Below are 115343 nucleotides of genomic sequence, written 5' to 3'. Positions count from 1 at the left end.
AATGGCACCTGTCCCCCCGCCTTGATAGCCCGGATTTGCACGAGGCCGAAAATTCCTGGCAGTTAATTGCGTTTACCAAGCTGACAAATCTCGTCAACTGACCGACGCGCGACGTCAAACCCGCGCGCATGGCGAGCGCCCCGCTGCCGTTGATGTGCCACTTTTCGGGCGGCCGCTCGGCATGTCCGCGCACAACGGGGCTGGTACGGAACCTGCGTTGTAGTGCCTATCCGTTTCCCCCGAAGAGGAGGCGCCATGCGCCACCCCGAACAACAAGCACTCGCCTCATACTCGCCGGCGTCGGCCGTGCCGCCCTCACCGGCCACGCAAGAAACCGCACGGCTGATCGCTGAGACCATCCCCTTCAATCTCGAGCGCGGCGGCCGGACCATCGAAGCCACCTATTCGACCCGCAACGGCATCGTGACCGTCAAATACCGGGGCAAGACGCTCTCCACCTATTCGCCGCAGGGCGACGAAGCCAACTACAAGGCGGTCGCCCGCCAGCTGCTCAGTGTCATGCTGAGCATCTGAGCGGCGTCACCCATCCATCAATGCCGGGCCTTGGCCGCGCTTTGCGCAGGGCGGCCAAATTCGGCTCGCAGAGCAACCTTGGCACGTTCCAGAATCCGGCGACGGCCGCCGCTGAGGTTGTGCCCCGCCCGATTGATATAGAACGTCAGCATTGACATGGCCGACTGGAATGCCGTCCCCTTGCGCCGCCGGCTGTGCTCGGCCGATGCCTTGAGCGACGCCGCAATCCGCGCGGGGCTGCGCGACTTGAAGATATCGGGTTCGATGTCCAGCGCATCGCTGGTCTCCATCACATGGTGCGACCAGCGGCGGGACTTGGGCTTGGCCTCCGATTTGGCCTGCGACGGCTTCGACCGGGTGCGATGCGTGGCCATGATGAAATCTCCTGTAATGATGTGCCGGCAGTTCCGCAAGCCGCGTACCCGCGCGGGCGGCTACAAGGGGGCGACTTCCGCTACGATGACGGACGCTTCACGCCTTCTTTCCGCCCCCTTCATTGACCGCCGGGTTCCGGCGCACATCCAACGTGTCTGGCGACGCCGGTTTCCCCCCCGCTTCCTCTTCCGCATCTGCGCAAACGCTGTCGCACGCGCCGTTCTACTATCCCGCGTTCAGGCTCTTCTGGTTTGCCAGGCTGTCCACCACGTTCGCGTATCAGATGTTCGGTGTGGCCGTCGGCTGGCAGATTTACGACCTGACGCGCAGCGCCTATGTGCTGGGGCTGGTCGGACTGGCGCAGTTTCTGCCGTCGGTGGTGCTGGTGCTGGCCTCCGGCCATATTGCGGACCGCTACGACCGGCGGTACGTCGTGCGCGCGTGTCAGGCCATCGAGGCGTTGGTGGCGCTTGCGCTGGCCGTCATGGCAGCGAATGGGCATGCCGACGTGCAGCCCATCTTCCTGTGCGTGGTGGTGATTGGCGCAATGCGCGCATTCGAGACGCCGACGCTGCAAGCGCTGTTGCCGACGCTGGTGCCACTGCAAGCATTGCCGCGGGCGGTGGCGCTGTCCAGTTCGGCCGGGCAGACCGGTGTCATTCTGGGGCCGGCGCTGGGCGGCTTTCTCTACGTGGCAGGCGCGCCGGTGGTGTATGCCACGGCGGCAGGGCTGTTCTTACTCGCGCACATGTTGCTGGCGCTGGTACGGATGGAGCGGGCGGTGCCCGTCAGCACGCCGGTCAGCCTCGAATCGCTGTTTGCCGGCATTGCGTTCATCAAGGGGCGGCCGGTGGTGCTGGGCGCCATCTCGCTCGACCTGTTTGCGGTACTGCTGGGCGGCGCGACGGCGCTGCTGCCGATCTACGCGCGCGACATCCTGGGCACAGGCGCATGGGGGCTGGGGCTGCTGCGCTCGGCGCCGGCGGTGGGGGCGCTGGGCATGGCGCTTTTCCTGGCGCACCGTCCGCTGGATCGGCACGTCGGCCGGGTGATGTTTGCCGCCGTGGCGGTGTTCGGGCTGGCGACGCTGGTATTTGGGGTGTCGCGCTGGCTGCCGCTGTCGATGCTGGCGCTGGTGCTGCTGGGGGCGTCCGACATGATCAGTGTGGTGATCCGCACTTCGCTGGTGCAGCTCGATACGCCCGATGCCATGCGTGGGCGCGTGAGCGCCGTCAATTCCGTGTTCGTGGGCGCGTCCAACCAGTTGGGCGAGTTCGAATCGGGCATGTTGGCCGGGTTACTGGGGCCGGTGGCCTCGGTGGTGATTGGCGGCCTGGGCACCCTGTTGGTGGTGGCCGCCTGGATGCGGCTGTTCCCCGCGCTGACGCAGCGCGACCGCATGCGCGATCCGCACCCGGAACCTGCCGGACACCCCTCGTCAGGGGGATAAACCCGTCAAGCCGGGCCGCTACTGGCCTGAGCAAGAATCCGGCGCTGTCTTGCAAGCATGTCAGCGAAACCCCGATGGCACCGCTGGCGGGCAATTCGTATCCTGAGTCACCTTTGGCTGCTTTGCTCTCTGCCCGGTGCTGCACCCGTCTGTGACGTCCATTCCGCGCCCCTCGTCCCACCCGTCGGATACGCGTGCTGCCGATTCCGCCCGGCTGGCAGACCCAGGGCCGTTCAGTGCCAACGGGTTCAACGCTGCGCCGGCCATCCGTCCTTCGGCATGGCTGGTCGCGATAGGTGCGGCCGCGGTCGGAACGATCGGGCGCGTACTGCTCGAATCGGCGGTGGGTATCCATCTGCCGTTTTATCTCGCGTTTCCGGTGGTGACGATTGCCGCGTGGTACGGCGGCTTCTGGCCGGGCATGCTCGCCATCGTCTCCTATGCGGGGCTGTTCATGGCGCTGTCCGCCCTGCAAAGCTGGCCTGCCGCTGTGCCGCTCACGCCGATCCAGATGACGGTGTTTGGGGTGGGCGCACTGCTTATCTGCGCCTTGTGCGAGCAGTTGCGTCGTGCCCGCGCCGGAGCTGAACGGCGCGCGCGGGCCGAAACCCAGCAACGTCTGTCGCAGCAACGCCTGCTGGCCGCGCTGCAGGCCTCGCCCATTTCGCTCTACGACGTCGACAACACGATGCACTTCACGTGGGTGCACAACCCCGTGTTCGGCCTGCAGCCAGAGCAGTTGCTGGGACGGACGGTGCGCGAAGTGTTCGGCCGCCGCGCCGCGTCGCGCCTGACCGAAGCCGGCCAGCGCGTCATCGCAACCGGCACGCCTACGCGCGTGGAGTTCGCTTTCCGGCGGCGCCATACGCAGCGCGTGGTCTACGACGTGGTCGTCATGCCGCTGCGCGATGACACCGGCGAAATCATCGGCCTGACCAACGCCGTGATCGACATCAGTGAGCGCCGCCAGGCCGAGGCCCGCCGCACGCAGTTGCTTGAAGCCGAATCCCGCGCCCGCGAAGAGGCCGAGCGCGCCAGCCGCCTGAAAGACGACTTCCTGGCGACCGTCAGCCACGAGTTGCGCACGCCGCTCAATGCCGTGCTGGGCTGGGCTCAATTGCTGAACATGCGCGCGTACGACGAAGCGATGTTCAAGCGCGGCATTGAAGCCATCGAGCGGAGCGCCCGCACGCAGGTCCATTTGATCGACGACTTGCTCGACATGTCGGCCATCCTGTCGGGCAAGGTCCCGCTGGAGGTTGGCCCCGTGGACCTGGCCGACGTGCTGGAACGCGCGCGCGAGACCATCGAGCCGATGGCGCGCCAGAAGAACATCACCATCGATACCGAATTCCTGCCCGTGCCGATGCTGCAAGGCGATGCCGGGCGCCTGAAGCAGGTGTTCTGGAACCTGCTGGCCAACGCCGTCAAGTTCACCCCCGAAGGCGGACACATCCGGCTGTCGGTGCACCCGTCGCCCGAGGGCGTGGTCGCTACCGTGCGCGATACCGGCATCGGCATCGAGCCGGCCTTCCTGCCGCATATCTTCGACCGCTTCCAGCAGGCTGACCTGTCCAACACGCGCCGCCACGGCGGTCTCGGCCTGGGGTTGGCGATTGCCAAGCAACTCGTCGAGCTGCATCACGGCCGTATCACTGCCGCAAGCAGTGGCGCAGACCGTGGCACCACCATGGCGGTGTCGTTGCCGCTGCACGCCGCCCAGCCGGGCGAGCAGGCGAACCGCACGCCGGGCCTGGTGGCAGGGACGGGCATGCCGACGTTGGACGGTATCCGCGTGCTGGCGGTGGATGACAACCCTGAATCGCTCGGCGTCATCGCGCTGATGTTGGAGCGTTACGGTGCCGAGGTGGTCACGGTATCCAGCGGAGCAGCCGCGCTCGATGCGCTGGAAGAAGCAGACGCCAACGCCCATCCCTTCGACGCGATGGTCAGCGACCTTGCCATGCCCGGCATGGACGGCATGCAGCTCGTGCGGGCCGTGCGTGAACGCGGTTTGACCGACCTCCCCGCCATCGCCGTGACGGCATTTGCCGATCCGATCCGGCTGAAGGCGGCGAAGGAAGCCGGTTACCAATCTGTCATCACCAAGCCGATCTTCCCGGGCGAGCTGGGCCACGTGCTGGCCGCCAATGTGCATCGCAAGACGGGGCCTGAAACGCTGGCATGACGCACGGGCAGCCATGCCTGGACGGAATGGTTGACCGAACAAAAATCATTGGCGCAGGCGATTGCGCGTCCGCATACTCGTCAGCCTGTGCCGATCGGTGGGCATCTCTCCCCCAGCAGTAGCCAGCACCCGCCCGCTCGATCGGCCAGCTTGCCCTTCCCAATCAACCGTGCTCGCGGTTGCCTGCTGTATCCATAAGAACGCCGGAAACCTCCTGCCCCGTTTGGGCTGCGGTGGCATTCCAGGCGCAGAGAGGAGACTGCATCGCCATGCCCATCCGTTCCCTTCCCATTCTGCTGTCTGCGGTTGCACTCGGATTTTCCGCGCAGGCGGTAGCCAAAGACGCGCCCACATCTGCCACCCAGACCATCGCCGTACCCGGCCTGTCAAAGCCCGCCGACATCCTGATCGACCGCTGGGGCGTGCCGCACATCTACGCCAAGAGCGAAGACGACGGCTTCTTCGCGCAAGGCTTCAATGCCGCGCGCGACCGCCTGTTCCAGATCGACCTCTGGCGCCGCCGGGGCCTGGGGCAGCTTTCGGAAGTGTTCGGCCCCACCTATGTCGAACAGGATCGCGCAACGCGGCTGTTCCTCTATCGCGGTGACATGCAGGTCGAATGGAATCATTACAGCCCCGATGCGCAGCGCATTGCCACGCGCTTCGTGGCCGGCATCAACGCCTATGTCGACTGGCTGGCAAAGCATCCAGACCAGATGCCGTTCGAGTTCCGCAAGCTGAACTACGCACCCGCGCACTGGGCGCCCGAAGACGTGGTGCGCATCCGCAGCCACGGGTTGACGCGCAATCTGCAATCGGAAGTCGCGCGGGCCAACGTGGCGTGCAAGGCCAACCTTGCCGACGACACCATCCGCTTCGGCCTGCAGCCCGCCTGGCAAACCCAGTTGCCCGAAGGCCTGGACCCATGCCTGCCGAAAGATCTGCTAAAGGTCTTCACGCTCGCCACGCAAGGCGTGCGCGTCACGCCGGAATCGCTCAAGGGTGTAGACGTCGACAACACGCGCGTCGCGGCCGCAGCCAACCTCGAAGAGACGATGGAGGGCAGCAACAACTGGGTGATCGCACCGGGCAAGTCCACCACCGGCCGCGCCGTGATGGCCAACGATCCGCACCGCGCGTATTCGGCACCCAGCCTGCGCTACATCGCCCATATCAGCACGCCCACGCTCGACATCATCGGCGCCGGAGAGCCCTCGCTGCCGGCCGTGTCGATCGGGCATAACGGGCATGTCGCGTTCGGCCTGACCATCTTCAACATCGACCAGGAAGATCTTTACGTCTACGAGCTGAACCCCGCCAACAACACCGAATACCGCTACAACGGCGGCTGGGAGCCCTTGAGCGTGCTGCACGAAACCGTGAGGGTGCGCGGCGGTGAACCCCGCCCCGTCGACCTGACCTTCACGCGCCACGGCCCCGTCATCTACATCGATGCCGAAAAGCACCGCGCGTATGCGGTGCGCTCCGCGTGGCTGTCGCCGGGCATGTCGCCGTATTTCGGCTCGGTCGGCTACATGCGCGCACGCACCTTCGCGCAGTTCAAGCAGTCGATGATGAACTGGGGTGCCCCCACCGAAAACCAGGTCTATGCCGACACGAAGGGCAACATCGGCTGGGTGCCGGGCGGTCTCGCCCCGATCCGTCCGAACTGGGACGGCCTGCTGCCGGTGCCCGGCGACGGCCGCTACGAATGGGCCGGTTTCTGGCGCGGCGACCAGCTGCCCAGCAGCTACAACCCCAAGTCAGGCTACTTCACCTCGTCCAACGAGATGAACCTGCCGCCGGATTACCCGTACCGCGAGCGCAAACTCGGCTTTGAATGGACCAACGGCTCGCGCCACGCTCGCATTGATGAAGTGCTGGCCCGGCTCGACAAAGTGTCGATCGAAGATTCAATGCGCCTGCAGAACGACATGGTGTCGATCCCGGCGCGCAGGCTGATGGCCCTGCTGGCGCATCTGTCGTCCAACGACGCCGACACGCAAGCCGCGCTCAATCTCTTCAAGGGTTGGAACGCGACCATGCTGGCGGATTCTCCGCAGGCCGCGCTGCATGAGGTGTGGTTTACGCACCACCTGGGCCGCGCGTTCAAGAATGCCGTGCTCTCCAAAGCCAGCGCCGAGGCAATGGGCGCGCCCGACACCGACGTCATGCTCGACACGCTGGAGCACCCGCAAGGCAGCGAACGCAAATTCGGCGAAGACCCGCAGCAAGCCGCCGCCAAACGCAATGCCGTGCTGCTCGACAGCCTGAAGAATGCGTGGACCGACATGGTCAAGCGCCAGGGCCCGAATCCGCAAGCGTGGAACTGGGGCCAGCTGCACCACAACCTGAACGCCCATCCGTTCGCCGCCATCGTCGACGAGGCCACGCGCGCCAAGCTCAACGTCGGCCCCACGCCCGAAGGTGGTAGCCCCTACACGCCGAATCAATCCACGTATCGCGCGAGCGATTTCCTGCAGACCAACGGCCCGTCGTTCCGCACGGTGGTGGACGTCGGCAACTGGGACAACTCCCGCGCCATCAACCTCCCCGGCCAGTCCGGCAACCCCGACAGCCCGCACTACCGCGACCTGGCACCGCTGTGGCTCAAGGGCGAATACTTCCCGCTGCTGTATTCGCGCAAGGCGGTGGAAGCCGCGACCGAGTCGCGCGTGCATCTGGTGCCGGGGAAGTAAGCACACGATGAGCAAAAAGAAAACGCCACCGCAAATCACGCGGTGGCGTTTTCTTTCCCCAACAAGAACACAGCTGGTCACCAACACAGGCACACGACGGTTTGGCCGTGCCCTGCCCTAGATGGCGCCTTGGATTTTTGTCGCGGGGAGGAAAAAGGAAGGAGCCCTGTTTGAGCGCAGCGAGTTTGGCTCCTTCCCCTTCCCGTGACACAAATCCAAGGGGAAGTCGCCATCTCGGGCGCGCCTTTCTTTGCTTACTTTCTTTGGCAAGACAAAGAAAGTGAGTCAGCCCCGGCAGGGGATGAAACACCAGCGCACCAACAACATCCATTCAGGCAGTCTGCATAGACGCCAACACCGCCCGCACCACCTCCGCCCGCGGAATCGGCGCCACAGCGCTATACCCCGTTGTAGAAATCGCAGCCGCCACATTGGCATACCGCGCCGCCTCTACCGGCGAATCTCCGGCAACAATCCGCGCCACAAACGACCCGCCAAAGCAATCGCCCGCGCCAGTCGCATCAATTGCATTGACCGTATGACGCGGCACCAGTGTGCGCGACTCGGGCGTAGCCACATAGCAGCCTTCCGCGCCCATCTTCAGCGCCACCAGCTTCACGCCCCAGCCGAGCAGCGTATCGACAATGCCATCACGGTCATGGCAATCGAGCAGCACGGTCACATCATCCCAACTCGGCAGGCACAGATCGCACGTGCGCATCGCTTCCTGCATCACGGCGCGGGCACGCGCCAGCGGCCACAGGCGCAAGCGGAGGTTCGTGTCGAACGAGACGAGCACACCCGCCGCCCGCGCATGCGCCATCGCTGCCAAACCCGCGTCGCACGCCGTGTCGCTGATCGCCAAGCTGATCCCCGACAGGTGAAACGCCTTGGCCGCCGCAATCGCCTGCAGCGGCAATTGCGCGGTCTGGAAGCGACTCGCGGCCGAGCCCGCGCGCAGGTAGTCGAAATGGTGACCGCGCGCATCGTGCGAAACGAAGTACAGGCCCGTTGGCGCCTGCGTGTCGGTGTGCACGTAGGTGTGGTCCACGCCTTCGTCCTGCCACAGGCCGCGCAGCGCCTGGCCGAAGCGGTCGGCGCCCACCACGCTGGTGTAGCCCGTGCGCGCGCCCTGCCGCGCCGCAGCGATGCAGAAGTTCGACGTATCGCCGCCGAAGCCGAAATTCCACGACGTGCTGCCGGGATCCGCCTGGTTGAACTCGATCAGCGCTTCGCCGTAGGCGAGGATGTCTGCCATGGGCGGCCCCGCTCAGAAATAGGTCTGCACAACGTCAACCACGTTGTACGCATCGTCGACCACCGAAATCTGGCGCCACTTGTCGAACGTGAGGCACGGGTGCGAGATGTCGAAGGCGATCATGTCGCCGACCTTGATGTCGTCGCCGGGGGCGATCTTCAGGTAGGCGTGCTGATCCATCATGCCGGTGACTTCCCAGTGCGCCGGCGTGGCCGACGGCGTCTTGTCGCCCGGGCGGAAATGCAGCACAGGCAGCGGCAGGCCGGCGTCGAATGCAGCATCACGCTTGCCCATTGCGATGATGGCGCGCTCAGCTTCCGGCACCGATTGCACATAGGCCCAAAGCTGGAGCGCCGGCAGCAGGCTCGAACGCATCTTGTGCGCGATAGGGTTGTTGGCGTCGATACGGGCCTGCGCCGCGCGGTAGATGCCCACGTCGTGCGTCAGGTAGCAGCCCGGGCGCAGCACGACATCCAGCGGCTGGCCGATATTGGCCTTGGCGAACTCTTCGGCCACGACGTCATACCAAGCCGAACCGGCACCGGTCAGCACGGCCGGCGTGCGTTGCAGGCGCCCGCCCTTTGCCAGATCACCCATCACCTTCACGGCGCACTGCAGGAAGGTGCGGATATCCGCTTCTTCCTTGATCACACCTTCATAGACTTCGACGCCCGCAAGCTTGACGGCGCCATCGGCACGCGTGAGCGCATCGAGCACCGATTGCAGTTGCGCATCGTCGCGCACGCCCGTGCGGCCGCCCTGCACGCCCAGTTCGATCAACACCTGGATCGGGCGCCCCGCCTTACCGAAGAAGGCAGCAAGCTGATCGACCTGATCCGCCGCATCCACCAGGCAGAAGAACTCGAACGTCGGATCGGCCAGCAACTCGGCGAGGATCGCCATGTTGCGCTTGCCCACCAGCTGGTTGGCCATCAGCACGCGACGCACACCGTGGGCATACGCAATGCGCGTCTGGTGCGCCGTTGCCAGCGTGATGCCCCACGCACCGCCAGCCAACTGACGTTGGAACAGGCGCGGCGCCATCGTCGTCTTGCCATGCGGCGCAAGCTTGGCGCCGTATTCGCTCACGAAGCGCTGCATCCACGCCAGGTTGTGCTCCACGCGGGATTGCGAGAGCACCGCTGCGGGCAGGTTCAAGTCTTCGTTCAAAACATTCCAGCGCTGGGCAGCGATCTGCTCCGGCGCGCATGCGGCTTCCAACGCACCCAAGCCCTTGTCGAGCGGTTTGACGACGGCGTTGGCGTCTCCTTGGTACTTTGTATCACTCATGGGAATCGACTCGTGTTCCTTTGGGGGTAAACATCGGGTTGACACAATGATAGCGGCGAAACTATTCTCCGGGCCTGCCTGTTACAAAGTACCAAAGCACTCTCAAAGCCGCTATCCGGACGACTACCGGGGGCCAGAATGCGAGACCCTAAGCCCGACCCGATGCGTGAACCGATGGACATCGTGACCCGACTCTCCCAGCGTGCCGCTGAACTGCGCCCCGCCGAGCAGAAGGTCGCGCAGACCGTCCTGAGCGACATTGCAGAAGCCGCCGCCGGCAGCATCCAGACGCTCGCCGAGCGTGCCGGCGTGAGCGAGGCAAGCGTCACCCGTTTCGCCAAGGCGATGGGCTGCCGCGACGTGCGCGAGCTCAAGCTCAAGCTAGCGCAGGCAGCCGCAGTCGGCCAGCGCTTTCTGGATGGCGGCGCGGACCGCCCGCCGTCCAGTGCAGACGGCATCCTGGCCGACATCAGCAACGTGCTGGAGGCCAACCGCGCCCTGGTGCAGCCGGAGGCATTCCGCGCCGCGGCGGTCGCACTGGTGGCGGCGCGCATGATTGCCGTGTTCGGCATGGGCGGCGGCTCGACCACCATGGCCGACGAAATGCGCTACCGGCTCGCCCGCCTGGGACGGCCGGTCACCACCTATCATGATTCGATGCTGCAGCGGATGGTCGCGGCCACGCTCAGCCCGGACGATGTGGTGGTCGTGTTTTCCGTGACCGGCCACGTGCCGGAGGTCATCGACAGCGTGACCATCGCGCGCGAGTACGGCGCCCGGATCGTCGCCATCACGGCCATCGGCTCGCCGCTGGCGGCGCTGGCCGATGTCTTGCTGCCGATCCAGGCCATGGAAACCGATTTCATCTTCAAGCCGTCGTCATCGCGCTACGCCATGATGATGATGATCGACTTGCTGGCCACCGAAGTCGCACTGCAGCAAGCCGATCGCAGCAAAGAGCTTTTACGGCGCATCAAGTACGTGCTCGATGCGCATCGCGGCGGCGGCAATCGTCAGCCGCTCGGAGATTGACATGCAGCAGTACGACACCGTCATCCGTCAGGTCCGCATTGTGGACGGCAGCGGCCACGACCCCGAGGCCACGCTGTTCGACGTCGCCATCACCGACGGCCGCATCGCCGCCATCGCCACATCGGACTCCACCGCCTGGCTGGGCGATGAGGAAATCGCTGGCGAAGGCCGCGTCCTCGCCCCCGGCTTCATCGACGTGCATACGCACGACGACACCAACGTGATCCGCACGCCCGACATGCTGTGCAAGGTGTCGCAGGGCATTACGACGGTGATCGTGGGCAACTGCGGCATCAGCGCGTCGCCCGCCACGCTCAAGGGCGACCCGCCCGATCCGATGAACCTGCTGGGACCTGCCAGCGCGTTTGCGTACCCGACCTTCGCGTCGTACGTGAAAGCCGTCGAACACGCGCAACCGGCGGTGAACGTTGCCGCGCTGGTCGGCCACACGGCACTGCGCAATAACCATCTGGACCGTCTCGACCGCCCCGCCACCGCTGGCGAGGTTGAAGGCATGCGCGCGCAGTTGCGCGAGGCGCTTGCCCACGGCGCGCTCGGCCTGTCGACAGGCCTTGCCTACGCCAACGCCTTTGCGTCGACCACCGAAGAAGTGATGGGCCTGGCGGAGCCGCTGGCCGAAGCTGGCGCGATCTACACGACGCATTTGCGTACAGAATTTGCGGCGATTCTCGATGCGATGGACGAGGCGTACCGCGTCGGCAAACATGCGCGCGTGCCAGTGGTGATCTCACACCTGAAATGCGCGGGCGCTGCAAATTGGGGCCGCGCGGGCGAGGTGCTGGAATCCATCGAAGGCGCGCAGCGCTATCAGCCGGTGGGTTGCGACTGCTATCCGTACACCGCAAGCTCGTCCACGCTGGACCTCAAGCAGGTGACGGACGAATTCGACATCTTCATCACGTGGTCGGAGCCGGAAGCGGGCATGGCCGGACAGACGCTCAAGGAAATTGCTGCCGCGTGGGGCACCGACCTGATGGACGCGGCGCGCCGCCTGCAGCCGGCCGGCGCTGTCTACCACAACATGTCGGCGCAAGACCTGGACCGCATCATCACGCACCCCGCCACCGTCATCGGCTCCGACGGCCTGCCGAACGATCCGAAACCGCACCCGCGTCTTTGGGGCGCCTTCCCGCGCGTGCTGGGCTACTACAGCCGGGAACGCAAGCTGCTGTCGCTGGCAGCGGCCGTGCGGAAGATGACAGGCCAGTCCGCCGAGCGCTTCGGCCTGACCGAACGCGGCCTGGTGCGTGAAGGCTACTGGGCCGATCTCGTGCTGTTCGACCCCGAAACGGTGCGCGATGTCGCCACCTTTACCGACCCGCAGCAACCGGCGACGGGCATTGCGGCGGTGTGGGTCAACGGCCATCTGTCGTATCAGGACGGCGCGGTGCAGCCGCATCGGGCAGGCCGCTTCCTCAAGCGTGGGCCCCGTGCGCACGCAGCTGTGACCGCGGAAATTCACTGAGATCCGAGTTTTGTTTGAAAGCTTGAAAGAAGGAACGTAGCGATGACGATTACCCGAATTGGCGTTGAAGGCGGCACCGGCACCGGCGGCCAGCACCTCCCCTTTGCCCGCGCAGCCGGCGCAGACGGCTGGCTGTTCGTTTCGGGCCAGACGCCCATGGTGAACGGCGAGGTGGTCGGCAACGGCATCGTCGAGCAATCGCACCAGACCATCAAGAACGTGCTCGCCATCCTGGCCGAAGCGGGCTACGGGCCCGAGCACGTCGTGCGCTGTGGCGTGTGGCTGGATGACCCGCGCGACTTCCAGTCGTTCAACAAGGTGTTCAAGGAGTACTTCGGTGCCAACCCGCCCGCGCGCGCCTGCGTGGTGTCGAGCATGGTCATCGACTGCAAGGTTGAAGTCGATTGCGTGGCGTACAAGAAGCCGTAATCCGCATTTTCGTAAAGGCGCCCTGCACGACGGGGCGCCCAGACAACAAGAGCCGTGAATATCCCTGAGGAGGAAACCCGATGGTCCCGATGCAAGGCAACTCGCTATTGCTGACCGCCGCGCTGGCGGTGGTCGCACTGATTTACCTGATTGCTGTCCAGAAACTGAACCCGTTCGTCACGCTGATCGTCGTCTCGCTTGTGCTGGGCGTGGTGGTTGGCATGCCGATGGGCAACATCGTCAAGGCGTTCGAAACCGGGGTGGGCAACACGCTCGGCCACATCGCCCTGGTGGTGGGCCTCGGGACGATGCTCGGCAAGATGATGGCGGAATCAGGGGGGGCCGAGCGCATCGCCAAAACGCTCATCAGTGCCTTTGGCGAGAAGAACGCGCACTGGGCCATGATGGTCGTGGCGTTCATCATCGGCTTGCCGGTCTTCTTTGAAGTCGGCTTTGTGCTGCTGATCCCGATTGCCTTCAACGTGGCCAAGCGCACGGGCACGCCGATCCTGCTGGTGGGCCTGCCAATGGTGGCCGGTCTGTCGGTGGTGCATGGCCTGATCCCCCCGCACCCGGCCGCGCTGCTGGCCGTGACGGCTTACCAGGCCGACATCGGCAAGACGATCATGTATGCGCTGATCGTCGGCCTGCCGACTGCCATCCTGGCTGGTCCGCTGTGGGCGATGCTGGTCTCGCGCTACGTCAAGCCGGACGAGAATAACCCGCTGGCCGCGCAGTTTGTTGAAGCCGACCAGAAGCGCGAGCTGCCGGGCTTTGGCGTGACGCTGTTCACGATCCTGCTGCCGGTGGTGCTGATGCTGATCGGCAGTTGGGCCGACCTGATCGTTGCGCCCAAGACGCTGGCGAACGACATTCTCAAGCTGGCCGGCAACTCGGTGATGGCCCTGCTGATTGCCGCCATCGTGAGCTTCTACACGTTCGGCAAGGCACGCGGCTTCAATCGCGAGACCATCCTCAAGTTCACCAACGAGTGTCTGGCCCCGATCGCCACGATCACGCTGGTGGTGGGCGCGGGCGGCGGCTTCGGCCAGATCCTGCGTGATTCGGGCGTGTCGAAGGCCATCGTGGCCGTCGCCACCGATGCACATCTGTCGCCGCTGCTGCTGGGCTGGGTGGTGGCCGTGCTGATCCGCATCGCAACGGGTTCGGCCACGGTGGCCATGACGACCGCCTGCGGTATCGTCGCCCCGATCGCCGCAGCGTCGGGCGCCGCCGTCAAGCCGGAGCTGATGGTGCTGGCCACCGGCGCAGGGTCGCTGATCCTGTCGCACGTGAACGACGGTGGCTTCTGGCTGGTGAAGGAGTACTTCAACCTGACCGTGCCGCAAACCTTCAAGACGTGGACGGTGCTGGAAACCATCATCTCGATCGTCGCGCTGCTGCTCACGCTGGCGCTGGCGACCGTCGTTTAAGCTTGTTCCGTTGATGTTGATCTAGGAGAACGTTGTGGGTATCGATTCCGTCGTCAAGGCCGGCCCGGTCATCCCGGTGCTGCAGTTCCAATCTGTCGATGAAGGCGTCAAGGTGTGCCGCGCGCTGTACGAGGGCGGTATCCGCACGTTCGAGATCACGATGCGCACGCCGGTAGCGCTGGACGTGATCCGGGCCGTTGTGAAGGACCTGGGCAGCGACGCCATCGTCGGTGCCGGTACGCTCACGCGGCCGGAGCATTTCCGGCAGGCGAAGGATGCCGGTGCGGTGTTCGCGGTGTCGCCGGGCATTACGCCCATGCTGGCCGCGGCACAGGGGAAGACTGAACTGGACTGGCTGCCCGGCATCGCCACGCCGTCCGAGCTGATCCTGGCGCTGGAGTTCGGCCTGACGACGCTCAAGTTCTTCCCGGCCGAAGCGGCTGGCGGCATCCCGATGCTCAAGTCGATCTACGGGCCGTTCGGCGATGTGCGTTTCTGCCCGACCGGCGGCATCACGCCGCAAAGCGCGCCCGACTACCTCGCGCTGCCCAACGTGGTGTGTGTGGGCGGCTCATGGATGGTGCCCAAGGACAAGGTCGCTGCCGGCGACTGGGCAGGCATCACGGCGCTCGCCAAGGAAGCGGCCGCGCTCAAGCGGTAATCAGCGTCACCTCTCTCGCGCGGCCGGCGGGTCGTCAGACAAAGCTGACCGCGCGCTCCATCTGCTCGCGATATTGAACGATATCTTCGATGGTCAGCACCGGCAGGTTGTGCTGATCGGCGAAGCGCACCGCGTCGTCGCGGCGCGCCATGGTGCCATCGGGCAGCATCAGTTCGCATAGCACGGCCGCCGGCGGCAAGCCCGCCAGACGTGCCAGGTCGACCGAGCCCTCGGTATGCCCGCGCCGCGCCAATACTCCACCCTCCTTCGCCACCAGCGGGAATACGTGCCCGGGGCTGACGACGGATTGCGTATCGGCATCCGGCGCGATGGCCGCGCGGATGGTCGTGATGCGGTCCGCCGCCGATACGCCGGTGCTCACACCGGTGCGTGCCTCGATCGACACCGTGAACGCCGTGCCGTACTGGCTGCGGTTGTCTTCCACCATCGGACGCAAGCCGAGCGACGCGCTCTTCTCCGCCGTCAGGCACAGGCAGACGATGCCGCTGCACTCGCGAATCAGCATGGCCATGCTGGCCTGCGTGAGCTTGTCGGCGGCGACGATGAGGTCGGCCTCGTTCTCGCGGTCGGCATCGTCGAGCACGACTACGGGCACGCCAAGCCGAACTGCATCGAGCGCGGCGGCCATGCGCGCAGGCATGTCGGCCGGATCGAAGCGGGCTTCGATGGCATCAAAGGCCACATTCGCGGCAGGCCATGCGGGCGGGTGAACTGCTGGGGATTGCTGAGTGGACAACATGGAAACGCTCCTCGCAAGATTGGCGACAAGACGTTCCAGGGCAAGCAGACAAACACGCGCGAGCCATGCAGCGGCGCAGCCCGGCACAAAACCAGGCGCGCTCCTGTAGCACGAGCGTGTTGTTCCGCACATCTTCTTCCATCCGGACTCTGACCGTCGGCCCCGGCATCTCACCGGATCTGCTGACCCCTGCATGCAGGCGCATGCAAGGCGCTCGCGGGCTCGCGGACACACGGTCCGCATACCGCCGGTGGGGAATTTCACCCCGCCCTGAAGACGTACTGAACCGGCAGGATCGCCGGCAAGCGCAATGCTACCGCAACAAGTTGCAACGATTCGACCCTACTGACGGGTCGGGCAAAGCGCCATCCCGCGCTCTGTCACCGAGCCAGCATGGCATGCAGCAGCACATCGGTGCCGGGCATCTTCGGCTTCGTTATGGCTCAGACCGTTGACGCACAGGATAAAGATCGTCGCCGTCGGGCAATGCTTGGCAATGTGGATGGCGTAATAGTTGTCGAGCTGGGCTTTGTTCATGCGCACAACAGTGCCGGGGCGAGACATTTGGCCAGGCTAACCATCCGCTAACCCTGCATCGACTAGAATCCAAGCCTTTCCGACCGTGCTCGCTATCGCCGCCCCCGCATGGAATCCCGCCTAGTCTCTTCCCGCCGCTCGCCATGGATGGCGCTGATCGTTGTCGCACTCATCGGCGTGTTTCTCGCGCTCTGGACGGACGACCTGTTCCAGCGCTCCACCCTGTTCCGACCCGATGAAGGCCGCTATGCGGAGATCCCGCGCGAGATGGTGGTCTCCGGCGACTGGGTGACGCCGCGCCTGAACGATCTCAAATATTTCGAGAAGCCGCCCCTGCAGTATTGGACGACGGCTGCCACGTTCCAGGCATTCGGCGTCAGCGCCTGGGGAGCGCGCCTGTGGCCGGTGCTGTTCGGCCTGGGCGGCATCCTGATGACGGCCTGGACGCTGGCGGTCTATCGCGGTGGGCGGGCGGCGGCAACCGGCGCAGCGATTCTCGCCTCGTCGCTGCTGTATCTGCTGTTCGGGCAGGTCATCACGCTCGACATGGGCGTGGGCTTCTTCCTGACCGTCGGTGCGTGCGGTTTTGCGCTCGCGCAGCGGCCCGGTGCATCCCGTGGTGGGCGGCTCACGTGGATGCTGGTGGTCTGGCTGGCGCTGGCGGGCGCGACACTCACCAAGGGATTGATCGGGCTGGTCGTCCCCGGGCTGATCGGCGTGGCCTATCTGCTGATGACGCGCGACTGGGCGCTGATCCGCCGCATGCATTGGCTCCCGGGCCTTGCGCTGTACCTGATCGCCACGGTGCCGTGGTTCGTGATCGTGCAGCAGCGCAACCCGGAGTTCTTCAACTTCTTCTTCATCCACGAGCATTTCCAGCGCTTCCTGACTAACGAGCACCATCGCAGCGGCAAGTGGTGGTACTTCATCGCGGTGGGCGCGGCGGGGCTGCTGCCGTGGACGCCGCTGCTGTTTGCAGCCATGGGACGGCGGGTGGGTCGCGCGGCCGATCTGTTTGTCGGCACGCGGCAGTTTGACCTGATGCGCTGGTCGATTGCGTGGGCGGGGATGATCTTCCTGTTCTTCTCGGCATCGAACTCGAAGCTGCCGGGCTATATTGTGCCGGCCTTCCCCGCGCTGGCGATCGTGCTGGCACTGGCGCTGGAGAAGATGCCGACCCGCGCGGTCGCATGGTCGCTGGGCATCAATCTGCTGATCGCCATCGGGCTATGGTTTGCCGTGCCGATGATCGGCGCCAAGGCCGGCGCCAAGATGCCCGCCGAACAGGTTGCGCTGGCCATGCCGGCGCTGCGCGAGGTGATGGCCATGCTGGCTGCCGGCACGCTGGCCGCTCTCGTGGCGCTGCGCTGGCAGCGGCGCACAGTGGCCGTGATCGTGCTGTCGGTCTCTGCCCTGTTCTGCTGGGACCGCATTCTCAACGCCAGCGAGATCTTTCGCGACGCGCTGTCTGCCCGCGACGTCATCGAAAAGACGCTGAATGCGACGGGTCCGATTCCCGCCGAGACGCCGTTCTACTCGGTCGAGTGGCTGGACCAGACCGCCATCTATTACCTCGGTCGGCCGATGACGCTGGTCTCGGGCTTTGACGAGCTGGAAATGGGCGCCGGCCTGGAGCCGAACAAGGTGGTTGCCACCACGGACGCATGGATCAAGCGCTGGACCGACGGGCCACCCGCCTACGCATTCATGCGCCGTACGACGTGGCAGAAGCTGCAGGAAGCGGGCGTGCCGATGCGGCTGGTGGCTGAATCTGCCGACAAGGTAGTGGTGGCGCGGCGGTAAGCCTCTCCAAACCAATCGCATCCCCCAAGCAAGAAGGGCCGCAACATCTGCGGCCCTTTTCATTACCTGCGGCGACTGCCGGCACTCACCACGTACAACTGCCGCGCAGGAACGCCCATTCCTCGCATTCGTCGCCGCCGGGGCTGACGCAGGTTCCCACTTCGGCGCCATTGGCGCGCGTGGAAAACTCAAGCTGACCGCCGCGCTGCAGGCAATACGTGGATGCCGGATTCGCCATGCCGGGCGTTGCGCGTGGCGGTTCGGTGTCGCCGGCAGGCGGGGGCGCGTAGGCCGGCGGCTGGGCGGGCGCCGGCTGCATGGCAGGCGCCGGTGGCAGCGGGGTAGGCGGCGCGGGTGCGGGCCTCGGCGGCGGGGGTGCGGGTTGGATGATCGTGCGCGGCGGCTCCCACGGAGGCATCGGCGACGAGCAAGCCGCCAGACCCATCGCCAACAAACACGCGGCAACGGCGGCGGTCATGCGGGCCTGGCCAGCATCCTTGACGAGACAGACAGCGCGTTTCATGCGTTTCCTCCCGGAGTTCTGGTGAGCGCACGCAACAAGCGTGCTTGCCTCGCCTAGGATAGCTTACGCAAACGCACGCCCGTATGTCAGTCGGACGATCGGGCGATCAGGCCGCCGCGGTCGAGACCGGAAACCGCATGGTGACCCGGAAACCCGGCGATGGCGCATCCGCGGCCGTCGGCCCGACTGTGAGATCGCCGCCCAGATGACGCACCAGGCGATCGACAATTGCCAAGCCGAGCCCGCAATGCGCATTGCCGCCGCGCGCGGGGTCCAGGCGCACAAAGGGCCGCATGACGCGATCAAAGTCGGCAACGGGGATGCCCGCGCCGTGGTCTTCCACCGTCAGCGTGTAGCCGGTCTCGTCCGCCGACGTGCGCACGTTGACAGGCTCGGCGCCATACGCGAACGCGTTGTCGAGCAGGTTGACCACGATGCGCTCCAGATGGGTCGGCTTGAGGCGGAAGCGGTCCCCCGCATGCAGATCGAGCGCGACATGCTTGCCCTGTTCGGCAAACGGCTGCACCAGGCCGCGCAGATGACGGTCGACCGACACCTCTCGCGCCTCACTGTCGCCGCTTTGCGCATAGGCGAGAAACTGCTCGACGATGGCCGACATGGACTCGACATCGCGCTCGATACCGGCGCCGGCTTTCTGGTCGGCGAGCATTTCGGCGCGCAGGCGCAGGCGTGACAGCGGCGTCTTCAGATCGTGCGCAATGCCGGCAAGCATGGTGTTGCGCTCTTCGTCGGTGGCCGACAGGTCTGCCGCCATATGGTTGAACTGCTCGGTCAACTGGCGAAGCTCGTACGGGCCGCGCTCCTTAAGCGGCGGCACGTATCGACGGCGCGCCAGCGCACCGGCTGCATCGGCCAGCTCGCGCACGGGGCGCTGGATCTGCCACGCCGCAAACAGCGAGAACGCAATCGCAATCGCCAGCACCACCATCACGCCAGGCACGACGGCCGAGATGGTGGGCGGGGCATGCACCCACACCAGCGGCATGGCAATCCACTTGTTGCGCTGCGGAAAGCGCACAAACACGCGCGGCGTGGGGCCGGCTTCCAGTCGCAACTGCGTATCGGAAGGCAAGCGGCGCGCAAGCTGACGGACCAACTCCGCAGACTTATCCGAGGCCGAGGAAGCATCGCCCGCAGGCGGGTCGGCGGTTTCGGTCACGAGATCCGGCAGCTTGACCTTCAAATGACCGTCCATCGCCGCCTGGAAGGCCTGCAGCTGGAACGCCATCTGGTCTACCGACGCCTGGAACTGTCGCTCGCGCCGCTCCGCACGCAGCACGCCCAGCCACGAGAAATGGCTGAGCACGAGCACCACCACGATCAGCACGGCCAACCGGCCGAACAGCGTGTCGAATCTAGGGCGGATCTTATTGAACTTCATCGACCTCTTCCCGCTCGTCCGGCACGAAGGTGTAGCCGCGGCCGCGCACGGTCTGGATATAGCGGGGGCGCTGGGCGTCCTCTTCCAGCACACGACGCAGGCGCCAGATCTGCACGTCGATGCCCCGGTCGGACACGCCGCTGCCCGGCCCGTACATCAACTCGACGATGTGCTCGCGCGTGAGCACCTGCATCGCGTGACCGATCAGCAGCTTGAGCAATGCGAACTCGGTATCGCTGATGGAGAGCGCGCTGTCGCCGCGAAACAGCGTGCGCATGCGGAAGTTGAGCTTGAACGGGCCGAAGCTGAAGCTGTCGCGGTCTTCCGGTGCGGAGGCCGGCACGGCCAGGCGTCGGCGCAGCACGGCGTTGATGCGCGCAAGCAGCTCGCGTGGCGAAAACGGCTTGCCGAGGTAGTCGTCGGCGCCGATTTCCAGGCCGATGATGCGGTCGATCTCGTCGCTGCGGGCGGTGAGCAGGATGACCGGCACGTCATCGTTGCGGGCGCGCAGGTCACGCAGGGCCGACAGGCCATCTACCTTGGGCATCATCAGGTCGAGGACGACCAGCGCGGGGCGCTCGCGCTCGAGCCGGGCTGCCAGGCCATCGCCGTCATGCAGCACGGAAACGGCAAAGCCCTGCTGGGTCAGGTATTCGCGCAGGAGGTCGCGCAGTTCGACGTCGTCATCGACGACCAGGATCTTGGTGCCGCTCATCTGTCTGGTGGAGTGTCTGGTACACGCAGGAAGGTGTGCTCATGATAGCGACTGTGGCCATCACGAATCCGGCGCGCTTTCACCATATTGTTTCTCCCGGTAACACCGCAACGGGTTTGTAATCTCACGTAATAGAACCTGCTGCGTCACTAATTCTGCGCAAAGACGTTGCCTTTAAGCTGCGGTCTCACTGGCACGGCCGCCCGCTATGATGTGCGCTCGTCCCCATATTGCTAAGAACAGGAACGCCAAATATGTCCGATCCCAAGGACCAGAAGCCCGGCCAGTTTGATGACGCCGGTCGCCGTCAATACGACGGGAACGAGACGCCCCACGAGGTGTCTCCGACGCTGCTGCCGCCCCCGCGCGAGGGCGGCAAGCGCCGTCGCTGGGGCATCTGGTTGGTGATCGTTCTCCTGGTGTTGATCTGCTATGCGGTCTATCACGCGAAATATCGCAATGCCGGTGGCCCGGGCAGCTCAGGCGGACCCGGCGGGCGCGGCGCGTCCATGGCCAACAAGCCCATGCCGGTGATGGTCGGCACGGCCGTCAAGGGCGACATCAACGTGGTCCTGTCGGCGCTCGGCAACGTGACCCCGGTCAACAACGTGACGGTCAAGACACGCGTGGACGGCCAGCTCGTGCGCCTGGCGTTTACCGAAGGCCAGACCGTCAAGGCCGGCGACCTGCTGGCCGAGGTCGACCCGCGCACCTATCAGGCACAGCTCGCCCAGGCGGAAGGTCAGCTTGCGCGTGATCAGGCGCTGCTGCAGAACGCGAAGCTCGACCTGCAGCGCTATCAGACGCTGCTCTCGCAGGATTCGATCTCCAAGCAGCAGGTGGATACGCAGGCCGCGCTGGTGCGTCAGTACGACGGCACGGTCAAGCTGGACCAGGGCAACGTCGACAACGCGCGCGTGCAGCTCTCCTACACGCGCATCACCGCCCCGGTATCTGGCCGGGTTGGCTTGCGCCAGGTCGATCCGGGCAACATCGTGCATGCGTCGGACACCAACGGCATCGTCGTCATCACGCAGATCGACCCGATCACGGTCATCTATTCCATTCCCGAAGACAACCTGCCCAAGGTCATGCCGCGCCTGCAGTCCGGCGACAAGCTGCCGGTGGAAGCGTGGGACCGCGGCCAGACCACGCAGCTCGCGCGCGGCGTGCTCATGACGGTGGACAACACCATCGACAACACCACGGGCACCGTCAAATTGCGTGCGCAGTTCCCGAACCAGAACGCGATGCTGTTCCCCAATCAGTTCGTGAACGTGCGCATGCGGGTGGATACGCTGCGCGACGTGGTGATCGTGCCGGGTGCCGCCATCCAGCGCGGCACGCAGGGCACCTTCGTCTACGTGGTGGGCGAAGACAACAAGGTGGCGCTGCGCCTGGTCAAGCTGGGCGTGACCGAAGGTGAGCGCGTGTCGGTGGCGCAAGGCCTGCAGCCGGGCGAGCGCGTGGTGATTGACGGTGCCGACAAGCTGCGCGACGGCTCGCCGGTGGAAGTGATCCAGCCGGGTGCCGCTGCTGCAAGCGCACCCGCCGCCGGCCAAGGCCATCAAGGCGGGCGTCATCGCCGTGGCCCGGGTGGCGCTTCGGCACCCGCCGCGAGTGCCCTGGCAGCCAAACCGTAAGCCCTGAGTCGTGCATTGCGTGCACTCGCCTGACGAAGTTTTCTGTTCCGAGCTGGCATGAATCCCTCCCGAATCTTCATCCTCCGGCCCGTGGCGACCACGCTGTTGATGGTCGCCATCCTGCTCTCGGGCCTGGTGGCTTATCGGATGCTGCCGCTCTCTGCGCTGCCCGAAGTCGATTACCCGACCATCCAGGTCACGACGCTGTATCCGGGCGCCAGCCCCGACGTGATGACGTCGTCCATCACCGCACCACTGGAGCGGCAGTTCGGGCAGATGCCCGGCCTGAAACAGATGACGTCGTCCAGCTCGGGCGGCGCCTCGGTGATCACGCTGCAGTTCGATCTGTCGCTCTCGCTCGACATTGCCGAGCAGGAAGTGCAGGCGGCCATCAACGCAGCCGGCAACCTGCTGCCGAACGATCTGCCGATGCCGCCGATCTACAGCAAGGTGAATCCGGCCGACGCGCCGATCCTCACGCTGGCGATCACCTCCAATACGATGCCGTTGCCCAAGCTGGAAGACCTGGTCGACACGCGCATCGCGCAAAAGCTGTCGCAGTTGCCCGGCATTGGCCTGGTCAGCATCAGCGGCGGGCAGCGGCCCGCCGTGCGCATCCAGGCCAATACGTCGGCGCTGGCGGCGCTCGGGCTGTCGATCGACGATATCCGCACCGCCATCGGTACCGCCAACGTCAATGGGGCCAAGGGCAGCTTCGACGGCCCGATGCGCGCCTCCACCATCGACGCCAACGACCAGCTCAAGTCGGCCGCCGAGTACAGCAAGATGATCGTCGCCTACAAGAACGGCGCGCCCATCCGCCTGACCGACGTGGCGCAGATCGTTGACGGCGCCGAAAACAGCAAGCTGGCCGCCTGGTCCAACACCACCCCCGCCATCATCCTGAACGTGCAACGCCAGCCTGGCGCCAACGTGATCGAGGTGGTCAACCGTGCCAAGGCGCTGCTGCCACAGTTGAAGGAAACGCTGCCCGGCAACGTAGAGGTATCGCTGCTAACCGACCGCACCACGACGATCCGCGCCTCGGTATCGGATGTGCAGTTCGAACTGATGCTGGCGGTGGCGCTGGTCGTGATGGTGATCTTCCTGTTCCTGCGCAACGTGCCGGCCACGGTCATTCCGGCGGTGGCGGTGCCGTTGTCGCTGGTCGGTACGTTCGGCGTGATGTACCTGGCAGGCTTTTCGATCAACAACCTCACGCTGATGGCGCTGACCATCGCCACCGGCTTCGTGGTGGACGATGCGATCGTCATGATCGAAAACATCGCGCGCTACATCGAAGAGGGTGACCCGCCGATGGAAGCCGCGCTCAAGGGGTCCAAGCAGATCGGCTTCACGATCATCTCGCTCACCTTCTCGCTCATCGCGGTGCTGATTCCGCTGCTGTTCATGGGCGATGTGGTGGGGCGGCTGTTCCGCGAGTTCGCCATCACGCTGGCGGTGTCGATCCTGATCTCGGCCGTGGTGTCGCTCACGCTCACGCCGATGATGTGCGCACGCCTGCTCAAGCACATTCCCGAAGCCGAGCAATCGCGCTTCTATCACGCTGCGGGCGCGTTCTTCGACAACGTCATCGCGCGGTACGGCCGCATGCTGCAATGGGTGCTTGACCGGCAGAAGACGACACTGCTGGTGGCCATCGGCACGCTGGTGCTGACGGGGCTGCTGTATGTCGTGGTGCCCAAAGGCTTCTTCCCGGTGCAGGACACGGGCGTCATCCAGGGCATTTCGGATGCGTCGCAGTCGATTTCGTTCTCGGCCATGGCGGAGCGGCAGCAGAAGCTGGCCGAGGTGGTGCTGAAAGACCCTGCGGTGGAGAGCCTGTCGTCGTTCATCGGCGTGGATGGCGTGAACACGACGCTCAACAGCGGGCGCATGCTGATCAACCTCAAGCCGAAGGATGAACGCGACGCCGATGCCACCGAGATCATCCAGCGCCTGCAACCCGAACTGGCCAAGGTGGCCGGTATCTCGCTGTACATGCAGCCGGTGCAGGACCTGACGATTGAAGACCGTGTCAGCCGCACGCAGTACCAGTTCACCGTGGAAGACCCGGACCCGAACAACCTATCGAAGTGGGTGCCCAAACTGGTTGAACGCCTGCAGCAGACCCATGAGCTGCGCGACGTGGCGAGCGACCTGCAGGACAACGGCCTGCGCGCCTACGTGCAGGTCGACCGCGACAAGGCGGCCGTGTACGGCATCACGATGGCGGCGGTCGACAGCGTGCTGTACAGCGCCTACGGCCAGCGCCTGATTTCGACCATCTTCACGCAATCGAACCAATACCGCGTGGTGCTCGAAACGGACCCGAAGATGCAGCTGGGGCCGCAATCGCTGTATGACCTGCACGTGGCATCGAGCAGCGGCCAGCAGATTCCCTTGGGCGCGTTTGCCACGGTGGTGGAACAGCCGGGCTCGCTCGTGGTGAACCATCAGGGCCAATTTCCGGCGGCAACCATCTCGTTCAACCTGGCGCCGCGTGCCTCGCTGGGCGCGGCGGTCGACACCATCAATGCAGTCGAAGAGGAAATCGGCCTGCCGGCTAGCATGCAGACCAGTTTCCAGGGCGCAGCGCTGGCGTTCCGAGCGTCGCTTTCGAACCAGTTGTGGCTGATCCTTGCGGCCGTCATCACGATGTACATCGTGCTGGGCGTGTTGTATGAAAGCACGATCCACCCGGTGACCATCCTGTCTACGCTGCCGTCGGCCGGCGTGGGCGCCCTGCTCTCGCTGCTGGTGTCGGGCAAGGACATGGGCATCATCGCCATCATCGGGATCATCCTGCTGATCGGTATCGTCAAGAAGAACGCGATCATGATGATCGACTTCGCGCTGGAGGCCGAGCGTGATCAGGGCATGGCTCCGCGCGACGCCATCTACCAGGCGTGTCTGCTGCGCTTCCGCCCGATTCTGATGACCACCATGGCCGCGCTGCTGGGCGCCCTGCCCCTGATGCTCGGCACCGGCGTGGGCTCCGAGCTGCGCCAGCCGCTCGGCATCACGATGGTGGGCGGCCTGCTGGTCAGCCAGGTGCTGACGCTGTTCACCACGCCGGTCATCTATCTGGCCTTCGACAACCTTGGCGCACGCATACGCGACTGGCGCGCGCGCCGTGCCGCGCGGCGCCACGGTGCGGCTGGTGCCAACGAATCTGGCGGGCCGCGATGAACCTGTCCGCCACCTTCATCGCGCGGCCGGTTGCCACGGCGCTGCTGACCATCGGTGTGGCCCTGGCCGGTATCGCGGCGTTCCGCCTGCTGCCGGTGTCCCCGCTGCCGCAGGTCGATTTTCCGACCATCTCGGTCAACGCATCGCTGCCGGGTGCCAGCCCCGAGACCATGGCGGCTACCGTCGCGACGCCGCTGGAGCGCTCGCTCGGCCGCATCGCGGGCATTACCGAGATGACCTCGTCCAGCTCGCTCGGCTCGTCACGGATCACGCTGCAGTTCGATCTGTCGCGCGACATCGACGGCGCCGCGCGCGATGTGCAGGCGGCCATCAATGCTTCGCGCAGCCTGCTGCCTTCGGGCCTGCCGAGCAACCCGACGTATCGCAAGGTCAATCCGGCCGATGCGCCGATCATGATCGTGGGGCTGACGTCCGACACCAAGTCGCGCGGCGAGTTGTACGACGCGGCCTCAACCATCCTTGCGCAGAAGCTGTCGCAAATCAACGGCGTGGGCCAGGTCTCCATCGGCGGAGCTTCGCTGCCGGCAGTGCGGGTCGAGCTGAACCCGATGGCGCTGAACAAGTACGGCATCTCGATGGAGACCGTGCGCACCGTCATCACCAGCACGAACGCGAACAAGCCCAAGGGCATGATGGAATCGGGCGAGCGTGTCTGGACCATCTACGCCAACGACCAAGCCAAGAAGGCCGTCGAATACCAGTCGCTCATCATCGCCTGGCGCAAAGGGTCGCCGGTGCGGCTGGCCGACGTGGCCGAGGTGACTGACAGCGTGCAGGACATCCGCAACTACGGCTCGGCCAACGGCAAGCCTTCGGTGCTGCTCATCATCAGCCGGCAACCGGGCGCGAACATCATCGACACGGTCGACCGCATCAACGACGTGCTGCCGTACCTGCGCAACACCATTCCCGCGCAGATCAACCTCGATGTGATGATGGACCGCACGCCCACCATCCGCGCCTCGCTCAAGGATGTGGAGCGCACGCTGGTGCTGTCGATCGCGCTGGTGATCATGGTGGTGTTCCTGTTCCTGCGCAACGTGCGGGCGACGCTCATTCCGAGCGTGGCGGTGCCGGTCTCGCTCATCGGCACATTCGGGGTGATGTACCTGTGCGGCTACAGCCTCGACAACCTTTCGCTGATGGCGCTGACCGTGGCGACAGGCTTTGTCGTGGACGATGCCATCGTGGTGCTCGAGAACGTCTCGCGCCACATCGAAAACGGCATGCGCCCCATGCAGGCGGCGCTCAAGGGTGCGCGCGAGGTCGGCTTCACGGTGGTGTCGATGAGCTTTTCGCTGATCGCCGTGTTCATTCCGCTGCTGATGATGGGCGGCATCGTGGGCCGGCTGTTCCGGGAGTTTGCGGTGACGCTGTCGGTGGCTATCCTGGTGTCGCTGGTGGTATCGCTGACCACCACGCCGATGATGTGTGCGCGCTTGCTCAAGCCCGCCGCCGAGGAAGAACACGGCTGGTTTCACCGCAAGACCGAAGGCTTCTTCACCTTCCTGCTCGACCTCTACCGCAACTCGCTGGCATGGGCGCTGCGGCACAGCTGGTTGACGCTGCTGATCCTGCTGGCCACGGTGTGCCTGAACGTCTACCTGTACATCATCGTGCCCAAGGGGTTCTTCCCGCAGCAGGACACCGGCCGGGTGATCGGTTTCATCCAGGCGGACCAGTCGATCTCGTTCCAGGCGATGCGCACCAAGCTGACCGACTTCATCACCATCGTTCGGCAAGACCCTGCGGTGGAGAATGTGGTGGGCTTTACGGGCGGCAGTCAGCGCAATACCGGGCAGATGTTCATTCAGCTCAAGCCGCTGGCCGAGCGCAGGATGTCCGCCGACCAGATCATCAACCGGCTGCGCGGCAAGCTGGCGGGTGAACCCGGCGCGAGTCTGTTCCTGCAATCGGTGCAGGACATCCGCGTCGGCGGTCGAGCCAGCAACGCGCAGTACCAATACACACTGCAGGCCGACGACCTGAACGAGCTGCGCGCGTGGGATCCGAAGATCAAGCAGGCGCTCACGCAGGTGAAATCGCTGACGGACGTCAACACTGATACGCAGGACAAGGGCCTGCAGACGTCGCTCGTCATCGACCGCGACAAGGCCAAATCGCTCGGCATCAACCCGAGCGATATCGACAACGCCCTGAACAACGCGTTCGGGCAGCGCCAGGTATCGACCATCTACAACCCGCTCAACCAATACCGCGTTGTGATGGAAGCCGCGCCGCAGTACTGGCAAAGCCCCGACGGCCTGCGGGACATCTACGTCATCACGGCGGCGGGTGCGCAGGTACCGCTGTCGACCTTCTCGCACTACGAGCCCACCAACACGGCGCTGGCGGTCAACCACCAGGGGCAGTTTGCGGCAAGCACGATCTCGTTCAACCTCGCGCCGGGGGCATCGCTGTCCGGTGCCACGCAGGACATCCAGGACGCGATGAACCGCATCGGCGTGCCGTCCTCCGTGCATGGAAGCTTCCAGGGCACCGCCAAGGCGTTCCAGGATTCGCTCTCGAGTCAGCCGGTGCTGATCCTGTTTGCGCTCATCACCATCTACATCGTGCTGGGCGTGCTGTATGAGAGCTACGTCCACCCGATCACGATTCTCTCTACGCTGCCCTCGGCAGGTGTCGGGGCGCTGCTGGCGCTGATCATTACCGACACGGACTTTTCGATCATCGCGCTGATCGGCGTGATTCTGCTCATCGGCATCGTCAAGAAGAACGCCATCATGATGATCGACTTCGCGCTGGAGGCCGAACGGAGCCAGGGCATGAGCCCGGCGGATGCAATCTTCCATGCCTGCGTACTGCGCTTCCGGCCGATCCTGATGACGACGATGGCTGCGCTGCTCGGCGCCCTGCCCCTGGCCCTCGGCCACGGCGACGGCGCGGAGCTGCGTACGCCGCTGGGCATCTCCATCGTCGGCGGGCTGCTGGTCAGCCAGATCCTCACGCTCTACACCACGCCGGTGGTCTACCTGGCGCTCGACCGGCTGCGCCTGCGTCGCGCCGGCCGCAGCAAAGACGCACCGCTGCCCGCATTGGATTCGCAAGGAAGCTGAACATGACAAGAGGCACTCAAGCCCTTCGCACCTCATTGCTCGCGCTGGCCGCGTGCGCGCTTATCTCGGCCTGCGCGGTCGGGCCCGATTACAAGCGCCCCGATGCCGAAGTGCCGCAGCAATACAAGGAAGCCGGCGACTGGAAAGTCGCCGACCCGAGCGACGCCATTGCCCGCGGCAAGTGGTGGGAGATCTTCAACGACCCGCAGCTGAACACGCTGGAAGAACAGGTGGCCGCCGCCAACCAGAACATCCTGGTGGCCGAGGCACAGTACCGCCAGGCCCAGGCGCTGGTGCAATCGGCGCAGGCTTCGTTCTTCCCGACGCTGGGTGCCAGCGCGTCGGCCACGCGCAGCCGGTCCGTACGTACCTCGATCAACCCGGATGGCAGCCTGTCAACCGGCAACCCGAGCCTGCTGAACTCGCAAAATCTGTCGCTCAACGCAAGCTGGGAGCTGGACCTGTGGGGCCGCATCCGCCGGACGGTCGAGTCGAACCAGGCCAGCGCGCAAGCCAGCGCAGGCGATCTATCGTCCGCCTTGCTGTCGGCGCAGGCGGCCCTTGCGCAGAATTATTTTCAATTGCGTGTCACGGATACCCAAAAGGCCGTCCTGCAGCGCACGGTTGCCGATTACGAGCGGTTTCTGAAGCTCACGCAAAACCAGTACGCCGTGGGCGTGGCGCAGCGCTCGGATGTGCTGACCGCGCAGACGCAGCTCAAGCAGTCGCAGGCGCTGCTGCTGGATACCGAAGTCACCCGAGCGCAGCTTGAGCACGCCATTGCCGTGCTGATCGGCAAACCGCCGGCGGAGTTCTCGCTGGCCCCAGCCACTGCTGCGAGCGCCGCCGACCTGCCGGCCCTGCCTGCCATTCCGCTGCAAGTGCCATCGGCCGTGTTGGAGCGCCGACCCGACATTGCCGCCGCCGAGCGCCGCATGGCCGCTGCCAACGCGCAGATCGGCGTGGCCAAGGCCGCATACTTCCCGACGCTTTCGCTGGGTGCCTCAGCCGGCCTGGCGGCCAACACGCTTTCGCGCCTGGCAACACTGCCTAGCCGCGTCTGGTCGATCGGCCCGACCCTGGCGGCGACGCTGTTTGATGGCGGTGCGCGTGCGGCCGCCGTCGACAAGGCCGGCGCTGCTTACGATGCATCGGTCGCAACGTACCGCCAGACCGTGCTCGGTGCATTCCAGGATGTCGAAGACAACCTCGCCGCGCTGCGCTGGCAAACGCAGGAATTTGGCGTACAGGCCGATGCCGTCAAGGCCGCGCAGGAAGCCGCGCAGCTCAACCTGAACCGTTATCGCGCAGGCACGGTGAGTTTCCTGGAAGTCATTACCGCACAAGCCACGGCCTACAGTGCCGAGCGCACGCTGCTCACACTGCAGGGCAAGCAGTATTCGGCAGCGGTGCTGCTGGTGAAGGCGCTGGGAGGTGGGTGGCACGGCGAAGTGCCGTTGGTCGGCAAGGCCGCACTGCAGCCGGCATCCGCGCCTGCCGCCCAATAACTCTTTCGGTGTTGTGTTGCCGGCGGCCGACGACGTTTCGCCGCCGGCAATGTCCCCTTGTGCGTAAGCACGCACGCAGTCGGATAGTTCCCCCTATAATCGTCGGAATTTATTTCAGACCGTCCCGATCATCGGGGCCGGCGGGTGCAGCAGCGGGCGCGCAAATTGCGTCGTCCGGTGCCTTGCAAGCCCGCCGCCGGTGCAATCCCGACCGTCTGTTTGCCTGCCACCACGTCCGCCGCGCGCGTGGTTGCCGACGCAGTTGCCCCGATTCACGCGCGCCGCTCAACTGATTCTGCTCTCTCTGATGATCCGATCCGCGCTTCCCCGTTCCGCCAAGCTGCTGGCCGCCGCCCTGGGTGCCGCCACGCTGTTTGCTGCCCTGCCCGCTCAGGCCGACCCGTCCGTGCGCGCCATCTACGGCAAAGACAACAAGCACGGTATCGAGAAATACGGCGTCGACCTGGATTTCGACTCGGGCTTCCACTGGGGCAACCCGCAAGGCTGGTTCGTGAACCTGGATTGGGAAGTCGCGCTGGGCCAGTGGCGCTCGACCAAGGGCACCAACCGCCAAAACATCACCGAATTCGGCGTGACGCCGCTGTTCCGCCTTGAAAAGCGCGGCGGCTCGTGGGTACCGTTCATCGAGGCTGGTGTAGGCCCGCGCTTGCTGTCGCACGTCAGCACGTCCAACGAGCACTATTTCAGCACGGCCTTCCAGTTCTCCGACATGATCGGCGTGGGCGTGGCCTTTGGCAGCAAGCAGCAATTCCAGATGGGCTACCGCTTCGAACACCTGTCGAACGCGTCGATCAAGCGCCCGAACCCCGGCACCGATCTGAACGAGCTGTACTTGCGGTACACGTTCTAAGACCTGAGCGTTTGCAACGCTTGAAGAAAGACGGCCTGCCTTGCGGCGGGCCGTTTTGTTTTAGCGCGCAGTGATGGACTAGCGGGCGTCGGCTTCGCCGTCGAGATCGCGATCGCGCGATCGCATGCCCATCAGCCGCTCGTAGTTGAGCGATGCATGGAAACCCAGGCCGTTGCCACCGGCACGTTTGACTTCATACATCGCGGCGTCGGCATTGCGGATGAGCGTCTGCGCGTCGTGCCCGTCGGTCGGGTACAACGCCACGCCAGCACTCACGCCCAACGACAGCACGTGGCCTTCCACACGGAAGGGCGTCTGCAATTGTTCGATCAGACGCTCCACAGTTTGCGTCACATCGTCGCGCGTGGCGCAATGCGTGAGGACGGCGACAAATTCATCGCCGCCCAGGCGCGCCACCGTGTCGGAAGCGCGCAGCCCGCTGCGCAACCGCATCGCCGTGGCCTTCAGGACGAGATCTCCCACCGCGTGGCCATACTCATCGTTGACGGGCTTGAAGCGATCGAGATCAATGAACACCACGGCAACCTGCCCGCGCGCGCGACGCGCCGCCTGAATGGCGACGAACAGGCGATCGCGAAGCAAACGTGCGTTGGGCAAGTCCGTCAGCGGATCATGCAACGCAAGGTGGTGCGCCTGGTCCAGCGCCGTGCGCCGCTTTGTCACGTCGAGCAGCGTGCCGCTCACACGCGTGGCCATGCCGCGGGCATCGCGCTCGGTCACGCGCCCGCGCGCAGCCACCCAGATCCATTGGCCATGGCGCGCGCGCATGCGCTGCTCGATTTCAAAGCTGTCGGCATCACCGCGCATATGGCGATAGATGCGCCGCGCGCTCAATGCGGCGTCCTGCGGATGCACCATGGCGAACCACGCATCCGGATCGTTGGACAGATCGGTCGGCTCGTAGCCGAGCATGTCGGCCGTCCGGCGGTTGAACGACACATGCCGTGCACGCGTGGACCAGTCGAACGTACCCAGCCCGGCGCCGTCCAGCACATAGGCCAGCCGTTGCTCCGACGCGCGCAGCGATTCCAGCGCCAGGCGCCGCGCGGTCACGTCCTGCATCTGCACGACGAGGTGCTGGTTGCCGTGATCGTGCGCCACCGCCACGTCGGTCTGCACCCACACGGTGGTGCCGTCTTGACGGACCAGGCGCGTTTCCATCGACAGCGCATCGCGCTGGCCGGTGAGCAGCGACTCGATGCCGTGTCGCGTGCGCTCAGTGTGATCGGGGTGGCACAGGTCGAACAGATCGCGCTTGCGCAGCGCCTGTGCTTCGTGACCGGTCAGCGCGCACAGCGCTCGGTTCACGTCGAGGAAGCGACCCTCCGGCGCGCACAGGCCGATTCCTATCGGCGAATGTTCGATCGCAGCCTTGTACAAGTGGTCGTCCTCAAGCATGGCGATGCTGTTTCGCGAATGCGGCAGTCCCGGGGGTGGTTGATGTGGTGGCCATCGCGCCGCCGGGAGCCCTATGACGCAATGGTTGCGTCGGGCGCGCGCGGTGGGCGTTGGCGTGATCCCCGTAACCGGTCTCGTGGTCTGCGTGGACCAGTTGGCAGCTGGCACTGACAGACCTTGGTGCGTTGCAAGCGCACGAATCGAGGCGGACTATAGAAGCCGCGAGTTAACGGGGCAATCCCTTCCCGCGAGGGGACATGGACCCCGAGCGCGCTTTGGGTCCCCTCGTGCGCGAGATGACGCGAAGGAAACGCGCCCCGCGTCATTCCCGTCTGCGTTTGTCGACGTCGATTGTCGACTCTTGCCCAGCGTCGCCGGACACTTCACAACTGTACACCGTCCCCCCGCCGCGAAGCAGCTAGCCGTTCGGTTAGGTCGAGTAGACACTGCCAACACGCAATCGTTTGCCACCCCGGTGGGCAACGATCTCCACATTGTGAATGTCTTAAGGTGAAAACAAGGCCCCCAGCCTCATCCGGAAGGACGAAACGCGCAAAGGGCCGGCTCCGTTACTATTCTTCAATATCGCTTCAGGGGGGCGAATTCAAACACGGCGAGCCGCGGCAACAGCGCACGCGGTTGTGGGAGGTCGTATGGAATTGAGCTTTGTCGCCCCCGGCACGCAGACGCATCGGTATGCGCTCAAGCTAGCGGGCCTGCCCGAAGGCACCGGGCCCGGAACGACGCCAGTCGATCCAGCCTGGGTGGACGATGCCCTCACCGCCGCGGTGCGCGTATTCGACGCGCACCGCGTGCACTTTGCCGACGCCTATTTCGCCTATCGCGCACGTGAAACCGCGCAGCATCCCAAGCGCACCGCCGGCAAGACCACAACTGCCCGCGTTGCCGGCGATCTTCACGACGATACGCCGCTGCTCGCGGATACGTTTGCGATTGCGCAGCTGGCGGCACTTGTCTCGCTGGAGGCGTCCGGCGTGGCCGATGTGATCGACATTCACCTGGTGGTGGAGCGCCTGCGGGACGATGCCCCTGTCCCGCCCGCTGACGGCATTGGTGACGTGACCTTCGTTTCGGAAACCGGCGTCGGCGTGCAGAGCGCGGCAAGCCGGCACTAACGCGCACGGCAGCGCCTCAGGGCCCGTTGTGCGTGGGCCGTGCCGGCACGATGATCGGTTGGGGCTCCGTTGGCGCGGCGACGGCATCGGCGTCACGAAACGTCCAGTACCGGTGCACCAGGAAGTTGAAGATGGCCGTGATGGACGAGGCAAACACCTGCGCGATCAGGTAATACAAACCGATCCCCAGGCCGACGGCCATGATGGTCGCATTGCACCCCAACGCGAGAAAGGCCACCAGGCCAAAGCGCACCATCGCGCCGATATGCCCACGTGTGCTGTTGAAGACGGCCTGCCGGCTGATGAAGTAGTTGAGCGTGGCACCGATCACGCTGCCCGCCACCGACGCCCGCCACGGCGAGACCCCCACCTGCACGAGCCCGAACAGCACCACATAGTGCGCCAGCGTTGCACCGCCGCCGATGACGACATAGCGAGCAAACTGCTCCACCGCCGCCCAGAAATGCCGCCGAAACGCCATGCGCGTGCCCACCCCATCCACGTTGGAACCGACATTGTGCTCGATCATGGCTGCAGGGCCGCAACTCGCGTGCCAGCCTTCCTGCACAATAAGTGCGCTTAAAGTTGTGCAACATTTGGCCGTAAAGAAACGTGGGGCCCCGCGCGGGCGTGGGCTCCCTATTGCCATGCTCGAACTTCAACCTCTCGACATTCCGCTTGCGATTCCCCTGCCGTGGCCGATGCTTGACGCCGACGGGCAGTTGCTCGTCCCGAAGGGCGATGTCATCCACTCGCCGGAAGAAATCGACCTGCTGTGTACGCTGCACCGCCCGCATCGTCAGCCGGACAGCACGCCCACGCCTGCGCCGGCGTTTGCCAATACGCAGTTCCCCAACACGATGTTCCCCGACATGGGGGACGACCTTGACGGTGAACGCACGATCGCCATGGAGCTGCTGGGCCTGCGCCCCGGCGGCATGCTGACCGTGCGCCTGACCGCAGGCGCCGGGCAAACCAAGGGCACCGCGCGGGTAATAGGCTACAGCCCGCAGCGCCACCTGCTCATCACCATGCCCATCGACGGCGGCCGCGCAGTCATGCCGGTCAAGGATGAATTGGTGGACGTTCACGCATTCTCGGGCGAGGGCATCGCCACTTTCGAATGCACGGTCATGGCGGTAAGCCGCATCCCGTTCGAATACGTCGTGTTGTCGCCGCCGCGGCGGATCAAGAACCGCGCGTTGCGCAAATCGCTGCGCGTGCGCGCCAACGTGGTCGGCAAGATGCTGGTGAGCGGCGACCCGCCACGCATGATCCATATCTCCGACATCAGCACCACGGGCGCGTCGTTCCGCTCGGCGCATCGGCTGGAAGTGAGCGGCGCGCCTGCGCGTCTGCGCTTCCGGGTGAAAACGCGCGACTACCATTCCGAACTGGTGGCTGCTGCGCTGGTGCGCAGTGAAAAACCGGCCGACCTGCCCAACGTGTATCAATATGGCGTGGAATTCGTCGAGTTGGTCGCCGCCCAAAAGATGCTGCTGCAGTGCTTTATCTATGAACAGTTGCTTTGGGGTGGGCAGCGCATGGTGTAACGTGGAAACAGCACTGATATTCGCATCTTTTTGATCAGAATTAATTAGCGTTAAACGTTAAAGGCGTTCGCCTGATCCACGCAAAAAGATGCTGGGAAACGGCCATCATGGCTGCCTTTAGGCTTATGATGCCGCAGGCTTACCTGTGACAAAGCATTACAATTGACGGCGCCCCGAGCGCACGCATTTCCGTTTTAAAGGTATTTGCAGGACGATCCCCATTTATGAGCCGCGCAAGGTCTGCCGCGCCATCGAGTCTGGATCCCATCTCCGGATTGCCCGACCGCGGGCGATTCGTCCAATTGCTGGCTGCCATGCCTCAGCCCGCACGCCAGGATGCAATCGGCGCCCTGCTGCTGATCGGCTTCGACCATTTTGCCGAGGCGACCAACACGCTCGGGCCCTTGGCAGCGCGGGAGGTCATCGCCGAATGTGCATCGCGGCTTGAGGCGCTGAGCGTGCCCGCCGCGGATGGCAACGCACCCATCGTCGGGCGCATCGGCCCCGAGACTTTTGCCGTTGCCTGCCCAGACTTCGTCTCGGCACAGGATGTACATGATCTGGCGCGGCGGATTTCTGCGGCACTCACGCGACCTTTCATCACGCATGGTTACGAGCTGGTCTGCTCTTGCAGTATCGGCATGACGCTTTTCGAGGGCATGCCCTCCGATGCGGCACGGCTGATTGAACAGGCCGACCGGGCACTCTATGGTGTTCAGCACGGTGCCGAACCAAGCCCCGCGCTGTATGCCCCGGCGGCCATGCCCCCAGGCACGGGCACCAACGTCGCCCGCGCCGACGGATACGACGCCATCGCCGAGCACCCGCGCCTGGCCGCCCAACTGCGCCACGCGCTTGCACGCCGCCAGTTCAGCCTGAACCTGCAGCCACAACTGAGCCTGACCGACGGACGGATCGTCGGCTACGAATTCTTGCTGCGCTGGAGCTCACCCGAGCTGGGAGGCGTGGCACCGGCGGATTTTCTGCCGATCCTGGAGCAGACCGGCGACATTCGCGAGGTGGGCCACTGGGTGCTCGACAGCGCAGCCCAGATGCTGGCCGGACTGCTGCGCGAGGAATCCGAGCGCGCGGGACGCAACAGCCGGCATCAGCCGGGCGTGCATGCAGCCGTCAACCTGTCGGTTGCACAGCTGCTCGATCCGCAATTGAGCGACGTCGTGCGCGACATTGCCGTGCGCCACGCGGTGCCGACCACCCGGCTTGTCTTCGAGATATCGGAACACACGCTGCACCGTGCCAACGGCTCGGCGCAGAAAGCGGTGGAAGCCCTGCACGCTTGCGGCGCGCGCGTGGCGGTGGAAGACTTTGGAGCCACCGCGCACAGCCTCGATTGCCTGGCAACGTTCCGCCCCGTTCAGGTCAAGCTCGACCAGGCGATCGTCAACGCAGTGAGCAACGCGAGCGATCACACGGTGCTGCAACGCCTGGTGACTGCCGCGCATGGTGCGGGCGTGCCCGTCATCGCAACGCGCGTGGAAACCGCCGCACAGCTCCATGCCTTGCGCGCCTGCCGGTGCGACGTGATCCAGGGCTACCTGCTCTCGCAGCCCTTCCCGGCCCGCTGGATCGACGACACACAAGACGTGATTGCCGAGCGCGCGCGCGATCTGATGCCGTAAAGGAAAATGCCCTCCCGCCTGTCAGGCGGAAGGGCATTGGTGTTGGCGCCCGCGCTGCTTATGTGTGTTCGACGCGGAAGACCGCCACCGCGCTGCGCAGCGCCTCCGCTTGCTCTTCCAGCGATTCCGCCGCGGCCGCAGCCTGCTCGACCAGCGCGGCGTTCTGCTGCGTCACCTGATCCATCTGCGTGACGGCCTGGTTGACCTGCTCGATGCCGCTGCTCTGCTCTTCCGACGCAGCGCTGATCTCGCCCATGATGTCGGTCACGCGGCGCACGGCCACGACCACCTCGTCGATCACCGTACCGGCTTCGGCCACCAGGGTCGAGCCGTTCTGCACGCGGCCCACCGAATCGCCGATCAGCTCCTTGATCTCCTTGGCCGCCGTGGCGCTGCGCTGCGCGAGGCTGCGCACCTCGCCGGCAACGACGGCAAAACCGCGGCCCTGCTCGCCAGCGCGTGCGGCTTCCACCGCGGCATTCAGCGCCAGGATGTTGGTCTGGAACGCAATGCCCTCGATCACGCCGATGATGTCGGCGATCTTGCGGCTGCTTTCGTTGATGCCGGCCATCGTGTCGACCACGCGGCCGACGACTTCTCCGCCTTTGACGGCGATGTCCGACGCGCTGACTGCCAGCGTGCTCGCCTGACGCGCGTTGTCGGCGTTCTGCTTCACGATGCTGGTCAGCTCTTCCATGCTCGACGCTGTTTCTTCCAGCGATGAAGCCTGTTGCTCCGTGCGCTGCGAGAGATCGGCATTGCCGGCTGCAATCTGCTTGGTGGCGCTGGCGATCGAATCCGATCCCGTGCGCACTTGCCCGATGATCTGCTGCAGGCTCGTTTGCATGGACGACACCGCGTGCATGAGGCGAGCGGTCTCGTCGCGCCGGCCAGCGGTGGTCTGGCCTTCCATTCGGGTGGCGAGGTCGCCGGAGGCCATACGCTCGAACACCTGAATGGCGCGCTCCAGCGGACGCACCACGGTGCGGCCGAGTACGCCACGCGCCACCACCGACAGCACCAGCGCGGCGGCCAGCAAGCCACCCGAAATCCAGATGCTCATTGCGTAGCGCGATTGGGAATGGTCAAAGCGTTGCTGGCCGTACTTGAAGCGCGCCCCGACCAGCGGCCCGAGCGCCGTGTCGTAATCGACGAAGAGCTTCGGCACCAGGTTCGTGTTCAGCTCACGGTACGTGGTGAGGTCGCTGCGCTCCAGCGCGGCAATGGCCGGCTCCAGCGCGGTCTTGACGAACTTGGTGCGGGCGGCGTCGGCGGCTTGCAGCTGGGCGCGGTCGGCCTCCGGAATCGGCAGCTTCATGAACTGGGCCCAGGCATCGTTGGCCGAGTTGACCATGGTGTGCGCATCAGCCAGCAGCTTCTTGAGTTCTTCCGGCGACGAGACCGAATCGAAATTGGTCAGGTGGATGCGCGCCCACAGCAGGTTGATGGTGTCTTTGGCCAGCAGGTCCAACCCCTTGGCGTCTTCCAGATACACCGCGCGCAAATCGTCATTGGTCGCCCGGCCGGTGGTGATACCCGCGAAGCCCACCAGGGCAATCATCACTGCAAATACCGCGACCAGAAACGTTAGCCGCGTGCGAATGCTTGTGTCCATCCACTTCCACATGTGTTTTTCTCCTGCATGGTTGGGCCGTGCGGCGCCGAGATCCCGTCCCCGCGCCCCTCTTCAGGCACCCTGTTCACTCCCAAAGGTGCTAACGGCAGCGGACGGGAGAAGTAGAGGGCTGCGCCCCGAATGTCCGGAATGCGCCGCAAGTGATATGCAAGACGGCAAAAAAGATGCGGCCGACGCACCCCACGTGCGCGGGGTCGCACTAAAATGCGGATTGCGCCACCGCTGGGGTGGCAATCACCAACATCGTGCGGGATACCGCACGGCTCACAAGGGGATCGAGATGAAGAAACTGATCGCACTGCTGGCCCTGGGCTGCGCCGTTCTGGCTGGCTGCAACACGATGGCGGGCATGGGTAAGGACATCCAGACCGGTGGCCAGAAGCTGGAAAACGCGGCTGACAACACCAAGCAGAAGATGTAATGAGGCAACGGCCGGGCAACCCCTGGCCAGAGCTGCGAAACGCCGCCCTTCGCGGCGTTTTCTCTTTTTGGGCCCCGCTATAGCAGCTCTTCCGGGGTAAACGGCGCCAGCATCTGGATCCACGTCCGGCGGCCCAGGCCGACCTCGGGCTCGTGATCGACGACGACCTCCTTGCCGTTCTCGTGCGTGGTCCAGCGCAAGTGGCCATCATCCTTGGTCACCCGGTAGGCACTGTCGCGCACCGAGTCGTCAAACAGCCGGGCTACCGCCTCCGACAGCACCGGACTGCGGATGATCAACCCGGTTTCCGTGTTCAGTGCGATAGAGCGCGGGTCGATGTTCATCGAGCCGACAAACAGCGTGCTGCGGTCCACCACGATCGATTTCACGTGCAGGCTCGCCTGCGAGGAACGGAACGTGCCGAACATCTTTGGCCGATCGCCCAGCGTCGGACGGAGTTCGTACAGTTCAACACCGTCGTCGACCAGCTCGCCACGATATTTCGCATAGCCGACATGCACAATGGGCGCGTCGGTCGCCGCCAGGGAGTTGGTCAGCACGCGCAGGCGCACGCCGCGCTCCTCCAAATGCTTGGCCACCTCAACACCACGCTTGCCTGGCACGAAATAGGGCGAGATCAACACCACCTCGCGCCGGGCATCGTCAATCATGTGCAGGAGCGTCTGGGCAAGGCGTTCGCCGCCCGGTTCCACCTTGTCGCCCGACACCTTTGCCGGACGGTCGACGATCACCTGCGCGGGTGCCCACTCCAGGCGCAGCCGGCCCCGGGCGATCTGATCGGCAAGGAACCAGTCACGCGGGGCAGGCTTGAGCGGCAAGGGTTCTTCCGGCGCCGGGCTGACGAGGTCCGTCTGGTTGCGACGTTGCTCAACGTGCGAGACCACCTGGCCCGATGACGGCTCGCTCGAACCCGAACCGGTGTCGATCGGCTGGGTCGGCACGTCGATATGCTGCGGCGCACCCTCCGGGCGACGCGGCATTGTCACCGGCGGCGGATAGTTCCCCTCTTTTTGCTCGGGCGGATGCGCGGCAGTCGGCTCGGGCGCCAACGCCCGCACCGGATAGGCGAATTCGCTGTTCCAGTAGGCATCGAACGCTGACGACAATTGCCGCACCGCGGGCCCCGCGGCCAGCACGTCGAGATCCACAAAGTTGGTGGTCTGATTTTGCGTGAAATACTCGGCGCCCAGATTGCGCCCGCCTGTCACGGCCAGCGCGTTGTCGGCAATGAAGGCCTTGTTGTGCATGCGCCGGTTGACGCGGCGGAACTCGGCCGCGCCGCTCAGATACCGCGTCAGATTCGACATCCGACCGCCCGGAAACGGGTTGAACAGGCGTACATCGATGTTCTTGTGCGACGAGAACTTGAGGAACGCGAGATCACGCCCGTCGCTGTGCAGGTCGTCAACCAGCATGCGCACACGCACGCCGCGCTCGGCAGCCGCCAACACATGACGCATCAATTCGCGCACGCTGTTGTCGCTTTCAATGATGAAGTACTGCAAGTCCAGCGTGCGTTCTGCCCGGTCGGCCAGTGTGAGCAGCGTGGCGTAGGCTTCTTCGCCCGAGGGGATCAACCGGAAGCCGGACACATCGGCCGACGGCGCGTTCGTCTGAGCGAGACGCCCCAGCAAGGTGGCCGATTCAGCATTGGGCAGCGCCGTCGTCACAGGCCGATCGACGTGCTCGGGCAGGCTTGCGCAGCCCGTCAGCAGCGCAATGACCAGCCAGGCAAACCAGGCGCGCAGATAGGCGGTCGGGTGGTTCCTTGGGTGCCCTTGCATGTTCGATGTCGTGTTGGGTACGTCAAGTCGAGAGGACGTCCACTTCACACCAGCATGCGGCGTGCCTGGACAGACAGCACGGTCAGACTACGCGAGATACCCGCCGAGGCAGTATCCGTGTTTATCCGACGCCACCTGCGGCGTGTCAAAATGGCCCAAGGTGTGCCCTCTTCCCACTGCGTTCGATGCTGACCAACACCACCGCATTTGCCGCCTTTCTCTTTCTTGTGCACTCCGTGGGCGTGCTCGCGGCCATGCATGCCGTGCTGACCGTGCGTACGTCCCAGGGCGCCATCGCCTGGGCCATCTCACTGGTCACGCTGCCGGAATTCACGCTGATCCCGTATCTGATCTTCGGGCGGAGCACCTTTGCGGGCTATGTGGATGCGCGGCGCTTTCACAACGCCCGCCTGCGCGAAATCACCCTCTCCGACGACTGGCGTCGACTGCGCGACCATGAATCGAGCGTGGTCGCGCCGCAGCACACCTGCATGCAGGCCTTGCCGCGCCTGACCGGCACACCGTGCCTGGCGCGGAATCGCGTGCGGCTGCTCGTCAACGGCGCAGAAACCTTCGAGGCCATCTTTGCGGCCATTGCGCAGGCGCGCCGGGTGCTGATCGTGCAGTTCTTCATCGTGCACGACGACACGCTTGGCCGCCGACTTGCCGAACTGCTGCTCGATCGCGCGCGGGCCGGGGTGCGCGTCTACTTTCTTTTCGACAGCATCGGCTGCCACGCGCTACCTCGCCGCTATGTGCAGCGGCTCATTGAAGGCGGCGTACACGCCAAGCCGTTCTCCACCCATGCCGGGTTCGTCAACCGCTTCCAACTCAATTTCCGCAACCACCGCAAGCTCGTGGTGGTGGACGGCGAGCGCGCTTACGTGGGCGGCCACAACGTCGGCAACGAATACATGGGCGAAAAGCCGCCGCTTGCACCGTGGCGCGACACGCATATCGAGATCGTCGGTGCCGCCGTGATGGACCTGCAGCTCACCTTTGCCGAAGACTGGTACTGGGCTGCCCGCGAAGTGCCGCAACTGATCGTGCCCGAGCTGCGCCCCGAAGAAGACATGGTTTGCCAGGTGGTCGCCAGCGGCCCGGCCGACAAGCAGGAAACCTGCTCGCTGTTCTTCATGGAGGCCATTCAGTCGGCGCGCAAGCGGCTGTGGATCACGTCGCCGTACTTCATTCCGGACGAAGCGGTGTTTGCCGCGCTGCGCCTGGCCGTGCTGCGCGGGGTGGACGTGCGCATCCTGATCCCGTCGCGGCCGGACCATCACATGGTGTTCCTGGCGTCTACGTTGTATGCGTATCAGGCGATCCGCGCGGGCGTGAAGATCTACCGCTACCTGCCCGGCTTCCTGCATCAGAAGGTCGTGCTGATCGACGACGAGGCCGCTGCCGTGGGCAGCGCCAACCTCGATAACCGTTCGTTCCGCCTGAACTTCGAGCTGATGATCATGACCGCCGACTCGCGCTTCGCCAACGATGTCGCGCAGATGCTCGAAGCCGATTTTTCCGAAGCCGCCCGCGTGGGCCGTGACGAATACGAACGCGCACACCCGCTGCGCCGCGTGATCATGCACGTGGCCAAGCTGTTCGCGCCCATCCTGTAGCCACGGTCGCGCTCCGAATTTGCCCGCAAGAAGCGGAGCGCATCCAGAGATCGCCATCCCTACCCTGAAGCGGACCTCTTCAGGAGTGTGCGATGTCCGATCCCCATGACCCTGCTGTCGACCATCTGCCGCCGGGCTTCAACCGGCTAGCGGGTTCCAACCTGGCCGCGCAGTCTGCCGAACAGATTGCGCTTGCCGCCATGCCAATGGTGGCGGTGCTCACCCTGCATGCCGACGCCAGCACGGCGAGCTGGCTGCAAGTGGCGCTCACGCTGCCGTTCGTGCTGTTTGCCATTCCTATCGGCATGCTGGCCGACCGATGGCCCAAGCGCGCCCTGATGGCCGGCGCAGAGGCGGTGCGCGCGTTGGCCTTGTTTGCTGTGGCGGGGTTGCTGGTGGTCGGGCGGCTGAACCTGGCCGCGCTCGGTGTGCTGGGCTTTGTTGCCGTGTGCGGCACGGCGGTGTTCAGTGTGGCGGCGCCTGCATTGGTGCCATCGCTCGTGCCGGCAGCAATGCTCGCGCGCGCAAACGGCCGCATCGAATTGGCGCGCACGATCGCATTTGCGTGCGGGCCGGCCATCGGCGGTGCGCTGATCGGCTGGACAGGCTCAATGGCGGCGTTCGCGCTGGCGGCGGCGCTGTCCGCCGTGGCTGCGGCGCTGATGGCTGGCGTAACCGCCCCGGCGCCCGTGGCCCGGCGCGCGGCGCATCCGCTGCAAGACATTGCCGAGGGCGCGCGCTTCGTGTTTCAACACCCGCTGCTGCGGCCGGTATTCATCACGCAATACGTTTTCACCATGTCCTTCTTCATGGTGCTTGCCATCTTCGTTCCGTATGCGGCGCACCGGTTGAGTCTTTCTGCACAGGCGATTGGGTTGACGCTCGGCATGTACGGCGCGGGCATGGTGATCGGCGCACTTCTGGCCGCGCGCATCCTTGCGCGCTGGCGCTTCGGCCATGTGGTGGCAACTGGCCCGGTGTGCGGACTGGCGGGCGGCGTGCTGCTTGCGGCCACACTCTGGCAGCCTTGGCCGGTGCTGGCACAGGCGGGCTTCTTTCTGCTGGGTGGCGGACCCATTCTTTGGGTGGTGAGCACGACCACGCTGCGGCAGACGGTGACGCCACCCGCGTCGCTGGCGCGCGTATCCGCAGTGAATGTGATGTCGTATGGCGCTCGGCCGGTCGGTGCGGCAATGGCAGCGTGGCTCGCCGCACACGCCGGTGTGGGCGCGTGCCTCGTGGCGGCGGCGGCGGGCTTTGCCCTGCAGCTGCTGTGCATTGTGCAATCGCCCGCAGTGCGGTTGGTGCGTCAACCGCGTGCGGACGATGCGTCGGCCGGGCTCGAGCCTGCCTGAGCCGCATGGGCATCGCGACCACCACGCCGCCTCTCAATCAGCCGGCAGCGGTGGCGTCAAACCATGCGGCGGATGCCGAACCGCTGCGCGCGGCGTCGCCACACGAGCGCGTAATACAGCCCCTGCATCACGAACATGGCGAGGAAGGCAGCCGGATACGCAGCCCAGATGCCGTCGGTGCCGATATGCCGGCTCAGCACCCAGGCCACCGGCACTTCCACCGCCGCAATGGCGAGGATGGAAATGGCCGTGGGCGCCATCACCGTGCCGCTTGAGCGCATCACGCCCGAGAAGACGCTCGCCATGCCGAAGATGACGGAACTCCACAGCGAGATGTGCAGCAGGCTCTGGGCAAGGCCCATCACTTCTGCGCTGGTGGTAAACCAGCCGATCACGGCACGCGAGAACAGCAAGGCCATCACCACCAGTACGCCGGTAATGGCCACGTTGAGCCAGAGCCCGGTACGGGTGATGGCGTCCAGCCGTTCCGTATTGCCCGCACCGATGGCCTCCGCGCCGAGGATGGACGCCGTGATCGCAATCGACATGGCGGGAAACTGCACGTAGCTGATGATCTGCGTGCCGGCGCCGTACGCTGCCGTCGCGTCGGAGCCGAAGCCGTTGACGAAGGACAGCAACGCCAGCTCGGCAATCGAGATGACCACAAGCTGCACGCCCGTCGGCACGCCGATCTTCAGCACGGTTTTGAGCACGCCAAAATCGACCCACAGGTGCCGCGCCAGCACGGCATCGGGCGCCAGCGGATGATTGCGGCGGCGCAGGAAGAAGGCGAGCCACACCAGCGCGACCGTGAACGAAATGATGGTCGCCGCGGCGCCGCTTGCCACGCCCAGTTGCGGCAAGCCGAACCAGCCGCGAATGAAGGTCGGCGTCAGCACCAGCCCGATTGCAGTCGACAGCGCGAGGGTGCGCAGCGGCGTGCGCGTATCGCCCACGCCGCGCATCATCGCCGTAGCCAGCAGGTAGACGAACAGGCCCGGCATGGCATAGAGCATGACGCTGGCGTAGAGCGTGGCGTCTTGCAGGATGTCGGCCGGCGTGCCGAGCCACCCCAGCAGCGCGTTAGCGAACGGGCCACCCAGCAGCGCCACCGCCAGGCCCACGATGAAGCCCACGGAGAGCGTGGTGCCGGCAACAGTCTTGACCGCCTCGGGCTTCTTGGCGCCCCACGCCTGCCCGATCAGCACCGCCGCACCGGACCCCAACCCGATGATGAAGGCGATGAAGAAGAACAGGATCGGGAAGAACGCCGACACCGCGGCGAGTGCCTTCACGCCCAGCATGTGGCCCACATAGACGTTGTTGAGCGTGCCCGACAACGATTGCAGGATGTTGGCCAGGATCAGCGGGCCGAGAAATGCAATGAATGTTCGCCACAACGGGCGAGCAGCAAGCGCTGTCATGCAGCCTCCTGTTGAGGTTGGAATGCCCGGCTCGCCAGTTCGCGCGCAAAATCGCGCACATCGGCGGGCCAGGATTGGGTGAAGGATTCGAACGCCGTGGCATCTGCGGCAAACAAGGCGCGCGTGGCGTCTTCAAAGCGTGCGGCATTGCCGGCCATGGCCGACATGAAGCGGTAAGCAGCCTCTTGGGCCTCGCGTCGGCGGTTTGCGCCTTCGGCGGCGCGGCGTGCATCTTCCACCAGCTTGCGCAGCGTAACCGACGCCCCACCCGGCTGCGCGGCCAGCCAGTCCCAGTGGCGAGGCAGCAAGGTGACCTCGCGCGCAATCACGCCGAGCTTTGGGCGACCAGGGCCACGCGGGCGGCTTTCGGGTTCAGCGGGTTGCGTGGCAGATGGCGCGGCGCGATCGAGGCGGGCAAGCACGTCTTCCACCGTGCCGCGCAAGTCGAATTCCACCGGCTGCGCGGTGGTGTTGTCGAACACCAGCACCTGCGATTCGGGGTGTGCATCGACGTGGATCTTGACGGCCCGGGCGACGTCGCGGACGGGCCCGGCTGCCAGGCGCTGCGTGCCGGCAAACGCCGTGCACGCTTGGGTTGCTGCGGCATCCATGAGAAACGCTCCTGCTGAAGTTTCAACAGGAATGCATTCTACCCGGGTTTAATTGGATGTCAATATTACCCGGGCATAAAATCGCTATCGCGCGCAGCGTGACGCGCAGTCACGCCGCCTGCTGCACGCGCGCCTCCACCAGCAACCGCTTCAGCTCCGGCACGCACGAGCCGCAATTGCCGCCCGCTTTCAGGCAGGCCGTGATTTCACCAGTGGATTGCAGGCCCTTGGTGCGAATCGCATCGCAGATGGTGTTGCGGCCCACGCCAAAGCAGGAGCAGACGGTCGGCCCCACATCGACGCCCGCTTCGATCGGCTGGCCGAGCAGCACGCCCGCGCGATCGACGTCTTCCAGGCGCTCTTGCGCAAACAGGCCTGCCAGCCAGTTGCGCGACGGCAGATCCGGGCGCGGTGAGAGAAACACGCAGGCTTCGATGCGGTCGTCCACCACGTGTACGGCGCGGTAGACACGCGCGGTGGTGTCTTCGTATTCAAGCCAGTCGGCGTGCGGATCCGTCACGCCAAGCAGCGCGCGCGCCCAATTGTGTACCGAGTCCAGTTGCTGGCGGCCGGCCAGCTCATAGCGCACGAATTGCTTGCCCTGGATGCGCGTCCACCACGTTGCATCGTCGGTGTCGAGTGCGCTGCGCGAGAGGACAAAGCCGTGCCAGGCCACATCGAACGGCTCGACCATCACCGGCGTGTGCTTGAACTCCGGCTCGCCGGATACCGGGTCGACCACCGGATTGACGACCGCACCGACGCGCGCATCGGAAGCAAACTGGCCGTTCCAGTGGATCGGCACAAACACGCTGCCGCGCGCGATGCCGCCCGTCATGCGCACACGCGCCACCACGCTGCCCCAACGCGACGACACGCGCGCCAGGTTGCCTTCGCGCACGCCAGCCAGCAGCGCATCGTGCGGGTGCAGATCGACGAACGGTTCGGGCACGTGGTCGGCCAGCTTGAGGGCGCGACCGGTGCGCGTCATGGTGTGCCATTGGTCGCGCACGCGGCCGGTGTTCAGGATGAGCGGATAGTCGTCATCGACCGCATGCGCCGGCGCGCGGGCCGGCGTCGGCACGAAACGCGCACGACCATCGGTGTGAGCGAAATGGCCATCGCTGAAGAGGCGCGCTTCGCTGTTGCCCGACGTTGCGATGGGCCATTGCACGGGCGACATGCCGTCGTATGCTCCGGCATCGAGCCCCGCCAGGCCGCCGAGGTGGAAGGCGCGGCGAATGCCGCTTGCATCGTTCGCGTAGGCGGACAGGCGTGCGTGTTCATCAAACACATTGCCGGGGCTTTTGAAATCGAAGCCGTCGTATCCCATGCGGCGAGCGACGTCGGCGATGACGTCCCAGTCGGCGCGCGCCTCGCCGGGTGCCGGCAGAAAGGCGCGCTGGCGCGAGATGCGGCGTTCGGAGTTCGTCACCGTGCCGTCTTTCTCGCCCCAGCCAAGCGCGGGCAGCAGGATATCGGCCAGCGCGGTAGTGTCGGTGGCTTCAACAATGTCTGAAACGACGACGAGTCTGCACTTGGCCAGCGCACGGCGCGCCTGGTCCGCATCCGGCAGGCTGACCACGGGATTGGTGCCGATGATCCACACGGCCTTGACGCGCCCGTCTTCAACGGCCTTGAACAGGTCGACCGCCTTGAGGCCCATCTTGTCGGCCATGCGCGGCGACGCCCAGAACGTTTGCACGAGGTCGCGATGCGACGGATCATTCAGCTCCATATGCGCGGCCAGCATGTTGGCCAGACCGCCCACTTCGCGGCCGCCCATCGCATTCGGCTGGCCGGTAATCGAAAACGGCCCCATGCCGGCGCGGCCGATGCGGCCGGTAAGCAAGTGGCAGTTGATGATGCTGTTGACCTTGTCCGTGCCTGCCGTCGACTGATTCACACCCATCGAGAACGCGGTGATGGTGCGTTCCGTATCGGCAAACCAGCTGTAGAACGTCAGCAGATCGTCGAGCTTGAGCTTGCAGGCCTTGGCGACGGCTTCGACGTCGTCGCTGCCGGTGCCGGCGGCCTTCAGAGCGGCGTCCGGGCCGTTGGTATGCAGCGTGACGAAATTCCTGTCCACCACGCCACGCCGCGAGAGGAACGACAACAGGCCGTTGAACAGCCGCACATCGGTACCGGGCTTGATGGGCAGATGCAGATCGGCCAGCTCGCACGTGGCCGTGTGGCGCGGGTCAACCACCACCACCTTCATCTCGGGCCGTGCTTCCTTGGCCCGCACGATGCGCTGGAACAGGATCGGATGGCACCACGCCGTGTTCGAGCCCACCAGCACGATGAGGTCCGCCGCTTCCAGATCGTCATAGCAGACGGGCACGAGGTCTTCGCCGAACGCGCGCTTGTGGCCCGCCACGGCCGACGACATGCATAGCCGAGAGTTCGTATCGATGTTGGCCGTGCCGATGAAGCCCTTCATCAGCTTGTTGGCGACGTAGTAGTCCTCGGTCAGCAACTGGCCGGAGACGTAGAGCGCGACCGCATCGGGGCCGTGTTCGTCGATGATGCGGCGGAAACCCTGGGCGACGGTGTCGAGCGCGGTGTCCCATGTCACGCGCTGCAGCGGGGCAATGGGGGCGTCGAGGTCATGCGAGCGTTGGCGGATGGCGGGATACAGGAGGCGGCCTTCTAGGCTGACGGTTTCTCCCAGCGCGGAGCCCTTCACGCAGAGGCGCCCTGCGTTGGCGGGGTGCGTTGGATCGCCTTGAATGCTGACACTGCCATCCGCTTGCGGGGTCGCGAGCACGCCGCAGCCGACGCCGCAGTAGGGGCAGGTGGTGCGCACGGCGTTCGGTATTGGGTGGATGGGGATGGTGGTCATCGTCATTTCCGTATTGCTGTGCGTTTGTCGTGCACCCCTTGTTTCACCCCCTGCCGGGGGCGACTCACTTTCTTTGTCTTGCCAAAGAAAGTAAGCAAAGAAAGGCGCGCCCGAGATGGCGACTTCCCCTTGAATTTATGTAACCGGGCGGGGAAGGAGGCAAACTCGCTTCGCTCAGCCAAGCCTCTTTCCTTTTTCCGCCCGCTTACAGAAATTCAAGGCGCCATCTAGGGCTTCAACGGCCACACCGGCGGCGTGCAAAGGGTGTTGCCGGTGTCGCGTCTTGCCGGTGTTCATTACGCGGCTTCCGCTTCGCAGAGCGCTCGGCCAAACAACAGGCGCTGGCGGATCGACGTGATGGGCACCTCGCGTTGGATCAGGTCGAAGTACCACGGGCCGTCTGCTACATCGCCGTAAAGGACTGCGCCGACGATACGGTCTTCCTTCAGCACCAGGCGCTTGTAGACGCCGCGGCGCGGGTCGCGCAGCACGATGTCTTCGGTGCCGTCGCCGCCGATGAAATCGCCTGCCGAATACAAGTCCACGCCGGTGACCTTCAACTTGGTGGCCGTGGCTTGCTGAACGTAGCGGCGGTGCCCGGCGCCGGCCAAATGTGCGGCGCACACGCGGGCCTGGTCCCAGATGGGTGCAACGAGGCCGAACGTGGCGCTGCGGTGCTGCACGCATTCGCCCACGGCATAGATGCGGGGGTCATAGGTCTGCAGCGTGTCGTCAACGATGATGGCGCGCTCGCAATGCAGGCCGGCGGCCTTGGCCAGCTCAATATTGGGGCGGACGCCGGCAGTCATGACCACGAGGTCGGCGGGAATCTGGGTGCCGTCCTTGAAGCGCACAGCGGTCACGCGGTCGGTGCCCAGCAACTCGGCCGTGTGCGCGCCCAGCAGGAAGCGCAGGCCCTTGGCTTCCAGCGCCTTCTGCAGCAACTGCGCGGCGGGCTTGTCCAGTTGTCGCTCCATCAGCGTGTCGGGCAGGTGCACGACCGTCACGTCCATGCCTTGGCGCATCAGACCGTTGGCCGCTTCGAGCCCGAGCAGGCCGCCGCCGATGACGACCGCATGCCGGTGGTTGCGCGCGGCCTCCAGCATCGTCTCCACGTCTTGAATGTCACGGAAGGCGATCACGCCCGGCAGCAGGTGCCCCGGCACCGGCAGGATGAACGGGCGCGAGCCGGTGGCGATCAACAGGCGGTCGTAGCGCATCTCCACGCCGTCGCGTGAGCGCAGCGTGCGGCGCGGGCGGTCGATGGCGACGACCGGGTCACCGGCGTGCAGCACGATGCGGTTCTGGTCGTACCACTCACGCGTGTTGAGCATGATGTCGTCAACCTGCTTCTCCCCTGCCAGCACAGGCGAGAGCAGGATGCGGTTGTAGTTGCCGTGCGGCTCTTCGCCAAACACGGTGATGTCGTACAGGTCCGGCGCGAGCTTGAGCAATTCTTCGACCGTGCGCATGCCGGCCATGCCGTTGCCAATGACGACCAGCTTGGGGCGCGCCGACGTCATGCTCACACCCCCACCCAGATGGTGCCGTTCTCGACCTTGGTCGCGTACGCGTGCACAGAATTGGCCGGCGCTTCCAGACACTCGCCCGTGGTCAGATCGAAATGCTGCTTGTAGATCGGCGAGGCCACGACGATGCGCTCTCCCAGATTGCCGATCAGCCCGCGCGAGAGCACGGCTGCATGGGCATTCGGATCGTAGTTGCCGATGGCGTACACGGTTTGCGTGGTGCTGCCCACACGGAACACGGCGACCTGGTCACCGTCCACCAGCGCGCAGACGCCGGTGTTGGGCACGATGTCGTCCAGGGCACAGATGGGCGTCCAACGGGATGCTTGCATGGCGACCTCCTCTTCCTCTAATTGGCTCAAGCGGCTTCGGCAACGACAGGAATGCGCACGGGCCGCGTCTTGGCACGCTCCTCGACCGAGGCCGGGCGGATCTGGCCGCGTTCTTCGACAAAGACGACATTCGCATCCTTCGCTTCGCTGTTGACGAAGTGGCGGAAGCGCTTGCGCACGTCAGGGTTCGTCACAGCCGTCTTCCATTCGTCCTGGTAGGTGTCGACCACGTGCTGCATCTCGGCTTCGAGTTCGGCCACGACGCCCAGCTTGTCGTTGATCACCACATCCTTCAGATAGTCGAGACCGCCTTCGAGGTTGTCGCGCCATGTGCTCGTGCGTTGCAGGCGGTCGGCCGTGCGCACGTAGAACATCAGGAAGCGGTCGACATACTTGATGAGCGTTTCCCGATCGAGGTCTGCCGCCAGCAGTTCGGCATGGCGGGGCTTCATGCCACCGTTGCCGCACACATACAGGTTCCAGCCTTTCTCGGTGGCGATGATGCCGACGTCCTTGCCTTGCGCCTCCGCGCATTCACGCGTGCAGCCCGAGACGCCAAACTTGATCTTGTGCGGCGAGCGCAGGCCCTTGTAGCGGTTCTCCAGCGCTACCGCAAAGCCCACCGAATCGCCCACGCCATAGCGGCACCATGTGGAGCCCACGCACGACTTCACAGTGCGCAGCGATTTGCCGTACGCGTGGCCCGATTCAAAGCCGGCCGCGATCAGCTCTTCCCAGATCAGCGGCAACTGCTCCAGCCGCGCCCCGAACAGATCGACGCGCTGGCCGCCCGTGATCTTGGTGTACAGGCCGTATTTCTTGGCGACCTGGCCTACGGCGATCAGGCCGTCTGCCGTGACCTCGCCACCCGGCATGCGCGGCACGACGGAATACGTCCCGTCCTTCTGGATGTTGGCGAGGAAGTAGTCGTTGGAATCCTGCAGGCTGGCATGCTCTTTCTTGAGCACGAAGTCGTTCCAGCACGAAGCAAGGATGCTCGCCACAGCCGGCTTGCAAATGTCGCAGCCCATGCCGCTGCCATGCGCTTCCAGCAGCGCGTCGAACGACTGGATGCGGCCCACGCGTACCAGGTGATACAGCTCCTGACGCGAATACGGAAAGTGCTCGCAGATGTGGTTGTTGACGGCCAGGCCTTGCTTCTTCATCTCGGCCTTCATCACCTGCGTCATGAGCGGCACGCAGCCGCCACACGAAGTGCCGGCCTTGGTGGCGTCCTTGAGTGCGCCCACGGACGTGGCGCCAGCACACACGGCCTGGCACAGCGCGCCCTTGGACACGTCGTTGCACGAGCAGATCTGCGCGCTGTCAGGCAGTGCATCCACACCCAGCGCCGGGCGTGCGTTGCCATCGGCCTGCGGCAGGATCAGGAATTCGGGCGCCTCGGGCAGTTCGATGCGGTTGAGCATCATCTGCAGCAGCGTGCCGTATTCGGCCGCATCGCCCACCAGCACGCCGCCCAGCAAATACTTGCCGTCTTCCGACACCACCAGCTTCTTGTAGATCTGCTTGCGCTCGTCGGTGAACTGCACGCTGCGGCTGCCCGGCGTCACGCCCTGCGCATCGCCCAGGCTGGCGACATCCACGCCCATCAGCTTGAGCTTGGTGCTCATGTCGGCGCCGCTGAACTCCGACGCATCGTCGGCGGCCAGGATCTGCTTGGCGGTGATGCGCGCCATCTCGTAGCCGGGCGCAACCAGACCGTAGACCTTGCCGCCCCACAGTGCGCATTCGCCAATCGCGTACACATCCGGCGCGGAGGTACGGCATTCGGAGTCGATCACGATGCCGCCGCGCTCGCCCACCTCCAGCCCGCAAGCGCGCGCCAGTTCATCGCGCGGGCGGATGCCGGCCGAGAAGACGACCATGTCGGCTTCCAGGTGCGTGCCGTCGGCAAAGTTCAGGCGGTGCGTCGCCGTTTCGCCGTCGACGATTTCCGACGTGTTCTTCTGCGTGTGAACGGTCACGCCCAGGTCTTCGATCTTCCGGCGGAGCATGCGGCCGCCGCCGTCGTCCACCTGCATCGCCATCAGGCGGCCGGCAAATTCGACCACGTGCGTTTGCAGGTTCATGTCGCGCAGCGCCTTGGCGCATTCCAGCCCCAGCAGGCCGCCGCCGATGACGACGCCCGTCTTGGCACGCTGGCCGCATTCGGCCATCGCTTCGAGGTCTTCAATGGTGCGATAGACGAAGCAGTCTTTGCGGTCGCGGCCCGGTACGGGCGGCACGAACGGCAACGAGCCCGAAGCGAGGACAAGCTTGTCGTACGGCAGCACCTCGCCGGTCGAGGCCGTCACCGTTTTGGCGGTGATGTCGATGGCCGTGGCGCGGGCGTTGAGCTTGAGCACCACGTCGTCGCGGTCAAAGAAGCCCGGCGCCACGAGCGAGAGCTCTTCCGCCGTCTTGCCCGTGAAGAATTCCGACAGGTGCACGCGGTCGTAGGCGGGGCGCGGCTCTTCGCACAGCACCGTCACCTGGAGGTGATGGCCCGGAGCATGCAGCAGGCTTTCCAGAAACTTGTGGCCCACCATTCCGTGGCCAATGACGACGATCTTCATGGTCATGGTGATGTCCTCTTTCAGGCGTTGCCGGCAGCGGCCAGCGTGTTGTCGTACAGCGCTTGTTCGCGCGCCTTGTGTTCTGCCGAGAAGCGCACGGCAATGGCGCAGATGGCCGACAGCGCCACCAGAACGCCGAGGATGGACAGCGTGGCCTGCGTATCGGCCATGCCCTTGAGCAGGAAGCCCGCCGCCACCGCGCCCGCGTTGCCGCCCGCCCCGATGATGCCGGCCACACCGCCGAGCGCACGGCGGTCAATGAACGGCACCAGCGCATACGTGGCACCGCATGCCATGTGCGTGAACAGGCCGAAACCAAGCATCGCGAGCACCGCCACCGTCACGCTTCCTGCATGGGCAAAGCCGAACAGGCCGAGGCCCTCGCCCATCATCAGCACGCACAGCAGTTGGGTGCGCGCATCCAGGCCTCGCTTGGCAGCCACGCGGTCCGACACGATGCCACCCAGCGCACGGGCAAACAGCGCCAGCAGGCCGAAGCTCGCCGCAGCCATGCCCGCGGCCGACAGCGACAGGCCGAAATGATCGACGTAGTAGGTGGCGGCGATGTTATGGATGAAGATCTCCACGCCAAAGCACGCGCCGTAGGTAATGAACAGCAGCCACACCCGGTAGTTGCCGGCGGCGGCCACAAAGCTGCCCCAGCCGCCCTTCTTGCCGCCTTCGATGGTCTTGCCGGCGGCGCGCAGTGCGCTGAAGTTGCCTTCCGGGCAGTCCTGCGTATAGCGCCAGTACAGCGCCGCGACGAGCAGCATCGCCACGCCCGGCACCACCATGGCCAGGCGCCAGCCCATGCTCTGCGTCACGCCCATCATCACGATGGCGGTCAGCAGCAGCGGCATCGTGCCTTGCGCCACACCGCCGCCTGCGTTGCCCCAGCCGGCCGCCGCCGCGTTGGCGGTGCCCACCACGTTCGGCGCGAACATGACCGACGTGTGGTACTGCGTGATGACGAAGCTCGCACCAATCGCGCCAATCGCCAGGCGGAAGAACAGGAAGGTCTCGTAGCTTTGCGCGAGTGCCACGCCCAGCACCGGGATGGCCCCCAGCAGCAGCAAGCCGGTATACGTCTTGCGCGGGCCGAAGCGGTCGCACAGCGGGCCGACGATCAACCGCACCAGGATCGTCACCGCCACCGCCGCGATGTTGATGTTGGCGATCTGCCCCGGCGTGAGGTGGAACTCGCCTTTGAGCACCGGCATGAGCGGCGCGCAGGCGAACCATGCGTAGAAACACACGAAGAACGCGAGCCACGTCAGATGGAAGGCGCGCATCTGCGGCGTACGCAGGCTGAACAGGTCGATTCGGGTGGCTTTGCCGGTCATGTTGAATCCCAATCAGGGGCCGAAAAAAAGAAAGGCGTCCGAGAGCCCGGCTGCACTAGCCAGGGTCTGGGACGCCGTTGTCCAAGTCGCCCTGAGCACCAGGGCCTTCACCACGAAGAGCACGGATCGCCTTTGACCCGCGCAATGGTGCTATGCAACAGGTATGCCAGGCTCACAAAGCCTTGTCCTATCGCGGTTTACAGGAAATTGGCCAGACACCGGCCAGGGCGCGTGCCTCACACACGGGCACCGCACCGCACGCTTTCGGTGCAGACACGATTCGGGATGGTGCGGCACAGCAAATGCGTCGGCCGCCGCCAAGGGCGACCGGCGCATCTCGTGCATGACCGATAGGAAGGGAAGCTGCCCGGATCAGGTTTCGGCGTCAGTAGCCGTGCGTCACGATCGACAGCACCGAGAGATCCGGATGCGTGCCGTCGACAATGCTGCGCGCCACGTGTACGGCTTCCTCCATGGCCTCTTCGGGGCTGCGGAAGGTATCGTCGCCATCTGCATGAAAGGGCACGACATGACCGGGCAACTGTGGATCGGCGCCGGGGTGGCACACGTAGCCGGTGTAGGTGTAGCGCGAGGAGTTTGCCCGTGTCGGGCTTGGAACAACGTGAATTTCGAACCCTTCGTAGAGTTCTTGCGGTGCGGTGGTGAGCTGGTCAGACATGGTGGCCTCGCCGGGTTAGCGTGTACCGGCCCCGCCGGCGCTTGTGGCGCGGCGCGGCTGCCCTGGGTTCAACCAGTCTAGGTGATGCGGTGCATGTTGAAATCCGGCGGTTGGATGACATGCGCATCCACCGCCGTTCTTGACGCCGGTGCTGGCGCGCGCTAGGCGCGCTTGATCAGCCGGATGATGAACAGCAGGATCACCGCGCCGATCACCGCCGTGATGATCGAGCCGATCCACCCACCGCCCAGCGAGATGCCCAGCACCCCAGCCAGCCATCCGCCGATGAACGCACCGACGATGCCGACCACGATGTCGACGAAGATGCCGAAACCGCCGCCCTTGACCAGGATGCCGGCCAGCCAGCCTGCCACCGCGCCGATGATCAACCAGGCAATCAAACCGTGTGAGGCCATGTTTGCGCTCCAGAGAATGTGCGTTTTGAGGGACGTTACCGCATAGGCATAGTAGGCGAAGACAGCACAATCGCGATGTGCGTTCGACGGGGTTTTTGCAATTGCGTCGGGCTCAATCCGAGCATCCCGCGACAGCGCGTCACATTGCACTGCAGGGTAGGACGCCTAAAATTTCAGAAATTCCTGAAAATTGAGAAAGATCAAAACAATGCAACTCTCTCCCTTGAAACAGCGCTTCGTCCTGCATTTCGGCGAGATGGGCAGCCGCTGGGGCATCAACCGCACCGTCGGGCAGATCTACGCGCTGCTCTATGCTGCGCGCGAGCCGATCAACGCGGACGAGATCGCCGAGTCGCTGGGCTTCTCCCGCTCCAACGTGAGCATTGGGCTCAAGGAGCTGGAGTCGTGGAAGCTGGTGCGGCTGTCGCACAAACCGGGCGACCGGCGCGAATACTTTTCGGCCCCTGACGACATCTGGACCATCTTCCGCACGCTGGCGGAAGAACGCCGCAAGCGGGAGATCGACCCCACGCTTTCGCTGCTGCGCGACGTGATGCTCGAATCCCCCACGGATCCGGATGACCGCCACGCGCAAGCGCGCATGAAACAGATGTACGAGCTCATCACGCTCATGACCAACTGGTTTGACGACGTGCAGAAGCTCGACGCCGAATCGCTGCAGCAACTCATGAAGATGGGCGCCAAGGTGCATAAGTTGCTGGAAATGAAGAACAAGCTTGCCGTTGTCGTTGGCGGCAAGTCCAAGTAGCCCCCGAGAAAGCCCATGTCACTCGATCCCGTTGTCCTGGCGCGCATCCAGTTTGGCGCCAACATCACCTTCCACATCCTCTTTCCCACCATCAGCATCGCGCTTGCGTGGGTGCTTCTGTTCTTCAAGCTGCGCTATCGCAAGACCGGTGACGAGGCCTGGATGGCCGCCTATCGCCTTTGGGTGAAGGTCTTCGCATTGACGTTCGCGCTGGGCGTGGTATCCGGCGTGACGATGAGCTTTCAGTTCGGCACGAACTGGCCTGGCTATATGAATACCGTCGGCAATATCGCCGGACCGCTGCTGGCGTATGAGGTGCTGACCGCGTTCTTTCTGGAAGCCAGCTTTCTCGGGATCATGCTATTCGGCACCGGCCGCGTGAGCCCGCGCATCCACACATTCGCGACGTTCCTTGTCGCGTTGGGCACGACCATCTCTGTCTTCTGGATCATCGCGCTCAATTCGTGGATGCAGACACCCGCCGGCTACGTGATGATCGACGGCCGTGCGCATCCGCAAAGCTGGCTGGCGATCATCTTCAACCCGTCGTTTCCCTACCGGTTCACGCACATGCTGCTGGCTTCGGGGCTGACGGTGTCGTTCCTGCTGGCGGGGTTGTCCGCTTACCGCTGGCTGCGCAACGACCGCGGTGGCGACGTGCGTGGGGCGCTCAAGACCGGCGTGGTGCTTGCCGCCATGCTCATCCCGTTGCAGATTGCCGCCGGAGATGCGCACGGCCTGAATACGCTGGAACATCAACCTGCCAAGCTGGCCGCGATGGAAGGCATCTGGCAAACCGAACGCGGTGTGCCGGCCGTGCTGTTCGGCATTCCCGATGCAGCAACGCGCAGCAATCGCTACGAGATCGCGGTGCCGAAGGTGGCATCGCTGTATCTCACGCACTCGCTCGACGGCGAAGTGCGGGGGCTCGATCAGTTCGATCAGCATCCGCCCGTGCTGCCCGTGTTCTTCGCCTTCCGCCTGATGGTGGGCGTTGGCTTGCTGATGCTGGCGGTGTCGTGGACCAGCGCCTGGCGCCTTCGCCGCAATGGTGAACTGCCGCGCTGGCTGGCGCGCACCCTCGTCGCCATGACGTTCTCCGGCTGGGTGGCGGTGGTGGCCGGCTGGTACGTGACCGAGATCGGCCGGCAACCGTGGCTTGTCTACGGCGTGCTGACCACTGCGCAGGCCGCCTCATCCGTGCCCGCGCGGATGATCGGCAGCACGCTGGCGATGTATCTCGCGCTGTACGCGTTCCTCATCGCCTCCTACATTGGCGTGGTGTTCTATCTGGCCCGCAAGGCCGGCGGCGCCATCGACCCGACCGATGCCGACATCCCCGGCAAGCACACCTCTGAACTTTCCGCGCCCGTCGCGAGCCACGCATGAGCACCATTCCTGACCTCACCCAACCCGCCGGCTGGCTGCCGGTGGTCTTCATGGCCCTGATGGGGATCGCCGTGCTGGCCTACGTCGTCCTCGACGGCTACGACCTGGGCGTCGGCATCCTGCTGCGCCGCGCCGACGACGCCGAGAAGGACACCATGATCGCCTCCATCGGCCCGTTCTGGGACGCCAACGAAACCTGGCTCGTGCTCGGGGTCGGGCTGTTGCTGGTGGCGTTTCCGGCCGCGCATGGCGAGATCCTGGGCGCGCTGCATCTGCCGGTGGCGCTGATGCTGTTCGGGCTCATCCTGCGTGGCGTGGCATTCGACTTTCGCGTCAAGGCACGCGCGCACCACAAGCCGTGGTGGAATCGCGCGTTCTATGCCGGCTCTGTCATTGCCACCGCAGCGCAGGGCCTGATGCTCGGGCTGTACATCACCGGCTTCCAGTACGACGCGGCCAACGTCATCTTTGCGATCTGCACGGCAGGCGGCCTGATTGCCGGCTACCTGCTGCTGGGCGCCACGTGGCTCATCATGAAGACGGAAGGCGCGCTGCAGCTGCGCGCGGTGCTGTGGGCACGCGGCAGCCTGTGGTTTACCGCGTTGGGCGTGGCCGCCGTGTCGCTGGCGACGCCGTGGGTCAGCACTCGCGTGTTCGACAAATGGTTTGCGCTGCCGAACATCATCCTGCTGGCGCCCGTGCCGCTGGTGACAATCGTGCTGTTCCTGCTGATCGACTGGGTACTGCGCCGCCTGCCGCAGCAGATTGCGAAGGGCGATGAACACCTCGTCTGGGCGCCGTTCGTCGGCACCGGCGCCATCTTTCTGCTGGCCTTCAACGGCCTCGCCTACAGCCTCTTCCCGTATCTCGTGGTGGACCGGCTCGACATCTGGCAAGCGGCCAGCGCGCCGGAATCGCTCGAGTTCATGCTGGTGGGCGTGGCCATCGTGCTGCCGACCATCGTCGGCTACACGATCTACTCGTACAAGGTGTTCCACGGCAAGGCGACGGAGTTGCGGTACTACTGAGTCAGCTACGAGCGCAGATACGTCCGCCCGGTGCTGTCTTGACGCTCGACTAGCCTCGCGGCCGGCGCTGCGACAGCACCCACAACATCGCGCCCACGGCTTCCGCCTGCGAGCGCGTGCAAGTCTTTTCAAACATGGCCCGCAGTTGCGAGCGTACGGTCGACCGAAGCGGTAGATCATCGACTGCCGATAGGCGACCATTTGCGCTACGCTTACGACCTCTCGCCCGACCTCGCCTTCATCGCCTTCTGCGTCACCTCATGCCTACCCTGCAACACGTCGACCTGCGCACGGACCCCGCCGCCCGCCCTTTTGTGAAGGACGAGACCGTCCACGTCGACTTTGCCACCCAAGCCGGCGAGTTGATGAGCCTGGAAGGCCCGAACCGCTACGCCCCTGGCGATGCACTGATCACCGGCTCAACCGGCGACCGCTGGGTCGTTTCGCGCGAGCGTTTCGATGCAAAGTACGTCCCCGCCGATGCATCGCTCGCGCAGGGTCAGGCCGGCGCTTACCGCAACCGCCCCAGCGTGGTGCTGGCCAAGCAGATGCGCGAAGCGTTCTCAATGGCGCGCTCCGAAGCCGGTGACGTACTGCACGGCCAGGCCGGCGACTGGGTGCTCCAATACGCCCCCGGCGACTACGGCGTCGTGCAGGCGCGGCGCTTCGCCAAGGTCTACCGCCCGGCCTGAAGCGTCACTGCGCCGCCTGCCGCTGGCGCTCGACTTCGTGGTGCTTCATCTGCAGGTAGTCCTGCCGCTCCACTTCGTGCAACTGGCGTGCGTACTGCTCGGTGGCGTTGAACCACGTGTTCAGCCGCTGCTGCAAACGCTGGTCCGGCGGCGCAGACAGCGACTTCAGATACGCATCGATGGCGAGGTAGTAGCGCATCGTGTTGCGCTCAAGCAGGCCGCGCACGCCGCCCACGAATTCGGGCTCCCCACCCGGTGACGATTCCGCCGTCTTGGTGAACCCGACCTTGCCGCTGCCCACGGTTGCAAGGTACGTGCGCATCGCCAGTCGGCCGGCGGCGCCGTAACCATAAGCGTAGGTCAGGTGCAGAAACGTGTGGTTGCCAGTGCCCGGCGCGGGAATGGCCTCCAGCATGATGTGGTAGTCGCGGGTGCTGAGCGGGCCGGAAGCCGCGCTGAGTTCAACGCGAAAGTAATCCGCACTGCTGACAACAGGGTGATAACCAAACTCAAGGCGATAGCTGGCGGAAAGCGAGTCTTCTACCTTGCGGCCGAGGTTCACGTTGAGCACGCTGCTGTCCGCGCCGTGTGTGGCGTGGCAGTACTTGATATTCAGATGCAGGATGAGCACGTCGCACCAGTTGGCTGCACCGTGCTCCGGGTCGCCCAACGCGCCCTTGACGGTGGCAAACGGGTAGTCGAGCACGCTATAGATGTCGCTCTTGAGCCGGTCGGGGGCTTCGGTGGATTCCAGGACCAGCGGGCGATGGAACACGTTATCGGCCAACTGTGGCGCCACGCTCTGGTATTTGTCGCGCAAACCTTGCGCGTTGTCTGCCGCGCGCCCGGGGAGGCTCAGGCATAAGCCGACCAGCAGCGCACCCAGGACAAGCCAGTCCAACCAGGTGGTATGTCGGTGGGGGGTCATAGGCATCGCGTTCTCGTGGGACTGTTCTCCATTCTAGGAGGGGCGGATAAACATGCCGTCGCAACAAATGGTCCTGCGCATGCACATCGGCTGCGGCGTTCTGTCATCACGGCGGGCACCGTGTGCTCCGGTGCGGGTCGGTAGAATAGAGGCTTCCTCGCCTCGTGCTTCCCGGCACTTTCGGCACCATGCCCTCGCCACTCGTCGCCATTCGCGAACGCATCGCCAACCAGGTCCGCGGCCTGACGCGCGCCACCGGCAGCCTGACCCTCGACATTGCCTCGCCGCCGGGCGACCCGGGCCTGTTCGGCCCCGACGCGGTCTGCTGGAAGGTCCATGCCGATTTTCCGGCGATGATGGCCGGCGGGATCAGCGCGCTGTTGTTGCAAGCGCTGCACCCGCGCGCGCTGGCCGGCGTGTGGGACCATTCCAACTTTCGCGAAGACCTGCAAGGACGCCTGGGCCGGACCGCACAGTTTGTGGCCGGCACCACGTACGGCAGCCGACACGATGCGCTGGCGCTCATCGACCGCGTGAAGACCATCCACGACCGCGTGCAAGGCATCGCGCCCGATGGCCGGCCGTACTCGGCCAACGACCCGGATCTGCTCACCTGGGTACACGTGGCCGAGATGTCGAGCTTCCTGGCGGGCTATCTGCGCTACGTGGATGCCAGCCTGAGCGGCGCGCAACAGGATCGTTACTTTGAAGAGACCGCGCTGGTGGCCGAAATGCTCGGCGCGCACGACGTGCCGAAATCGCGGGCGGCCGTGCAGACTTATCTGAATGCGATGCGCGCCGAGCTGGTGGCCAGCGATCGCACGCGCACGGTCGTGGAAGTATTGATGACGTGGCAGGCGCCGCGCCCGGGGTTGCGCCCTGCGGTACGCCTCTTCCTGGATGCGGGCATCCAGTTGCTGCCGCCGTGGGCAATACAGATGCTTGATCTCAAGCGGCCGCCGCTGCAGGCGACGTTTGCGTCGGCGGCCATGCGCACCGTGGCGCCGACGCTGCGCTGGGCACTCTACGAGGGCAGCGTGGCGCGCCGCGCTCGACGGCGGGCGCTGGCGCCTGCCACAAGCTAGCGCGGCCAGCCTTACTCGACAGCCTCGGCAAGCGACACCTTGCCGCGCAGCGCCTTCTCTTCCAGCCGCATGACCAACAGCGGCGAAATAACCGACACCGCAGCGGCAAAGAAGAACAGATGCCGGAACGCGCTCTCGCCTGCGCGCTGCAGGGCCTGGGCATCGGCACCGCTGCTGGCAAGCGCGGCATGGAAAAGGTCCATCAGCACGTCGCCGCCGGCCGCCACCTGCGCTTCGGGCGCAGCCTGACGCAGCAGCGCAATCAGCACGGACGTCAGCACCGCCACACCCACCGCGCCACCCAGCAGGCGCGAGAAGGCGGTCAGTGCCGTGGCCAGGCCCACCGTCTGCGGCGACACCGCATTTTGCGTGGCCACCAGGCCCGTCGGGAACTGCACGCCAATCGACAGGCCAAGCACGATCATCGCAAGGGTCAGCGCCAACACGCTGTGCGGGTCCAGCAGACCCAGCGATGCCACGGCAAACGGCACCACGCATGCGCCACCCAGCATCAGGGGCTTGTAGCGACCGCTGTGTGTCATCCATTTGCCGGCAATGAAGGCGCCAAGCGGAATCGACAGCGTGAGCGGCACGAGGCGCAGCGCGGCGGCATCGGGGCTGGCACCCGCCACCATCTGGAAGCGCAGGGGCATCAGCACCGACGTGGCGATCAGTTGGAAGAAGCACAGGAACAGCGCCAGGCAGCAGATCGTGACGGTACGGACCCGGAACATCGACAGCGGAATGATCGGCTCGACGGCGCGGTTCTCTTGCCAGACAAACGCGCCCAGCAGCACCACCGCCGCCGCCAGCAGGCCAAGGTTTTCGGGCTGCGTGAGCGGCGTGCCCTGCCCCACGCGGGTGATCATCAGCAACAGCGCGGTCAGGCCCCCGGCAAACAGCACCACGCCCGGCACGTCGATGGGGCGGCGCTGATGCGCCACCGGCAGATGCCGAAGCGTGCGGCGCACGACCAGCAGCGCGACAATGCCCAGCGGCAGGTTGATCCAGAAAATCCAGCGCCATGACAGGTAATGCGTCAGGTAACCGCCGATCACCGGACCGGCGAGGCTGGCCATGGCCCACATGCCGCTCACGTAGCCCTGGTAGCGGCCACGCTCGCGCAGCGGCACCACATCGGCGATCGTGGCCTGCGATACCGAGATCAGACCGCCGCCGCCCAGCCCCTGCAGCACGCGTGCAAACAGCAGCATCGGCATGCTGGTCGCCAGCGCACACGCCACCGACGCCAGCACGAACAGCACGATGGCCGTCGTCAGCATGGCGCGGCGGCCGTAGAGGTCACTCAATTTGCCGTAGATGGGCGTCACCACCGTGGACGCCACCAGATACGCCGACACCAGCCAGGCCATCAACGCAAAGCCGTTGAATTCGCCCGCGATCACGGGCAAGGCCACCGCAACGATGGTTTGCTCCAGCGCGCCCAGCAAGATGGCGAGCATCAGCCCGCCCATCACCGCCATCACCGGAATTTCAGGCACGGGCAGCGCATCCAGCGGGCTGGACGCCGACGCAATCGGTGCAGTAGGCGTATCTGGCTTGGGCGGTTCAATGCTGGGGCGGGAGGACATGGGAACGTGCGCGCATGCCACTCAAGGCACCCGCGCCAATGGGAGAAGCGAAGCCGTTGATGATACTGCCGATTCGCAATCGTTGCAGAGTCAACGATCGGGCTGCCGAACGATGTCCTCATAGCAGCGACTGACATTTGCCGTCATGCCGGGCAACTCTTCTGCCAGGAATTCGATAAACGCGCGCACCGCCGGTACCAAGCCCCGGCGTGACGGAAACACCGCGTGAAACTGGTGCACCGGCAACCGGTATCCCGGCAGCAGCACAACCAGCCGGCCATCACGAACCGGCTCCGCGCAGAGGTTGAACGGCAGTTGCGCAACGCCAATGCCGGCCAGCGCGGTCTGCCCCATCAGATACAGGTCGTCCGTCACCAGCGCGGGGGTGTATTCGATATCGACCGCACCGCCTTCGGGAGCGGTCAGGCGCCAGCGCGTCCGCTCACCGGCCGCGCCGTCGACGCCCACGCCCATCACGCCGCGCATCGACTCCGGCGTCTCGAAGGGCCCATGCTCGGCGACAAACGACGGGCTGGCCACCAGCACCTGGTCGCTCACGCCAAAACTGCGCACGACGAGGTTGGAATCGTCCAGCGTCGAGCGCACGCGCAGCGCCACGTCGTAGCCGTCGCCGATCACGTCGACACGGCGGTTTGTCACGTCCAGCTCCAGGCGCACATCGGGCTGTGCGCGCAGGAATTTCGACAGCACGGGCGCGATGAACACATGCGCCACGCCCACCGGACAGCTCACGCGCAGGCGGCCGGAAGGTTTTTCGCCGGCGTGCTCGGCCACCTCGAAGGCGGCGCGGGCGGCCTGGGTCATCGATTCGCAATGCGTAAAGAACGCCGAGCCCACGTCCGTGACATGCACGGCGCGCGTTGAGCGCTGCAGGAGCCGCACCCCCAGACGTGTTTCCAGATCCGCCACGCGGCGGCTCACGCGCGATTTCGGAATCCCCAGCGCCCTGGCGGCGCCGGAAAAACTGCCGTGCGTCACCACGCTGGCAAACAGGACGAGGTCGTTCAGGTCTTCCATGGCGGTTCTCCAAAGCACCCGCGCATTGTCCCACTCATAGAACGATGTGTGTCGATTGGACCCACTACTGGAACTCGCTGCATCGCACTATCTTTGCAGCAACCCACCTTTTTCCTGGAGAGACACCATGCAAGTCCTTCACATTGATTCCAGCATCCTCGGTGACGCCTCGGCTTCGCGCCTGCTGAGCGCCGCCATTGTTGACGAGCTGCGCCGCGAAAACCCCAGCGCCACCGTCGTCCACCGTGATCTGTCGGTCGAAGCCATTCCGCACCTGGACGGCGCCATTGCCGCGGGCTTCCGCGCCACGGGCGCCGACGATTTTGACGACGCGACCCGCGCAGAGCATGCACGCTCGGAAACGCTCGTGAATGAACTGCTCGCCAGCGATGTGATCGTGGTCGGCGCGCCGATGTACAACTTTTCGGTGCCCAGCCAGCTCAAGGCCTGGATTGACCGCGTGGCGCAAGCCGGCCGTACGTTCAAGTACACGGAAACTGGCCCGGTCGGACTGGCCGGTGGCAAGAAGGTGATCGTTGCGTCGACGCGCGGCGGCATGTACTCCGCCGGCCCGGCCGCCGCCATGGATTTCCAGGAGGCCTATCTGAAGACCGTGTTCGGCTTCTTCGGTATCACCGATGTGCAGTTCGTGCGCGCAGAACGCCTGGCGATGGGCCCGGACGCCCGCGCACAAGCCCTGGAAGCCGCACACGCCGCCATGCGCGACGTTGTAAGCAAGGCCGTGGCAGCCTGAGCGAACAGGATTGCGGCGCAACGGGACGCGCCGCAACCGGCCTCGCAGAATGCCAAACGGGCGCCAGCAGCAATGCGGCGCCCGTTTTCGTTTTTACTGGCGTGGCAAGAAGGTTGGAGCGGCGCAGATGGCCGATCGACAAATCACTCGTCGCGGTGTTCGCGTGCCTGGTGCATGGCTTCGAGCACACGGCGCGTACGCAGCTTGTTCCACATGACCGGCACGACGATCGCAGTGGCGATCAGGCACGGTGCAGCCCAAGCGATGGTGGATTCCAGAACATTGGTCATGATGCGCCCCCCGATGTGTTGCCGATGCGCGCAGTTGGGTGGCGCGCATCGCATGGTCCCCGCAGGGCTTGCTGCCTCGACTAGGCCAAGGCGCCCTGACATCTGTCTCTATATAAACGGCTATCGGCGCCTCGCGTTCAAACTTGAAGCACAACGTTTGCCGTTTGGTGTATTTCCCGCCGATCTCGACGATCTGTCAATGGTGTGACGATAAGTTCGTAGAACATTGTGGCGCAGCGCTGACAGCGCCCGGGCGACCGGCCTCCGCTCCACAGTCTCGCCGCAAAGGTAACGGCGAATTACGGGGGCCCCGCAGCGAGTGTTGCCAACGCCGGGAGGACGGCCGTTTGCCGGCTTGGGCGCCACAGTTTTGCTTACAAACCGTAAAGCGCGGTTGCGAGGCATTTCCATACAGTGAGGCCAGATCAACGGCCACCAACACCTAGGAGCCTCATCATGAAACGCACCATCGCCCTGCTCATCCTTGCTGCTGCCGCTACCTCTGCGCTGAGCGCCTGCGTGGTGGTGCCGGCCGGCGGCTATTACGATCGCCCGCATTACTACCACCCGTACTACCGCGGCTATTGATCCGCAAACTGCGTGGCGCGGCCGGCATGTCCGCCCCTCAGGCCTTGCGCGCCTGCAGCATGCGGATGCGCGCGACGGCTTGGTGGTCAGTCGTGGCGGCGTCATAAAGGCGCGCCAGGTCGGCCTTCAGTGCCGTGCGCGAACCGCCGTCCAGGTACACCATGTGCCCCGACGGATAGAACCCCGCCGACAGGTTCTTGCGCACATCGGCATCCAGCAAGGGCATCGCCTTCAGATCCAGCATGGTCTGGTAGAACGGCGTGACGAAGTCGTAGTAGCCGTTGGCGGAGAACACCTTCAAATCCACGTTCAGGCTCATCGTGGCGGGCGTCGGTATTGACCTTGAAGTACACGGCCAGCGTAGCGCCCGGCGCAGTTGCGCCTCCCACCTCCAGGTCGAGCATGACTTCGCCGTCGGGCCCGCTCGGGTCGCCGGTTGGGCGGTTTGCGCCCTGCCCGACGGGCACGGCTGTCATCGTCGGTACGGGCATGCCCAGTTCCTGGAAGTACGCACGCAGATCGTCTTGCCGGTAGCCGCCGCCGCGTTCGATAAACGCAATGCACTGGCCCGCGCCGTCGCCCTGCGGAAAGCCGTAGAGCTGCGCGAGCTGCATCGGTGTGTACGACGCGGTGGGGGCCGCACGCGCGGGCCGGATGCCTCCCGGCTCAGTCGACCCTGCAGGCAGCGGCACGAAGCGGAAATGCGGCTGCGCCTGTGGGCGCGAGTCGAGCCCCAGTACGGCAACAACCACGTCCTGCAATGACTCCGGCAACCGCAGCGGGCCGGAACGCCCGCGGTATTCGCAATCGCCATGTGCCACGCGGTGCAGGTGCGTATCGAACGCGCGGCAGAACTGTTCGACGGAGCCCGTGAGCGTGACGGTGGCGGCGGCCACGTTCACTTCAACCACTTGCAGACTGTGTTCGCGAGCAAAGGTGCGGACGGCATCGATGTCGTCCGTAGTGGCGCCAAACTGAGCAGCCCATTCTTCGCGGGCCAGCGGTGTGGGCGGGGGCGTCCCGGCGGCATGCGCGTGAACACAGCCCGACAGGCGCGCATCGAGTTCAGCCTCGTTCGGCCGGCGCAATTGCAAAAGCGCCCGGATCTGCTCCGCCGGGTGCGCATCGCCGAGAATGCGTGCGTCTTCAGGAATCGTGCGCTCGCTGCCGTGCAGGGGGTGCCGGACCATGGACCATCTCCATGCAGGTAGGTGGCCTGTGCGTCGCAACCGGCGTGCCGCGGTGCTGTGGGTGTCGGCAGGATGCGGCGCCACCTCCCACCACGTTAGGCGATGGCTTGGCCGCTTGATCTGCGGTGTTTCGTCAGTCGCCGAAATCGGCGCCGCCAGCGCTTTCTGCGGGATGCTGCGGCTTGCCTTCGGCAAAGGCACGGCGAATCAGCGTGCCGCATGCCGCGCTGCGCACATAGGCGCGTGGGCCAAGGGTCTCGCGCACGAGCATGCCGTAGTACCGCTTGTCAGCGGTGATCCACGGATAGAAGCCGAACGCCCCGGCCGAACTGAACGCGCCGTCGCCGCCGGGCTGATCCTCGATCCAGTAATTGAGCGCGTAATGCCATGGCAGTGCGGCGGGCGTGCTGACGGCAGTCGGGCATGTGCCGGGCTCGGTGCAGACGGCATGCTGGCCGAGCATCCTGCCGAGCTGGTATTCACCGCGGATGAGACGACGCAGGAACTGGCCGTAAGCAGCCGGCGTGGCGATCATTCCGCCACCCGGTTCGGGCGCGAGATAACGGATGCCGAGCGGCTTGCCGGCATCGCGCAGGCCCGGTGCATTGGCAAGCTGGCGGTCGAGGTCATTGTTGAGCGCTTCGGCATCGGCGCGGCCCAGGCCGAGATCGATCAGCAGCTTCTGATCATGACCGCCGTTGTAGCTGAAACGGCCGACGTGCCCGGGCGTGAAGGTCGCGTTGCGACCGCGCGCAAAGCAGCTTTGCACGGTGTCATTGCGATTGCACAGCAACGGATTGAGCCCGTCGTAGCCCGAGCGCATGGTGAGCGCGTCGATTTCGGCGGGTGTGGGCTTGCCTTGCGCACGCTCGACCACGTAGGCGCCAAATATCCATTTGGAGGCCGATGCCAACCGCACCGTCTTGTTGGCGCCGATGCGCTGGCCCTGCTGCCCGTGCATCAGCTCGCCGTGGGCGTCACCGATTTCCCAGTAGTAATCGCCTAGACGCTGACAACTGCCGGCATGCGCCAGTGTTGATTGCACCGCGGCACGGCGCGCTGCCAGGCTCGGCGCAGCGGCGTGGGCGGCGGCCCCTGCCACCAATGCAGCCCATGCCACCAAAGCGGCACGCCCCCCTTGCCCGAACCCTGCGAACGCCCTGTTGTTCCGGGCGCGTCTTGCTTGCGTCATGTCGATGTCCTGCTCGTTCTGTGTTGCCTTGCCAGCCCGGCGGCACTGTAACGCAGGTGCGTGGCATTTCGCTGTTTTACGCTCGGGCGCCTGTTGCTGTGCAGTCTTGCAACAAGTCATCCACGAAACGCGCGTGACTGTATCGGTGGCACCTTGCAGGCAGGTTGCGGGGCGCCATCGTCATGCGTTTCAAACGTAAGCGTTTGCGCATCGATTAATCATCTTCGCAGGTGATGAATATCACTTCCTATTTGAACCCCCAATATGTCCTAAACCTACCGTTTATGAGCCAAATGGAGGATAAGAATCATGCCAAGGGGCGCTGGCGGTCTGCAGAGAGTGTCCTAGAATGCAACCGAAGAAAAGTAGATTTAAATAAAAGTAAATACGCGGCAGCGGCGAGCTTTCGGGAGCGGCCATGGGAACAATCAAACGGGAAACAGCGGGCTTGACTGCCCGGCTGGGGTGGGAACGTCACCCTGCCAATTGGCAGATGATTCCTACGCGTCGGCGCCTTTTTCAAACACGTCTTCCGGCGACGCGCGCCTCCACCATTCTGCTCTGGCTGCTGGCCATCTCGATTACCGTAGGTGTCGGACTGCTGCATCGATTGTGGTAGCCATAAAAACATAACGGAATTTTGTACGGGGAAGGTCGCAGCGCGAGAGCGAACACGCAGTCAACCACCGAATTGACAGACCGGCATAACGGCACCGAGGGACAGTCCGACCCGCTTCACTGGGTCAATCGCATCCGGACGGATTCAACGTCTGGAGCATCGTCATCCCTCCATTCGGAAATCACGCTCCTGCATGTGACCATTGCGCCGCGAAAGCGGCATGTGGGGCACGTCATTCAACCGGCGCGCCTGATCAATGGGGGGAGCATCATGAATATTTCATTCACCGGCAAGACGTTCAGGTCCGTAGGCGACCTGTTCTTCCAAGCCATCGTCGACGGCAAGGTCGTCAGCTGTTTCGTCACCTCCGAAGCGCTGTCGCTCTGCGATTGCGCGCATCAGAAGATCACGGCCGAAGAGGTCTATCGCAATTACCGCGACTGGATCGAGTTGGCTGCATCGGACCTGATCCGTGCAGGCTCGCTCGCGCCGGTCATTGTGCGCGGCCGCGACCTGGCCGCTTCACGCGCATCGTTGCCGCACGGTGGCGTGCCGGCCTACGACCTGGACCGCGCACGTCAATTGCGCCTGGTTCCTCGCTCGTCGCGCTGATATCAATCAGCGCTGGCGCAGCGGAACGTGCGGTCGGGGGGCCGCACGTTCCGTGGGTGCCAAAGCTCAACGCGGGTCAATCGCCCGGGAAATCCTCTTCCCAATATTCCTGCAGGTTGCGCACGCCAGCGGTGTTCTCGCTGCGCGCGGCTTCACGCATGCGCAGTTCGACTCGCCGGATCTTGCCCGAGATGGTTTTGGGCAGATCGGCAAATTCGATGCGGCGCACGCGTTTGTAGGAAGCCAATCGGCTGCGGCAAAACCGGAGGATGTCGCGCGCCAGTTCCGGGCCGGCCTCGTGCCCCGCACGCAGTACCAAGAAAGCCTTCGGCACGGCCAGGCGCAGCGGGTCGGGGCTCGGCACAACGGCGGCTTCGGCGATGGCCGGGTGCTCGATCAGCACGCTCTCCAGTTCGAACGGGCTGACTCGGTAATCCGATGCCTTGAATACGTCATCGGCGCGGCCGACGTAGGTCAGGTAGCCGCTGGCATCGCGCGCCGCAATGTCGGAGGTGTGATACACGCCGCCGCGCATGGCTTCGGCGGTTTTGTCGGCGTTACCGGCGTAGCCTTCCATCAGGCCGGTCGGGCGTGCATCCAATTCGATGCAGATCTCGCCCTCTTCCGCTTCGTGGCCGTCGGGGTCGCGCAGCGTGATGCGGTAGCCCGGCAGCGGCCGACCCATCGAGCCTGGCTGGACGCGCTGCCCCGGGCTGTTGCCGATCTGGCAGGTCGTTTCGGTCTGACCGTAGCCGTCGCGGATGGTGATGCCCCACGCCGCGCGCACCCGTTCGATCACCTCCGGGTTGAGCGGTTCGCCCGCGCCCACGAGTTCGCGCAGGGCGGGCTTCCACGCGGCCAAGTCTTCCTGGATCAACATGCGCCACACCGTGGGCGGTGCGCACAGCGTCGTCACCTTGGCGCGGCAGAGCACATCCAGCACTGCTTTGGGCTCGAAGCGCGCGTAGTTGTAGATGAAGACGGTGGCGCCGGCATTCCACGGCGCGAAGAAGCAGCTCCACGCGTGCTTGGCCCAGCCGGGCGAGCTGATGTTCCAGTGCACATCCCCCGGGCGCAGGCCGATCCAGTACAGCGTGGACAGATGCCCGACCGGATAGCTCGCATGCGTGTGCATCACGAGTTTGGGCTTGGACGTGGTGCCGGACGTGAAGTACAGCAGCAACGGATCGCTAGCCTGCGTGGGTGCGTCAGGCGTGAACTCGGCTGGGGCATCGTAGGCGTCTTCAAAGCGGTGCCAGCCTGCCGGCGCCTTGTCCGTACCGATCGCAATGCGCGTGAAGGTGCCCGATACGGCGTCGAGCTTGGCGCAGTCCGCCGCGCCCACCACCACGTGACTCACCTCCCCCATGGCAATGCGTTCACGCAGGTCTTCTGCGGTGAGCAGCGTCGTGGCCGGGATGATGACCGCGCCGATCTTGATGCTGGCGAGCATTACATCCCACAGCCCGGGCACGTTGCCGAGCATAAGCAGGATGCGATCTTCACGCTGCACACCAAGCGCCCGCAAATGGTTGGCCACGCGCGCCGACCGCTCGGCCATCTGCGCGAACGACAGCCGCGTCTCGTTGCCCTGATCGTCGACGACCCAGAGCGCGATGGCGTCGTTGCCCCGCGCCATGGCGTCGAAATAATCCAGCGCCCAGTTGAAGCGGTCCAACTGGGGCCATGCAAAATCGCGCACAGCGGTGTCGTAATCCTCACGGTGCGCGAGCAGAAAGTCGCGGCACCGCAGGAAAGCGTCCAGCGATGTCATGCCTGTCTCCTGGGGTTCGGAGCGTGGTGTTACGCACGCTCCAACAGCACGCGCCTCGTCCGGGCGCTACGGAAACGCACCTGCAACCGACATCGCCACTTATAGGAGGAATTCCTCCGCCAGACCAGCCCGGATTGTCCCGAGCCATACGCTCATTGCGAGCGCGGCGGAAAACGCAGCGATCGGCCGCCGCCCAGGCTCAGCCACGCCCAGGCGGTTGCGGCAACCACCACACCCAGCACGACAATCCACTGGGCGCCCACCAGCATCAGCTCAATGGTGCCGGCCATGTCCGGAAGAATCTGCGGCCACGCCGGCGCAAGCCAGCCGTCGGCATCAAACCATGCGCCGCGCCCGGCCCCCGTGGCCAGCTCCACCGCCAGCAGCGCTGCATTGATGGCCGCGAACGCCATGCCGCTGTGTGCCAGCAGGCGGCTGAACACCGGCAATTCATACAGGGGCTTCATATATTGGATGTGCCGCGTAAGCGACCACGCGCACACGATGAGCAACGCAACGCTGATAGCCGCTATCAGCGCCGGGCTGCGCAGGCACACGCCGAGCGCGATCCACGCCAGCGCATTGATTTCGTGGCGCCGGTAGATGCGCAGCGCGCGCGCCGCGTGCAACAGGCCGATCGGCGGAACACCAGGGGGAACACCGGCAGACGCCATGATGTGCTCCATGAGCGGAGGGTTGGTGCGGCGCCGCACGTTTGTGGCGCTGTGCGGCCCGCAACTGCTTGCAGTGTACCGACGCGTTTTCACCGACGCGAGTTCAAACAGCATCTATCCATCAAATGACGGACGCGCTCCCTGCTCATGCCTCGCGCAAATGCTCGATCAACTGGCGCGCAAAGACAGGCAGGTCATCGAAATGGCGCACGCAGATGCGCAGCAGGCGCGTCGCCCAGGCGTCGGTCAGGCGCACACGGCGGATGCCCATGGAGCGTTGCAGACGGATCGCCGCATGCTCTGGAATGACGCCCACGCCCACGTTGCGTTCCACCATGCGGCACACCGCGTCGAAACTGCGCAGGCGCACGCGATATTTGAGCCGGTGGCCGGCGCGTGCGGCGTGCCCCGCCAGATATGCCTGCAATGCGTTGTCGCCTGTCAGGCCGACAAAATCTTCCTGCAAGGTTTCAACGAAGGCCAGCTCGCGGCGCTCGGCCAGCGGATGGTCGCGCGCGGTCACCAGCACGATGCGGTCGTGGCGGAACGGAAAGGTTTCCAGCCCCGAAAGATCGACCGCGTCGTTGACGATGCCGATGTCGGCGCGCCCCTGCGCAATCGCTTCGACAATCTCGTGGCTGACCAGCTCTTCCAGGTCGATATCGACTTCAGGGTGTACGGCCAGAAAAGCGCTGAGCGTTTCCGGCAGGAACTCGGTCATCGCCGCCGTGTTGGAAAGCAGCCGCACGTAGCCCTTTAGGCCACGCGCGTATTCGCCCAGCTCACCGCGCATGCGGTCCATCTGTTGCAGGACGACGCGGGCGTGGTGGACGAGCGTGCGGCCCGCAGCGGTCGTTTCCACGCCGCGCCGGTTGCGCGTGAGAAGGGGCACGCCAAGCGTGTCTTCCATCCCGCGGATGCGCGCGCTGGCCGATGCCAATGTGAGGTGCGCGCGTTCGGCGCCCGCCGTGATGCTGCCGGCTTCGGCGGTATGGAGGAAGAGTCGGAGGTCGGTCAGGTCGAAGCGCACGATACCTCTCAAAATTGGAGTCTGCCTCAGCCTCACACTGAGGCTCGCTCAATGTATCGCAGATTGCCGCGGGGTCGCCACTGCTCGAGACTGAGGCTTCTTCCGACAGAACATTCCCAAATTCGCCCCCAATGGAATCCGCCACGCCGTTGCTTTTTGGCGCGGGCCTGATCGCCGGCATGATGAATGCGCTGGCGGTGGCTCGTTTGTCACCCTGCCCGCGCTCATGTTCGCGGGTGTGCCGTCGGTGTTTGCCAATGCGTCGAGCACGGTGGCACTGCTGCCCGGCGCGGCCACATCGGCGTGGGCGTATCGCGCGGACTATCGCGGGTTCGGACACGTCTCGATGCAGGCGATGGTCGGGATCAGCCTGGTGGGCGGTCTGCTCGGCGCGCTGCTGTTGATGAACACATCGTCTCGCGCGTTCGATTTCATCGTGCCGTGGCTGCTGCTGATCGGCTCGCTGGCATTCACCTTTGGCAAACAGGCCGGCGCGTGGCTGCGTCGGCGCGTGCAGATCGGGCGGACAACACTGCTGATCGCGCAAGGTGCGCTGGCCATTTATGGCGGCTACTTTGGCGGCGCGGTCGGGATCATGATGATGGCCGTCTGGGCCCTGCTCGGCCACGACGACATCAAAGCACTGAACGCCTCACGCACCTTGCTGGTGGGGGCGACCAACCTGGTGGCGGTGGCGTGTTTTGCGCTGGCAAGAATGGTGTGGTGGCCGCAGACGCTGGTCATGCTGGTGGCCGCCGCGCTGGGTGGCTATATGGGGGCGCATGTGGGCAAGCGTTTGCCGGTGCCGGTTGTGCGGGCGCTGATTTCCACATTCGGCTTTTCGATGACAGCGCTGCTGTTCTGGCGCGCCTGGTTGCACGTTTGAACGTGAAGAGAACCGCCATGTCACACATGCAGCCTCATTCGACACACTGCGCACCCGCGCCGCGAGCCCATCGCGATCCGCGCCCACACCGCGCCTGGCGCAGTGCCTGGCACGCCCACATTGCCGAGACCCCATCTGCCGAATCGGAAATAGCGGGGGCGCAAACGGTGTTCTATATCGCGCGCGGTCTTGCCGTCTTGCTGGCCGCCGTGGCCGTGGGCCTTGGGGCCGCATCCAAGGACGCGGAACGCCCATCCACGCCATACCCCTCTTCTTCGCAGGCGACAGCGCGCTAAGGGCACGTTATCATCCGCCCCGCTACCGCACTGTCCCGGGAAATACAGATTCACTTTTCGACCGGGCAAAGAAAAAGCCCGCGGGCCGGGGGGCGAGCGGGCTTAACATCTTCAGCCTTTGACGACGAAAGATGGTCGGGTGTGCTTTGTGAATGAGCAATGCGCCGGAATTCACAAAGCGGAGCCATTATAAAAAGTGCACGCCCCCCGCCATACCCCAACAACGAGGGGGGTCTGCGTCATTTTCTGATTAATCCCTGAGCGCTGTTTCCAGTATTTGCGGCGTCAGCAACCCGCTCGATGCGTGACGCTTGCCGTCCGGGCGGAGGATGATCGTGCGCGGCATCTCGCCCTGCCAGCCGGGGTCGAGCGCGGCGCGCAGGCGCTCCGGCATGTCTTCGGCGTTGGCGTACTGCGGCATGCGTGCAACGTCGATCTTCCCGTCGCGGGCCAGCGGCGCCAGCGCCCGGTTCAGCATCTCGGCCTGGTCCGGACCATCCATCGACACCATCACCACATCCACGTTCTTCTTGGCGGTACGCCGCCATTGCGCGATACGCGCGATGTTCTCGCGGCAGTAGCTGCAATCCAATGACCAGATTTCGACGATGAGCGGACGCGCATGGGGCGTCTGCAGCAGCGCCGGCACATCGCGGGCATGCAGCGGCCGGAACTGCAGCGCACCCGCGGCCTGCGCCGTCAAAGCGGCGGCGGATAGCGCCGCGGCCATCGCCACCGCTCTCCATCGAATTTTCATTTCGATGCCTCCAATGATGAATTGGACGGAACGACATTGCTGATATCGATCAGGCGGTAACCCTCCGCCTGGGTACGCCAAGACAGGTAGACATGGCCGTCGCGCGCGAGCAATTGCGGGTGATCGCTGCCGCCATTGGTGTTTGCCACGTTGGCCGGCGCCGACCAGTGCGCGCCGCCGTCGATGGATTTGCGCAGCAGGATCTGCATGCGGTCGTCGGCAAACTGTTTCCAGACCAGCCACAGCGCGCCATACGCGGCGACCAATGCGGGGTGCGAGGCCTGCGCTCCGGCTTGTGGCGAACCGGCAAAGCCCCAAGGCTCGCCGATCGGTTTGCCGTCGGCCGACAGCCGGCTGTAGAACAGACCGGGCTTGTCCTGTTGCACGGAGAACCACGCCATGTGCCGCACGCCATCTGCCGTGACGGCCAACGCGGGGCCATGGTGCGGACACGCATCGACGCGCCACTCCGAGAACGTCGCGCGCGTGACGGCAAGCGGCGTGTTATCGATCGGTAATGTCGCCAATGCGTGATCTCGGATCTGCCCGGCAAACACGTTGCGCCACAGCGCGAGCATGTGCCCGTCGGCATCGGGCGCCAGCGCAATGCGGCAGCATTCGCAGGTCTGGTCGATGACCTTGCGCTCGGGAGCGAAGGTTGCGCCGCGGTCGGTCGAAACGGTGTAGTACACCGCTGCGCCGTCGTACGGCTGCTTGGCGGCCTGCGCCCGCAGCAGGTCGCGCTTGTCGATCCACGTGACGAAGATGTGGCCTGCGCTGTCGACCGCAATCGAATCGAAGCGGTGCGTGATGGGTTGGCGATCGTGATGGACCGTGACTGGCGCGCTCCATGTCCTGCCGCCGTCGAGCGAGCGCGAGAAACGCACGAAGCCCGTGTATGGCGCATCGAGCGGGCGCGACCAGCTCACATACAGCGCACCGTCCGGGCTGGCGATAACCTTCGGACGGTTCTCGCCGTCGGTATAGATCGGCTCGGGTTGCGGGTTTACGCGCCGCGGCGCGGACAGCGTTTTGCCGAGATCGTCGGACGAAGCGACCACCACGTGCTGCCCTTCGGCCCACGTCACCCACAGGCGCCCCGCCTTGTCGAACGCCGCCGTCGTAGCAAGCTGCGGTTTGGCGGCGCCCTTGCCTGCCATGCCACCGTGGTCGTGACCTTCGTGCGCAAGCGCCAGCGTTGCCGCAAAAACCAGCAGCGCACCGGCCAGGAATCGAGGAATCGACTGCATTACAGACGCCATTTCAGTTGCCCATAGAAGGTGCGCGACGGGTACGGGTGATACACGAAATACTGCCTGTCGGTCAGGTTGTCGACGCCCAGCGCCAGCGTGATGTGCTTGTCGATACGGTAGCTGGCCTTGAGGTCCACGGTGAAGAAGCTGCTGGTGCCACCGTAGACATTCGGCAGCACATCGGTGTTGTCGAGCGTGCCGAATTGCCGCCCCGAATAGCGCACGCCCGCGCCCACCGTCCAGTCGGGGGTGGCATGCCAGCTCGCAAAGAGATTGGCGCGCACCCGCGGCATGCGCGGCCAGGTCTTGTCGACGTAGGTCGGGTTGGCGGCGTCGGCCAGCGTCTTCGATTGCGTGAAAGCGACGTTGGCTTCGACGTCCACGCCGCGCACACCCGCATCCCGCAGAACGTCCTGCCCCGAATACGCCAACTCGATGCCGCGCGTGCGCACGCGATCGACGTTCTGCACGTTCGTCACGTTGGGCGTGACGGTGATGTTGGTCTGCGTGTAGATGCTGTCGCGCACGTCGCTCTGGAACAGGCTGGTACGCAGCACGCCGTAGGGCACGGCCTGCTCGACGGTGAAGTCGAAATCATTGGCGCGCTCAGGTTTGAGGTTCGGATCGTTATTGACGATCGTGTTGCCGCTGATCGTGCCCTGGAACAGCTCCGCCACCGTCGGAAAGCGCACGGCGCGGCCATACGACAAGCGCAGCAGCGTGTCTTGCGTGGCCTGCCATTGAATGGCCGCCTTGGGCGAAAACGCGTCTTCGGTACGGCTGGCGTAGCCCAACGCGCTCGTGCCGTTGCCGAGCTGGCCGTTGTAGGCGCGCCAGCTTTCGTAGCGCAGGCCCAGTGTGGCCAGCCAGCGCGGCGCAAACGCCCACGCGTCCTGCAGGAAAACCGCCTGAGTTTGCGTGTCGCCCTGGTAGCTGGATTTGAGCGTGGATAGCGTTTCCGTCGACCAGTTCGTCGCGTTGAAGGTCTGGTTGCGCAGGTGGTATTGGTCGTAGTGGTAACCGGTCGTGAAGGTATGGCCGGACACCGTGGGAGAGGTCGCCTTGACGTCGAAGTTGGACCAGCCGGTGCCGTCGCCATAGAACACCGTGCCGGGCCCATTGCCGGCCGCCGTGTTCGACGCGCGCAGGATGTCGCGCGAAACGTTGTAAGCGGAAGCGTTGGTGTCGATCTTCCAGCCGCCGATCTTGCCCTTCACGCCCAGGCCGTAGAGCCAGTTTTCCTGGTCGCCGTTTTGCGGGGCGAAGGTGTTCGGGGCGATCGTGTACGGCGTGCCGTTGATCAGCACATTGCCGCCCGTGACGGTGTTGCCGGCGGCATCGCGAAGGAAGCTGAGCGCCTGATCGTTGAAATGGTTTTCCCAATGGCCCAGCGTGAGTGAGGCCTCCAGGCTGTCGTTGAACACATAGCCGAATCGCAGCGTCTCTTGCAGCTGCTGGGTGCGCTCGAGCATCTGGGGCCCGAGAATCACGCGCGGCTGGCCGTTGGGGCCGAGATCCTGCCGCGCGCCCGTGACCGGCACCGGCGTGCCGCCCGCGGTGAACCGGGAGTTGGGCGTGGCGTATTGCATCGGTTGGCTGTCGTTCTCCAGCCGGTCGACTGACAGCGCATACCAGAACTTGCCGATGCGGTCGCCCAGCGATGCGCTTTCGTGGTTTCCGGTGACGTTGCGCGAAAAGCCATAGGCATCGTTGTAATGCTGGCTCATCACCTGCGTCTGCGCGGCAGCCTCGAATTTTTCGGGGCGGCGTAACGTCATCGCAATGGTCGTGCCCATCGAGTTGCCCGGCAGGAGCGCAGAGAACGGCCCATACAAGATATCGACGCGCGCCAAGTCATCCGGCCCGACCATCGACCAGCGCGGCGGGAAGCTGTAGCTCGAGCCAAGCAGGTTCGAGAGCAGGATGCCGTCGGCATACAGCAGGCCGCGGGCACTTTGAATCTCGTTGAAATCGCGGCCGGCGAAGATGGAATTGCGGTCGCCAATGAAGCGGCGGCGCACCATCACATTGGGCTGATATTTGACCGCGTCTTCGGCGGTGACGACGTTGCGGTCAGCCAACTGATCGGCCGTGACGCTTTGCACGACCGCCGGTGTATTGCGGGCGAACGGCGCGGGGTTGGCAGTGGCGCGCACCACCGTGGGCGCGAGTTCCTGCGTGACGGGCGCGGGCACGGATGCCGCATCCTCGGCCGAAAAAGCAGACAGCGGTGCCGCTGCGCTCAGGGCGAGCGCAGCACGGCACACCAGCGTGCGCTTAGGGGCAGCGGCCCCGGTGCGCTTGTGGAATGACATCGGAAAGGTCTCCGGATTGCGATGGCGTCGGCCCAAGCGGGGCCGAACGCAAAGGCGCCACGGCGTTACGTCCGCAGGCGCGTCAGATCGACAACGACGGAGACACAGGAGGCGCGCGCGACTCGGCCACGCGCAACGCACTGCGCGCGTACACGGGCGCCGGGGTGGCCGGCTGCCGCACGCGATAGATGAAATGGGCGGAAGGAACATCCAACGCCGGCAACGAGGCCAGCGCCAGCCCGGCAGCAAACCCCGGGCAATACAGACAGTGCGCCACGCTGTGGTGGGCGGCCGACCCGTCGGCGGAGCCATCGCCTTGCAGATCGATGGCAACCTGCACGGTGCTGCCATGCGGGGCCGTTGCGCTGCACAGCTCGACGTCGAGCGTGCCCGTGGCCGCCGCGCGTGCGGAGGCGAGCACCGGCGACAGTACGTTCAGTACGATCGCAAGCCAGACGAGGAAGAGCCAGCGGCGATGGAGCATGGATAGGCAACGTCAGAATGTGTGGAGTATAGCGCTGCACACAGTTCCCCGAATTGCCTGCGGCACAGTGCCGCGCAATTGCAAATCGGCGGAGCCGACTGCAATCCGGCTGGCAATTCGGGCGGAATTAGCCTTAATTATTGGATCGACTATAATTTATAGCGATTTCCATAATCAGGTCTAAAACAGGGCTTCCCATGGATTCCGACACCGATACCGGACGCTTCAGCTTCCACCGCCAGGACCTCGCCAACACGTTGTGCGACAGCCTGGAAGGCAAGGGCCTGGCCGATGCGCGCTCAGGCCTGTTCCTGGCGGCGCCCCGGCGCACCGGCAAAAGCACGTTCCTGCGCGAAGACCTGGTGCCGGAGGTCGAACGCCGCAAGTGGATCGCCATCTACGTGGACTTATGGGCCGACCGCGCACGCGATCCCGGCCTGCTGATCGCCGACGCCATCAAATCCAAACTGGCCCAGTTTGACGGGCCGATCGCCAAGCTGGCCAAGCAGGCCGGCATGGAGAAGGTCGACGTGTTGCGTACGTTCACGTTCAACCTCGGCAAGATCGGGCTACCGCCGGGCATCACCCTGGCCGACGCGCTCGATGTGCTCTACAAGGCGGTGCAGCGGCCCGTCGTGCTGATCATCGACGAGGCGCAACACGCGCTGTCCACTGAGGCCGGCACCAACGCCATGTTCGCGCTCAAGGCCGCGCGCGACCAGATGAACCAGGGCGTGGTCGAACCGCGCCTCTTCCTCGTCTTTACGGGGTCGAACCGTGACAAGCTCGCCAACCTGCTGCTCAATCGCACGCAGCCGTTTTTCGGCTCGCGGGTGACCAACTTCCCGCTGCTGGGGCGGCCGTATGTGTCGGCGTACACGGCGTGGGTCAACCAGCACCTGGCGCCCAACAACCAGTTCAAGGAAGACGACATGTTTGCCGCCTTCCAGCTCGTCGGGCACCGGCCGGAGATGCTCAAGGGCATCGTCAGCGAGATCGCCCTGGAGCTGGGCGAGGCGGCCAGCCTGGGCGAGTTGCTCAAGCGCGGCGCGCAGGGTTTTCGCGACCGCATCTGGGGCGAGATCGAAAGCGATTACAGCGCACTGACGGAAATCCAGCGTGCCGTGCTGGCGGTGCTGATCGAGCGCGGACAAGGCTATTCGCCGTTTTCGGAAGACTCGATGAAGGCATATGCGGCCAAGCTCGGCCACAGCGAGTTTTCCACCGCCACGGTGCAGGCCGCGCTGGACGCGCTGCGCGACAAGAACCTGATCTGGAAGGAGTCGCGCGGCGCCTATGCGCTGGAAGACGAAAGCCTGGCGCTGTGGTTTCGCGAGACGCGCGGTGCGCATGCCGTGCCGCCGAAGCTGAGCGAGTAGCGCGTCAGGGGTGATCATCGTGCGGCACGCAATGGCTTGCGCCCGCTAAACTGCACAGACGACCACAACAATATTCGGGGAGCAGCCAAATGGCACGCAATCGCACCACGTGGCGCGCGCTCGCGGCCGCGTTTTTCCTATTGACGGGCGTCGGCACGGCTGCCGCGCAAGACACCACACCCGTACAGGCACCGGCACCGACCCCGAACTGTCCGCCACCCGCCTCAAGCTTCATCCCCAAAGACGGTTGGGCCGCCGCCGCGCAACGCGCGACCGACCACGGCCTGCTCTGGCGCATCGAAAAGAACGGTCACACCTCGTGGCTCTACGGCACGATCCACGTTGCGCGGGCCGACTGGATGCTGCCCGGCCCCACCGTGCGCAGCGCGCTTCAGCAGGTTGACAGCATCGCGCTCGAACTCGACCTGCTCGACAAAGACACCGACCGCACACCGCTAACCGCGCAAAACAGCGCAGAAGACCGCCGGCTCCTGACCGGCCGTCGCGGCGAGCGCTTCAACAAACTGCTCTCCGCGGCTTGCCTGCCCGACACGGCCCTCACGCAGATCCGCAAGTTCCAGCCGACCATGCAACTGGCCTCGCTGGCGGTGCTGGGGGTACGCACAGACGGGCTCTATCCGGATTTCGGCATCGACCTGTTTCTCACCACCTACGCCAAGAGCGTGCACCTGCCGATTGTGCCGCTCGAAACGCTGGCGCAGCAGGTGCGCGTGCTCAACGAGATCGTGCCGAAGAACGAGGTCGCGCAGCAATTCGATACCGTGCTCGACGCGATTGAATCGGGCGAGGCGCGCACGCAGACGCTCACGCTCGCCAATGCCTGGGCCGACAGCGACATCAGCACGCTCGAGCACTACCCGCAGTGGTGCGATTGCCTGAAGACGGCATCGGACAAACGCGCCTTCCAACGGCTGGTGACGAACCGCAACCGCGCCATGGCCGAGAACATTGCACGCGTGCACAACAGCGGCCAGCGCGTGTTTGGCGCTGTGGGCGCGCTCCACATGATCGGACCCAAGGGAATTCCCGCGCTGCTGGCGGCCCGCGGGTACAAGGTCACGCCGGTGTTGCCGCCACCCGATCCGCGTTAGGCCGCGTGCGTTTTTGCTGTTCGGTCAGCGCTTTTCCCGCGGCGTCGATCCGACAGCCGCTGCCAGTTCGGTATGCGCGGCCAAGTCCGCGCGGCGATGGGCGCCCCCACTACGCGCCGCCGCTGCTGCGCATGGCCGCCATCGTACCGGTCATCAAGGTCTCGGATGAAGATCTGCGCCAACTGTTTCCCGGTGATGCCGATCCGTTCGCCACGCTGCGCACCCTCGCGCCGCAAGCCGACATCCTGCTCACGCTCGGGGCCGACGGCATGGAATGGCTGGCAGCGGCGCACGGCGGGCAAGACGATGCGCGTATCGCCCAACCGGCCTTTGCCGTGCCGGTGGCGGACACCGTCGGCTGCGGCGATGCCGCGATGGGCGCCTGGCTGGCGAGCCAGCTGCATTCGCCTGGGGCGCCCGTGCAGGCGCACTTGCGCCGGGCTGCTGCGGCGGCCGCCCTCACCGCCACGCGCGCCGGCGCATACGCGGGCACGCAAGCCGAGATCGATGCGCTGCTGCAGGTGCACGCGCCTCGCACGCCTGAGACCGGGTAACCATCGCGACAGCACGGCCCCACATGCCACAATCGGCGCCGTCTACGTCTTGATTGCTCCGGGGCCCGTTTTGGAACTGCTTCGTATTGCCGTGCTGTTTGCCTTCACCGCCGTGGCGGAAATCGTCGGCTGCTATCTGCCGTGGCTCGTGCTCCGGCAAGGTAAGCCGATCTGGCTGTTGCTGCCGGCGGCCGCCTCGCTCGCGCTGTTTGCGTGGTTACTGACATTGCACCCGGCTGCGGCCGGCCGCACTTATGCGGCATACGGCGGGGTGTATATCGCCGTAGCGCTCGTGTGGCTGCGTCTGGTCGACGGTGTGTCGCTCACCCGCTGGGACATCGGCGGCGCGGCCATTGCGTTGACGGGCATGGCCGTGATCGCCCTGCAGCCGCAGGCCAATTGATCGGATTGCACGCGATATTTGCGTTTTCCTGAGCGAAACGGAATCCTAAGCTGCCGCCATGATCGGAGGGTGGATCATTGATGCGGCCACCGCGCTGCGCGCCGGTCACCTACTCACCCAACCGTTCTGTTCTGGAGGCCACGATGCCTGCCAACACCCTCAAACAACTTGCCGTGGCCACGATGCTGATGACCGCAGCGATGACCGCCTCGGCTCTGACCACGTCAACGTTCACTTTCACCGATCAGGATCTGCAAGGGATGCTCGCGCACAGCCAGCCTCCGCAGCCGATCCAGCCGGCCAAAGCCACCGAATCGGCGTCTCCTGCCCGGCTCCGCGTCGGCCTAAGCGATCCGGGCACGCGACTCGTGCTGCCTTGGTTCCTGGCGGATCTGGTGGATGCGGTCAACCGGCGGGCATCCCCGCAGGACTTCGCGAAAAAGCTGCGGGACGGGATCTGATCGGCCAACGTCGCCGGCCTTCCGTCCGCCGCTCTAACTTTCCGCAGGCAGGCATCACAGTGCTGTATATTCATACAGTTATTTTTTGTGACGCCCTGCCGTGCTTGCCGCCTCCCCCACCCCAGACACCGCCAATGCGCCGGCCACGCCGGGTTACCTGGCCCAGCTGAACGACCAGCAGCGCCAGGCGGTCGAGTTCGGTATCTCTGGAGCGGACGCGGCGGAAACCGGCCCGCTGCTCGTGTTGGCCGGTGCGGGGTCCGGCAAGACGCACACCCTGGGCTGGCGCGTGGCGCATCTGGTGGCCAACGGCGCCGATCCGCAACGCATCCTGCTGCTGACGTTTTCCCGCCGGGCGGCGAGCGAACTGTCGAACCGTGCCGGCCACCTGCTGGCGCGAGCCATGCAGGGCGAGCGATCGAACAACGCCCTCAATTCGGCCGGCACTTCGTACAAGACCACGCTGCCCTGGGCCGGCACCTTCCACGGCATCGGCGCGCGCCTGCTGCGCGAATATGCCGAGCGCGTGGGCCTCGCCCCCGATTTCACCATCCATGACCGCAGCGACTCGGCCGATCTGCTCAACGTCGTGCGCCATGAGCTGAACCTGTCGACCAAGGAACGCCGCTTCCCGCTCAAGCAGACCTGCATTGCGATCTACTCGCGCGCCATCAACGCCGAGAGCCCGCTGAACGCCGTGCTGAAGCACCATTTTCCGTGGTGCGCGATGTGGGAGACGCAACTGCGCACGCTGTTCGATGCGTATGTCGAAGCCAAGCAGGCGCAGCACGTGCTCGACTACGATGACCTCCTGCTCTACTGGCACGCGATGTCGTCCGACACCGAACTGGCGGCGGAGATTGGCGCCCGTTTCGACCACATCCTTGTCGACGAATACCAGGACACCAACCGGTTGCAGTCATCCATCCTGCGTGCGTTGCGCCCGGACGGCCGCGGTGTGACCGTGGTGGGCGACGACGCGCAATCGATCTACGCATTTCGCGCGGCGACGGTACGCAACATCCTCGATTTTCCGCGCCACTTCTCGCGGCCGGCGCACACAGTGTTGCTGGAGCGCAATTACCGTTCGACGCAACCGATTCTGGATGCCTCGAATGGCGTGATGCGTTTTGCTACGGAGCGCTTTGCCAAGACGTTGTGGACGGACCGCGCATCGACGCACCGGCCGCGCTTGATTTCAGTTCGCGACGAAGCCGAGCAGGCGCGTTGCGTGGCCGAGCAGGTGCTGCATCACCGTGAAGGCGGGCTGACGCTGAAATCGCAGGCGGTGCTGTTTCGCACCGCGAGCCACAGCGCGCCGCTGGAGATCGAACTCACGCGCCGCAACATCCCGTTCGTGAAATACGGCGGCCTCAAGTTTCTGGAGGCGGCACATGTGAAGGATGTGCTGTCGGTACTGCGCTGGGCCGAGAACCCGCGCAACCGCATTGCCGGGTTTCGCGTGATCCAGTTGCTGCCAGGTGCAGGCCCCGCCACGGCGGCACGCGTGCTCGACGCCATGGCGGAAGCGGCGGACCCGATTGCCGCGCTGCTCGCCTACGAGCCACCGGCGCGGCTGGCCGGCGACTGGTCTACGCTGATGGCGCTCATGCAAACCCTGCGCGTACCCAAAGACAGCCTGGAATGGGCTGGCGAACTCGAAGCCGTAGGCGCTTGGTACTCGCCGCACATGGAGCGCCTGCACGACGACGCGGCCGTGCGCCAGGGCGATCTCGACCAGCTCGCCCGCATGGCCGCAACGTACGCCACCCGGGAGCGCTTCCTGACCGAGATGACGCTCGACCCGCCCGAGTTGACCAGCGATGAATCGGGCGACCCCTACCGCGACGAGGACTACCTGATCCTCTCGACGATCCATTCATCGAAAGGTCAGGAATGGAAGGCGGTGTATGTGCTGAATGCCGTGGACGGCTGCATGCCGGCCGATCTGGGCGCCGGCTCGCACGAAGAACTGGAAGAAGAACGCCGGCTGCTCTACGTGGCGATGACCCGTGCGCGTGAGCACCTCGACATCCTGGTGCCCCAGCGTTTCTACGTCACCCAGCAAACACCCAATGGCGATCGGCACATCTACGCGTCGCGCACGCGCTTCATTCCGCCTGCGCTGCTGCCGCTGTTCGAGGCATGCGCGTGGCCGGAACCGGAGCCCGGCGCGGACCCCGCAGCCGAAGCGCGTGCCGCGGCCAAGGTCGACCTGAGCAAGAAGATGCGCGGCTACTGGAAAAAGTAGTCAGCCTGGTCGCCAAAGCGGGCGTTCAATGCACTTCCATCTCGGGCCGCTTGACGACGTGCGTTGACTCGAAGCGCGAGAGCTGCGCGAAGATCCATGCGGCCGCGCAGGTCATGACGCCCACGCAGACAAACGTCTTGTGGAACGCCGCGAGCGTGTCGCGCCCTTCCGGTCCGGCGGTGAAGTCGGTAAAGCCCGTCAGCAAGGCGCCGGCTGCGGCCACGCCCAAGCTCATCGACAGCATCATCACCATCGACAGCATGCTGTTGCCCGCGCTGGCCAGGGGGCCCGTCAGGTCCTTGAGCGTGAGCGTGTTCATGGCCGTGAACTGCATCGAGTTGAACGTGCCGAAGATCGCCAGTTGCACGATGCGCAGCCACACCGGCACGTTGGGCGTCATCACGGCAAAGCTGGCCATCATCAGGCCGACCATGACCGTGTTGACGGACAGCATGCGGCGATAGCCGTAGCGCTTGATGGCCCACGTGCCCAAAGGCTTGGCGGCCATGCCGGCGGCAGCCACCGGCACCATCATCAAGCCGGCCTGCAGTGGCGTGTACCCCAGGCTCACCTGCAGCAGCAGCGGAATGAGGAACGGCATCCCGCCGCTGCCGATGCGTGCAAACAGGTTGCCGAGCACACCAATGGAAAAGCTCGGAATGCCAAACAGCGTGCGCGGAAACAGCGGCCCGGCCACGCGCCCCGCATGCAGCCAGTAAGCCGTGAGCGCCGCCAGACCAAAAATCAGCAGCACCAGCACCGTCGCGTGCTGGAAGCCCAGTTCGGACAGCCCGTCGAGCGAGAACGACACCGCCGCCATGCCGAAGGCCAGCATCAGATAGCCCGACCAGTCGAAGCGGCTGTCGTCTTCCGCGTGCACATCGGGCATCACCTTGAGCGTGACGAGCGCGCCGATCACCCCCACGGGAATGTTGATCAGGAAGATCCAGTGCCACGACACGGCCTCCACCAGCCAGCCCCCCAGCGTCGGGCCGATCAGCGGGCCGATCAGCCCCGGGATGGTGACGAAACTCATGGCCGGCAGGAACTGCTCGCGCGGCACCACGCGCAGCACCGTCAACCGTCCCACGGGCATCAGCAGCGCGCCGCCCACCCCTTGCACCACGCGTGAGGCAATCAGCATGGTCAGGCTGCGCGATTCCGCGCACAGCAAGGAACCGATCGTGAACAGGAAGATGGCGGCGAAGAACATCTTTCGCGTGCCGAAGCGGTCGGCCAGCCATCCGGACGCAGGCATCAGCATGGCGGTCGTCAACGTGTAGGCGATGATGACCGACTGCATCTTCAGCGGGCTTTCCGACAGGCTGCGTGCCATGGCCGGCAACGCGGTGTTGACGATCGTTGAATCGAGGGTCTGCATGAACAGACCCATCGCCACCAGCCAGAGCAGCGGTTTCAAGGAGGGGTCGACGGAGGCGGAGGGCGTGGTGGGCATGAGGCGGGGCAGAAGCGGCAGGATGCGACGCAGCCGTCATTGTGGCGTGCCTCGCCTGTGCCCGCAAACCGTGTACCCAACGCGCAGGATTGTGTAATGTGCCGCCATACCGCCCCTACAACCGACAAGGGCACTGCGCTCTGCCTATACTGGAGCGCTAATCCGAGTCACCTCGTGCCCTCGCTCCCGCCATGACCACCCGTACTGAACGCGACACCTTTGGCCCCATTGAAGTCCCTGCAGACCACCTGTGGGGCGCACAAACGCAACGCTCGCTGCAGAACTTCGACATTGCCGGCGACCGCATGCCCCGCGAGCTGATCGACGCGCTCGCCCGCATCAAACGTGCCAGCGCCGTCGTCAACCATCGTCTCGGGCTGCTCTCCGCAGACAAGGCCAACGCCATCGTGGGCGCCGCCGATGAAGTCATCGCCGGCAAGCACCCGAATGAATTTCCGCTGGTGGTCTGGCAAACGGGCTCGGGCACGCAGACCAACATGAACATGAACGAGGTGCTCGCCAACCGCGCCAGCGAGCTGCTCGGCGGGAAACGCGGAGAAGCACGCCTCGTGCATCCGAACGATGACGTGAACCGCAGCCAGTCGTCCAACGATGTCTTCCCCACGGCGATGCACGTGGCGGCCGTGACGGCCATCACTCGGCACCTGCTGCCCTCGCTTCGAACGCTGCGGGAGACCCTCGCCAAGAAAGCTGCGGATTTCAACGACATCATCAAGATCGGCCGCACGCATCTGCAGGACGCCACGCCGCTCACGCTGGGCCAGGAGTTCTCCGGCTACGTTGCCCAGTTGCAGCACAACGAAACGCATCTGAACGCCGCCCTGCCGCACCTGTGCGAACTCGCGCTGGGTGGCACGGCGGTCGGCACCGGCCTCAACGCACCGGCCGGTTACGCCGAACAGGTGGCCGAAGAGCTGGCGCAATTGACCGGCTTGCCCTTCATCACCTCGCCGAACAAGTTCGAGACCATGGCATCGGCCGATGGGCTGGTGCATGCGCACGGCGCGCTGAAAACGCTGGCGGCCAGCCTGACCAAGATCGCCAACGACATCCGCTGGCTGGCCAGCGGCCCGCGCAGCGGGCTGGGCGAAATTTCCATCCCCGAGAACGAGCCCGGCTCGTCGATCATGCCCGGCAAGGTGAACCCCACGCAGAGCGAAGCGGTGACGATGCTGTGCGCGCAGGTGTTCGGCAACGACGTCGCCGTGAACGTGGGCGGCGCGTCGGGCAACTTCGAGCTGAATGTATTCCGTCCGATGATCGCGTACAACTTCCTGCACAGCGTGCGCCTGCTGGCCGACGGCATGCGCAGCTTCAACGATCACTGCGCCGTGGGCATCGAACCCAACCGCGACCGCATCGACGAGCTGGTGCAGCGCTCCCTGATGCTGGTGACGGCCCTCAACCCGCATATCGGCTACGACAAATCGGCGCAGATCGCCAAGAAGGCGCACAAGGAAGGCACCAGCCTGCGCGAGGCCGCCCTGACGCTGGGCTATGTCACGCCCGAGCAGTTCGATGCCTGGGTGCGGCCGGAGAACATGGTCGGCGCTAAATGATTTGTCATCGGGCCGCGGCTTGCAGGGCGCGGCCTGTCCTTTTTCTTTTTTCCTTTTCCAACGCCCGTTTCAAGCGCGCCGGCCCGCCCGGCGCCCTTTGCGCATGAAGCCCGCTCCCATTCCGAAGAACGAACCCGAACGTCTTGCCTCGCTGCAAGACATGCTGTTGCTCTCCACACCCGACGAGGAGTTGTTCGACCGCGTCACGCGCACGACCAAGCGCGTGTTCGACGCCCCGATCGTGCTCGTGACGCTCATCGACGCCCAGCGTCAATGGTTCAAATCCTGCATCGGTTTGGACGTGCGCGAGACCGGACGCGACATCTCGTTCTGCGGCCATGCAGTGGCCGAAGACCAGATGCTCGTCATTCCCGACACCCAGGCCGACCCGCGCTTTTCCGACAACCCGCTGGTGACCGGCGCGCCGCATATCCGCTTCTATGCGGGGCGCCCGGTCAGGAACCTGGCTGGCTACCCCGTCGGCACGCTCTGCGTGATCGACCAGAAGCCACGGCCGTTTGAACAGGCCGAGCGCGAGTTGCTTGATGATCTGGCCAGTTGGGTCGAATCTGGATTTCGCGAGCGCGAACTCAGTGAAACGCAGCGCTCCATCCTGACCGAGCTGCAGGTTGCGCGTCACGAAAGCCTGACCGATCCGATGCTGGGCATCTGGAACCGGCGCGCTGCGATGGAGCTGCTCACGCGCGAATGCGGCCACGCGATGCGCTACGGGCAGCCGCTTTCATTGCTGGTGGTGGACGTTGACCACTTCAAGCGCGTGAACGATACGTACGGCCACCCCGCAGGCGATGCAGTCCTGGTTGAGATCGCACGCAAGCTGCGCGTGAATGCGCGTCCCGTCGATGCGGTCGGCCGCTATGGCGGCGAGGAATTCCTGGTGCTGCTGCCTGACACGACCACAACGCAGGCCACCGGCATTGCGGAACGACTGCGCAGCGCGGTGGAGTCCTTGGAGATCGCCACCCCGGAGGCCGACATCCGCTGCACCATCAGCGTGGGCCTGGCAAGCTGCGAGCAGGGGCAGAACCCATGCACGCCCACCGACCTCATCATGCGCGCCGATGCTGCTCTGCTGGCCGCCAAACGGCTGGGGCGCAATCGCGTGATATTCGACGGCCAGCCGGTGTAGATCAGTTTGACGCAGGCTCCGCGCCGCGGCGGGCGACGCGCACATCCACCCGCTGCGGCGCCAACGCCTGCTCGAACACCGCGCGCGCGGCATGCGTCGTGCCGGTACCGCACATGAAGGCATCGATGGCTGCAAAGCCGTGCTCGGGCCAGGTGTGGATGGAAAGATGCGATTCAGCGAGCAGCAGCACGCCTGTGACGCCGCCCTGCTCACCCGCGGGCAACCCTGCGCGCACAGAATCAAAGCGATGCAGATGCGCATGCAGGATGGTGGCGCCGAGCGCGCTTGCGGCATCGCGTAGCGCCTTTTCCAGTGCAGCCGCGTCGCGCAGCAGCGCTGGCGCCACGCCGTAAAGATCGAGCAGAAGGTGCTCGCCCACGGCGCCTGGCGCCTCCTCCACCGACAGCGCTGCGTCGGTGCGCGTCACTTGTGGCCCCCGCTGAAGCCGCCGCCATAACCGCTACCGCCGGAAGAGCCGCCCCAATAATACGATCCGCCCGTGCTGCTGCCGTAAGACGGCGTACGCGGCGCGGCAAAGCCGGCCTTCCAGTCCATATAGGTCGCACCAATCACCACCGCCACGGCGTAGAGAACGAACCAGTTCTTCATTCTCCACCCCCGATCTTGGCCACCAGCCACGCAGGCACCAGCAACAGCAACGCCGCAAAGAACGTGATACCGAATACCGAGCCCGGCGCCATGAAGAACGGTACGAGGTTCAGCAGGCCGAGCAGCACGCACGCGACCACCGCCACCGTCATGTAATTCGACGACGAAGCCTTGGCCGGCTCAGCCACCACCTTGCCGAACCACGCCTTGATCTGCGCGGCGCTGACCGGCGTGCTCTTGGACCACGTCAACTCATGCGCATCGCTCTCCGCTGCCAGGCTGTCCTGGCCCGCGGTGTATTCGACAACGCGCGTCTGGTCGCCCGATTGGACACGCCAATTGAAGGCGCCGGCGGCATAGGTCACGCGCGCGGTGTAATCCTCGTCGCGAGCGTAGACCTTGCCGTCGAGCACCGCGGTACGGCTGTCGCTCCGGGTGGGCCAGCGGTCGAGCACGTTCGCGCGGAACCAACCGTCGTCCGTTTCCACCATCCAGCTGAAACCGCGCTTGGGGGTGTACAGCAGATATTCAAACCATTCGCCGCCGCCGTCGACCACCGCGCGGCGCATCACGCCGATCACCTGCCATTGCAGGCCATCGATGAGCGCCTTGTCGCCCAGCTCCAGCGTGGTGGCTACCTGCGGGACCGAGCGTGCGCGCGCGATGACGTCGCCGCGCGGCGTGGCCGCATCGATGGCCGCGCCGCAGCCGGGGCACAGTACATGGCCCGTCACGCCGGGGCTGAACGGGATCGACGTACCGCACTGCGGGCAGTCGAGATTCGTGAGCTTGCCCGGGACGCGGCCTGCGGTCTCCTTGATCTCGGCGTCGGTGCGCAGAAGCTGGCACTTGAGCACGTCGAGCGTGGTCGCTTCACCCACGTAAAGCGTCGGTGCTGTACCGTCGGAGTAGTCCAGCGTGATGAAAGCGCCTTCGCGGCGGCCGTCGGCTACGCGCGCATGCCAGCCCTCGCCAACGCGAAACGGCAATTCGCCCTGACCGCCAGTGCAATCGGCTTCGCGCACGTCGGACAGCGTGAATTGCGTGCCCTCGGCGTCGTACAGTTGCCCCGGGCGCAGCGCCTCGAATGCGACCGCATTGGCCGGCGTGCCGCGTGCGAACGTCATGGTCACCTGCCCGGATGCTTCGGCCAGCCAGCCGTCGGTGCCGTCGTCGAACAGCACGTACCACTCGTTCCAGAAGCCCGCGTCATAGCGCAACTGGATGCGGCCAACCACGGTGAACGCCTTGTTCTTGTAGCGCCCGGTGGTGCCGATCTGCACGCGCGCGTAGTCCTCGAGCACGGCAGACATCTTGCCGATGTCGGAAAGCGTCTCGCCGTCGCGCAGCAACGTGCTCTTGCAGAAGCTGCACACCGCCATGACGGCAGCTGCAGACTTCAGTTCCACCGGCGCGCCACACGCCGGGCAGTTGGCATGAAACATGGTCAGGTCGTTCGATTGCGCGAAAAATGGCGCAGAAAAACGGGCGGCTTGCGGTGCCGCCCGGTCATCCGATCAGCGGGGCCGAGGGTCAGCCTCCGGTCAGCGCCTTCAGCACGGCAGCCTTGCCGGCATCAAAGTCCGCTTGCGTGATGAGGCCCTTGTCGAGCAGTTCCTTGAGCTTGGCCAGGCGTGCCGAGGGGTCGTCAGTTGCCGGAGCAGCTGGGACGGCGGCGGCAGATTGCGCTGCAGGAGCTGCCGCACCGCCAGGGTTGCCCTGCACAGCGGTACGCAGGCTGTCGGCCATCGCCTGGCCCATTGCCAGCCCTGCCGCCAAACCCGCACCCGTACCGGCGATGCCGCCTTCGTTGCGTGCCGCCAGCGGCAGCGATTCGGCCGTCTGATATTGCGTGAAGCGCTGCATGTCGCCGGTCATGTCCATGCTGATGCGGCGATCCAGTGCGGCCTGCAGTTCGTCCGGCAGCGTGACGCTGGACACCTGGAAGCTGTCGAGCGCCAGACCGTACTGCGTGAACTGCGGCAGCAGCGCCTCGCGCACCTTGTTCGACATCAGCATCTGGTTGGCGGCCAAGTCCAGGAACGGCACGCCGGATTCGCCAAACGCGGTCGCCATCGCGCCCATGATGACGGGGCCCAGCTGTGCCTCGACGTCATCCACGGTGTAGATGTCGCGCGTGCCGCTCACCTGCTGGTAGAACAGCTTCGGGTCGGCCACGTGGTAGGCGTACACGCCAAAGGCGCGCAGACGGATCATGCCGAAATCCTTGTCGCGCACCGTCACGGGCTGCGGCGTGCCCCAGCGGCGGCCGAGTTGCTGGCGCGTGCTGAAGTAGTAGACGTCGGACTTGAAGGGGGACTCGAACAGCTTGTCCCAGTTCTTCAGGTACGTGAGAACGGGCAGCGTCTGCGTGGTCAGCTTGAAGGTGCCGGCGCTGAACACGTCGGCGATCTGGCCTTCGTTGACGAACATCGCCATCTGCGAGTCGCGCACGACCAGGGTGCCGCCGTTCTGGATTTCCATGTCCTGCATTGGATAGCGCCAGGCGAGCACGCCGTCCTCGCTCTCCGTCCATTGCAGGATGTCGATGAACTGCTTTTTGATGAAACTGGACAGGCTCACAGCAAACTCCTTCGCGATGATTCGCGGGGCAGGAACAATCAGGACAAAGGTCAGGACAGGCACGCCGCGTTGATCACGCCAACGGCCAGCGCGCTCACGCCAAACAGCATACCGGCGGCGATGTTGTTGTGCTCGATCTGCAGGCGGTAATCCGGCATCAGCCGCGTGAGCACCAGGAAGACGATCAGTTGCACCACCGACGCCATCACCGCCCAGAACAGGAACGGCACCAGGCCATCGGCATGCGTGATGCTCGACGCGATGGTCAGCACGAACCCTAGCAGCGCCCCGGCCAGCGACAGCGCCGCCGCGATATTGCCTTCGCGGATCAGCTTGAACTCGTCATACGGCGTCAGGCGCAGGTAGACGAAGAAGAAACCGGAAAACACCACGGCGCCCGCCAGCAGGTGCGAGGCATAGGCGATCACGGAAGCGGTCATGTCAGGCATGGGAAGGGGCCGTGCAGTACATAGGTGGCGCCACTATAGCGGCTGATTCGCCGCTTGCGTACCCCCCGATGCAGCCATGCAGCAGCCGACTCGCAGGCTGGGAAAAAAGGCGGCACAATCGCGCTCGCCTCGGCATCCGCCGTTTGTTAACGACCGTTCATTTTCCACCTTCGCAGCATGTCGACGCCGCAGCCTGACGCCACATACGAACCCACGCAGCCTGCCGGCCGCAGCAATGCCCTGCTGGTCCTCGCCGTTTTCGTGGTGGCCTCGTGCGGGCTCGCGTACGAATTGATTGCCGGGGCATTGGCTTCGTATCTGCTGGGCGATTCCATCCTGCAGTTCTCTTCCATCATCGGCGCCTATCTGTTTGCCATGGGCATCGGCTCATGGCTCTCGCGCTACGTGGCGGACGACGCGCTGCTCGCCCGCTTTGTCGATCTGGAATTGCTGGTCGGCCTGTTTGGCGGCGTGTCGGCCGCTGCGCTGTTTGCGTTGTTTGCTCTGGAATCGGCGCCGTTCCGGCTGGTGCTGTACGCGCTGGTCACGGTGATCGGCGTGCTGGTCGGCATGGAGATCCCGCTGGTGATGCGCATGCTGCATCGGCGGCAGGCCAAGTTTTCCGATCTCGTCAGCCGCGTGCTGACGTTCGACTACCTCGGCGCGCTGGCGGTGTCGCTGCTGTTTCCGCTGGTGCTGGCGCCGCGCCTCGGGCTGGTGCGCACCGGTTTCCTGTTCGGACTGTTCAATACTGCGATTGCGGTCTGGACGCTCTGGCACTTCCGCGCCGAGCTGGCGCTCACGGCCCGCATGCGTACGGCGATGGCGTGGCGCGCAGGCGCAGTGGCAGCGGCATTGCTGGCGGGCTTTGGCGCATCGGACAAGCTTACGCATTGGTCGGAACGCGCGCTCTTTGGGGACGAGATCATCCATGCGATTTCCTCGCCGTATCAACGGCTGGTGGTGACGCGCTGGAAAGACGACCTGCGCCTGTATATCAATGGCAATCTGCAGTTTTCCTCGCGCGACGAATATCGCTATCACGAGGCGCTGGTACTGCCTGCGCTGGAATCGGTGCGCGGTGCGCGGCGCGTGCTGGTGCTGGGCGGCGGCGACGGCCTCGCGCTGCGGCAGATCCTGAAGTACCCGCAGGTGGAGCACGTCACGCTGGTCGACCTGGACCCGCGCATGACGAACCTGTTCTCGCACGCCGAGGCACTGGTCGCGCTTAACCAGCATGCGTTCAGCGACCCACGCGTGACAGTGGTCAACGCCGATGCGGCGCAATGGATGCAAACCGCCACCGACATGTTCGACGTGGCCATCGTCGATTTTCCGGACCCGTCCAACTTCAGCATCGGCAAACTGTATTCGGTGCCGTTCTACCGGCTGCTGTCGCGCCATGTGGCGGATACGGGCCTGGTTGTCATTCAAGCCACGTCGCCCTATTTCGCGCCGCGTTCGTACTGGTGCGTGGATGCGACGCTGAAGGAAGCCGGTTACCGCACGTGGCCGTACCACGCGCTGGTGCCATCCTTTGGCGAATGGGGCTTCATCCTGGCCGCACCGGGCCGCGCGGATTTCAAACCGCCTACGTCGTACCGCGTGCCGACGCGCTTCCTGGACGCCGACACCACGCACCAGATGTTCAGCTTCGCGCCCGACATGCCGCGCCCGCAGGTGGAACCGAACCGGCTGAACAACCAATCGCTGGTGCGGTATTTCGAAGAAGACTGGCACGGCGTGCTGCGCTGATGGCAACGCGACGCAGCTTTCTTGTGGGTGCAGCCGCTGCCGGTGTAGCCGCGGCGGGTGCCGCTTCGTGGGGGAGCTTTCGCGCCTTTACTGAAATCACGCCCAACGTGCGCATGCCCGGTCAGGCTGCGGGCCATCGGCTGCGCGACCTGCGCGCGCTGCCGCGACCATCGGAAACGCGGCGCGTGGGCGTTGCCATTTGCGGCAGCGGCGTCGGCGGGTTGAGCTGTGCGTGGCGGCTCGCAAAAAGCGGGCGGCACGACATTGTGGTCGTAGAAGGCCCGGAGCGCTATGGCAATGCGGCTGGCGGCGCCTTCGGTACGCAGCGCTTCCCGACCGGTGCGCATTACCTGCCGCTGCCGTCGATGGAATCGACGCATGTCCGCGAGATGCTGGCCGATTTTGGCGTGATCGAGCGCAACCCATTTGCGCTGCGCCCGACGTACGACGAACGCGTGCTCGTTCATGCGCCTGATGAACGCCTGTGGCTCGGAAATCGCTGGCAAGACGGCTTCGTGCCGCACGAGGGCATTTCCGAGGCGGAACGTGCCGAGCACACACGGTTCTTCGCTCAAATCGACCGGCTGCGCCAGACCACCGGCGCCGACGGCCGCCGCGTCTTTGCCGTGCCGACGGCGCTCTCGTCCGCAGACCCAGCGTGGCGCGCGCTCGATGCACTCACCTTCCGCGACTGGCTGCACCGCGAGGGCTACCGCGCCGCCACGCTGCACTGGTATGCCGACTACTGTTGCCGCGACGATTACGGCGCCACGGCGGATCATGTTTCCGCCTGGGCCGGCATCGCCTATTTCGCCAGCCGCGGCGGCATGGCAAGCAATGCGGAACAAGGCACCGTGCTCACCTGGGCCGAAGGGCTGGACTGGATGGCCAAGCGGCTGTTCGAAGCCGCCGGATTGGACGAACCGGGCCGTTTGCTGCCGGGCAGCGCCGCGCGCATCGGCACGACAAACGAGGCCGGCGCACGTGTCTTTGCCGATGTGCTGCAAGCGGATGGCCGCGTCGTGCGCCTGCTAGCCGATCACGTGGTCAGCGCGATGCCGCTGCACGTGGCCAAACACATCGTCGACGGCTTTGACGTGCCCGCCGCCGAGTTGCCCGAAACCGCACCGTGGCTGCTCGCCAACCTGCTCATCGACGGTTTTCCGCCCGAACACGACGACACGCCGCTGGCGTGGGACAACGTGGTCTATCGCGGCACGGGCCTGGGTTATGTGGTCGCCAATCACCAGGACATTCGCGTCGGGCCGCCCGCGCAGAGCGTGTTCACGGCCTACGTGGCGCTGTCGGACATGACAACCAAGGCGGCGCGTGAATGGCTGCTGAAGGCATCGCCGCAAGCACTGCTCGATCGCGCGCTGGCCGATCTCGATACGGTGTACGGCATCCGGCTGCGCACACAGATCCGCCGGGCCGACCTGACGCTGCGCGGCCATGCGATGGCGATTCCCACACCGGGCTTTCTCTCCAGACCCGGCATTGCGCGCCTGCGTGAAAGCGCCGGGCCGATCCACTACGCGCATGCAGACCTGTCCGGCTATTCCGTCTTTGAAGAAGCGGCGTGGTGGGGCGATCGGGCGGCGCGGCGCATTCTGGGCAACTGATTGCCCGCGCCGCCGCAGGGCATCTAACGCAACCGTTCGACCTCGGCCATCAGTTCCCACGTGGCTGGGTCGATATCGCTGCGCTCGAGTGCCAGTGACAGGTATGCGCCGATCATGTCGACAAACCCGCGCGCAAAGGCGGGCGGATATGCGGTGCCCGTGTACAGCATCAGTTGCTGCCGCAACAGGCGCGGCCGATGCTGTCCGAACTCGCGCACATAGGCCTGCGTTCGGCAGAGGAAGGCGCGCGCTTCCAGCGCACCGTCAAGGTAGACACGGCGTTTGGTGAGTGTCATTGGCGGCCTCCGGTTCGCAACGGAACGGGGCGCAGCCAAGGTGGCGAAGGAAAAGACGCGGGGCGACGCCCGCCGAACACAACAGTCATGGAGCCTCCTACGGATAGCAAAAGGCCCGACTAATCGCTGCTAAACGAGGGTGGCGGGCCCGACGACAGGGTTAGCAGACCGGCCCGTAGGACGCCGGCGACCCGAAGGTCCCCTGCCCGGCCCGCCGTGGTACAAGCGTGCGCGAGCACGGACGTAAAAAAGCCGCACGAGGCGGCCGTCCGGCCATACGGTAAGAATAGGCTGCTAAACCCAGCTGCCGTTGGTGCGGCAGCGCCGTGAATTATAGCGGCGGCACCGGCGCAGCCCACATGCGAAATTGCAGCATTTCGTGAGCGCGCCGTACCGCCAATCCCGCCGTCCTGCGTGCGCTTACCCCTGACGCGACCACAGCGTGCGGCCGAAGAACGTCAGCGCGCGGTCCCACGCATGTTCGGCCCACACCGGGTCGTATTGCGTGATGGCGATGCGGTTCTCGCCCACGGCCGTTTCATTGGCGAAGGCGTGATGCGCGAGATAGCGGTGGAAGTCGACATCGACGCCGGCATCGACGAGCTTCTTCTCCAGCGCATCGACGCCCTCGATCTTGAAGGCGGTGTCCTGCGTGCCCCAGTGGCCCTGCACCGGCACCTTGATCTTCGAGGCGTCGATGTATTCCAGCGGAGGGTAGCCGTACCAGACCACGCCGGCATCCGCTTCCGGCACGTTGCTCAGCGTCAGGAGCGTCAGCGCGCCGCCCATGCAGTAACCCGTCACGCCCACGCGGGCGCAGGTCTGCTTGAGGTATTGCACGGCGCCGCGCACATCCTGCGTGGCCGCGTCGCCAAAGTTGAGGTTGGTCATCAGGTGGTGCGCTTCCTCTTCTTCCACCGTCATGGTGCCGCGATAGAGATCGGGCACCAGCGCCACGTAGCCCGCGCGCGCGAGGCGATCGGCCACGCCGCGAATCTGGTCATTCAGGCCCCACCACTCCTGGATGACGACAATGCCCGGGGCGCCCTCTGCCTTGGCCGGCTTGGCCAGATAGCCCTGGAGTTCCTGCCCATCCGGGCGTTTGAACGTAATCATGGATCCTTGCGATGCGGTCATGCGATGGCTCCTCTGCCTGGAACGAAAACGCACAGCATAGTCCTGCCAGATGAAATTTGCAGGCGGCGCGTCGGCGGGGAACGGGCTGCGTGCGCCTTAGCCCTGCCGATACCCCTCCATCAGGGAGCCGATACGCGGCACAAAGTCTCTATCATGGCGGCACGTTCATACCCTGATTGCCTCCCATGATCAAAACCCTCGGCCTCATCGCCTACCTGCTGGTGCTGCTGATCCACGTCTACATCGTCGTACTCGAGATGGTGCTGTGGAAGACGCGCGGCCCCAAGGTATTCCGCATCACGCCGGAAAAAGCCGCCGAAACCGCCGCCATGGCGTCCAACCAGGGGCTGTACAACGGCTTTCTGGTAGCCGCACTGGTCATTGGGCTGATCGCACCAGACCCCGCCATCAACGCCGCGTTTGCGCTGTTCAGTCTGATCTGCGTGGCGGTGGCCGGCATCTGGGGCGCCGTCACGGTCAACAAACGAATTTTCTTTGTGCAGACGGTGCCGGCCGCGACTGCGTTGGCGCTGGGGTGGTTCGCCTGAAGGCAATGGGTGCCGCGGCGGCGGCAATCCTTGTCTGCCCCGGCGCCGCGCACTAGCTTGAAAGGAGTCAGGAGCGCGTTCGACTGGATGCGCTCTCGCCGACCGGGACCTCGCACATGCCGCCTGCATACCGCCGAATGATCCGAATGCTGGGCAGGGCGTCACTGCTGGCAACCGTGCTGTGTGGTTCCTCCATCTCCGCTCAAGTGAGGCACGCCATGACGCTCGCCTTGACCTCTCCGGCCTTTGCCGCTGGCGGCGAAATCCCCAGCCGCCTGACATGTGAAGGCGCGGACACATCGCCGCCGCTCGCGTGGACCGGCGCTCCGGCAGGCACACGCAGCCTGGCGCTGATCGTCGATGACCCCGACGCGCCCGACCCCGCGGCCCCCAAGATGACGTGGGTCCACTGGGTGCTCTACAACATCCCGCCCGGCACCACTTCGCTGGCAGAAGATGCATCACGCAAGGGACTGCCTCCGGGTGCTCGCCCCGGCAACAACGACTGGCAGCGCACCGCTTACGGCGGCCCCTGCCCGCCCATTGGGCGTCATCGCTACTATCACAAGCTTTACGCGCTGAACGTGGAACTACCGGAGCTTGGCGCACCCACCAAGGCCGAACTGGAGCGCGCCATGCGTGGCCACGTGCTGGCTGAAGCCGAGCTCGTCGGTACCTACCAGAAACACAAACCCTAAGCCGGTACGTCAGGAAGTCAGGCGACCTAGTGTCAAGGCTTGGCAACCGCGCCCTTGCGGAACACCGCATACGGCACGCCCCGCTCCGGGTGTGCCGTCGTCTCGTTGATGAAGCGCTCGACATCGGGCACATCGCGCAACGCGGTCATGAATGGCGTCAATGCATAGCCCGGCGCCAAGCAGCCCTGCACCAACACCCAGCGCTGCCATATCGTCAGCCACAGCGTGGTGTTCTGCTTCCACCCCGGCACGTGAATGGACATCCATTGCAGACGCCGCTTGGCCGTCTCGGCAATTTCGTCGTCGTAAGAGAACGCGTTGGGCAGGCGGCACCGGCCTTCGACCCAGCAATGGTTGCCGTGCTCGATGCGGTGGTGTGAGTCGCGCTTCCATTCGGCTTCGGTGATGCGCGGGCCGGCAGGCTCAGGGCAGTTGGCGACGCCGGAGGAAATCTGGAAGAACGGATCGTGACCGCGGTTTTGCAGGTCGTCTTCCGCGTGCGCCGCACACGCCAGCAACAGCATCGCCAGAGCAAGGCGCAAATCGATCGTCATGGCGGCCTCCTTGGCGGACCGGGCGCAATCGGCTGCTGGCAAGCATAGGCGTTGCGCGGCTCAGCGGCCAGGGATCAGCTCAGCGGAATCTCGAAAATCCACTTCAGCGTCCAGCGGTCTGAGGCGCGTGTCAGGCCGCGGCCGATGCCAAAGTTGAAGACGAACGGCTTGCGGTCCACGTCGAACGCCAGGAACACCGTGTGCTGTTGTTCATGCAAAGGCGCGATGTGGTTGATGGGGCCAAGCCCGGCGTAATACTCCGTGCCGGCGCGCACCCCTGTCGCAACCGTCCGTGCAATCTTGAAACTGGGCGCGGCCTCCGGCACGCCGCTGCGCCCGTCCCCCGAGAGATTCCAATCGAGCACCGGGTTGACTGCCCAAAGCCAGCGGTCGTTCTGATACCCATAGATGGGTCGCAGTTCTGCCGCGTTCTGGGATGCCTCAAAGCGGCCTGCCACGTGGGCAAGTTCGACATTGATGCCTGCAAAGTTCCCTACGCCATCAACCGGGCGCACGGGCATCCATTTCACCCGCACCTTCGGGCCTGTCACGTAGAACGTGTTCTCGCGCGTGAGCGTGGTCGGCACATAGAGCCCCAGCTCCAGCGAGGGCGTCAGGCCATACGAGAACTCCGCCGTGGCACGCCAGCCGTGCGGTGTCGTGACTTCGCCTGGATAGCTTGGCGTGCCGATGCCGCTGGGCGTGGTGTTGACGTGCAGCTCCAGCCCAAACTCGCCCGGCGCGTTGATGTCACCGGTATAGACCTGGATCTCATCGGGCAGCACCGCATGCGCCGGCAGCGCCAGTGCCGAAAACACAACCGCCGTTCCAATCGCGCGTGCAACGTGTGCAACCGCCATGATGACCTCCAGAGCAATCCCGAGATCATAGTGAGGCGATGGCGTCGTGTGCGAATAACCGGCGGGCGCAGATAGAAATCCGCATAAGAGGCATTCGCATTTGCGCCCGTCGGTTTCGCCCCATTACCTCGATTTCACATGCGCCGCCAGCATCGCGGCAAACACATCGTGCAGCTCGGTCTTGCCAAAACGCTGCTCTGAAATGCCTTTCTCGACATCGATCTGTCCAGCATTGACCGCGTCGTACAGCTCGGTGATGAGCTGCACGTGGTTCGTGCTCAGACCGGCGCGTTGCAGCATCGGCGCCCACGCGGTGCGCGGCACGGCTTCGGCAACAATCTCGCGGCCGACGACGGCGCTGAATGCGCGTGCCACGTCGACAAGGCTCACGCGGCGCGGCCCTTCCACGCTGATGACGCGCGGCGTTTTGGCCGATGGCCCTTCCAGCAGCAGTTCGGCGGCCAGCTTGCCGACGTCCTGCGTCGCGACGGTCGCAAAAGCGCGATCGAGCGGCTGGTGCAGGCTGGGCAGCCGCCCGGTTGCCAGCATGACGGGCAGCATCGCCGCCCAGTTCTGCGCGTGCTCCGCTGAACGCAGCAGTGTCAGCTGCGTCGCAAGCGGCTTGAGCCGCTCTTCGAGCAGATGAAACAGCCGCGTCAGACCGGTACCCCGCTCCAGCTCAGCGCCGTAATCCGACAGGGCCAGCACCGCGGGCGGCGGGTCGGCACGCAGCGCATGGGCGGCCACGTCGATCATGCGTTCCATGGTCGAGGCCGGATCGATGTCGCCCACCGGCACTGGACACAACATCTGCACAGCCGTCGCGCCCTTGATGGCGGAAGCAACGGAGGCCGGATCGGTCAGATCGGCGATTGCAATCTCGCAGCCGATCTTGGCCAGCGCTTCGCCTTGCCGCGCACTGCGCACGACCGCCCGCACAGGCCGCCCCGCATTGCGCAGCGCTACGGCGGTCGCGTGTCCGACTTTGCCCGATGCCCCAAAGATGACAAACATGTTCGTGCTCCTCTCAAGTGGGAGGCACGAGCTTAGAGCGGGCCCGCAAACCAAACTTGCAGGAACAGAGGAATTTGGCAGATCCGGTGGATTGACTAACCAGCCGGCGTATCCGCGGTCGCGGCCAATGCCTTGCCGGCGCGGATGACGTCACGGGGCGTGACGCCGAGCAACCGCTGCATCCACTGCGTCATATGGCTCTGGTGCGCAAAGCCCACGTCTAGCGCAATCTGCGACGCACTGCGACGGCCTTCCAACAGCAACGCTTTTGCGCGCGCCACCCGGCGCTGCACGACGTAGCGATGCGCCGGCACGCCCAGCGTTGCACGAAACAGCACATTGAAATGGGGCACGCTTAAGCCGGCCTGCGCGGCCAGTTCAGCCAGCGTCAGGCGCGCATGCAGATGGGCTTCGATGTAGTCGATCACGCGCGTAGCCACGCGAGGCGCCAACGTGCCGGCGCGGTCGGCCACCCCGGCGGCACCATCCCGACTGCTGCTGAGCAGACGAACGACCAACGCCGTGCACAGACCCTCTGCATATAACGCGTCGGAGGTGTCCTCCGCTTGCAGCTCAGCCCCCAACGCTGCGGCAAGATGACGCACGCGTGCATCGCGCCATTGCAGACGCGGCGTGATGTCGGCTCGCACGCCAATCTGTTCGGCGATGCTGCGTACAAACCTGTCGCTGATGGCGATCCGCAGAATCCGGCAGTCGGCATCGTCCGTCCACATGCCGGGCACGCCTGCGGGAATCACGTCCGCATCGCCGTGTGCCTGGATGCGTGAATAGCGGCGGCCATCGCATACGCAATTCATCCGCACAGGCGGGCCGACATGCACGTTGACCCGGTGCTGCGCCATGGCCGGCACCCGGTACGCGCCGGCGCGGATCCCGAGCAGCGTTGCGGCAAAGTCGTTCCAACCAAGCCCGTCGCTGGAGCGCAGGCTGACTGGAGCGGGTTCAAGCAAGGCGAGAGGCGTGATGGCGTTCATGGCAGGTCCGGGAACTCGGTGGCGCCTCGACATTCTGCGCCACACGGCGCCCTATCGCCGCCATAACAAAGATCAATTAGATTTCCAATATCGATAGTCAGATACTTGCCAATGTTGTATTTGGCTTCCCCACAGCCGAATTTCCGACGGCCTCCGGGCCGTCTTTTTATTTCTGCGCCCTGCGCTTATGGTGAAACGGGGCACGCATCACAACACGGAGACACGCCAATGGACCGCGACGCATTCGTCAGCGCACTAAGAGCGGAAGGCTTTACGGAGTTTGTTCTGGTGACGCGAGAGCCGGGCGAGCTGGACACGCACACGCACCCGTTTGAGGCGAAAGCGCTCATCCTGGCCGGCGAAATTCACATCCGCGCAGAAGGCGCGGAGCGCGTCTACCGGCCCGGCGACACGTTTCATCTGGCGGCCAATGCACCGCACACCGAGCGGTACGGCGCGCAGGGTGTGCAGTATCTGGTGGCGCGGCGCTAGGCCGGCAAGTCAGGCGCGCGCTGGATACTGCGCGAGCACCTTGTCGCGAATCGACGGCTTGATATTTGCCAGCGACATGTTGCCGTTGTAGTGCGCCACCACGCGCGGGTTCATCACCCGGAACCACAGCGGCGGCACATAGGCGATCAGGATCATCGCCGCATAGCCGGCGGGCAATTGCGGCGAATGCTCGAAATGCCGCAACGCCTGGAAAGACCGCGTCGGGTTGGCGTGGTGATCGGCATGCCGCTGCAGTTGATACAGGAACAGGTTCGTGACCACGTGGTTGCTGTTCCACGAATGCTGCGGCGTGCACCGTTCGTAGCGGCCGCTGGGCAATTGCTGGCGGCACAGGCCGTAGTGCTCGAGGTAGTTCACCACCTCCAGCAGCGACGCCCCGTAAACGGCCTGGATGATCAGGAACGGCACCGCCTTGAGCCCGACAAACGCGATGCACACACCCCACAGCACCACCGTCATCGCCCAGGCGTTGAGCACATCGTTACGCCAGGACCAGACCGAGTGGCCCTGCTGCTCCAGCCGACGTTTCTCCAACGCCCACGCCGATTTGACGCTGCCCACCACCGTACGCGGCAGGAACTCCCAGAACGACTCGCCATAGCGGGCGCTTGCCGGGTCTGCCGGCGTGGCTACCCGTACATGGTGGCCGCGGTTGTGTTCCACAAAGAAGTGTCCATACGCCACGGGCGCAAGCGTGATCTTGGCCAGCCAGCGCTCGAAGCCGTCGGTCTTGTGGCCCAGTTCATGCGCGGTGTTGATCGAGATGCCCGTCACCACGCCCACCGAAAACGCGAACGCAATGTAGTCGTACCAGACCAGGTCATTCGTGCGCAGCACCCACATCGATACGGCAAAGCTCACGTAAAGCACGGTGGTCGCCAGGTAGACGATGCGGCGGTAGTAACGCTGTTTTTCCAGCGTCGGGACGACGTCTTCGGGCGGGTTGTCTGGGTCGTCGCCAATCAGGAAATCGAGCAACGGGATGATCGTGAACACGATGAATGGCCCCGCCCACCAGAGCGGATGCCAGCCGGTCGCCAGCGCCGAAACGGCCGCGACGATGGGTAGCGTGATGGTCAGTGCGCCGAGCATCCAGAGATAGCGCTTGCCGTCGGTCCATTCCACGGACGCGACCATGCCGGGTGTTGCCATGTGTCTTCCTCCTGTTTTGCCCCACTGGGTGGCTTGGCGTGTGTACGCACATGCGTGCGCCGCCGGGTCGTGCCCGACATCTGCGTTATAGGCGCAGCAGGAGGAGAGACCAACGCCGGAAACTAGGCGCGAAACTCCAAACAAACGGGCCGCCGGGCAGCCCTCTGAAGGCGGGAAAAAAGCAGGCGATTGAAACGAATGATTTAAAAACGGTCGTTCGATTTTGGTGCGACGCACCTGAACGGAGGCTCAAAACAACCGCTGATGCCGGGCACCTCGGGCACCCGGCGGACAACCCAGATCAAGCGGATGCGGTCAGGAAGGCGTTGACGGCGGCGAGCACAGCGGCTTCCTGCTCCCGATGCGGCACGTGCCCGCAGCGCTGCACCAGCTTGAGCGTAGCGGGCGCGCCAGCCAGCGTGACGATGCGCTCAGGCTGCGCGGTGGAGCCGTATTCGTCTTCGGTGCCGTGCAGCGCCAGTACCGGGCTGCGCACGGCAAGCAGCGCGTCGTCCAGGCACCAGTGCGCAAATGCCGGAGACAGCCACGTGTTCACCCACGCATCCAGCACCCATTGCGCCTTGCTGCCGTGGTACCGCTCGAGCCGGCCCATCTGGCCGGGCTCGGCAAACTGCGCCTGGGCGATCCGGATGCCTTGGCGCGTTTGCTCTTCCACAAACGCCTGCGCCGACTCGGTAATCAAGCCGGCGCAGCGGCCCGGATAGGCCGCCGCAATCGACACCGCCATGCCGCCACCGACGCTGTGGCCGAAGACGATGAAGCGGTCCACGCCAAGCTGGTCCGTCAGCGCGGCAAAGCCGCCGTACGCTTCCTGCTGAATGAAGCTCGGATCCAACTGGCCGGGATATGCGTCGGATTGGCCAAAGCCGAGCCGGTCATAGGCGATGACTGCATGCCCGGTCGAGTGCGCCAGACGCTGCGGAAAATCACGCCACAGCGCGACGCAGCCGAGCGAATCGTGCAGCAGCACGATGGGCGGTTTGGCGGCATCGTTGACCGGGCCGCCCCATTGCCTGGCATGGAGACGGCCATCGGGCGTGGTGATCCAGGCTTCGGTGCCGTCGACGGACGGCGCGGCAAGCGATTCGGCCATGCCCGGTTCAGAACAGGCGGTCGAGCCAGCCATGCGGGTCCGGTGCGCGGCCGTTCTGCAGATCGACCAGCGCCGCCTTCAGCTTGGTCGTCAGCTCACCCGCCTTGCCATCGCCGATGGTGAAGTTGTGCTTGTGGCCCTTGACCTTGCCGATGGGCGTGACGACCGCTGCGGTGCCGCATGCAAAGGCTTCACGCAGGCGGCCGCTTTGGGCGTCGGCCTGCCACTGGTCGATGGAGTACGGCTCTTCGCGCACGGTCAGGCCCATGCCGCGCGCCAGCGTGATCAACGAATCGCGCGTGATGCCCGGCAGGATCGTGCCAGTCAGCGGCGGCGTTTGCAGCGAACCGTCATCGAAGACGAAGAACACGTTCATACCGCCCAGCTCTTCGATCCACTTGCGCTCCACCGCGTCGAGGAAGACGACCTGGTCGCAGCCCTCGCGGGTGGCCTCCGCTTGAGCGACCAGGCTGGCGGCGTAGTTGCCGCCGCACTTGGCCTCGCCCGTACCGCCCGGTGCCGCGCGCGTGTAGTTGTCCGACACCCAGATGGTGACGCCCGACGATGCATCGCCCTTGAAGTACGCGCCCACCGGGCACGCGATCACGCAGAACAGGTATTCGGCCGAAGGCTTCACGCCCAGGACGACTTCGGTAGCGATCATGAACGGGCGCAGGTACAGCGCCGAGCCCTGGCCCGACGGAATCCAGTCGCGATCGAGCTTGACTAGCTCGCGCACGGCCTGCAGGAAAAGGTCTTCGGGCAGCGCGGGCATCGCCAGGCGCTTGGCGGAGTTCTGGAACCGGCGCGCATTGGCTTCCGGGCGGAACAGCGCACCGCCGCCGTCCGGCAGGCGGTAGGCCTTCATGCCCTCGAAGATTTCCTGCGCGTAGTGCAGCACCAGCGTGGACGGATCGCATTGGATCGGGCCATGCGCGCCGATTTTGGCGTCGTGCCAGCCCTTGCCCTCGGTGTAGCGGATGGTGGCCATGTGATCCGTGAAGACGCGGCCGAAAGCGGGGTTTTCCAGCAGGCGCGCCCGCTCTTCCGCCGGAACAGGGTTCGGGCGCTTCTCGATCGAAATAGCCGATTCGACAACGTTGTTCATACCGTCTCCAAGAGTGCGAGGGGCGCAAAATGCCCAAACCGCTATTTTGCGCCAACGGCGATGCAATTTGGTGGCGTATTCACGCACATGCGGTATTGCAGGCGGCGGAAAAGCCATGCGCCCGGCAGGCGCCCTATGGCATGAGCCGCCGTGGCGCACCGGCTGAAACGCCGCCTTGCTGACATGGATTCCGCATGGAAATCACGGTAGGGCCATGCATTCGCACGCCCAGCAACTTGATGGCCCGGCGTCACCCCTGCGGGACATGGAGCCCTATGGTACGGTTGGCAGAATGAACGTCATGACCCGCCATCCCCTGCTGGTTGGTGCTCGGCGGCACAGCGGTGCCGCCGGGGAGCGTTGCGCACCATGAGTGATGCGAAACGCGATCCGCGCCGCCCGATCCACGCCGAGAAAGTTGCCGCCAGCCGGGCTTTGCGCCTGAGTGTGCCGGCAGAGGCGCGGCCAGCGCCGGTGAGCCGGAAAGACTGGCTCCGGCAACGGAAGGAACAACTGCAGGCCGCCCGCGTGGCAGCCAAACAGCGACGTGACCAACTGAAAGCAGAAATCCTCTCGGCCGCGCAGGAGATTGCGCGCGAAGAGCGGGTGGCCGCACGACTTGAAGCCGAACGCGTCAAGGCGGAAACGAGGTCCGCCAGCGTGCATGCCAAGGAAGATGCACGTGCTGCGGCCAAGTTCGAGCGCAGCAAACCGGCTCGCTCGACATCAAAGCGCAAGACGCTCGGAACAGGAAAACGCAAACTGATTTCTTACGCCGATCTTTTGCGCATGCGCGGATAACCTGCCAGCGGTTTTGCGGAGATTCATACACACATAAACCCGCATGACGGCTACACGTTCGAAGGTACCCGGGATGAAGCGCCGGCATCCTTGGCGTGCCTGTACAGCCTCGGCTCCAGGTTCTTAGTACGCAACGGCGTGGGCTTCGCGTCGAGCTTGCGGAAAATCAACGCGAAAAACTCGGTCACCACGCCCATGGTGAAGAACGCCAGCCGATACGCCGGCGCAGCCACGCCAAGCTTGACCGAGAAAAGGCTGACAAGCCCCCCTCCGATCGATACGCCCAAGCCGATGGCGAGTATCTGCACCATCGAACACAAACTGTTGCCGCTGCCGGCATCCTGATGCGTCGAGGTCACGATGGGGATGACCAGCAAGCCGTACGAAGGCATCGAAGACGGCTCGCTCGACCTGATTGCCGGCAAGCGCCGCGAAGCCGGCCGACGTGGTGTCAGGCTGTTCCGAGGGCAGCTCGAATGGCTTGCCCGGCCCGGTACCGTGGTCGACGTAACTCAGCCGCTGCCGGCCATCGAGTTCATCACGTTGTCGGCACGGTGCTTGAGCAAGCCTGCGGAGACGCTCTTGCAGCTCATCCGCAAGAGCGACCTGCGCGCCGGGCGGACCGACTGAGCAACGTTCACGTTACGACAATACGGCCTCGTCAACCTGCACCGACTCCTGCGCAACTTCACGCCGGCTGACGAAACTCAGGCCGCCTTGGCCTGTTGCACGGCATCCAGCTGATCGCCGCCGAGGCTGTCGACCAGGTCGCTCAGCATCCGCGCCAGTTCGCCGGTCATGAGCGCGACATCGGAGTCGAAGCGCTCGTCGTCGTTCTGCGCGGTGGGGTCTTCGGCTTCCTTGATCACGTCGAGCGGCGTCACACGCTTGATCAGGAGCGACGGCGTCAGCACGAACGAGACGCGATCGTCCCACGTCATGGCAAGACGCATGCACTGCTTGCCGGCTTCGATGTGCCGACGCATGTCTTCCGCTTCGAGCGCGTGGCCAACGTATCGCACCGTGGCGCCGCCCTCGCCCGTCGAGCGCAGCTCGGCGTCCTGGTCGACGGTGAAGCCGCCGGGCGCCTCGCCGGAGAGCAGCCACTCCGTCATCGCCGCAACAGGCGAATGCTTCACGTGCACGCTGGTGAGCGGCAATTGATCGATGGACTTGACGAGCAGGCCGCGCACGTCGTCGGCAACCGCCTGCGAAGCCGCATCGATCACGAGCCAGCCATTTGCCGTATCGATCCACACCCGCGTATCGCGGCGAATGCTGAAGGCGCGCGGCAGCAGTTCGTCGGTCACCTGCTCCTTGAGTTCGCGCAGTTGCTTTCGGCCGGGCTTGAAGCCCTGTTGCTCCTCCAGCTCAAGCGCCCGGGCCTTGGTCACCTGATTGATGACGGACGCGGGCAGCAGCTTCTTCTCGGCACGGAATACCAGCAGCATCTGCCCGTTGTTCGAATACACGAGCGCGCCGTCGTCACGCGGCGAGGCCCAGCCGAAGGTCTGCTTTTCTACGCTGTTGCCCGGTTGAAACGCGTGGGGTGTCAGCCACTTTTCAAGCTGGTCAGGGGTCACGGCCCAGGGTGCCGGCAGACGATGAAGCTGGAGGTTTTTGAACCACATGGGAGGTCGGGCAAAGTGAGCGATTCTAAATGATGGCGGGGCCCTCCCCCCAATGGCCGATGGCCAGCCCGACGCGCGCCGCACGTTCGGCTGGCCCCGGTACTAATATGCAGGTCCTGACGCCGGCATCCGTTGATGACCGATCGGGCGTCCGATTGGAGCTGGAGACAAACGATGACACGCGTTCGCGTTGCGGGCTTCACCCTCTCGCTTGACGGATACGGCGCAGGTCCGGATCAGGACATCAATAATCCGCTCGGCATTGGCGGGATGGAACTGCACCAGTGGCTGGTCGCGACGCGCACGTTCCAGCGGACCCTGTTCGGCAAGGACGGCGGTACAACTGGCGTTGACGATGACTTTGCCGCCCGTAGCTTCCGGAACGTGGGGGCGTGGATTCTCGGGCGCAACATGTTCGGCCCCATTCGCGGGGATTGGCCCGACGACACATGGAAAGGCTGGTGGGGCGACAACCCGCCATATCACGTTCCCGTTTTCGTCTTGACCCACTACGCGCGTGCGCCCATCGAGATGGCGGGCGGCACGACCTTCCACTTCATCACAGGCGGCTTTCGAGAAGCGCTCGAACGTGCCCGCGAGGCCGCGGGCGGGAAGGATGTACGCATTGGCGGTGGGCCGGGCACCATCCGGCAGTACCTGCGTGAAGGCCTCATCGATGAGCTGCACATCGCGATCTCGCCGGTCTTGCTTGGCCGTGGGGAACCCCTGTTCGAGGGGATCGACTTGCGAGCGCTGGGCTACGCGTGCGTTGAATCCGTAGCATCAGAAAAGGCGACGCATGTTGTTTTGCGGCGCCCATCGCCTATGAACACTTGAACGAACGACGACAGGACGAACGATGACTGAGCGCGATACAAGGCTGCACGGTAGCTGGCGGCTGGTGTCTTTCGAGACCGAGCTTCAGGAGACTAAGGAGCGTACGCAGCCCTGGGGCGCTGACCCCAATGGGTCACTGGTCTTCGGCGCTGACGAGCGCATGATGGTGCTTCTCACCGCGAAAGTGCGGGAGCCGGGGAACACAGACGAGAAGCTGGCGGCGCTGTTCCGTACGATCGTGGCCTATACCGGGCGGTATCGGGTCGAGGACGATCGGTTCATCACGAAGGTCGACGCGTCCTGGAATGAAGCCTGGACCGGCACGGAGCAGGAACGGTTCTATACGCTGGATGGAGACAAGCTGGAAGTGCGCACGGCGTGGATGCCGAACCCATTGGTTTCCGAAAACGCAATGGGCAGGGGTGTTCTCGGTTTCAGGCGCGAGTAACGTCTCCGACAAATTCGATGGCAATGGTCCAGCGCAATGCACAATCCAAAACTTTCCTTCACCAATCAGGAAGCCTGGGAAGCCTGGCTGGAAACCCACGGAGAGGCTGTGGCTGGCGTCTGACTTCGCATCGCAAAGCGGTCGGCCGAACAATCCACTGTGTCTTATGCAGAGGCCGTTGAGAGCGCCCTCTGCTATGGATGGATCGACGGGCAAAAGCAGGCGGAAAACGAGCACTACTGGCTGCAGCGGTTCACGCCCAGAACCGCCAAGAGCATCTGGTCGAAGATCAACACCGCCAAGGCTGAAGCCTTGATCACCGCCGGGAGAATGCGCCCTGCAGGGCTTCGCGCAATCGAGCTGGCCAAGCAAGACGGCCGCTGGGAGGCGGCCTATTCGTCTGCGGGTACGTCAACCGTGCCCGATGACCTGCAGCAGGCTTTGGATGCCAACCCGAAGGCCAGGCAATTCTTCGCCACCTTGAATGGCCAGAACCGGTACGCGATTCTGTTCAGGATCCAGAACGTGAAAAAGGCCGAGACGCGCGCCAAGAAGATTTCTCAGGTCATCGACATGCTGAACAAGGGCGAGAAGCTTCACCCATAGCATTGTCGAACCTGGAAAGCGCTATCGGTTCAGGAACGACTGCCGGCGCTCCTCGGATCGATTGGCGATACCGCCGCCCGCAGGGCCAGAAGGTAACTCTGGACGCCAAACCCGCAGATCTGCCCGCTGACGATGTCGGCAAATACCGAGTGATGTCGGAACGGCTCGCGTGCGTGGATGTTGGACATATGCAATTCCACCACCGGACACGTCAGGATCGCCAGCGCATCGCGGACGCCGTAGCTGTAGTGCGTCCACGCACCTGCGTTGATCAGCACGGCGTCCTGGCCTTCTTCAAACGCGCGGTGAATGCGCTCGCACATCGCCGCTTCGCTGTTCGTTTGGAAGGACTCCACCTGCACGCCAAGTTCGGCGCCCAACGCCTGCAATCTGATCGTTGCGCGAAACAACCTTTACAAGGTCGGTATGCCTACGGGAAACCGCAACTGCGTGTGCCTAATTGAAAGGCGGTACGGCGTGCGACTGCATGAAGATGGCCGAAGCCGGGGCGTCCTTTGCCGTCTCGTTCGACGGCCGCGCCGGCCTGTGCGGGGTCGACGGTGGCAATGCTGCCCCGCGCTGTGCGCGCCCAAGAAAGCGTTGCATGAGGCAGAACACGTACAGCAACACACCAATCGCAATGCGCGCCCACCAGGAGCTAAGCGTGCCGTCAAAGGTGATCAGCGACTGGATGACGCCAAGCAACAGCACGCCCACTACACTGCCGCTGATGAGGCCCACGCCGCCGGTGAGCAGCGTGCCACCGACCACCGTGGCGGCAATGGCGTCCAGTTCCATGCCTTGCGCGTGCAGCCCGTAGCCGGACAGCATGTAGAACGTGACCAGCACCCCGCCCAGCGCCGAGCAGAAACCGCTGAGCACATAGACGAGAATGCGCGTGCGCGCCACCGGTAAGCCCATCAGCAGGGCAGACCGTTCATTGCCACCCAGTGCGTACACCGTGCGACCAAAGCGGCTGCAATGTGCAAGCCACGCTGCTGCCGCAAACACCACCAGCGCAATCACCACGCTGGGCGACACGTAGTTGCCGCCGCCCAACTGGATCTTGTGCTGCGAGAGCGCGGTGTAGATCGGGTCGGTAATGCTGATCGAATCGATGCTGATGAGATAGCACAGCCCCCGCGCGAGGAACATGCCGCCCAGCGTGACGATAAACGGCTGAATGCGGAACACCTGGATCAGCACGCCCATCATCAGGCCGAACAGGCACCCCACAGCCAGCACCAGAGGCACCACCACGCCAATCGACCAGCCGTGATGTTCGACCAACGCGGCGGAGATCATGGTGGTCAGCGCCACCACCGCCCCGACCGACAGATCGATGCCGCCCGACAGGATGACGAACGTCATGCCGATGGTAACGACGATCAGGAACGCGTTGTCGATCAGCAGATTGAGAAACACCTGCACGCTGAAGAAGCCCGTGTAAGTGACCGACCCGAAGCCGAACAACAGCGCAAACAAAAACAGCGTGACGTAGAACGGCAAGCGCCGTGGATTGATTCTCATGACTGCGCCCCTGCACGGCTGTGGCGTTGAAAGAGCATGCTGCGAAACGCTTCCGATTGCGCCAGGCACACGGCAAACACCACCACGGCTTTCACCACGAGGTTGATTTCTGGCGGCACACCCATCGAATAGATCGCGTAGGTAAGCGTCTGGATGATGAGCGCCCCGATCACGCTGCCCCACAGGCTGAACTTGCCGCCCGCCAACGAGGTGCCGCCCAGCGTGACGGCCAGGATGGCGTCAAGCTCCAGCAGCAGCCCCGCGTTGTTGCCGTCCGCGCTCTTGACGTTGGAGCAAATGATGAGCCCCGCAACACCGGCCATGGCACCGCAGAATGCGTAGATGCCAAACAGCAGCGCCTTGGTGTTCAACCCCGCAAGCCGCGCGGCCACGGGGTTGATGCCAACGGCCTCGATAAACAGCCCGAGTGCCGTGCGGTGCATCAACAGCAACAGCAGGCCCAGCACAGCAGCCGCGATGTATAGCCCGAACGGCAGACCGAACAGATAGCCGTTGCCCACAAAGAAGAACGGCTCGTAGTAGACGGTGATGATCTGCCCGCCGGTAATGAGCTGCGCCACGCCGCGGCCGGCCACCATCAGGATCAGCGTGGCGATGATGGGCTGCATGCCCGCGCCCGCCACCAGCAGGCCGTTCCACATGCCACACACCAGCGCCGCGCCCACGGCCGCCAGCAGCGCAAGCAGCAGCGGCACCTTGGTCACGTAGACGGGCAGGCCGTTCTGCACCACCAGCGTGCCGCCGACAAGCGACGCCGCAATGGCGCCGGAAATGGCGACCACCGCGCCCGCCGAAATATCGATGCCGCCCACCGCAATCACCAGCGTCATGCCCAGCGATACGAGCATGAGCGGTGCTGCGCGGTTGAGGATGTCGATCAGGCTGCCGTACAGATGCCCATTGCGAACGTCGAGGTGAAAGAAATGCGGGTTGAACCAAGCGTTGAGCAGACAAAGCAGAAGCAGCGTCACGCACGGCCAGAACAATCGGTGGCCAGTCAGTGCGCGCAGATTGACGGGGTTCATGCAGCGCCTCCGGTGGTGGTGGATTGGCTGGCGGGCACGTCGCCGCCGGCAATCACGTGGCACAGGTTGTCTTCCGTCACATCGGCGCCGGCCAGCTCGCCCACCTTCTTGCGATCGCGCAGGATCGCCAGCCGGTGGCTCACGCGAAGCACCTCCGGCAGCTCGCTGGAGATGAACAGGATCGCCATGCCCTTGCGGCACTGCGCGGTCACCAGGTCCATGATGTCGAGCTTGGCGGCGATGTCGATGCCGCGCGTGGGTTCGTCCAGGATCAGCATGGCCGGGTCGGTCGCCAGCCAGCGGGCGAGCACGGCCTTCTGCTGGTTGCCGCCCGAGAGCTGGCCGATGGGCTTTTCAGCGTCGGGCGTCTTGATGCCGAGCTGGGCGATGTACTGGTCGGCAATCTCGCGCTGGCGCTTCTTGGGCAGATAGCGGAACAGACCGCGCTTGGCCTGCAGCGCGAGGATGATGTTCTCGCGAATCGACAGTTCGGCAATGATGCCTTCGGTCTTGCGGTCTTCCGGGCAAAAGCCAATACCCTGGCGGATGGCGTCACGCGGCGAACTGAACTGACGCGCTTGCCCGTGCACGTTGATCGAGCCCGCATCGTTGCGGTCAACACCGAACAGCAGCCGAGCAGTCTCCGTTCGGCCTGAGCCGAGCAGGCCGCCAAGGCCGAGCACCTGCCCGGGGCGGACGTCCAGATCGAGCGGTTGCACCACGCCACGACGGCCCATGCCGCGCGCACTCAGGAACGCGGGCGCAGTGTCATCCACGGGCGGCACCTCGGTGCGCTCGAAGCGGCTCGCATCGATGTCGCGCCCGACCATCTTGTTGATCAGTTGCAGTTGCGGCAGATCGCGCGCGGCGTATTCGCCTTCCAGCCGGCCGTTGCGCAGCACGGTAATGCGGTCGGCAATCGCGTACGTTTGCTCCAGAAAATGCGTGACGAACAGCACGGCCATGCCGCGCGCCTTGAGCGTGCGGATGGCGGCAAACAGGCGGGCCACTTCATCGTCGTCCAGGCTGGAGGTGGGCTCGTCGAGGATCAGGATGCGGGCTTCGGTGGAAAGCGCGCGCGCAATCGCCACCATCTGCTGAATGGCCACCGGATACAGCGACAGCGGCAGCGTGACGTCAATGTGGATATTCAGATCGGCAAGCAGTGCCTGCGCCGCCCGGTTGGTGGCACGCCAGTCGATGCTGCCCAGCCGCATGGGGAAGCGGCCGATGTGAATGTTCTCCGCCACGGTCAGGTTCGGGCAGAGATTGACCTCCTGATACACCGTGCTGATACCGAGCTTTTGCGCCTCCAGCGGCGAACCCGGCGCGATGGGCTGACCGCCGAGCAGAATCTCGCCCGCATCCGGCGCTTCAACGCCGGTCAGGACCTTGATGAGCGTCGACTTGCCGGCACCATTCTGCCCCATCAGCGCATGCACTTCTCCGGGCAACAAGCGGAAATCGACCCCGGCCAGCGCCTGCACGCCGGGAAAGTTCTTGCAGATGCCGCGCATGTGCAGCAGCGCGCCGCGTGCATCTGTCGCGGCGGGTTGATCAACGTGATCCGACATGGGTGTCACCTGTTAACGTGGTGCAGCCGGCAGCCGAGTCAACGTAACCCGCTCTGCCGGCATGCTCCGAACCTGTTCATGATCCGTAGCGAGCGGCCCGAGGTTGGCACGAGAAGCACAGCCGTACATGGGTACGGCGAGCATCGCAGTGTCAAGATCGGGCCGCGCAGTAGGATCAGTACTTGCGGTTCGGAAATTCCTTGGCCGCCACTTCCATCGGGAAGATGCCTTCCTTGGTGACGATGCGCTTGGGCACGGTCTTGCCCGCCAGCACGGCGCGCGCGGTATCCATCAGTTGCGGCCCGAGCAGCGGGCTGCATTCCACCGTGACGTTCAGCTTGCCGGCCATCATGGCTTCAAACGCGCCCTTCACGCCGTCGATGGAGATGATGACGATGTCCTTGCCCGGCTTGAGCCCGGCCTCTTCAATGGCCTGGATGGCACCGATCGCCATGTCGTCGTTGTGCGCGTACAGCACGTTGATCTTCTTGCCCTCGGCCTTCAGGAAGGCTTCCATCACCTCCTTGCCCTTGGCGCGGGTGAAGTCGCCCGTTTGCGAGCGGATGATCTTGTAGTGCGGGTCGGCCTTGATGATCTCTTCAAAGCCGCGCTTGCGATCGATGGCGGGCGCGGAGCCCACAGTGCCTTGCAACTCGACGATGTTCACGTCGCCCTTGGGCTTGACGTTCTCCAGCAGCCAGCGGCCCGCCTTGCGGCCTTCCTCGACAAAATCGGAGCCGATGAACGTCGTGTAGAGCCAGGTGTCTTTGCTGTCGATGCCGCGGTCGGTGAGGATGACCGGGATCTTGGCGGCCTTGGCCTCCTGCAGCACGGTGTCCCAGCCGGATTCCACTACCGGCGAGAACGCAATCACATCGACCTTCTGCGCGATGTACGAGCGGATCGCCTTGATCTGGTTTTCCTGCTTCTGCTGCGCGTCAGAGAACTTCAGGTTCACGCCCTGCGCCTTGGCCGTCGATTTGATGGACTCCGAATTGGCGGTGCGCCATTCGCTCTCGGCACCCACCTGGGCAAAGCCCATCGTGAACGACTTGT

General features: G+C 64.9%; 98 protein-coding genes, 7 pseudogenes and 1 riboswitch (1 of these 106 only partly in view). Of the genes and pseudogenes, 48 read left to right on the top strand and 57 right to left on the bottom strand.

From position 1 onward, the window contains the following. Positions 1-255: 255 nt before the first annotated feature. A complete protein-coding gene (locus RP6297_RS20605) occupies positions 256-534 on the top strand; it encodes a hypothetical protein (protein WP_009240602.1) in 279 nt (92 codons plus the stop codon). A 17-nt stretch (positions 535-551) separates the two neighbouring features. Here the strand turns inward: RP6297_RS20605 and RP6297_RS20600 are convergent, their stop codons facing one another. Next, positions 552-908 (bottom strand): DUF3175 domain-containing protein, encoded by a 357-nt coding sequence (locus RP6297_RS20600; protein ID WP_009240601.1) that lies wholly within the window; start codon positions 906-908, stop codon positions 552-554. A 152-nt stretch (positions 909-1060) separates the two neighbouring features. On the opposite strand from RP6297_RS20600, the gene RP6297_RS20595 reads away from it, so the two are divergent. The 3 genes from RP6297_RS20595 (at position 1061) to RP6297_RS20585 (ending at position 7246) form a co-directional block, all read left to right on the top strand. After that, positions 1061-2359 carry an MFS transporter gene (locus RP6297_RS20595; protein ID WP_009240600.1) on the top strand — a complete coding sequence of 433 codons (1299 nt, stop codon included), beginning with the start codon at positions 1061-1063 and terminating at the stop codon, positions 2357-2359. A gap of 151 nt (positions 2360-2510) precedes the next feature. After that, positions 2511-4547 (top strand): hybrid sensor histidine kinase/response regulator, encoded by a 2037-nt coding sequence (locus tag RP6297_RS20590; protein ID WP_370452731.1) that lies wholly within the window; start codon positions 2511-2513, stop codon positions 4545-4547. 269 nt (positions 4548-4816) lie between these two features. Continuing rightward, entirely contained in the window at positions 4817-7246 is a 2430-nt protein-coding gene (locus RP6297_RS20585; protein ID WP_009240598.1) for a penicillin acylase family protein, read from the top strand. A 331-nt stretch (positions 7247-7577) separates the two neighbouring features. Here the strand turns inward: RP6297_RS20585 and RP6297_RS20580 are convergent, their stop codons facing one another. Both RP6297_RS20580 and RP6297_RS20575 read right to left on the bottom strand, forming a co-directional pair. After that, positions 7578-8504, bottom strand: coding sequence for a sugar kinase (locus tag RP6297_RS20580; RefSeq protein WP_009240597.1), 927 nt, complete (start codon positions 8502-8504; stop codon positions 7578-7580). Positions 8505-8516: 12 nt separating this feature from the next. Then, the gene (locus RP6297_RS20575) at positions 8517-9794 is read right to left on the bottom strand and encodes an amino acid deaminase (RefSeq protein ID WP_009240596.1); all 1278 of its coding nucleotides are present in this window, start codon (positions 9792-9794) and stop codon (positions 8517-8519) included. Between the two features lie 162 nt (positions 9795-9956). Here RP6297_RS20575 and RP6297_RS20570 point away from each other — a divergent pair, with 162 nt between their 5' ends. From RP6297_RS20570 to RP6297_RS20550, 5 genes are all read left to right on the top strand, one after another. Next, positions 9957-10826: a MurR/RpiR family transcriptional regulator gene (locus RP6297_RS20570; RefSeq protein WP_024542574.1), complete on the top strand. Its 870-nt coding sequence runs from the start codon at positions 9957-9959 to the stop codon at positions 10824-10826. A 1-nt stretch (position 10827) separates the two neighbouring features. Continuing rightward, a complete protein-coding gene (locus RP6297_RS20565) occupies positions 10828-12312 on the top strand; it encodes a D-aminoacylase (protein WP_009240595.1) in 1485 nt (494 codons plus the stop codon). 42 nt (positions 12313-12354) lie between these two features. Beyond that, positions 12355-12741: a RidA family protein gene (locus tag RP6297_RS20560; protein ID WP_009240594.1), complete on the top strand. Its 387-nt coding sequence runs from the start codon at positions 12355-12357 to the stop codon at positions 12739-12741. Between the two features lie 80 nt (positions 12742-12821). After that, the gene (locus tag RP6297_RS20555; protein WP_009240593.1) at positions 12822-14174 is read left to right on the top strand and encodes a GntT/GntP/DsdX family permease; all 1353 of its coding nucleotides are present in this window, start codon (positions 12822-12824) and stop codon (positions 14172-14174) included. A 34-nt stretch (positions 14175-14208) separates the two neighbouring features. Then, the gene (locus RP6297_RS20550) at positions 14209-14835 is read left to right on the top strand and encodes a bifunctional 4-hydroxy-2-oxoglutarate aldolase/2-dehydro-3-deoxy-phosphogluconate aldolase (protein ID WP_009240592.1); all 627 of its coding nucleotides are present in this window, start codon (positions 14209-14211) and stop codon (positions 14833-14835) included. Positions 14836-14869: 34 nt separating this feature from the next. Here RP6297_RS20550 and ribB read toward each other — a convergent pair whose 3' ends face one another. Together ribB and RP6297_RS20540 are read right to left on the bottom strand one after the other, a co-directional pair. Further along, positions 14870-15595 (bottom strand): 3,4-dihydroxy-2-butanone-4-phosphate synthase, encoded by a 726-nt coding sequence (gene ribB / locus RP6297_RS20545; protein WP_009240591.1) that lies wholly within the window; start codon positions 15593-15595, stop codon positions 14870-14872. A gap of 126 nt (positions 15596-15721) precedes the next feature. After that, positions 15722-15877, bottom strand: a riboswitch (FMN riboswitch). Positions 15878-15975: 98 nt separating this feature from the next. Then, positions 15976-16102 (bottom strand): annotated as a pseudogene (locus RP6297_RS20540) (Zn-dependent hydrolase); the annotation flags it as partial. A gap of 138 nt (positions 16103-16240) precedes the next feature. Here RP6297_RS20540 and RP6297_RS20535 point away from each other — a divergent pair. Continuing rightward, positions 16241-17935, top strand: a complete 1695-nt coding sequence (locus RP6297_RS20535; protein ID WP_171924803.1) for an ArnT family glycosyltransferase — start codon at positions 16241-16243, stop codon at positions 17933-17935. Between the two features lie 85 nt (positions 17936-18020). Here the strand turns inward: RP6297_RS20535 and RP6297_RS20530 are convergent, their stop codons facing one another. The 3 genes from RP6297_RS20530 to RP6297_RS20520 all read right to left on the bottom strand — a co-directional run bounded on the left by RP6297_RS20530 (position 18021) and on the right by RP6297_RS20520 (position 20575). Beyond that, positions 18021-18458, bottom strand: coding sequence for a putative hemolysin (locus RP6297_RS20530; protein WP_009240589.1), 438 nt, complete (start codon positions 18456-18458; stop codon positions 18021-18023). Positions 18459-18564: 106 nt separating this feature from the next. Continuing rightward, positions 18565-19860, bottom strand: coding sequence for an ATP-binding protein (locus tag RP6297_RS20525; protein ID WP_009240588.1), 1296 nt, complete (start codon positions 19858-19860; stop codon positions 18565-18567). Further along, entirely contained in the window at positions 19847-20575 is a 729-nt protein-coding gene (locus RP6297_RS20520) for a response regulator (RefSeq protein WP_009240587.1), read from the bottom strand. The genes RP6297_RS20525 and RP6297_RS20520 overlap by 14 nt, the downstream gene beginning before the upstream one ends. A 254-nt stretch (positions 20576-20829) precedes the next feature. On the opposite strand from RP6297_RS20520, the gene RP6297_RS20515 reads away from it, so the two are divergent. From RP6297_RS20515 to RP6297_RS20495, 5 genes are all read left to right on the top strand, one after another. After that, entirely contained in the window at positions 20830-22218 is a 1389-nt protein-coding gene (locus RP6297_RS20515; protein ID WP_009240586.1) for an MdtA/MuxA family multidrug efflux RND transporter periplasmic adaptor subunit, read from the top strand. Positions 22219-22275: 57 nt separating this feature from the next. Continuing rightward, positions 22276-25410, top strand: coding sequence for an MdtB/MuxB family multidrug efflux RND transporter permease subunit (locus RP6297_RS20510; protein ID WP_009240585.1), 3135 nt, complete (start codon positions 22276-22278; stop codon positions 25408-25410). Beyond that, positions 25407-28508, top strand: a complete 3102-nt coding sequence (locus RP6297_RS20505) for a multidrug efflux RND transporter permease subunit (protein ID WP_009240584.1) — start codon at positions 25407-25409, stop codon at positions 28506-28508. Before RP6297_RS20510 ends, RP6297_RS20505 begins: the two co-directional genes overlap by 4 nt. A gap of 2 nt (positions 28509-28510) precedes the next feature. Further along, a complete protein-coding gene (locus tag RP6297_RS20500; protein ID WP_009240583.1) occupies positions 28511-30016 on the top strand; it encodes an efflux transporter outer membrane subunit in 1506 nt (501 codons plus the stop codon). 307 nt (positions 30017-30323) lie between these two features. Then, positions 30324-30887, top strand: a complete 564-nt coding sequence (locus RP6297_RS20495; RefSeq protein WP_009240582.1) for an acyloxyacyl hydrolase — start codon at positions 30324-30326, stop codon at positions 30885-30887. Between the two features lie 78 nt (positions 30888-30965). On the opposite strand, the gene RP6297_RS20490 is transcribed toward RP6297_RS20495, so the two are convergent. Further along, entirely contained in the window at positions 30966-32306 is a 1341-nt protein-coding gene (locus RP6297_RS20490; protein WP_009240581.1) for a sensor domain-containing diguanylate cyclase, read from the bottom strand. Between the two features lie 653 nt (positions 32307-32959). On the opposite strand from RP6297_RS20490, the gene RP6297_RS20485 reads away from it, so the two are divergent. Continuing rightward, positions 32960-33442, top strand: coding sequence for a hypothetical protein (locus tag RP6297_RS20485; RefSeq protein WP_009240580.1), 483 nt, complete (start codon positions 32960-32962; stop codon positions 33440-33442). Between the two features lie 16 nt (positions 33443-33458). On the opposite strand, the gene RP6297_RS20480 is transcribed toward RP6297_RS20485, so the two are convergent. Then, positions 33459-33971, bottom strand: coding sequence for a GtrA family protein (locus RP6297_RS20480; protein ID WP_009240579.1), 513 nt, complete (start codon positions 33969-33971; stop codon positions 33459-33461). A 118-nt stretch (positions 33972-34089) separates the two neighbouring features. Between RP6297_RS20480 and RP6297_RS20475 the strand changes: the two genes are divergently transcribed. Then, entirely contained in the window at positions 34090-34995 is a 906-nt protein-coding gene (locus RP6297_RS20475) for a flagellar brake protein (RefSeq protein ID WP_009240578.1), read from the top strand. 224 nt (positions 34996-35219) lie between these two features. After that, positions 35220-36635 carry a bifunctional diguanylate cyclase/phosphodiesterase gene (locus tag RP6297_RS20470; RefSeq protein WP_037028578.1) on the top strand — a complete coding sequence of 472 codons (1416 nt, stop codon included), beginning with the start codon at positions 35220-35222 and terminating at the stop codon, positions 36633-36635. Positions 36636-36693: 58 nt separating this feature from the next. Here RP6297_RS20470 and RP6297_RS20465 read toward each other — a convergent pair whose 3' ends face one another. After that, complete coding sequence (locus RP6297_RS20465; RefSeq protein WP_009240576.1) at positions 36694-38262, bottom strand: methyl-accepting chemotaxis protein; 1569 nt, start codon at positions 38260-38262, stop codon at positions 36694-36696. 289 nt (positions 38263-38551) lie between these two features. On the opposite strand from RP6297_RS20465, the gene RP6297_RS20460 reads away from it, so the two are divergent. Then, complete coding sequence (locus tag RP6297_RS20460) at positions 38552-38692, top strand: entericidin A/B family lipoprotein (RefSeq protein WP_009240575.1); 141 nt, start codon at positions 38552-38554, stop codon at positions 38690-38692. 77 nt (positions 38693-38769) lie between these two features. Here the strand turns inward: RP6297_RS20460 and RP6297_RS20455 are convergent, their stop codons facing one another. Further along, a complete protein-coding gene (locus RP6297_RS20455) occupies positions 38770-40497 on the bottom strand; it encodes a phospholipase D family protein (RefSeq protein WP_009240574.1) in 1728 nt (575 codons plus the stop codon). Between the two features lie 185 nt (positions 40498-40682). Between RP6297_RS20455 and cls the strand changes: the two genes are divergently transcribed. Continuing rightward, positions 40683-42116 carry a cardiolipin synthase gene (cls, locus tag RP6297_RS20450; protein WP_009240573.1) on the top strand — a complete coding sequence of 478 codons (1434 nt, stop codon included), beginning with the start codon at positions 40683-40685 and terminating at the stop codon, positions 42114-42116. Between the two features lie 92 nt (positions 42117-42208). After that, a complete protein-coding gene (locus RP6297_RS20445; RefSeq protein ID WP_009240572.1) occupies positions 42209-43471 on the top strand; it encodes an MFS transporter in 1263 nt (420 codons plus the stop codon). A 56-nt stretch (positions 43472-43527) separates the two neighbouring features. On the opposite strand, the gene RP6297_RS20440 is transcribed toward RP6297_RS20445, so the two are convergent. The 9 genes from RP6297_RS20440 to RP6297_RS20400 all read right to left on the bottom strand — a co-directional run bounded on the left by RP6297_RS20440 (position 43528) and on the right by RP6297_RS20400 (position 55226). Further along, positions 43528-44895 (bottom strand): MATE family efflux transporter, encoded by a 1368-nt coding sequence (locus RP6297_RS20440; RefSeq protein WP_009240571.1) that lies wholly within the window; start codon positions 44893-44895, stop codon positions 43528-43530. Continuing rightward, positions 44892-45506, bottom strand: coding sequence for a DUF2239 family protein (locus tag RP6297_RS20435; RefSeq protein WP_009240570.1), 615 nt, complete (start codon positions 45504-45506; stop codon positions 44892-44894). Before RP6297_RS20435 ends, RP6297_RS20440 begins: the two co-directional genes overlap by 4 nt. A gap of 109 nt (positions 45507-45615) precedes the next feature. Continuing rightward, a complete protein-coding gene (locus tag RP6297_RS20430) occupies positions 45616-48357 on the bottom strand; it encodes a nitrate reductase (RefSeq protein ID WP_009276967.1) in 2742 nt (913 codons plus the stop codon). A 290-nt stretch (positions 48358-48647) separates the two neighbouring features. Next, the gene (locus RP6297_RS20425) at positions 48648-49874 is read right to left on the bottom strand and encodes an NAD(P)/FAD-dependent oxidoreductase (protein WP_009240568.1); all 1227 of its coding nucleotides are present in this window, start codon (positions 49872-49874) and stop codon (positions 48648-48650) included. 2 nt (positions 49875-49876) lie between these two features. Continuing rightward, the gene (gene nirD, locus RP6297_RS20420) at positions 49877-50212 is read right to left on the bottom strand and encodes a nitrite reductase small subunit NirD (RefSeq protein ID WP_009240567.1); all 336 of its coding nucleotides are present in this window, start codon (positions 50210-50212) and stop codon (positions 49877-49879) included. Positions 50213-50238: 26 nt separating this feature from the next. Continuing rightward, a complete protein-coding gene (gene nirB / locus RP6297_RS20415) occupies positions 50239-52794 on the bottom strand; it encodes a nitrite reductase large subunit NirB (RefSeq protein WP_009240566.1) in 2556 nt (851 codons plus the stop codon). A 14-nt stretch (positions 52795-52808) separates the two neighbouring features. Then, entirely contained in the window at positions 52809-54131 is a 1323-nt protein-coding gene (locus RP6297_RS20410; RefSeq protein WP_009240565.1) for an MFS transporter, read from the bottom strand. A 385-nt stretch (positions 54132-54516) separates the two neighbouring features. Further along, a complete protein-coding gene (locus RP6297_RS20405) occupies positions 54517-54810 on the bottom strand; it encodes a hypothetical protein (RefSeq protein WP_004627538.1) in 294 nt (97 codons plus the stop codon). A 161-nt stretch (positions 54811-54971) separates the two neighbouring features. Then, complete coding sequence (locus RP6297_RS20400; RefSeq protein ID WP_004627540.1) at positions 54972-55226, bottom strand: GlsB/YeaQ/YmgE family stress response membrane protein; 255 nt, start codon at positions 55224-55226, stop codon at positions 54972-54974. 208 nt (positions 55227-55434) lie between these two features. On the opposite strand from RP6297_RS20400, the gene RP6297_RS20395 reads away from it, so the two are divergent. The 4 genes from RP6297_RS20395 (at position 55435) to RP6297_RS20380 (ending at position 59104) form a co-directional block, all read left to right on the top strand. Beyond that, positions 55435-55995 carry a GbsR/MarR family transcriptional regulator gene (locus RP6297_RS20395; RefSeq protein WP_009240564.1) on the top strand — a complete coding sequence of 187 codons (561 nt, stop codon included), beginning with the start codon at positions 55435-55437 and terminating at the stop codon, positions 55993-55995. Positions 55996-56010: 15 nt separating this feature from the next. After that, positions 56011-57384 carry a cytochrome ubiquinol oxidase subunit I gene (locus RP6297_RS20390; protein WP_009240563.1) on the top strand — a complete coding sequence of 458 codons (1374 nt, stop codon included), beginning with the start codon at positions 56011-56013 and terminating at the stop codon, positions 57382-57384. Next, on the top strand, positions 57381-58412 hold the full coding sequence (locus tag RP6297_RS20385) for a cytochrome d ubiquinol oxidase subunit II (protein WP_009240562.1): 1032 nt from the start codon (positions 57381-57383) through the stop codon (positions 58410-58412). The genes RP6297_RS20390 and RP6297_RS20385 overlap by 4 nt, the downstream gene beginning before the upstream one ends. A gap of 260 nt (positions 58413-58672) precedes the next feature. Continuing rightward, positions 58673-59104, top strand: a complete 432-nt coding sequence (locus tag RP6297_RS20380) for a PGDYG domain-containing protein (protein WP_009240561.1) — start codon at positions 58673-58675, stop codon at positions 59102-59104. Positions 59105-59108: 4 nt separating this feature from the next. Here RP6297_RS20380 and RP6297_RS20375 read toward each other — a convergent pair whose 3' ends face one another. Continuing rightward, a complete protein-coding gene (locus tag RP6297_RS20375; protein ID WP_009240560.1) occupies positions 59109-60038 on the bottom strand; it encodes a hypothetical protein in 930 nt (309 codons plus the stop codon). Positions 60039-60220: 182 nt separating this feature from the next. Here RP6297_RS20375 and RP6297_RS20370 point away from each other — a divergent pair, with 182 nt between their 5' ends. Next, entirely contained in the window at positions 60221-61117 is an 897-nt protein-coding gene (locus RP6297_RS20370; protein ID WP_009240559.1) for an oxygenase MpaB family protein, read from the top strand. A gap of 11 nt (positions 61118-61128) precedes the next feature. On the opposite strand, the gene RP6297_RS20365 is transcribed toward RP6297_RS20370, so the two are convergent. Together RP6297_RS20365 and RP6297_RS20360 are read right to left on the bottom strand one after the other, a co-directional pair. After that, positions 61129-62709, bottom strand: coding sequence for an MDR family MFS transporter (locus RP6297_RS20365; protein ID WP_009240558.1), 1581 nt, complete (start codon positions 62707-62709; stop codon positions 61129-61131). Positions 62710-62799: 90 nt separating this feature from the next. Then, the gene (locus RP6297_RS20360; RefSeq protein ID WP_009240557.1) at positions 62800-63747 is read right to left on the bottom strand and encodes a LysR family transcriptional regulator; all 948 of its coding nucleotides are present in this window, start codon (positions 63745-63747) and stop codon (positions 62800-62802) included. 127 nt (positions 63748-63874) lie between these two features. On the opposite strand from RP6297_RS20360, the gene RP6297_RS20355 reads away from it, so the two are divergent. Next, entirely contained in the window at positions 63875-64501 is a 627-nt protein-coding gene (locus tag RP6297_RS20355) for an FMN-dependent NADH-azoreductase (RefSeq protein WP_009240556.1), read from the top strand. A 143-nt stretch (positions 64502-64644) separates the two neighbouring features. Here RP6297_RS20355 and RP6297_RS20350 read toward each other — a convergent pair whose 3' ends face one another. Further along, positions 64645-64791 (bottom strand): hypothetical protein, encoded by a 147-nt coding sequence (locus RP6297_RS20350; RefSeq protein WP_004627561.1) that lies wholly within the window; start codon positions 64789-64791, stop codon positions 64645-64647. A gap of 456 nt (positions 64792-65247) precedes the next feature. Between RP6297_RS20350 and RP6297_RS22735 the strand changes: the two genes are divergently transcribed. Beyond that, the gene (locus RP6297_RS22735; RefSeq protein ID WP_004627564.1) at positions 65248-65379 is read left to right on the top strand and encodes a hypothetical protein; all 132 of its coding nucleotides are present in this window, start codon (positions 65248-65250) and stop codon (positions 65377-65379) included. A 37-nt stretch (positions 65380-65416) separates the two neighbouring features. Here RP6297_RS22735 and RP6297_RS20345 read toward each other — a convergent pair. The 3 genes and pseudogenes from RP6297_RS20345 to RP6297_RS20335 all read right to left on the bottom strand — a co-directional run. Next, positions 65417-65704 (bottom strand): annotated as a pseudogene (locus tag RP6297_RS20345) (peptidase S1); the annotation flags it as partial. A 409-nt stretch (positions 65705-66113) separates the two neighbouring features. Next, positions 66114-66569: pseudogene (locus RP6297_RS20340) on the bottom strand (protease pro-enzyme activation domain-containing protein); the annotation flags it as partial. Positions 66570-66702: 133 nt separating this feature from the next. Then, entirely contained in the window at positions 66703-67761 is a 1059-nt protein-coding gene (locus RP6297_RS20335) for a serine hydrolase family protein (protein ID WP_009240553.1), read from the bottom strand. Positions 67762-68650: 889 nt separating this feature from the next. Here RP6297_RS20335 and RP6297_RS20330 point away from each other — a divergent pair. Beyond that, entirely contained in the window at positions 68651-68992 is a 342-nt protein-coding gene (locus RP6297_RS20330) for a DUF1488 family protein (protein ID WP_004627574.1), read from the top strand. Positions 68993-69068: 76 nt separating this feature from the next. On the opposite strand, the gene RP6297_RS20325 is transcribed toward RP6297_RS20330, so the two are convergent. From RP6297_RS20325 to RP6297_RS20315, 3 genes are all read right to left on the bottom strand, one after another. Next, on the bottom strand, positions 69069-70766 hold the full coding sequence (locus RP6297_RS20325) for an AMP-binding protein (RefSeq protein WP_009240551.1): 1698 nt from the start codon (positions 70764-70766) through the stop codon (positions 69069-69071). Positions 70767-70918: 152 nt separating this feature from the next. Beyond that, positions 70919-71440, bottom strand: coding sequence for a hypothetical protein (locus RP6297_RS20320; RefSeq protein ID WP_009240550.1), 522 nt, complete (start codon positions 71438-71440; stop codon positions 70919-70921). 145 nt (positions 71441-71585) lie between these two features. After that, positions 71586-72470 carry a LysR substrate-binding domain-containing protein gene (locus RP6297_RS20315; RefSeq protein ID WP_009240549.1) on the bottom strand — a complete coding sequence of 295 codons (885 nt, stop codon included), beginning with the start codon at positions 72468-72470 and terminating at the stop codon, positions 71586-71588. A 131-nt stretch (positions 72471-72601) separates the two neighbouring features. On the opposite strand from RP6297_RS20315, the pseudogene RP6297_RS20310 reads away from it, so the two are divergent. Next, positions 72602-73356, top strand: a pseudogene (locus tag RP6297_RS20310) (sulfite exporter TauE/SafE family protein). Between the two features lie 546 nt (positions 73357-73902). On the opposite strand, the gene RP6297_RS20305 reads toward RP6297_RS20310, so the two are convergent. The 4 genes from RP6297_RS20305 to RP6297_RS20290 form a co-directional block, all read right to left on the bottom strand. Further along, positions 73903-74409 (bottom strand): redoxin domain-containing protein, encoded by a 507-nt coding sequence (locus RP6297_RS20305; RefSeq protein WP_009240547.1) that lies wholly within the window; start codon positions 74407-74409, stop codon positions 73903-73905. Beyond that, complete coding sequence (locus RP6297_RS20300) at positions 74406-75659, bottom strand: sialidase family protein (RefSeq protein WP_009240546.1); 1254 nt, start codon at positions 75657-75659, stop codon at positions 74406-74408. Before RP6297_RS20300 ends, RP6297_RS20305 begins: the two co-directional genes overlap by 4 nt. Beyond that, positions 75659-77977, bottom strand: coding sequence for a TonB-dependent receptor (locus RP6297_RS20295; protein WP_009240545.1), 2319 nt, complete (start codon positions 77975-77977; stop codon positions 75659-75661). Before RP6297_RS20295 ends, RP6297_RS20300 begins: the two co-directional genes overlap by 1 nt. Positions 77978-78059: 82 nt before the next feature. Beyond that, positions 78060-78461 carry a DUF2946 domain-containing protein gene (locus RP6297_RS20290; RefSeq protein ID WP_009240544.1) on the bottom strand — a complete coding sequence of 134 codons (402 nt, stop codon included), beginning with the start codon at positions 78459-78461 and terminating at the stop codon, positions 78060-78062. 197 nt (positions 78462-78658) lie between these two features. On the opposite strand from RP6297_RS20290, the gene RP6297_RS20285 reads away from it, so the two are divergent. The 6 genes from RP6297_RS20285 (at position 78659) to RP6297_RS20260 (ending at position 84621) form a co-directional block, all read left to right on the top strand. Continuing rightward, positions 78659-79840: an ATP-binding protein gene (locus RP6297_RS20285; RefSeq protein WP_009240543.1), complete on the top strand. Its 1182-nt coding sequence runs from the start codon at positions 78659-78661 to the stop codon at positions 79838-79840. A gap of 89 nt (positions 79841-79929) precedes the next feature. Then, the gene (locus tag RP6297_RS20280) at positions 79930-80952 is read left to right on the top strand and encodes a TraB/GumN family protein (RefSeq protein WP_009240542.1); all 1023 of its coding nucleotides are present in this window, start codon (positions 79930-79932) and stop codon (positions 80950-80952) included. A gap of 131 nt (positions 80953-81083) precedes the next feature. After that, positions 81084-81506, top strand: coding sequence for a PfkB family carbohydrate kinase (locus tag RP6297_RS20275; protein WP_009240541.1), 423 nt, complete (start codon positions 81084-81086; stop codon positions 81504-81506). 70 nt (positions 81507-81576) lie between these two features. Then, complete coding sequence (locus RP6297_RS20270; RefSeq protein ID WP_037028572.1) at positions 81577-81909, top strand: YnfA family protein; 333 nt, start codon at positions 81577-81579, stop codon at positions 81907-81909. 143 nt (positions 81910-82052) lie between these two features. Next, positions 82053-82370 (top strand): hypothetical protein, encoded by a 318-nt coding sequence (locus tag RP6297_RS20265; RefSeq protein WP_009240539.1) that lies wholly within the window; start codon positions 82053-82055, stop codon positions 82368-82370. A gap of 100 nt (positions 82371-82470) precedes the next feature. Further along, entirely contained in the window at positions 82471-84621 is a 2151-nt protein-coding gene (locus tag RP6297_RS20260; protein ID WP_009240538.1) for an ATP-dependent helicase, read from the top strand. Positions 84622-84646: 25 nt separating this feature from the next. Here the strand turns inward: RP6297_RS20260 and mdtD are convergent, their stop codons facing one another. Then, positions 84647-86077: a multidrug transporter subunit MdtD gene (gene mdtD / locus RP6297_RS20255; RefSeq protein WP_009240537.1), complete on the bottom strand. Its 1431-nt coding sequence runs from the start codon at positions 86075-86077 to the stop codon at positions 84647-84649. A gap of 191 nt (positions 86078-86268) precedes the next feature. Between mdtD and fumC the strand changes: the two genes are divergently transcribed. Together fumC and RP6297_RS20245 are read left to right on the top strand one after the other, a co-directional pair. Further along, on the top strand, positions 86269-87657 hold the full coding sequence (gene fumC / locus RP6297_RS20250) for a class II fumarate hydratase (protein WP_009240536.1): 1389 nt from the start codon (positions 86269-86271) through the stop codon (positions 87655-87657). 103 nt (positions 87658-87760) lie between these two features. Further along, a complete protein-coding gene (locus RP6297_RS20245) occupies positions 87761-88807 on the top strand; it encodes a sensor domain-containing diguanylate cyclase (protein ID WP_009240535.1) in 1047 nt (348 codons plus the stop codon). Between the two features lies 1 nt (position 88808). On the opposite strand, the gene speD is transcribed toward RP6297_RS20245, so the two are convergent. The 5 genes from speD to RP6297_RS20220 form a co-directional block, all read right to left on the bottom strand. Next, a complete protein-coding gene (gene speD / locus RP6297_RS20240; RefSeq protein WP_009240534.1) occupies positions 88809-89234 on the bottom strand; it encodes an adenosylmethionine decarboxylase in 426 nt (141 codons plus the stop codon). After that, positions 89231-89416 (bottom strand): hypothetical protein, encoded by a 186-nt coding sequence (locus RP6297_RS20235; protein ID WP_009240533.1) that lies wholly within the window; start codon positions 89414-89416, stop codon positions 89231-89233. Before RP6297_RS20235 ends, speD begins: the two co-directional genes overlap by 4 nt. After that, a complete protein-coding gene (locus RP6297_RS20230; RefSeq protein WP_009240532.1) occupies positions 89413-90861 on the bottom strand; it encodes a DUF4178 domain-containing protein in 1449 nt (482 codons plus the stop codon). The genes RP6297_RS20235 and RP6297_RS20230 overlap by 4 nt, the downstream gene beginning before the upstream one ends. 88 nt (positions 90862-90949) lie before the next feature. Then, positions 90950-91999, bottom strand: coding sequence for an SPFH domain-containing protein (locus RP6297_RS20225; RefSeq protein WP_009240531.1), 1050 nt, complete (start codon positions 91997-91999; stop codon positions 90950-90952). 50 nt (positions 92000-92049) lie between these two features. Beyond that, the gene (locus RP6297_RS20220) at positions 92050-92448 is read right to left on the bottom strand and encodes a DUF350 domain-containing protein (RefSeq protein ID WP_009240530.1); all 399 of its coding nucleotides are present in this window, start codon (positions 92446-92448) and stop codon (positions 92050-92052) included. A 177-nt stretch (positions 92449-92625) separates the two neighbouring features. Between RP6297_RS20220 and RP6297_RS20215 the strand changes: the two genes are divergently transcribed. After that, positions 92626-94203, top strand: coding sequence for a polyamine aminopropyltransferase (locus RP6297_RS20215; RefSeq protein WP_009240529.1), 1578 nt, complete (start codon positions 92626-92628; stop codon positions 94201-94203). After that, the gene (locus tag RP6297_RS20210) at positions 94203-95825 is read left to right on the top strand and encodes an NAD(P)-binding protein (protein ID WP_009240528.1); all 1623 of its coding nucleotides are present in this window, start codon (positions 94203-94205) and stop codon (positions 95823-95825) included. Before RP6297_RS20215 ends, RP6297_RS20210 begins: the two co-directional genes overlap by 1 nt. A 23-nt stretch (positions 95826-95848) precedes the next feature. Here RP6297_RS20210 and RP6297_RS20205 read toward each other — a convergent pair whose 3' ends face one another. After that, a complete protein-coding gene (locus RP6297_RS20205) occupies positions 95849-96121 on the bottom strand; it encodes a hypothetical protein (RefSeq protein WP_009240527.1) in 273 nt (90 codons plus the stop codon). A gap of 420 nt (positions 96122-96541) precedes the next feature. After that, positions 96542-97258, bottom strand: coding sequence for a dienelactone hydrolase family protein (locus RP6297_RS20200; protein WP_009240526.1), 717 nt, complete (start codon positions 97256-97258; stop codon positions 96542-96544). 185 nt (positions 97259-97443) lie between these two features. Here RP6297_RS20200 and RP6297_RS20195 point away from each other — a divergent pair, with 185 nt between their 5' ends. Together RP6297_RS20195 and RP6297_RS20190 are read left to right on the top strand one after the other, a co-directional pair. Beyond that, a complete protein-coding gene (locus tag RP6297_RS20195) occupies positions 97444-97806 on the top strand; it encodes a DUF1304 domain-containing protein (RefSeq protein WP_009240525.1) in 363 nt (120 codons plus the stop codon). A gap of 218 nt (positions 97807-98024) precedes the next feature. Next, positions 98025-98504 (top strand): YbhB/YbcL family Raf kinase inhibitor-like protein, encoded by a 480-nt coding sequence (locus RP6297_RS20190; protein WP_004627634.1) that lies wholly within the window; start codon positions 98025-98027, stop codon positions 98502-98504. A gap of 32 nt (positions 98505-98536) precedes the next feature. Here the strand turns inward: RP6297_RS20190 and RP6297_RS20185 are convergent, their stop codons facing one another. The 4 genes from RP6297_RS20185 to RP6297_RS20170 form a co-directional block, all read right to left on the bottom strand. Continuing rightward, positions 98537-99058 carry a hypothetical protein gene (locus RP6297_RS20185; RefSeq protein WP_009240524.1) on the bottom strand — a complete coding sequence of 174 codons (522 nt, stop codon included), beginning with the start codon at positions 99056-99058 and terminating at the stop codon, positions 98537-98539. Positions 99059-99132: 74 nt separating this feature from the next. Further along, complete coding sequence (locus RP6297_RS20180) at positions 99133-99918, bottom strand: hypothetical protein (RefSeq protein WP_009240523.1); 786 nt, start codon at positions 99916-99918, stop codon at positions 99133-99135. Between the two features lie 123 nt (positions 99919-100041). Continuing rightward, a complete protein-coding gene (locus RP6297_RS20175; RefSeq protein WP_009240522.1) occupies positions 100042-100932 on the bottom strand; it encodes an NmrA family NAD(P)-binding protein in 891 nt (296 codons plus the stop codon). Positions 100933-101027: 95 nt separating this feature from the next. Continuing rightward, positions 101028-101927, bottom strand: a complete 900-nt coding sequence (locus tag RP6297_RS20170) for a helix-turn-helix domain-containing protein (protein ID WP_009240521.1) — start codon at positions 101925-101927, stop codon at positions 101028-101030. A 228-nt stretch (positions 101928-102155) separates the two neighbouring features. Between RP6297_RS20170 and RP6297_RS20165 the strand changes: the two genes are divergently transcribed. Beyond that, positions 102156-102419, top strand: coding sequence for a cupin domain-containing protein (locus RP6297_RS20165; protein WP_004627644.1), 264 nt, complete (start codon positions 102156-102158; stop codon positions 102417-102419). Positions 102420-102428: 9 nt separating this feature from the next. Here RP6297_RS20165 and RP6297_RS20160 read toward each other — a convergent pair whose 3' ends face one another. From RP6297_RS20160 to RP6297_RS20150, 3 genes are all read right to left on the bottom strand, one after another. Continuing rightward, positions 102429-103592, bottom strand: a complete 1164-nt coding sequence (locus RP6297_RS20160) for an alkane 1-monooxygenase (RefSeq protein WP_009240520.1) — start codon at positions 103590-103592, stop codon at positions 102429-102431. A 301-nt stretch (positions 103593-103893) separates the two neighbouring features. Further along, entirely contained in the window at positions 103894-104706 is an 813-nt protein-coding gene (locus tag RP6297_RS20155) for an alpha/beta fold hydrolase (RefSeq protein ID WP_009276977.1), read from the bottom strand. A 7-nt stretch (positions 104707-104713) separates the two neighbouring features. Further along, the gene (locus RP6297_RS20150; RefSeq protein ID WP_004627649.1) at positions 104714-105814 is read right to left on the bottom strand and encodes a branched-chain amino acid aminotransferase; all 1101 of its coding nucleotides are present in this window, start codon (positions 105812-105814) and stop codon (positions 104714-104716) included. Positions 105815-106183: 369 nt separating this feature from the next. Here RP6297_RS20150 and RP6297_RS20145 point away from each other — a divergent pair, with 369 nt between their 5' ends. After that, positions 106184-106615, top strand: a complete 432-nt coding sequence (locus RP6297_RS20145) for a hypothetical protein (RefSeq protein ID WP_009240518.1) — start codon at positions 106184-106186, stop codon at positions 106613-106615. A 50-nt stretch (positions 106616-106665) separates the two neighbouring features. Here RP6297_RS20145 and RP6297_RS20140 read toward each other — a convergent pair. Continuing rightward, positions 106666-106965, bottom strand: a pseudogene (locus tag RP6297_RS20140) (hypothetical protein); the annotation flags it as partial. 10 nt (positions 106966-106975) lie between these two features. Between RP6297_RS20140 and RP6297_RS20135 the strand changes: the two are divergent. Next, a complete protein-coding gene (locus RP6297_RS20135) occupies positions 106976-107245 on the top strand; it encodes a hypothetical protein (protein WP_009240516.1) in 270 nt (89 codons plus the stop codon). Between the two features lie 77 nt (positions 107246-107322). On the opposite strand, the gene RP6297_RS20130 is transcribed toward RP6297_RS20135, so the two are convergent. Beyond that, positions 107323-108246 carry a recombination-associated protein RdgC gene (locus tag RP6297_RS20130; protein WP_009240515.1) on the bottom strand — a complete coding sequence of 308 codons (924 nt, stop codon included), beginning with the start codon at positions 108244-108246 and terminating at the stop codon, positions 107323-107325. A gap of 174 nt (positions 108247-108420) precedes the next feature. Here RP6297_RS20130 and RP6297_RS20125 point away from each other — a divergent pair, with 174 nt between their 5' ends. The 3 genes and pseudogenes from RP6297_RS20125 to RP6297_RS20115 all read left to right on the top strand — a co-directional run bounded on the left by RP6297_RS20125 (position 108421) and on the right by RP6297_RS20115 (position 110137). Next, positions 108421-109083 carry a dihydrofolate reductase family protein gene (locus tag RP6297_RS20125; protein WP_009240514.1) on the top strand — a complete coding sequence of 221 codons (663 nt, stop codon included), beginning with the start codon at positions 108421-108423 and terminating at the stop codon, positions 109081-109083. 22 nt (positions 109084-109105) lie between these two features. Then, entirely contained in the window at positions 109106-109531 is a 426-nt protein-coding gene (locus RP6297_RS20120; protein ID WP_009240513.1) for a lipocalin-like domain-containing protein, read from the top strand. A gap of 36 nt (positions 109532-109567) precedes the next feature. Further along, positions 109568-110137, top strand: a pseudogene (locus RP6297_RS20115) (YdeI/OmpD-associated family protein). 29 nt (positions 110138-110166) lie between these two features. On the opposite strand, the pseudogene RP6297_RS20110 reads toward RP6297_RS20115, so the two are convergent. The 5 genes and pseudogenes from RP6297_RS20110 to RP6297_RS20090 all read right to left on the bottom strand — a co-directional run. Further along, positions 110167-110529 (bottom strand): annotated as a pseudogene (locus RP6297_RS20110) (type II 3-dehydroquinate dehydratase); the annotation flags it as partial. A 64-nt stretch (positions 110530-110593) separates the two neighbouring features. Continuing rightward, the gene (yjfF, locus tag RP6297_RS20105; RefSeq protein WP_009240510.1) at positions 110594-111667 is read right to left on the bottom strand and encodes a galactofuranose ABC transporter, permease protein YjfF; all 1074 of its coding nucleotides are present in this window, start codon (positions 111665-111667) and stop codon (positions 110594-110596) included. Then, on the bottom strand, positions 111664-112713 hold the full coding sequence (locus RP6297_RS20100; protein ID WP_009240509.1) for an ABC transporter permease: 1050 nt from the start codon (positions 112711-112713) through the stop codon (positions 111664-111666). The genes yjfF and RP6297_RS20100 overlap by 4 nt, the downstream gene beginning before the upstream one ends. Then, positions 112710-114287, bottom strand: a complete 1578-nt coding sequence (locus RP6297_RS20095; RefSeq protein WP_009240508.1) for a sugar ABC transporter ATP-binding protein — start codon at positions 114285-114287, stop codon at positions 112710-112712. The genes RP6297_RS20100 and RP6297_RS20095 overlap by 4 nt, the downstream gene beginning before the upstream one ends. Before the next feature lie 175 nt (positions 114288-114462). Next, positions 114463-115343, bottom strand: the 3' portion of a protein-coding gene (locus tag RP6297_RS20090) for an ABC transporter substrate-binding protein (protein WP_009240507.1). It continues 106 nt past the right edge of the window; 881 of the gene's 987 nt are visible here — the last part of the coding sequence; its start codon lies off the right edge, out of view; it ends in the stop codon at positions 114463-114465.

Origin of the sequence: Ralstonia pickettii (assembly GCF_016466415.2) — a bacterium.
In the GTDB taxonomy this organism is placed as follows: Bacteria; Pseudomonadota; Gammaproteobacteria; order Burkholderiales; family Burkholderiaceae; genus Ralstonia; species Ralstonia pickettii.
The sequence above is the reverse complement of the archived record's forward strand: the minus strand, read 5'-3'. Positions and strand labels throughout refer to the sequence as shown.

Excerpts from the sequence above, each read along its gene's own strand:
- RP6297_RS20605 (WP_009240602.1), top strand. The coding sequence starts at position 256 with ATGCGCCACCCCGAACAACAAGCACTCGCCTCATACTCGCCGGCGTCG.
- RP6297_RS20600 (WP_009240601.1), bottom strand. The coding sequence starts at position 908 with ATGGCCACGCATCGCACCCGGTCGAAGCCGTCGCAGGCCAAATCGGAG.
- RP6297_RS20585 (WP_009240598.1), top strand. The coding sequence starts at position 4,817 with ATGCCCATCCGTTCCCTTCCCATTCTGCTGTCTGCGGTTGCACTCGGA.
- RP6297_RS20580 (WP_009240597.1), bottom strand. The coding sequence starts at position 8,504 with ATGGCAGACATCCTCGCCTACGGCGAAGCGCTGATCGAGTTCAACCAG.
- RP6297_RS20575 (WP_009240596.1), bottom strand. The coding sequence starts at position 9,794 with ATGAGTGATACAAAGTACCAAGGAGACGCCAACGCCGTCGTCAAACCG.
- RP6297_RS20570 (WP_024542574.1), top strand. The coding sequence starts at position 9,957 with ATGCGTGAACCGATGGACATCGTGACCCGACTCTCCCAGCGTGCCGCT.
- RP6297_RS20565 (WP_009240595.1), top strand. The coding sequence starts at position 10,828 with ATGCAGCAGTACGACACCGTCATCCGTCAGGTCCGCATTGTGGACGGC.
- RP6297_RS20560 (WP_009240594.1), top strand. The coding sequence starts at position 12,355 with ATGACGATTACCCGAATTGGCGTTGAAGGCGGCACCGGCACCGGCGGC.
- RP6297_RS20555 (WP_009240593.1), top strand. The coding sequence starts at position 12,822 with ATGGTCCCGATGCAAGGCAACTCGCTATTGCTGACCGCCGCGCTGGCG.
- ribB (WP_009240591.1), bottom strand. The coding sequence starts at position 15,595 with ATGTTGTCCACTCAGCAATCCCCAGCAGTTCACCCGCCCGCATGGCCT.
- RP6297_RS20535 (WP_171924803.1), top strand. The coding sequence starts at position 16,241 with ATGGAATCCCGCCTAGTCTCTTCCCGCCGCTCGCCATGGATGGCGCTG.
- RP6297_RS20530 (WP_009240589.1), bottom strand. The coding sequence starts at position 18,458 with ATGAAACGCGCTGTCTGTCTCGTCAAGGATGCTGGCCAGGCCCGCATG.
- RP6297_RS20525 (WP_009240588.1), bottom strand. The coding sequence starts at position 19,860 with ATGAAGTTCAATAAGATCCGCCCTAGATTCGACACGCTGTTCGGCCGG.
- RP6297_RS20520 (WP_009240587.1), bottom strand. The coding sequence starts at position 20,575 with ATGAGCGGCACCAAGATCCTGGTCGTCGATGACGACGTCGAACTGCGC.
- RP6297_RS20515 (WP_009240586.1), top strand. The coding sequence starts at position 20,830 with ATGTCCGATCCCAAGGACCAGAAGCCCGGCCAGTTTGATGACGCCGGT.
- RP6297_RS20510 (WP_009240585.1), top strand. The coding sequence starts at position 22,276 with ATGAATCCCTCCCGAATCTTCATCCTCCGGCCCGTGGCGACCACGCTG.
- RP6297_RS20505 (WP_009240584.1), top strand. The coding sequence starts at position 25,407 with ATGAACCTGTCCGCCACCTTCATCGCGCGGCCGGTTGCCACGGCGCTG.
- RP6297_RS20500 (WP_009240583.1), top strand. The coding sequence starts at position 28,511 with ATGACAAGAGGCACTCAAGCCCTTCGCACCTCATTGCTCGCGCTGGCC.
- RP6297_RS20495 (WP_009240582.1), top strand. The coding sequence starts at position 30,324 with ATGATCCGATCCGCGCTTCCCCGTTCCGCCAAGCTGCTGGCCGCCGCC.
- RP6297_RS20490 (WP_009240581.1), bottom strand. The coding sequence starts at position 32,306 with ATGCTTGAGGACGACCACTTGTACAAGGCTGCGATCGAACATTCGCCG.
- RP6297_RS20485 (WP_009240580.1), top strand. The coding sequence starts at position 32,960 with ATGGAATTGAGCTTTGTCGCCCCCGGCACGCAGACGCATCGGTATGCG.
- RP6297_RS20480 (WP_009240579.1), bottom strand. The coding sequence starts at position 33,971 with ATGATCGAGCACAATGTCGGTTCCAACGTGGATGGGGTGGGCACGCGC.
- RP6297_RS20475 (WP_009240578.1), top strand. The coding sequence starts at position 34,090 with ATGCTCGAACTTCAACCTCTCGACATTCCGCTTGCGATTCCCCTGCCG.
- RP6297_RS20470 (WP_037028578.1), top strand. The coding sequence starts at position 35,220 with ATGAGCCGCGCAAGGTCTGCCGCGCCATCGAGTCTGGATCCCATCTCC.
- RP6297_RS20465 (WP_009240576.1), bottom strand. The coding sequence starts at position 38,262 with ATGTGGAAGTGGATGGACACAAGCATTCGCACGCGGCTAACGTTTCTG.
- RP6297_RS20460 (WP_009240575.1), top strand. The coding sequence starts at position 38,552 with ATGAAGAAACTGATCGCACTGCTGGCCCTGGGCTGCGCCGTTCTGGCT.
- RP6297_RS20455 (WP_009240574.1), bottom strand. The coding sequence starts at position 40,497 with ATGCAAGGGCACCCAAGGAACCACCCGACCGCCTATCTGCGCGCCTGG.
- cls (WP_009240573.1), top strand. The coding sequence starts at position 40,683 with ATGCTGACCAACACCACCGCATTTGCCGCCTTTCTCTTTCTTGTGCAC.
- RP6297_RS20445 (WP_009240572.1), top strand. The coding sequence starts at position 42,209 with ATGTCCGATCCCCATGACCCTGCTGTCGACCATCTGCCGCCGGGCTTC.
- RP6297_RS20440 (WP_009240571.1), bottom strand. The coding sequence starts at position 44,895 with ATGACAGCGCTTGCTGCTCGCCCGTTGTGGCGAACATTCATTGCATTT.
- RP6297_RS20435 (WP_009240570.1), bottom strand. The coding sequence starts at position 45,506 with ATGGATGCCGCAGCAACCCAAGCGTGCACGGCGTTTGCCGGCACGCAG.
- RP6297_RS20430 (WP_009276967.1), bottom strand. The coding sequence starts at position 48,357 with ATGACGATGACCACCATCCCCATCCACCCAATACCGAACGCCGTGCGC.
- RP6297_RS20425 (WP_009240568.1), bottom strand. The coding sequence starts at position 49,874 with ATGACGTCGGCGCGCCCCAAGCTGGTCGTCATTGGCAACGGCATGGCC.
- nirD (WP_009240567.1), bottom strand. The coding sequence starts at position 50,212 with ATGCAAGCATCCCGTTGGACGCCCATCTGTGCCCTGGACGACATCGTG.
- nirB (WP_009240566.1), bottom strand. The coding sequence starts at position 52,794 with ATGACCATGAAGATCGTCGTCATTGGCCACGGAATGGTGGGCCACAAG.
- RP6297_RS20410 (WP_009240565.1), bottom strand. The coding sequence starts at position 54,131 with ATGACCGGCAAAGCCACCCGAATCGACCTGTTCAGCCTGCGTACGCCG.
- RP6297_RS20405 (WP_004627538.1), bottom strand. The coding sequence starts at position 54,810 with ATGTCTGACCAGCTCACCACCGCACCGCAAGAACTCTACGAAGGGTTC.
- RP6297_RS20400 (WP_004627540.1), bottom strand. The coding sequence starts at position 55,226 with ATGGCCTCACACGGTTTGATTGCCTGGTTGATCATCGGCGCGGTGGCA.
- RP6297_RS20395 (WP_009240564.1), top strand. The coding sequence starts at position 55,435 with ATGCAACTCTCTCCCTTGAAACAGCGCTTCGTCCTGCATTTCGGCGAG.
- RP6297_RS20390 (WP_009240563.1), top strand. The coding sequence starts at position 56,011 with ATGTCACTCGATCCCGTTGTCCTGGCGCGCATCCAGTTTGGCGCCAAC.
- RP6297_RS20385 (WP_009240562.1), top strand. The coding sequence starts at position 57,381 with ATGAGCACCATTCCTGACCTCACCCAACCCGCCGGCTGGCTGCCGGTG.
- RP6297_RS20380 (WP_009240561.1), top strand. The coding sequence starts at position 58,673 with ATGCCTACCCTGCAACACGTCGACCTGCGCACGGACCCCGCCGCCCGC.
- RP6297_RS20375 (WP_009240560.1), bottom strand. The coding sequence starts at position 60,038 with ATGCCTATGACCCCCCACCGACATACCACCTGGTTGGACTGGCTTGTC.
- RP6297_RS20370 (WP_009240559.1), top strand. The coding sequence starts at position 60,221 with ATGCCCTCGCCACTCGTCGCCATTCGCGAACGCATCGCCAACCAGGTC.
- RP6297_RS20365 (WP_009240558.1), bottom strand. The coding sequence starts at position 62,709 with ATGTCCTCCCGCCCCAGCATTGAACCGCCCAAGCCAGATACGCCTACT.
- RP6297_RS20360 (WP_009240557.1), bottom strand. The coding sequence starts at position 63,747 with ATGGAAGACCTGAACGACCTCGTCCTGTTTGCCAGCGTGGTGACGCAC.
- RP6297_RS20355 (WP_009240556.1), top strand. The coding sequence starts at position 63,875 with ATGCAAGTCCTTCACATTGATTCCAGCATCCTCGGTGACGCCTCGGCT.
- RP6297_RS20350 (WP_004627561.1), bottom strand. The coding sequence starts at position 64,791 with ATGACCAATGTTCTGGAATCCACCATCGCTTGGGCTGCACCGTGCCTG.
- RP6297_RS22735 (WP_004627564.1), top strand. The coding sequence starts at position 65,248 with ATGAAACGCACCATCGCCCTGCTCATCCTTGCTGCTGCCGCTACCTCT.
- RP6297_RS20335 (WP_009240553.1), bottom strand. The coding sequence starts at position 67,761 with ATGACGCAAGCAAGACGCGCCCGGAACAACAGGGCGTTCGCAGGGTTC.
- RP6297_RS20330 (WP_004627574.1), top strand. The coding sequence starts at position 68,651 with ATGAATATTTCATTCACCGGCAAGACGTTCAGGTCCGTAGGCGACCTG.
- RP6297_RS20325 (WP_009240551.1), bottom strand. The coding sequence starts at position 70,766 with ATGACATCGCTGGACGCTTTCCTGCGGTGCCGCGACTTTCTGCTCGCG.
- RP6297_RS20320 (WP_009240550.1), bottom strand. The coding sequence starts at position 71,440 with ATGGCGTCTGCCGGTGTTCCCCCTGGTGTTCCGCCGATCGGCCTGTTG.
- RP6297_RS20305 (WP_009240547.1), bottom strand. The coding sequence starts at position 74,409 with ATGAAAATTCGATGGAGAGCGGTGGCGATGGCCGCGGCGCTATCCGCC.
- RP6297_RS20300 (WP_009240546.1), bottom strand. The coding sequence starts at position 75,659 with ATGCAGTCGATTCCTCGATTCCTGGCCGGTGCGCTGCTGGTTTTTGCG.
- RP6297_RS20295 (WP_009240545.1), bottom strand. The coding sequence starts at position 77,977 with ATGTCATTCCACAAGCGCACCGGGGCCGCTGCCCCTAAGCGCACGCTG.
- RP6297_RS20290 (WP_009240544.1), bottom strand. The coding sequence starts at position 78,461 with ATGCTCCATCGCCGCTGGCTCTTCCTCGTCTGGCTTGCGATCGTACTG.
- RP6297_RS20285 (WP_009240543.1), top strand. The coding sequence starts at position 78,659 with ATGGATTCCGACACCGATACCGGACGCTTCAGCTTCCACCGCCAGGAC.
- RP6297_RS20280 (WP_009240542.1), top strand. The coding sequence starts at position 79,930 with ATGGCACGCAATCGCACCACGTGGCGCGCGCTCGCGGCCGCGTTTTTC.
- RP6297_RS20275 (WP_009240541.1), top strand. The coding sequence starts at position 81,084 with ATGGCCGCCATCGTACCGGTCATCAAGGTCTCGGATGAAGATCTGCGC.
- RP6297_RS20265 (WP_009240539.1), top strand. The coding sequence starts at position 82,053 with ATGCCTGCCAACACCCTCAAACAACTTGCCGTGGCCACGATGCTGATG.
- mdtD (WP_009240537.1), bottom strand. The coding sequence starts at position 86,077 with ATGCCCACCACGCCCTCCGCCTCCGTCGACCCCTCCTTGAAACCGCTG.
- fumC (WP_009240536.1), top strand. The coding sequence starts at position 86,269 with ATGACCACCCGTACTGAACGCGACACCTTTGGCCCCATTGAAGTCCCT.
- RP6297_RS20245 (WP_009240535.1), top strand. The coding sequence starts at position 87,761 with ATGAAGCCCGCTCCCATTCCGAAGAACGAACCCGAACGTCTTGCCTCG.
- RP6297_RS20235 (WP_009240533.1), bottom strand. The coding sequence starts at position 89,416 with ATGAAGAACTGGTTCGTTCTCTACGCCGTGGCGGTGGTGATTGGTGCG.
- RP6297_RS20230 (WP_009240532.1), bottom strand. The coding sequence starts at position 90,861 with ATGTTTCATGCCAACTGCCCGGCGTGTGGCGCGCCGGTGGAACTGAAG.
- RP6297_RS20220 (WP_009240530.1), bottom strand. The coding sequence starts at position 92,448 with ATGCCTGACATGACCGCTTCCGTGATCGCCTATGCCTCGCACCTGCTG.
- RP6297_RS20215 (WP_009240529.1), top strand. The coding sequence starts at position 92,626 with ATGTCGACGCCGCAGCCTGACGCCACATACGAACCCACGCAGCCTGCC.
- RP6297_RS20210 (WP_009240528.1), top strand. The coding sequence starts at position 94,203 with ATGGCAACGCGACGCAGCTTTCTTGTGGGTGCAGCCGCTGCCGGTGTA.
- RP6297_RS20205 (WP_009240527.1), bottom strand. The coding sequence starts at position 96,121 with ATGACACTCACCAAACGCCGTGTCTACCTTGACGGTGCGCTGGAAGCG.
- RP6297_RS20200 (WP_009240526.1), bottom strand. The coding sequence starts at position 97,258 with ATGACCGCATCGCAAGGATCCATGATTACGTTCAAACGCCCGGATGGG.
- RP6297_RS20195 (WP_009240525.1), top strand. The coding sequence starts at position 97,444 with ATGATCAAAACCCTCGGCCTCATCGCCTACCTGCTGGTGCTGCTGATC.
- RP6297_RS20190 (WP_004627634.1), top strand. The coding sequence starts at position 98,025 with ATGACGCTCGCCTTGACCTCTCCGGCCTTTGCCGCTGGCGGCGAAATC.
- RP6297_RS20185 (WP_009240524.1), bottom strand. The coding sequence starts at position 99,058 with ATGACGATCGATTTGCGCCTTGCTCTGGCGATGCTGTTGCTGGCGTGT.
- RP6297_RS20180 (WP_009240523.1), bottom strand. The coding sequence starts at position 99,918 with ATGGCGGTTGCACACGTTGCACGCGCGATTGGAACGGCGGTTGTGTTT.
- RP6297_RS20175 (WP_009240522.1), bottom strand. The coding sequence starts at position 100,932 with ATGTTTGTCATCTTTGGGGCATCGGGCAAAGTCGGACACGCGACCGCC.
- RP6297_RS20170 (WP_009240521.1), bottom strand. The coding sequence starts at position 101,927 with ATGAACGCCATCACGCCTCTCGCCTTGCTTGAACCCGCTCCAGTCAGC.
- RP6297_RS20165 (WP_004627644.1), top strand. The coding sequence starts at position 102,156 with ATGGACCGCGACGCATTCGTCAGCGCACTAAGAGCGGAAGGCTTTACG.
- RP6297_RS20160 (WP_009240520.1), bottom strand. The coding sequence starts at position 103,592 with ATGGCAACACCCGGCATGGTCGCGTCCGTGGAATGGACCGACGGCAAG.
- RP6297_RS20155 (WP_009276977.1), bottom strand. The coding sequence starts at position 104,706 with ATGGCCGAATCGCTTGCCGCGCCGTCCGTCGACGGCACCGAAGCCTGG.
- RP6297_RS20150 (WP_004627649.1), bottom strand. The coding sequence starts at position 105,814 with ATGAACAACGTTGTCGAATCGGCTATTTCGATCGAGAAGCGCCCGAAC.
- RP6297_RS20145 (WP_009240518.1), top strand. The coding sequence starts at position 106,184 with ATGAGTGATGCGAAACGCGATCCGCGCCGCCCGATCCACGCCGAGAAA.
- RP6297_RS20135 (WP_009240516.1), top strand. The coding sequence starts at position 106,976 with ATGGGGATGACCAGCAAGCCGTACGAAGGCATCGAAGACGGCTCGCTC.
- RP6297_RS20130 (WP_009240515.1), bottom strand. The coding sequence starts at position 108,246 with ATGTGGTTCAAAAACCTCCAGCTTCATCGTCTGCCGGCACCCTGGGCC.
- RP6297_RS20125 (WP_009240514.1), top strand. The coding sequence starts at position 108,421 with ATGACACGCGTTCGCGTTGCGGGCTTCACCCTCTCGCTTGACGGATAC.
- RP6297_RS20120 (WP_009240513.1), top strand. The coding sequence starts at position 109,106 with ATGACTGAGCGCGATACAAGGCTGCACGGTAGCTGGCGGCTGGTGTCT.
- yjfF (WP_009240510.1), bottom strand. The coding sequence starts at position 111,667 with ATGAGAATCAATCCACGGCGCTTGCCGTTCTACGTCACGCTGTTTTTG.
- RP6297_RS20100 (WP_009240509.1), bottom strand. The coding sequence starts at position 112,713 with ATGAACCCCGTCAATCTGCGCGCACTGACTGGCCACCGATTGTTCTGG.
- RP6297_RS20095 (WP_009240508.1), bottom strand. The coding sequence starts at position 114,287 with ATGTCGGATCACGTTGATCAACCCGCCGCGACAGATGCACGCGGCGCG.